This is a genomic window from Rhizobium sp. AAP116 (assembly GCF_001295785.1).
GTDB lineage: Bacteria > Pseudomonadota > Alphaproteobacteria > Rhizobiales > Rhizobiaceae > Allorhizobium.
Map to the genome: position 1 here is coordinate 56,264 of NZ_LJIB01000008.1, position 114,878 is coordinate 171,141.

Consider the following 114,878-nt stretch of genomic DNA (forward strand, 5'->3'; position numbering starts at 1 on the left):
GACGGGCCAGCGCCTCGAAATAGCGCAGCTGCCGGAGTGTGAAATTGATCATAACCTAATCCTATGGAACTGATCACAATTTCCAACTTACATTAATCGAAAGGCTTTGCTAGAACAATTCCAGATGATGTCGGCGTGTCGCCTAAAGGGGGTGGCACAGCTGGTCTGGTTCCCAAGAAGCCAGGCGGACGACGGATCCGGCGGGACGCTCCAATGTCCTGTCGCCAGTTCATCGGGTTGTGATGCGGACGTGCTCTTCAAGAGTGTCAGCAATCCGATCCTGGGAAAGCGGGTTCTTCAAGGAGGCAATTTATGGATACCCTGAGCAACAAAGGCACCGGCAAATGTCCGGTCATGCATGGTTCGAACACGGAAAGCGGCGCAAACGTCATGGCCTGGTGGCCGAATGCGCTGAACCTCGACATCCTGCACCAGCACGACACCAAGACCGACCCGATGGGCAAGGGCTTCGATTACCGTGAAGCCGTCAAGCAGCTCGACGCTACTGCGCTGAAGGCCGACATGAAGGCCCTGCTGCGCGACAGCCAGGAATGGTGGCCAGCTGACTGGGGTCACTACGGCGGCCTGATGATCCGTCTCGCCTGGCACTCTGCCGGCTCCTACCGTCTGGCCGACGGCCGCGGCGGCGGCGGCACGGGCAATATCCGTTTTGCGCCGCTCAACTCCTGGCCTGACAATGCCAGCCTCGACAAGGCACGCCGCCTTCTGTGGCCGCTGAAGAAGAAGTACGGCAACAAGATCTCCTGGGCCGACCTGATCCTCTATGCCGGTACCGTCGCTTATGAAGACATGGGTCTGAAGACCTTCGGCTTCTCCTTCGGCCGCCCGGATATCTGGGGCCCGGAAAAGGACGTCTACTGGGGTGCGGAAAAGCAGTGGCTTGCCCCCTCCGACAGCCGCTACGAAGACGTCACCAAGCCTGACACGATGGAAAACCCGCTCGCCGCTGTGCAGATGGGTCTCATCTACGTGAACCCGGAAGGCGTGAACGGCAAGCCTGATCCGATGGCGACCGCCGCCCAGGTGCGTGAAACCTTCGCCCGCATGGCAATGAACGACGAAGAGACCGCAGCGCTGACCGCTGGTGGCCACACCGTCGGCAAGGCACACGGCAATGGCGACGCGCAGGCGCTCGGCGTCGAGCCGGAAGCTGGTGATCTCGAAAACCAGGGCTTCGGCTGGATGAACCCGAACCAGAACGGCAAGGCGAGCCTGGCTGTCACCTCGGGCATCGAAGGCGCATGGACCGCCAACCCGACGGTCTTCGACATGGGCTATTTCGAGCTGCTGTTCGGCTATGACTGGGAGCTGACGCACAGCCCCGCTGGTGCCCAGCAGTGGGCTCCGATCGGCATCAAGGAAGAGCATATGCCGGTGGATGCCACCGACCCGTCGATCCGTCGCATGCCGATGATGACCGATGCCGACATGGCAATGAAGGTCGATCCGGCCTATCGCGCCATCTGCGAGAAGTTCATGGCCGATCCGGCCTATTTCCAGGACACCTTTGCTCGCGCCTGGTTCAAGCTGACCCACCGCGATCTCGGTCCGAAGGTTCGCTACATCGGTCCGGAAGCCCCGACCGAAGAGCTGATCTGGCAGGATCCGGTGCCGGCTGGTGTTGTCAACTACGACGTCAGCGCCGTGAAGGCGAAGATCGCCGCTTCGGGTCTGTCGACCGCCGAACTGGTGGCCACCGCCTGGGACAGCGCCCGCACCTATCGTCAGTCTGACATGCGTGGCGGTGCGAACGGTGCGCGCATCCGTCTGGCTCCGCAGCGTGATTGGGAAGGCAACGAGCCGGCCCGTCTCGGCAAGGTGCTGTCGGTTCTGGAGCCGATCGCAGCCGAGTTCGGCGCCAGTGTCGCCGACGTCATCGTTCTGGCCGGCAATGTTGGCATCGAAACGGCTGCCAAGGCTGCTGGTTACGACGTGACCGTGCCGTTTGCGGCAGGTCGTGGCGATGCCACTATCGAGCAGACGGATGCCGCAAGCTTCGCTCCGCTCGAGCCACTCGCCGACGGTTTCCGCAACTGGACCAAGAAGGACTACGTCGTCAGCCCCGAAGAGATGCTGCTCGATCGCGCCCAGCTCATGGGCCTGACGGGTGCGGAAATGACGGTGCTGCTCGGCGGTCTGCGTGTGCTCGGCACCAACTATGGCGGCACCAAGCATGGCGTGTTCACCACCCGCGAAGGCCAGCTGACGAACGACTTCTTCGTCAACCTGACCGACATGGGTTTCACCTGGAAGCCGACCGGCAAGAACTCCTACGACATCTGCGATCGCAAGACCGGTGAGAAGAAGTTCACCGCGACGCGCGCCGATCTCGTCTTCGGTTCGAACTCGGTCCTGCGCGCCTATGCGGAAGTTTACGCTCAGGACGACAACCAGGAGAAGTTCGTGAAGGACTTCGTCGCTGCCTGGGTCAAGGTCATGAACGCCGATCGCTTCGATCTCGAAGCCTGAGAGCGAAGGCAACGAGCCTCGTGCCCCGAGGCTCGGAACCGCTAGAAGAAGCCGGAGATGCAGCCGCCTCTCTGGCTTTTTCTTGGTCTCAGCGCAGAAAGGCGCGGAAGCGGCGCAGGGACAGGACGAAGAACACGGCCGAGATGGCAAGCAGAGCCAGGATCTGAGGCCAGACGACGTCGAGCCCGGCATCCCTGAAAAGTACCGCCTGGGCCATGATGACGAAGTGCGTGTTGGGTGCCGCCGACATGATCCACTGGATCACCTCGGGCATGCTTTCACGGGGCGTCATGCCGCCCGACAGGATCTGCAGCGGCAGAAGAACCAGCATCAGCAACAAACCGAACTGCGGCATCGACCCGGCGACCGTGGCGAGGAAGATGCCCATGGATGTCGCGGCAACCAGTTGTAGCGCCGCCCCGATGAGGAAAAGGCTCATGGAGCCCTGAAGGGGCACGTTTAGCGCACCTTGCACGACGACGAAGAGCGAAAACATAGTTGCCAGCAGCACGACCAGGCCCATCGACCAGATCTTGCTCAGCATGATTTCCGCAGGCGTGACCGGCATGACGAGGAGATGTTCGATCGTACCGTGCTCTCTCTCCCGGATCAGGGCCGCCCCGGTCAGGATAATCGACAGCATGGTGACGGCAGAAATGACTTCGTTGATCGATCCGAACCAGCCCTTGTCGAGCTCGGGATTGAAGCGCGCCCGGAGCGTCAGGCCGACGCTCACCTGATCCGCCGCGTCTCCCCGGTTCAGGAAATCCGTCACTTCACGCGTGACGATTTCTTGAATGTACCTGCCGCCGGAAAAGGCCTGGGTCATCTGGGTCGCGTCAACGTTGAGCTGGATCTGCGGGCTGCGACCGGCCAGAAGATCGCGCTGAAAGCCGGGCGGAATGTCGAGCACAAAGGTGTCGAGACCGGCATTCATGCGCGGATCGATGTCAGCCGGTGTGATCATCTGCGGGGACAGGAAATAAGGCGGGTAGAGCGCGCTTTCGATACGGGCAGATACCTGTGAGCGATCCTCGTCAACAATCGCGACCGCCGCCTTGTTCAGCGTCTCTGGCTCTGCGGTTGCGGCGGTGTAGATGTTCAGGGTGAAGGCATAGACGATCAGGAATAGCAGGGCCGGGTCGCGAGCGAGGCCGCGCAGTTCCTTGATGCCGAGTTCAAGAATGTTTGCCAGCCGCATGGGTCACACCGCCTGCTTCTTGAGGAGGAAGGTGCCTGCGACCAGCAGGAGCGGACCCACGATTGCGAGCGCCAGCAATTGTGGCTCCAGATCCGCAAACGTCAGCCCCTTGGAGAAGACGCCGCGCGAGATCGTGACGAAATGGCTTGCCGGATAGATCTGCCCGATCAGGGCGCCTGCCCCTTGCAGAGTGGAGACGGGCGACAGCATGCCGGAAAACTGGACGGCCGGGATAATGGTGATCAGCGTGGTGCCGAAGATCGCCGAGATCTGGCTTTTCATGAAGCTCGACAAGAGCAGACCGAGCGCCGTGGCGGCAAAGACATAGAGCAAGGCTCCCAGTGCCAGAACAGCAAAGCTTCCGGTAAGCGGCACCTGGAAGCCGAAGACGGCGAAGGCGGTCAGGGTGAGGAAGTTCAGGAAAGCGATACCGATGTACGGCAGTTGCTTGCCGAGCAGAAATTCGAGACGCGTCACCGGCGTGACGTAGAAGTTGATGATCGAGCCGAGTTCCTTTTCTCGCACCACGCTCAACACGGACAGCATGGCCGGGATGAGCATCAGCAGGAGCGGGATGACCGCCGGGACCATCGAGACCAGGCTCTCCACATTCGGATTGTAGCGATAGCGCAATTCGATCTCGAAAGGCGCCAGAGTGGCTTTGTCGCCGTAAAGTTCGCGGGCCTTGCGGGCGAGCCAGCTTGCATGCATGCCCTGGACATAACCCGAGACGGTTTCGGCCCGAGCCGGCATCGCTCCGTCGATCCAGGCACCCACGTCGACATTGCGATTGCCACGAGCCAGATCTCGGCCGAAGCCGGGCGGGATCTCGATCGCGAGGCTGATGTCGCCAGCGCGCATGCGGCGATCGAGCTCCTGGTAGTCGATCAACCGCGGCCGCTCGATAAAATATCGGGAACCGGCGATCTCCGCGATGTATTCCCGGCTCAAGACCGTGTCGTCGCGGTCGAGAGCCGCGAAGGTCAGGTTCTCGACATCGAGATTAATGCCATAGCCGATGACGAACATCAGAATGAGGCTGCCGAGCATGGCAAGCGTCGCACGAATGGGGTCACGGATGAGCTCGAGCGCTTCACGGCGGCTGAAGGCGAGCAGCCGACGGCGATCGAGGAGCGGGCGATGACGTTTCACCTTTGTTGTTTTTGCGGGAGGTGAAACGACAGCTTCTTCACTCTCCCCGGCGCCAAACGTGGGTACTGCCTGTTCGCCGATCGCCTGCTCCAGATGATAAATGAAGGCCTGTTCCAGGTTTTCTGCCCCGCTGCCGGAAACGATTGCCTCTGGCGTATCGGTGACCAGGACCTTGCCGGCATGCATCAGCGAGATCCTGTCGCAAAGTGCTGCCTCGTTCATGAAATGGGTCGACACGAAAATGGTCACGCTGTCGCGTCGGGAAAGGTCGGCCAGCAAAGCCCAAAAGCCGTCACGCGCTACCGGATCCACACCCGACGTGGGTTCGTCGAGGATCAGGATGTCGGGACGGTGGATCAGGGCGACGGCGAGCGATAGCCGCTGGCGCATCCCGAGCGGCAGGGCGTCGGGCAATTCTTCGAGCGCCCCGACAAAGCCAAATCGATCCGCCAGTTCCTCCAGCCGTGGCCCGATTTCGGCATTGGGCATACCGAAGAGACGGCCATGCAATTCGAGGTTCTGCCGAAGCGTCAGTTCGCCGTAGAGCGAGAAGGCCTGGCTCATGTAGCCAACGCGGCGACGGATCGCGAGGTCCTTTGGATCGACGGGATGGCCGAAGACTTCCGCCCTGCCCTCGGTCGCGGCCAGCAGCCCCGTCAGCATCTTCATCGTCGTCGTCTTGCCGCAGCCGTTCGAGCCGAGAAAACCGAAGATCTCGCCGCGCGGAATCTCGAAACTGACATCGTCAACGGCGGTGAAATCACCGAAGCGCATGGTCAAATGCTCTGCACGGATCGCGATGTCGCCAACATCCGTCCCTGGACGTCTCGCAATCCGCAGCGGTTCGTTTCGGCCACGTTTCTCTTCGGGCAGCAAGGCGACGAAGGCAGCATCGAGTGTCGCGGTTGCCGTTCTCTCACGCAACTCGCCCGGTGTCCCCGTGTCCAGTATGCGCCCGTCGTCCATGGCGACCAGCCAGTCGAAGCGCTCGGCCTCCTCCATGTAGGCGGTCGCCACGATGACACTCATGCCAGGCCGCTCGGCCCTGATGCCGTCGATCAGTTCCCAGAACTGCCGGCGCGACAACGGGTCGACGCCGGTGGTCGGTTCGTCGAGGATCAGAAGATCGGGATCGTGGATAAGGGCACAGCAGAGGCCGAGCTTCTGCTTCATACCGCCCGACAGCTTGCCCGCGGGACGGTCCGCGAAAGGCGTCAGCCCTGTGGCGTGCAAGAGCCCGGCGATGCGCCGCTCGCGCTCGCGCCGATCCTGGCCGAACAGGCGGCCGAAGAACTCGACATTCTCGTAGACCGAAAGTGTCGGATAGAGGTTCTTGCCCAGGCCTTGTGGCATATAGGCGATGAGCGGGCAGGATTTGCTCCGGTGTGAGGCTCGGGCCATATCGCCGCCGAAGACCTCGACCCGACCGGTCTGGATCTGGCGGGCACCAGAGACGAGCGACAACAGGCTCGACTTGCCGACACCATCAGGGCCGATCAAGCCGACCATCCGGCCCGCCGGCACATCCAGCGAGACGTCATTCAGCGCCAGCGTCTTGCCATAGGCGAGGCTCACCCCTTGAAGGCGCACGACAGGACCGACCAATCGCGTTTGCGCCGCGCCGTTCATGTCACTGCACCAGTGTGGCGGTCAGGCTTTCGGGCCAGGGCGCTGCCGGGTCGAGATTGACATAGGCGATCCCTGGCAGGCCAGTCTTGACCTGCTGGATGTATTTCTTGAGCAAAGTCTCGGGAATCTTGGCCTTGACGCGGAACATCAGTTTCTGCCGCTCCTCGTCGGTTTCCACGGTCTTGGGCGTGAACTGCGCGACATCGGCGACGAAACTGACCTTGGCCGGGATGGTATAGGCTGCGGCGGCATCCAGCACGATGCGGGCTTCACTACCGAGCGCGATGCGCCCAACCTCTGCCGTCGGCAGGAAGAAGGCCATGTAGACATCGGCGAGATCGACGATGTTCAAGACGCGACCGCCGGCGCTCAAGACTTCGCCGAGCTGGGCAACGCGGTACTGCACGCGGCCATCCCTCGGCGCCCTGAGCGTGCTGTCGGCAATGTCGGCGTCTATGCTTTCGATTGCAGCCGCGGCGGCGGCAACGGCCGCTTCGGCATCGATCACCTGGGCCCGGGCCGCACCGATCGCCGCCTCCGAGGCCGCCACCTGAGCTTTCGATGCGGCCAGTGCCGCACGGGCGCTTGCGGCTGCAGCACGTCCGTCATCAACCACCTGCTGGCTCGTGGTGCGACTTTCCATCAGCCGTTCCGTGCGGGCCAGTGTGGTTTCTGCTGAGTTCAACTGAGCTTCGCGCTGGGAAACCGTCGCAAGGGCGGCCTCGCGCTCGGCCTCCCGCTGGGCAACAATGCTTCTGGCGGTATCGACGGCAACGAGGGTGCGGCGATGTTCAGCCACGGCCTGACGGCGATGTGCATCGAGCTGGTTCGTTTCCATCAACGCCAGCACCTGCCCGGCGCTGACGAAATCGCCTTCGTCGACGAGAATGTCTTTCACCCGCCCTCCGGTCTTCGTGGAAATGTCGATTTCCACTGCCTCGATGCGACCATTGCCGTGCGCGATATTTGCCGGCAGGCCGTCACCTTCAAAGGTCTTCCAGCCATAATAGGCCCCGCCGCCCACCACGATCAGCAGCAATGCGACCAGCCAGCCGCTTTGACGCTTTGCCATCCGCCATCTCCGAGATCCGCCTGCCATCGCCGGACATCGGCTTCTCCAGGACGGCATAGACATAGACGCCTGGACGGTCAGCGAACTTGATCCACGTCAATTAGAGATTGCTTCGCCCGATCGTTTCACCTCAGCAAAACGCCGCCCCGGCGAACCGGGACGGCGTCTCTCTGGCGCAACGAACCATGCGTCTAGAAACCGCTGGCAAGCCGGCGGCGAAGATCGTCGATATCGGGCGTGGCCCGCTCTTGAAGCCGCCGTTCCCAGGCAAGCGCCGTGTTGACGATGACGCCCAGATCGTCATAGCGCGGCATCCAGTCCAGAACCTGCTTCGCCAGTGTGGAGTCTGCCACGACGAGCGGCGCATCGCCGGGACGGCGCGGCGCGTAGTCGACCCGGAAATCGGCGTTGGTGGCACGACGCACCGCTTCGATGATGTCGAGCACCGAATAACCCTTGCCGTAGCCGCAGTTGGCCACCAGGGGCCCGCCACCCTTTCGCAAGTATCGCAACGCCTGGAGATGTGCATCCACGAGGTCGTTGATGTGAATATAGTCCCGCACACCCGTGCCATCTGGGGTGTCGTAGTCAGTGCCATAGACAGACATTGAGGACCGTTTGCCAAGCGCTGCCTCACAGGCCACCTTGAGCAGATGCGTGGCACCGACGGCCGAATTTCCTGCGCGCCCCTGCACATCGGCACCGGCGACGTTGAAATAGCGCAGCGCCACGTAGCAGAGACCATGGGCACGCGCCGTATCGCGCAGCATCATTTCGCTCATCAGCTTGGACTGCCCATAGGGCGATTCCGGCCGCAGTGGCGCATCCTCCCGCACCGGCAGCGGCTTGTCCGGCAGACCGTAGACGGCCGCCGTCGACGAGAAGATGACCTTGTCGATCCCCGCCTTGACGGCGGCCGACAGAAGACGGCGGGTGTTTTCGGTATTGTTTTCGTAATAGCTCAGGGGATTGGCGATCGATTCCGGAACGACAATCGAGCCTGCAAAGTGGATGATCGCCTCAATGTCGTTCTCGGCGAAGATCTGCTTGAGGACAGTCGGCTTGGCGATATCGCCGAGGTAGAAGCGCGCCTGGGGCGCGACCGCCCAACGAAAGCCCGTGGACAGCCGGTCGACCACGACCACCTCTTCCCCGGCATCGAGGAGAGCCCATACCATATGGCTGCCGATGAAGCCTGCGCCACCTGTCACCAAGATCGCCATGACTTTTCTTCCCGTGTTTTTCTTATCGGGACATGAAAAGCACACGCATCTTACGGAGTGCTTATCGAAAGCCTCCAAGCCACTGAAACGGCTCAGCTATTCGAATTCTTCGTAAAGTTCGAGTAAGCCGTTTCAGTCAAATTTTATCGATTCACCACCCGATCGTTTCGGGAGATCAGAGAGCCTTGATATAGCTGCTGAGGCGTTCGGCTGCGTCTTCGATATGGGCGGGGTTGCGCAGGAAGCAGGCCCTTAGGAACGGCAGGCCACCCTCGCCGAACGCCGTGCCCGGTGCCATGCCGACGCCGGTCTTGTCGACGATATCAAGGGCTGCCTTGCGGCTGTCGGTGATGCCGTCGATTTTCAGGAAGGCATAGAGCGCTCCTTCCGGCTTCAAGGTCTCGACCCTGTTGGTGGCGATCAGGGCATCGCAGAGGATGTCGCGCGAGGCGGTGGCGCGCGCAATATTCTCCCGTATGAAATCGTCCCCCTGATCGAGGGCCACGACCGCACCGCGCTGCATGAACTGCGCGACGCCCGAGGTCGAATACTGGATGAGGTTTTCGAGCACCTGACCGATTTCCGGCGGGGCAACAATCCAGCCGACGCGCCAGCCGGTCATCGACCAGTTCTTCGAGAAGGAATTGGCAAACATCACCTTGTCGCCCTCTTCCATCACATCGAAGAAAGACGGCGCCCGTTCGGATGCACCGTAGTAATAGAGCGCATAGATTTCGTCGGCGAGGATCCAGATGCCATGGCGGCGGGCGATCTCGAGGATTGCCTTCAGGTCTTCGCGCGTCGCCGTCCAGCCAGTGGGATTCGACGGCGTGTTGATGAAGAGCGCCTTGGTCTTCGGCGTAATCGCCTTTTCCAGCCGATCGAGATCGAGCATCCAGCGACCGTCGGTGAAGGAAAGCAGAACGCAGACGGACTTAGCGCCAGCGAGATCGATCGCCGAGACGATGTTCGGCCAGCAGGGCGAGAGGTAAATCATCTCATCGCCGGGCGAGGTCAAAGCCTGGACGGCAAGCGCAATGGCCTGCATGCCCGAAGCCGTGACGTAAAAATGTTCGACCGGCAGATCGACAGCGAAGTGGCGCTTGTAGTAGCGCGAGAGCGCCTGGCGGAGTTCGGGAATACCGCGCTGCCAGGTGTAAAAGGTCTCCCCACCAAGCAGGGCGTCGCTGGCCGCACGATTGATGAAGTCGGGCGTCGGCAGATCGCCCTCGCCCGCCCAGAGAGGCAGAAGCCCGTCACGACCCCGTGCGTAGTTGATGATCTCGACGATACCGCTTTCCGGTGCGGCGAGCGCGCGGGGGCTGAGACTGTCTAACAGGGCCATGGGAAATTCACTCCTTCGATCGGTGCCGACTGTCTAACCGATCACCGGGCAAAAATCCCATGATATTCCTTGAGGACAAGATCGATCCTGCTGATGGGTTCTGCGATCCGCTGCCGGATCGCAGAGAGGTTTCAGCGGGTCTTGAGAAGGTCGCGGATCTCGGTCAGAAGCATCACGTCAGCCGGTGGCGGAGCGGCTTCGGAGGCCTTCAGCTCTTCCTTTTCAATCGACTTGCGCAGCGAATTCACGCCCTTGACCATCAGGAAGATGATCCAGGCGAGGATCATGAAGTTAATGATAACCGTGATGAAGTTGCCGTAGGCGAAGACGGCACCCTGCTCGCGGGCGGCGGCCAGCGTGTTTGCCGTGACATTGCTGCTCAAAGGCAGGAAATAATTGGAAAAGTCGAAGCCGCCAAAAATGAAGCCGACAACCGGCATGACGATGTCCTCGACCAGCGAACTGACGATCAGACCGAAGGCGCCGCCGATGATCACGCCAACGGCAAGGTCCATGACGTTGCCGCGGGCGATGAATGTCTTGAATTCGTGTAGCATATTCCCCTGCTCCTAAATGGTCCGAGAGTCACCGGCGCAGAACCGGTCCAAGATCATGGTTAATCAATCTTCACGCTTTCGAAAATGGTAATTCGGCACACGTCGCCATTCCCTTTCGACTAAGGTCAATATTCGAAACGATTTCAAAAGACGCCGACATGCCCTAAGGTTCCGGCTCGGGCGCAGTCGAGGAGGAAAAGGTGTTCCCAGGCTGGATCATCGTTGCGTCAGCGATCGGTTACCTGTTGCTCCTGTTTGCCGTTGCGAGCTACGGGGACCGGAAGACGCGCGTGCACGGTGTTCCTGCCGGGGGACGGCCGGTCGTCTATGCGCTCAGCCTCGCCGTCTATTGCACGTCCTGGACCTATTTCGGCGGCGTGGGCCTTGCCGCCGAACACGGCCTCGAATTCATGGCGATCTACATCGGCCCGATCCTGATGTACACGCTCGGCATGCCGATCCTGAGGCGGATCGTCGAACTCGCCAAGACAGAAAAGATCACCTCCGGCGCTGACTTCGTGGCGGCACGATACGGCAAGAACCCCGTCGTCGGCATGCTGGTCACCGTGATCTACCTTGTCGGCATCATCCCCTATATCGCGCTGCAGCTGAAAGCTGTCTCGAGTTCGGTTGCGGCCGTCATGGATCCGACCGCCTACGGCATCGGCACCGGCAATCTCTACTTTATCGACCTGCCGCTGATCGTCGCCTTCATCCTTGCCTGCTTCGCGGTGATCTTCGGCACGCGCCATACGGATGCGACAGAGCACCAGGACGGCCTGATCCTTGCCATCGCCATGGAATCGGTCGTCAAGCTCATTGCCTTCTGGACGCTCGGCGTCTTCGTCATCTGGGTGATGTTCGATGGACCTGCCGATCTGTGGCAGAAGGCCGTGGAGAGCGAGGCGGTCATGGCCGCACTGACGCATGAAACGCCGCCCAGCCGTTGGCTGCTGTTGATTGCGCTTTCGGCCTTCGCGATCATCATGCTGCCCCGGCAGTTCCACGTTACCGTGGTCGAAAACCGTACACCCCGGGAACTGAAGCTCGCCGGGATCCTGATGCCAATTTACCTGATCGCCATCAACATCTTCGTTTTGCCGGCGGCAATCGCCGGTGTGCTGATGTTTGGCGGCAGCGGCGATGCCGATCTCTACGTGCTCTCGCTGCCACTTGAAGCTGGCTCCGGCTTCGTGTCGCTTCTCACCTTCATCGGCGGCTTCTCAGCCGCGACCGCCATGGTGATCGTTGCCTCCGTGGCGCTGGCGATCATGGTGTCGAACGACATGGTCCTGCCGATCTTCCTGCGGCAAAAGCTGGTGGGGCGACCCAGCCAACGCGAGGACTTCGCCAAGACGCTGCTGCATATCCGGCGCACGGCGATCTTCGGCGTCCTCCTGCTCGGCTATGTCTACTTCCGCTCCGCCGACAATACGACGGGGCTCGCCAAGATCGGCCTGCTCTCCTTCACCGCCATCGCGCAGATCGCACCGGCCATGTTCGGCGGCTTGATCTGGCGACGGGCCAATGCACGTGGCGCAATCGCCGGGCTCACCATCGGGTTCTTGGTCTGGGCCTATCTGCTCTTCCTGCCGAGCCTCGGCGCCGAAGATCACTCCTGGATCGCGTCCGCAGTGCTGGGTTTCCTGTTGCCCGGTCTATCGATGTTCGAGCCGCAATATGCGGATCCGCTGGTCAATGCGACAATCTTCAGCCTGCTGATCAACACACTCGCCTTCGTCATCGGTTCGCTCAGCCGCAATCCGCGCCCAGTGGAGCGCATCCAGTCGGCGATCTTCATCAAGCGCCAGCCCCGCTCCAACTCCGCAACCCGGGGATGGAAGACGAGTGTCGCCGTCGGCGACCTCAAGGCTGCGATTGCCCGCTATCTCGGCAATGAGCGCATGGAGCGGTCATTCCGGTCCTACGAGCAGACGGTCGGCCGCAAACTCGCCGACGACAGTCCGGCCGACATGGCCTTCATCCATTTTTCCGAACAGCTGCTCGGCAGCGCGATCGGCTCCTCTTCGGCACGTCTGGTCCTGTCGCTGATCCTGCAGAAGGCCGAGGATCCATCGGCTGATACGGTCTGGCTGCTCGACCAGGCCTCGGAAGCACTGCAATACAATCAGGACATGATGCAGACGGCGCTCGCCCAGATGGAGCAGGGGATCGCCGTCTTCGACGCGTCGGACCGCCTGACGATCTGGAACCGGCGCTTCCGCACGCTGCTGGACCTGCCGGAGCATGTCGGCCAAGTCGGATTTCCGCTGCTCGACATGATCGCCATTCTGGCGCAGCGAGGCGATGTTCCGGCCGGTGACACACAGGCTGTCATCCGAAGCTTCCACCAGTTCGACAGGCCGTTCCAGATGGTGCTGGCCGGTGGACATCGGATCATCGAAGTGCGCTGCAACCTGATGCCCGACAAGGGCCTCGTCGCGACTTTCAGCGACATCACCTCCCGCGTTGAGGCTGACCAGGCCCTGAAGCAGGCCAATGAAACGCTGGAACAACGCGTCAGCGAACGCACGGCCGAACTGACACGGGTGAACCATGCCCTGGCGGAGGCCCGCGCGGCAGCCGACGAGGCCAATATCGGAAAAACCCGCTTCTTTGCCGCGGCCGGCCACGACATCCTGCAGCCGCTGAATGCCGCGCGGCTCTATTCCTCGTCACTGGTCGAGCGGCTCGGCGATTCCCAAAACAGCGCGTTGGTCGGCAATATCGATTCCGCTCTAGAATCGGTCGAGAGCATTCTCGGTGCCGTTCTCGACATTTCGCGTCTGGACACCGGCGCGATGAAGCCACGCTTTTCCAGCGTGCCGTTGAACAGCCTCTTGCAAAGGATCGAAACCGACTTCGCGCCGATGGCTCGAGAAAAGGACCTCAAGCTCGTGGTGATGCCGACAACACTGTCGGTCCGCTCGGATCCGACCCTGTTGCGCCGCCTCGTCCAGAACCTTGTTTCGAACGCGATCAAGTACACGCCGTCAGGCCGCGTCGTGGTCGGGGCCCGGCGTCAAGGCGACAAGGTGGTGATCCAGGTGACGGATAGCGGCATCGGCATCCCCTCGTCCAAGTTTCGCACCGTGTTCAAGGAGTTCGCGCGGCTCGAAGAAGGCATGCGCACAGCATCCGGTCTCGGCCTCGGCTTGTCGATCGTCGACCGCATCGCCAAGGTGCTGCAACACCCGGTGGAACTCGCCTCGAAGCCTGGCAAGGGTACGACGTTCAAGGTTGTCATGCCGCTCGACGTCGCCAAGCCGGCCGCCCAGGGCGTCGTATCGATCGATGCCGGCAGTCGCTCCACGCCGGCGCTGCAGGGCTTCCGGGTGCTGTGCATCGACAACGAGCCGAAGATCCTCGAAGGCATGCAGCTTCTCATCTCCGGTTGGGGTTGCACTGTCGAATGCGCAGGCTCGATCGCCGAGATGGACGAACTGATCAAGTCCACCAAGGCTCCGGATCTGGTCATTGTCGACTACCATCTGGACGATGGCAGCGGCATCGGGGCAGTTCTCAGGCTGAGAGCACTGACACAGGCCGACATCCCCGCTCTTCTGATCACAGCCGATCGCTCGGCGGAGGTGCGTGCGGAGGCCGAGCGCCATTCGATAACCCTGCAGCACAAGCCGGTGCGGCCTGCTGCGCTTCGTGCCTTCATCACGCAGGTCTCCTCGCAACGCAGTGCGGCAGCTGAATAGCTCTGCGGATAAGTGGGCTTGAGATACCCGATCTCACCAGCTCTTCAGGGCGCGCAGCGTCGGCGTCTTCTTGAAGACGTGATCGTTCATGCGCCCCATCAGACGGTCGAGAAGCGAGACCGCCTCGACCACGGCCGGCCCCTTGTTCAGCATCACGCATTCGGCCCGCGCCGCCATAGCGGCATCGGTCATCTCGCCGCGTGTCGGAATGCCCTGCTTAACCATGTCTTCCAGCACCTGAGTCGCCCAGATGCAGGGGACGGAGGCCGCCTCGCAGATCCAGAGGATCTCCTCCTGCATTTCCGCGAGCCGTTCAAAGCCGATTTCAGCAGCGAGATCGCCACGTGCGATCATCACACCGAAGGGGCCGCGCTGGCGTGCCCGCGCGATAAGGGCGGGAAGATTGGTGAGCGCGAGCGGCTGCTCGATCTTGGCGATCAGGCCGAGCTGCCGATCGGTCCTGCCGTGACGAGCGAGGACGTCGTCGAGCAGATCGATGTCTTCCGGTCGACTGACAAAGGAATAGCCGATCAGATCGGCGCATTCGATGACCATCTCAAGGTCGGCTTCGTCCTTGCTGGTCAGCGGCGAAAGCCCGAGCGCGGTGTCGGGAAGGTTGATGCCCTTTTCGGGCTTCAGGCGAGTGCCGCCGGATTTGGTGCGCCGAACGACGATGATCGCCTCCTCCGCTGCGACGCTTTCGACAACCGCTTCGAGCTTTCCGTCATCGTAACGGAGCCGATCACCGACGGAGAGTCGGGTGACCATTTCCGGTAGCGAGACCGCAGCCGAGTGCGGGGCTTTCTCATCGATACGCGGAGCAGCATTTGCGACGAGGCGGACGCGATCACCGATCTGCAGCCTCGGCTTTTTGTCGACCGAGGCCACGTCGCCCGTTCTGATCTTTGGACCGGCAATGTCCATCAGAACCTTGATGTCACGTCCGCAGACGCCGGCGGCTGCCTGGACGAAAGCTGTCATGGTGCGCCACGCCTCCGGATCGTCATGGGCGCAATTGATGCGGGCGACATCCATGCCGGCCCGGGCGAGATCCAAAATAAGGTCGGGACTTTCGGCGGCCTGACTGGGCAGCGTCACCATGATTCGCGTCCGGCGGCTAGCCGGCTTTGTGCCAAACAGGTCAACAGTGGCAGCCTCAAGCCGCGCCTCGCCAGCAAAAAAATCTGTTTCCGCCGGCATGGCGGGAGCCTCTGCCCGGACGCCCGAAAGCGATGCCAGCGCATGGATCACGGCGTCGATCGTTGGCAGGACACGGCTCTCCAGCCGGCCCATGGAAGAGAGGCCAAGCGACATGAGGCGCCGTTGCAACAGACGAATATCGTGATGACGCAAAGCAAGGTAATGGGCCAGATTGGCGATCGCCGGATCCGCTTCGCCATTCCCTGACGACAAAAGCGAAGCTCCGTCGAGGATCGCTTGCCTAAGCGTCACCATCTCGGTGTGGATTTCAGCTGCGCGAATGGTGGCGTCGGTGGTCTCTCGCATGTTCATGATCGGCCCTGCCTGGTTGTTGCAGAACCCTAATCCCGGCTTGTTGACAGCCCAATGACAGTCGATGTCGCAGGGATCTCAGAGCCTGAGGCTCCATACGGTGGCGTTGACCACGACACCGGGCTCAGCCACGAGCCTTGCCGCCCGTACCGGATCAAAGCCAGCAATCCGCTTGGTCCCGGCGACGCGCCCGCCATCGGCAAAAACCTCCAGAGAGCCGTAGTCGAGGAAGACGCGCAGGCGGCGGGCGCCGGCCGCCTTCGCCAGATAGCGCGGACCCGGTGGCTCCTCGGGGCGGTCGAGATAGCCGTACAGGATCTCTAGGCCTTCCTCATGCTGGGCAACGGCCAGGCGAATGTCCGGATGGTCGAACTCCAGGCGGAACGCGCCGCCCGCCTCCGACAGCTCGAAGGTTATTTCGGCAGCGCCATTGGGCAGCTCTATGAGTTGCCCGGACGCCAGCCGCGTACGATCGAGCATGCGCGCGCGCAGGCTTTCGGCCGCGCCAATGGGAGGCGTCAGCAACGTATCTCCTTCGAGAACCAGCGTGCGCGGCAATGTCATCGCAGAGGGAAAATCGACGGTCGGACCGGTATCCGCCCAATTGCCGAGCCAGCCGATGCCGACCGGCGTGTTGCCATCGACGAATGCCTGGAAAGCATAGTTGTCGGTGCCGAAATCGAGTTCGCGGCCGAAGGACTTGGCGAAACTACGGCCGTCGAACCAACCGATATCGATCATCGTCAGATTATGTCGACCGGTCTCCTTGTCCTCGCCGTTCATCAGGCCATAGATCAGCGCCCAGCGGGTGGCTGGGTCGCGGTAGTCGCCATCCATGGGCAGAAGGCAGGGGCATTCGAGGGCCGAGGTTTGATAGCGCGTCTCGGTGTAGAGCTTGCCGACATAGGCCCAGCCGGCGGCGGCCGTGTTGTCCTCCGTCTGGTAAAGCAGCACCACACCGCCCGTGCCGCTCTGACTGCCGAGCAGCATTTTCCACAACCCATCCGGACTGCGGAAAACGTAAGGGTCGCGAAAGTCGAATGTCAGGCCTTCGCCATCCGGTCGACGGGGCAGGAAGACTTCTGCTGCACCCGCGCTGAACAGATCAGTCGATGTCGCCGTCAGCTGGATTTCCTGCTCGGGCATGCGCTCGGCGATCTTCTCCGTGAAGAAAACCCGGATGCCGGGCCCGTCGGTCCGCGCAATCGCCGAACCGGAGAAGGCGCCTCCGCGCTTGTCCGGTCGCACCGTCAGTTCCTCGGAGGGGAAGAGGAAGACCGGCAGATGCCGCCAGCGCAAGTAGTCCGAAGAGACGGCGTGGCCCCAATGCATGTTGTTCCAGATGCGTCCATGCGAATAGTGCTGGTAGAAGAGATGCGGGCGCCCTCCGAATCGACCGAAGCCGTTCGGGTCATTCATCCAGCCGAAGGGCGGGCGGAAGTGATATCCATAAGGCAGATCCGGCGGCTCGTTCGACGGATTGGTATGGATGACCGTGATGCCTGTCTCCAGCACGTCCGAAGGCGTGAACCAGTAGGCGACAGAGAGCGACGTAACCGCCATGTCATAGGCGAGGGTGACCGTGCCTCCGCCGAATACCTGATAGATGCGGAAGGAGTTCTCTTCCGCATTCGAAGCCTGCACTTCACCAAACTTGCCATTTGCGCTGTACAACGACACCGCCCCCGGCTCTTCCGGCGTCACCGCCTTTAGCCAGAGATGCAGCACGGCGTTCACAGGAAGCTCGACTTCGATAGCCCTGTAATGATCCGGTATGCAGGTCGCTGTCATCATGCAGGTCTCCCTTTTTTCTTTCTAGGCCAGCGCTCAACGGAAGGAGCTACGTGGCTGTTCCATGCCTCGCTGTCACAGAGGCTTCAGAAAACCGTCATGGCGGCTTCACTCGAAGCGCCTATTGCGGCGAGAACGACACTGAAGATCGGAGCCCTGCTCATGCGTCTCGCCGTTCTCGTCCTCGGCCTCTTGCTCTCCCTCGTCACAGGGGCGGCGAGTCTGGCGCCCATTCCGCCATCCAATCGGGCGGCTCTCATCCACGAACGGCTCACCGAGGCCAACCTCAATCGCGATCATGTCATGGTCGTGGCCCATCGCGCCGGCTGGAAGAAGGATGGGGTCGTCGTTCGCGCCGAAAACTCGTTTGCCGCCATCGACCACGCCGTTTCGACCGGGGTTGAAATGGTGGAGCTCGATGTGAGGCGTTCGAAAGACGGCACCCTTGTTATCATGCATGATGAAACACTTGATCGCACCACCAGCTGCCAGGGAAAAGTGGTCGAGTTCACCCTTGCAGAGCTTAGAACCTGCCGGCTCTTGGTCGAGGGAGACCGTCGCCCGACAGACGAACATGTCTTCACGCTCGAAGAAGCGATGCTGCATGCGCGCGGCCGGATCCTGATCAACATCGACAACAAGCTCGAGCCGGAAGCCCTGGTGGAAGTCGCGGATCTCGCCCGCAGCCTCGGCATGACCGATGGCGTGCTTCTGAAGATGGCAGTGTGGAATGCCGAGCGGCTGCAACTCGCTCGCGACATCCGCCGCGCCATCGGGGCGGAGTTCGCTTTCATGCCGATCCTCGCCGATGACGCCGTGACCGAGCCCGCATTCATCGACCGTACCCAATCTGCGCTCGGCGCACCGGCCGCCGAGCTTGTCCACTGGTATCGGGATTCATCGGAGCCGATCACCTCGGATGGCGGACCTCTGCTCTCGCCCCTCGCCCGCGCGGCTGCGGTCCGCAACAACACCCATCTTTGGATCAACACCTATCCGATCACCGATCGCCCTGAGGGCATGGTGGCGGGGGGACGCGGCGATTATCTCGCACTTTCGACAGGGCGACCGGAGGATGTCTGGGGCTTCTTCATCGAACGGGGCGTGACCATCATACATACGGACGAGCCGGAAGCAGTTCTTGCCTGGCTCGACGCGCAGGGGCTGCGGCGGTCGTATGAGCTGACGAACTGAAGCTTCACACAAGACCCGAACGAAAAAAGGCGGCCTGGGGGCCGCCTTTTCCAATTCATTCAGGACCTAAGCTCATGCGGCCTTAGCGGCTTCGCCGTAGGGGTCGAAGCGGCCGTAGAAGGTTTCACCCTTGGCGGCCATGTCCTTGAGGAGCGGCGTTGGCGTGAAGTGCGGGCCGTAGTCTTTGGCGAGGCGTTCGCAGAGTTCCACGAAGATCTTCACACCCATGCCGTCGATATAGGACAGGGCACCGCCGGTGTAGGGTGCAAAACCGAAGCCCAGGATCGAGCCGACATCGGCTTCGCGCGGGTCGGTGACAATGCCTTCCTCGACGGTGCGGGCGGCTTCGAGCGCGATAGTTGCGAGGAAGCGTTCCTGCAGTGTCTTGACGTCGACGGCTTCCGGCTTCTGCTGCGGGTAGAGATCCTTCAGGCCCGGCCAGATGTGCTTCTTCGCGGGCTTTGCCGGATAGTCGTAGAAGCCCTTGCCGTTCTTGCGGCCGAAGCGCTCTTCTTTTTCGACCATGCGGGCAACCAGCTCCATGTGGCGCGGGTCAATCGCCTTCTCGCCGAGGTCAGCAACGGTTGCCTTCAGGATCTTGTAGGAGAGATCGATCGCCACTTCGTCGTTCAGCGCCAGCGGACCGACCGGCATGCCGGCGAACTTTGCGGCATTCTCGATCATGACCGGCGGCACGCCTTCGATGAGCATGTTGTAGCTCTCGGCCATGTAGCGCAGGACGCAGCGGTTGACGAAGAAGCCGCGCGTGTCGTTGACGACGATCGGGGTCTTCTTGATCGCGGCAACATAATCGAGGGCCACCGCCAGCGCCTTGTCACCCGTCTCCTTGCCGAGAATGACTTCGGTCAGCATCATCTTCTCGACCGGCGAGAAGAAGTGGATGCCGATGAAATCGACCGGGCGCTTGGAGTTTCCGGCCAAGCCCGTGATCGGCAGGGTCGAGGTGTTGGAGGCAAAGATCGCGCCTTCCGGCAACACGGCCTCGACCTTCTCGATGACGGCCTTCTTGACGTCGCGGTCTTCGAAGACGGCTTCGATGACGAGATCGGCATCGGAGAGTGTGCCGTAATCATCTGAGGGCGTGATCAGCGAAAGGAGCTTTTCGCCCTCGTCCTTGGTGAGCTTTCCCTTACCGACGGCACCGGCAACGAGGCCTTCCGAATGGGTCTTGCCCTTGCCGGCAGCTTCCATGTCGCGGTCAATCAGCACGACATTGATGCCGGCAGCGGCTGTCACATAGGCGATCGAGGCGCCCATGAAACCGGCGCCGACGACGCCGACCTTCTTGATCTCGGACTTCGGCTGACCCGCCGGGCGGCGGGCACCCTTGTTCAGTTCCTGCATCGAGACGAAGAGCGAGCGGATCATCGAATAGGCTTCGGTGGTCTGGACGATCTCGGTGAAGTAGCGCTGCTCGATCCTGAGACCCGTGTCGAAGGGCACCTGGAGGCCTTCATAAACGCTCTTAAGGATGGCAAGCGCTGCCGGGTAGTTGCCTGCGGTTTCGCGGCGCATGATCGCGGAAGCGGCCGGCCATAGCTGGGCTGCGGCCGGCGTCCAGATGCCACCGCCGGGAACCTTGAAGCCCTTTTCGTCCCAAGGGGCGACAGGCTTCAGACCGTCCTTGATCATCTGTTTCGCAGCGTTGATCAGTTCGCCTGGCTCGACGACCTGATGCACCAGGTTCATAGCCTTGGCGCGAGCCGCCGACAGCGTCTGACCGGTGGTCATCATCTGCAGGGCGTCCTGCGTGTTGGCGAGGCGGGCGACGCGCTGCGTGCCGCCGGCGCCCGGGAAGATGCCGACCTTGACTTCCGGCAGGCCGATCTTGACCTGCTTGGCGCTCGACGCCACGCGGCCATGGCAGGCGAGCGACAGTTCGGTCGCGCCGCCCATGCAGGTGCCGTTGATGGCGGAGACCCACGGCTTGCCGTTGGTCTCGATCTTGCGCCACAGCCAGGTCATGCGACCGGCGGCGTCAAACAGCTTCTGGACAGCAGCGGTCGGGTCCTTGGCCTTTTCCTCTTCGAGCATGGAGAACATGCCCTTGATCATGGTGAGATCGGCGCCGCCGGAGAAGGAGGACTTGCCCGAGGTGAAGACCACGCCCTTGATGCCATCATCGGCAACCGTCTGCTCGAGGATCTTCTCGATCTCGTCCATGACTTCGACTGTGAAGACGTTCATCGACTTGTCGGGCATGTCCCAGGTGACGAGGGCAATGCCGTCTGCGTCAGTCTCGATGGTGAAGTTCTTGTAGGTCATGATGGGATTCCTCTTCCCTGAAATTCGATGTTGCGAGGAGCATCCCCCTCACCCGGCCTCTGCTTGGCTCGGCCACCCTCTCCCCGAGGGGAGAGGGTGCCGGCAGGCGGATGAGGGAGAGCTTCCCCCTCAAACGCGCTCGATAACCGTCGCCGTGCCCATGCCGGCGCCGATGCAGAGCGTCACCAGCGCGGTGTTGAGATCGCGGCGTTCCAGCTCGTCGAGCACCGTGCCGAGGATCATTGCACCGGTGGCACCGAGCGGATGGCCCATGGCGATCGCGCCGCCGGCGACGTTCATCTTCGAATGGTCGACGTTGAAATGCTGCATGAAGCGCAGGACGACGGCGGCAAACGCCTCGTTCAGTTCGAACAGGTCGAAGTCGGAGATCTTCATGCCCGTGCGCTTCAGGAGCTTTTCCGTCACGTCAACCGGGCCGGTCAGCATGAGCGCCGGATCAGAGCCGATATTGGTGAAGGCGCGGATGCGGGCGCGCGGCTTCAGACCCATCGCCTCACCGCCAGCCTTGGAGCCGACGAGAACGGCAGCAGCACCATCGACGATGCCGGACGAATTGCCGGCATGGTGGATGTAGGTGATGCGCTCGATTTCCGGATGGGCCTGGATGGCGACGGCTTCGAAGCCACCCATTTCGCCGGGCATCTGGAAGGAAGGATTCAGGCTTGCCAGCGACTGCATGTCGGTGCCGGGGCGCATGTGTTCGTCGCGGTCGAGAATGACGAGGCCGTTGCCGTCCTTCACCGGGATGACGGACTTGGCGAAGTTACCAGCAGCCCAGGAGGCGGCGGAGCGCTTCTGGCTCTCGACGGCATAGGCATCGACATCGTCGCGGGTGAAGCCATACTTGGTGGCGATCAGGTCGGCAGACACACCCTGCGGCATGAAATAGCCGGGGAAGTTGACCGAGGGGTCCATGTACCAGGCACCGCCCGACATGCCCATGCCGACGCGGGACATGCTTTCGACGCCACCAGCGATGACGATGTCATCGGAGCCAGCCACGACCTTGCCGGCGGCGAGGTTGATCGCGTCGAGACCGGAGGCGCAGAAGCGCGAGATCTGGATGCCGGGGGCGGCGAAATCATAACCGGCCTCGAAGGCAGCGGCCTTCGGGATTACGGCGCCGGCTTCCATCACCGGATCGACGCAGCCGAAGATGATGTCGTCGACGGTCGAGGTGTCGAGGCCGTTGCGGTCGCGCAGTGCTTCCAGTGTCTTGGCGGCCAGACGGGGGGTCGGCACTTCGTGCAGCGAACCGTCCTTCTTGCCGCGCCCGCGGGGCGTGCGCACATGGTCGTAAATGAAGACTTCAGTCATCGTCTCTCTCCCTTGGGCGCACGGGGGCGCCGGAATTTTTCCCTCTTCTCCCCAGCGGGGAGAAGTGCCGAGCGAATGCGAGGCGATGAGGGGGCGGATTGCGCAAGCGCCCCCTCATCCCAGGCGCAACGCGTTGCGCCTAACCTGTCGGGCCACCTTCTCCCCGATGGGGAGAAGGGGAAGATCAAAACGCTTCCGCGGCCATTTCCATCAGGCTGTCGGCGCCGGTTTCGATCCGGGCCTTGCGCAGTGCCGTCTCCGGCATGACCTTTTCCATGTAGAAGCGGCCGGTCATCAGCTTGTTCTTGTAGTAGTCCGCATCGCCAGAGCCTGCGGCCAGGTTGTCATTGGCGGCCTTGGCCATCTTGGCCCACATGTAGCCGAGCACGACGAGACCGAAGAGGTGCATGTAATCGGTCGAACCAGCACCGGCGTTGTCGGGCTTGGCCATGGCGTTCTGCATGAACCACATGGTCGAAGCCTGCAGGTCGTTCAGGCCCTTCTTAAGGCTCTTGGTGTAGGCCGCCAGGTTCTCGTCGCCACGGTTCTCCTCGCAGAAATCACCGATTTCCTTGAAAAGCGCCATCACGGCGCGGCCGCCGTTGAGGCCGAGCTTGCGGCCAACGAGGTCGAGGGCCTGGATGCCGTTGGCACCTTCGTAGATCATCGCGATGCGGGCATCGCGGACATACTGCGACATGCCCCATTCTTCGATGTAGCCGTGACCGCCATAGACCTGCTGGGCCATGACCGCATGGTCAAAGCCCTTGTCGGTCAGGACACCCTTGAGGATCGGTGTCATCAGGCCGAGCACGTCGTCGGCAAGCTGCTTCTCGGTCGCGTCACCGGAGCGGTGGGCGACGTCTGACTTGAGCGCCGTCCACAGCGTGAAGGCGCGGCCGGCCTCGTTAAAGGCCTTGATAGTGAGCAAGACGCGGCGGATGTCCGGGTGCACGATGATCGGGTCGGCCTTCTTTTCCGGCGCCTTGACGCCCGACAGAGAGCGGCCCTGGATGCGCTCGCGGGCATAGTTGGCGGCGTTCTGATAGGCGATTTCGGAGATCGACAGACCCTGCAGGCCGACGCCGAGGCGGGCCTCGTTCATCATGACAAACATGGCCGCGAGGCCCTTGTTCTCGGCGCCGATCAGATAGCCGGTCGCCTCGTCATAGTTCATCACGCAGGTGGCATTGCCGTGAATGCCCATCTTGTGCTCGATGGCGCCGCAGGTGACCGTGTTACGGCTGCCTACCGAACCGTCGTCGCCGACCATGAACTTCGGCACGATAAAGAGCGAGATGCCCTTGGTGCCCTCGGGCGCACCTTCGATGCGTGCGAGCACGAGGTGGATGATGTTGTCCGACATGTCGTGCTCGCCGGCAGAGATGAAGATCTTCTGGCCGGAGATCTTGTAGGAGCCGTCGCCGTTGGGAACCGCCTTGGTACGCAGCAGGCCGAGGTCGGTGCCGCAATGCGGCTCGGTGAGGTTCATCGTGCCGGTCCAGATGCCCTCGACCATCTTCGGCAGATACTTCTGCTTCTGCTCGTCGGAGCCATGCTCCAGGATCGCGGCGATCGCGCCCTGGGTGAGGCCCGGATACATCATGAGCGCCATGTTGGCGGAGGACATGAATTCTCCGACGGCGGTGTGCAGCGTGTAAGGCAGGCCCTGACCACCGTATTCAGCAGGTACGGCCAGACCAAGCCAGCCGCCCTGACAATAGGCGTCATAAGCCTGCTTGAAACCCTTCGGCGTCCTGACCGAACCGTCATCCGAACGGACACAGCCTTCCTGGTCGCCGGAGAGATTGAGCGGGAAGAGCTGCTCTTCCGCGAGCTTGGCCGCCTCGCCGACGATCGCCTCGATCATGTCGGGGGTCGCGTCTTCAAAGCCCGGCAGGTTGTTGTACCGCTCGAGACCAAGGACGTCGTTGAGAATGAAAAGCGTGTCGTTTACGGGGGCCTTGTAGACAGGCATCGGTCATCTTCCTCCAAAGACTTCGGTTCCGACGGGATCGGACTGTTCTGGCTTATACAAATAATTGACGTGCGCGTAAACGTCAAAATTTTTAAGCGCGGCATTTTTGCAAGGACCAAGGTCCCCTCCCCGTCCATCAAAGGCCTCTAAAGGAAGGCCCTTGTGCGGGGCGTTCCGACATAAGGGAGATACCCGTATTCACCGATTTTTCGCGAAGCTTAACGGCTTGTTTACCATGTTTCATGAAAGGTTGCGTTTGAAAGCTGGTGATCCATCCGCGATTCCGACGCGCCCTCATAGCCCTCGGGGCAAGAGGCATTCGTCGACGTCACACAGGACCACCTGGACGCATTCGGACGCACGCTGCGTCCGGCACCATCGAGGCGAGCAGAACCATGAACGGATCGCGATCCCAGACCCAACGGCCCGGCAACCCGTCCTCGCTGGATGCGTTGAACCGCACCATCGAAGGGCTTGAGGCTCGCATCGAGGGACTGATTGGCCAACAGAGCGCGCGCAGCCGCAGTGCAGACGAGCCGGTGGCACGCCCCCTGCCCGGCCGCCGCGCCGACGACCTTCCGCGCAGCGAACGCGATGTCCGCGACACCCGGCCGGATCCGCTTGCCGAAATCCGCCAGCGCCAGCGCGCGCTCGAGGAAAGCCGTGCCCGCAGTTCCGACCGCAGCCTTTACAGCCGCAGCGAAGAACCCTTGCCGCGCACGACGGTGCGCCAGCCCCTGCCTCCGCTTTCCGATCCGCAGCCGGCCTATGCCGTGCGCGCTCCCGTCGCACCACCCGCGCGCGCCAGCCAGGACATCACGGAAGCGCTGAGCGGCCTGCGCCGCGAATTGAAGCAGGACATCAGCGAAAGCCTGTCGCGCGAGATTGCCGGCTTGCGCAACGAGATGCGCTCGATCCGCCAGCTTGCCGAAGAAAGCCGCCCGCAGGACGACATGCGTCAGGACATTGCCCGTCTGGCCGAAAGCATCCAGCGTCTCGAAGGCATCAAGGCTCCGGGCACCGACGGTCTGCGTGAGGACTTCGACGACCTGCGCTCGCTGATGGACGGCCTTGCCCGCGAGGATTCCATGCGTCGCATGGAGCGCCGCTGGGATGATGTCGAAGTCCGTCTCGATGGCCTCGACACCGGCGCCATGCGCGACGAGATCATTCGCATCGCCGACCGGCTCGACGACATCAAGTCGCAGCTCGGCGGCATGGGCGACACCCGCGCTATCCGGGCTCTCGAAGACAAGCTTGTGACCGTCGCATCTGCTCTCGAACATATCGGCGCCCATATCGATCCCAACGAGCGCAAGCTGACGGAACAGTTCGCCTCGCTCGACATGCGACTCGACGAAATCACGCGCGCCATCGCGGCCGGGAGCCGCAACAGCGGCCCGGGCAACGATCCGGCGACGTTTCATCGGCTGGAAGAGCGGCTCTCGGGTCTCGCGCGCCAGATCGAGACCCTCTCCGAGACGCGCGCACCGCAGCTGCCGGATGCCTCGCACGAGATGGCCGAGCGGCTGGAGCTGCTGACCGAGCGCATTGAACAGCTATCGACAGAACAGGGCGCGGTCCGTCTGGAAGAGCGGCTGGACCAACTCTCCTACATGCTGGAGAAGGTGCAGCGGCCTGCGCCGGCGCCGGAACTCACCGGCTATCTTGCCGACATCTCCCGCAAGATCGATGCGCTCGACGGCAGTGCCGTCAACGACCGCCTTGCCGATCGGCTCGAAATCCTGGCGCGTCACATTGAGGAGCTCGACGCGCCGCAGCCGGTCGCCATGATCGATGACAGTGCCCTGCGCAACCTCGAAGACCGCCTGAATGCCGTGGTCGACCGTCTTGAGGAAACCAGCTCCTCCGCCCCTACCGGCGAAAGCGCAAGCCTCAAGGGGCTCGAAGACCAGATCGCCCATCTCTCAGCCCTGATCAGCCAGCCCTCGCCGGCCGATCCGGAGGTCTCCGGCCGCATTTCGGCACTCGAGGATTATGTAGCGACGAGCGACGAATACATCATCGAGGCAGCCCGGCAGGCCGCCGAGACCGTCATGGCCAATTTCGCCCAGCGTTTTCCGGCTGGAAGCCAGGCGGCATCGGCTGACATCTCCGCTCTGTCGGCCCTGTCGGATCATCTCAAGCAGCTCGAAGACTATAGCCGTCACTCGGAAGAGCGGACCCACCGCACCTTCGAGGCCCTGCATGACACACTCGTGCAGATCGCCGGACGGCTCGACGAGTTGCACCATCTCGGACAGCAGCCCGAAGCAGCACCTCTCTTTGCCCAGGCTCCCGTTGCTCCCGCACCGGTGCCGCGTGCACATCAAGCCGCAGCACCGGCTCCAAAACCGCCGCATATGGTCGCCGAACCGGTTGCGGAACCGACACATCCGATCGATCAGGAGCTGCTCGCCGCAGCGGATGATTTCGCCCAGACCATGACCGCGCTGCCGGTGATTGATGCCGCACGAGAAAAGAAGGTTGCGAAGCCCAGCCTGCTCGCCGGCCTCGGCAAGAAGCTGATGCCGGGCAAGAAGGCGCCAAAGGCCCCTGCAGAGCCTCGCCAGATGGTCGATCCTTCGCCGTCGATCGATCCGGTCGACGTGCTGCCGCCCGACGACGCGAATGAACTTTTGGAGCCCGGTTCCGGCGCGCCCGATGTGCGCAAGATCCTTGAGCGCGTTCGTGCCAGTCAGCAGGCAACCAAGGGTGCAACGCCAGCCGGCGCCGACAATGGGGACCGGACCGACTACATCGCCGCCGCCCGGCGCGCCGCTCAGGCGGCCGCCATGGAAATGGATCGTGCCCAGAAGGCAGCGCCTACAGGCAACAAGACCATGGCCGATGTGAAGGCCAAGGCGAAGTCGGGGGAAACCTCCCTCTTCGCGCGGTATCGCCGTCCCATCATGATGGCGGTGGGAGCCGTGCTTCTCGTTGCCATGGCCATGCCGCTCGTCAATACGCTGACCCGCAGCGAAGCGCCCGTCGCCATCGAAGAGACCGGTCAGGACGAGACGAGCGAGGCCATCATTGCAGAACCCGCAGTCGAGACCGCTGATGCAGCCGATGTCCAGGGCGACACCGGCACCGCGACACTTTCTGCGGCGTCTGCGCAGGCAGAGCCTCCAGCCGAGACGGATGAAGATCTTGTCGTCGCTCAGGACACATCGGCGCCGCCTGCAACTGTTCAAGCGGGAGACACGGCCCCTGTCAGGGCTCTGATGGCACCTGCGACGAGCGCGCCGGGCCAGACGCTCGAAGCGCCAACCAGAGTTGCCGATGCGGGGGCCAATGTGGTCGTTGCCGAGGAAATCGCGCCGGCTGCGCCTGCCGCAGAGATCATGGTTCCCTCGGAAATCACGCCACCATCGCTTTCGATCGCTGCCAAGGATGGCGATCCGGTTGCCCTTTTTGAGATCGGCGCACGCTATACCGAAGGTCGTGGCGTAACGAACGACTTCGCCGAAGCGGCCAAGTGGTATCGCCTCGCAGCCGACAAGGGTTTTGCCCCAGCCCAGTATCGTCTGGCCAATTTCCTCGAAAAGGGAACGGGCGTTGCACCCAATATCGGCGAAGCAAAGCGCTATTACGAAATGGCAGCGAATGCCGGCAATGCCAGCGCCATGCACAACCTCGCCGTCATCTATGCCTCCGGCAAGGATGGCGCACAGGACTATGCCAAGGCGGTGGAGTGGTTCGGAAAGGCCGCTGATTACGGAATTTCAGACAGCCAGTTCAATCTCGCGATCCTCAGTGCCCGTGGCAACGGGACCTCGCCGGATCTGGTGACGTCCTACAAGTGGTTTGCGATCGCAGCCAAGGGTGGCGACACGGATGCAGCGCAAAAGCGCGACGAAGTGGCCAATGCGCTGAAGCCCGAGGAACTCGAACGCGCCCGTGCCGAGGTGGACCTCTGGAAGGCCAAGGAGATGGACCCGGACGCCAATTCGGTCAACACGCCAGACGAATGGGCCGGCAAGGGCCTGAAGACCGCAAGCGTCGACATGAAGAAGGCGATCCGTAACATCCAGGCTATTCTCAACAAGAACGGCTATGACGCAGGAACGCCCGATGGTGTGATGGGCGCCAAGACGGTCTCGGCGATCAAGGCCTTCCAGACATCGATCGGTGAACAGCCGACGGGTCAGGTGACGGATAAGTTGGTGACCGAGCTTCTGGCCCGCAACAAATGATACGGCTGTCATAAAAGACCGCGAATAAGGGTCTATGACGGGCTCTCGAATTGACTTGGATGGCCTTGAGGCGCAGAAAAGAATTCGAAGGGGAGCAAGTCCGATCAAGGACTTGCGCCTGGCCAGCATGAGAGAGAACAAGGGGCTGATAGCTCTGACGTGACCGCGCCCCAAGGCGCGGCTACCCGCATTTGAGGTCCTGACGTGACGATCTATCTGCCGATCGCCGAGTTGTCGGTCAATGTGTTCATCATTCTCGGCATGGGCGCGGCTGTCGGCTTCCTCTCGGGCATGTTCGGGGTCGGTGGCGGCTTCCTCATCACGCCACTCCTGATCTTCTACAACATTCCTCCAGTCGTCGCCGTTGCAACCGGCGCGAACCAGGTCGTGGCTTCCTCCGTATCGGGTGCCATTTCGCATTTCCGGCGCGGTACGCTGGATATGAAGCTTGGAACAGTTCTGCTGATAGGAGGTCTGGTCGGTGCGACGATCGGTGTCTACATCTTCTCGTGGCTGAGGCGTCTCGGTCAGCTCGACCTGATCATCTCGCTGCTATACGTGGTGTTCCTCGGCACGGTCGGCGGGTTGATGTTGGCGGAGAGCTTGCGGGCGCTTCGCCGGGCCGCCCGCAACGAAGCCGTCCCCCTGAAGCGGCCCGGGCAGCACAACTGGGTGCACCGTCTGCCCTTCAAGATGCGCTTCAAGAAATCGAAGATCTATCTGAGCGTCATCCCGATCCTCGCGCTCGGTTTCGGCATCGGCATCCTGACTTCGGTCATGGGTGTCGGCGGCGGCTTCATCATGGTCCCGGCCATGATCTATCTGCTGCGCATTCCCACAAATGTCGTCGTCGGCACCTCGCTCTTCCAGATCATATTTACCACCGCCTACACCACGATCGTCCAGGCGGCGACGAACTATTCCGTCGATATCGTGCTCGCCTTCATCCTGATGGTGGCCGGCGTGATTGGCGCGCAATATGGCGTGCGTGTCGGCCAGAAGCTGCGCGGCGAACAGTTGCGCGCGCTGCTGGGGCTTCTCGTGCTCGCCGTCGGCGTGCGTCTCGCGATCGAACTGGTCGTGACGCCCGACGACATCTACTCTCTGGCGATCGGGGGCTGAGATGAAAGCAACTCTCCTCGCTCTCACCATTGCGATGTTCACCGCTTGGTCGACCCCGGCGGCGGCCCAGGATCCGCTGACGACACAGCTTGCGGAACGCGAAGGCCTTGAGATCGGCATCTCCACCAGCGAGATCGCCATTACTTCGGATTTTTCTGGCGCCGATCTGACCGTCTTCGGTGCACTCACCAACACCGACCAATTGCTTCTAGCAATCGGGCAGTATGATGTGGTGGTGACGCTGGAAGGACCACGCGACTGGACGACCGTGCGCCGCAAGGAGCGGCTATTCGGGATCTGGGTCAACCGGACGTCGCTGACCTTCGAACAAATGCCAATCTCCTATTCCTTGGCCAGCACCCGGCCTGTGGAGGAGATCGCCGAGGATAACCTCCTGACCTCGCTCGGCATCGGCATCGATCACCTCGCGCTAACGCCCACGGGTTTCATCAGCAATTCCGCAAACCTCAGCGAGTTTCGCGAGGCGTTTCGCAGACTGAAACAGAATGGCGGTCTCTACCAGCGCGACACGGGCGGTGTGCGCTTCGTATCATCGAGCCTTTTTCAGGCGACGCTTCGGCTTCCTGCCAATATCCCGAATGGCGTTCATACGGTGCATGCCTACCTGTTCAAGTCGGGCGAGTTCATCGGGCAACGAGAATTGCCGCTGCGCGTCATCAAGACGGGTCTGGAAGAAGCGATCACTGAAGCCGCTCATCAACAGCCCCTGGCCTACGGCACATTTGCCGTGCTGCTTGCCTTGATCACGGGCTGGGCGGCAAGCCTGATCTTCCGGAAAGACTGACGGGATCAGCCGAGCAGATTGCCGTAGCGCACCGAATAGATCCGGTCGCGGCCGAGCAGGTGTGCGATCAGGTCGGTACGGGCGAAGAGACCGGTGAAGGCCTTGTGCCGCAGGTCAAGGCCGCCGGTGGTGACGCCGAAGGATGGCATGACCATGCGCAGGCCATCGGTCGCAAAGCATGGACGGCGGACCGATTTTTCGCGGCGGCGTACGGTGGCTGAGGGATGGAGATGACCTGCCACTTCACCCTTGCCATGGGCAAGCGAAGGTTCGTGGCGGAAGGTGAGGCCGGCGAGCGAAAACTCATCCATGGACACGCCCGGCAAAGCCGTTGTGCCATCCGGATCGTGGTTGCCATTGATCCAAACGATCTCACGTCCGGCGACCAGACCATGGATCATCTCGCGAAACACCAGCGGCATCATGGCCGAGCCGACACGGTCATGGAAGTTATCGCCGAGGCTGATGATCGTCGCGGGCTGGTAGCGGTTCACCACGCTCTCAAGCAGACGAAGCGTTGCCAGCGTGTCATAGGGCGGCAGCAGTTGGCCGCGCCTTGCGAAGGCGGCGCCTTTTTCAAGATGCAGGTCGGAGACCACGAGGGTTCGGTGGTCGGGCAGATACATGGCACCGGTCAGATCACAGACCGCAGCCACGCCCGAAAGCGCGATCTCGGTCGCCGTCTCCACAGTCTCGATCGGCGCGAGGCGCCTGGCCGTCATACCCGTCATGTCTTCATTCCGCAGCATCAGGCCTCGTCATAGCCGCTCCGCATGATTCACGCCATGGCTTCGGCGATGAGATCTTCCGCCGCCATGGACAGCACATGCTCCTGTGCTTCGCCCGCCACCGGCTCCTTGCCGATTTCCAGCATGACTGGCACGGCGAGTGGCGAGATCTGGGTGAGGCGCTTGTGCAGGATATGCCCCTTGATTCGCTCCAGCATATCGGCAAGCCGGGCGATGTCCAAAAGCCCGGCGGCGGCATCCTGTCGCGTTGCCTGCATGAGGATATGATCGGGCTCGTGACTACGCAGCACGTCGTAGATCAGGTCGGAGGAGACGGTCACCTGCCGACCGGACTTCTCCTTGCCGGGATGACGCTGTTCGATCAGTCCGGCAATGACGGCACAATTGCGGAAGGTGCGTTTCAGCATGAAGCTCTCGTCGAGCCAGGTTTCCAGATCATCGCCCAGCATGTCCTGATCGAAGAGTTCGGCAAGGCTAAGCGCTCCCCGCGCGATCAGTGACCCCATGTCCTCCAAGGCCCAGATCGCCAGCGCATAGTCTGTCGCGACAAAGCCCAGCGGCTTGGCGCGCATGCGCTCCAGCCGGCGGGTGAGCAACATGCCGAGCGTCTGATGCGCGAGCCTGCCCTCGAAGGCATAGATCACCATGTAGAAGCGCTCGCCGCGCGGGAAGGTCTCGATCAGCAGATCGCCGCGCTTGGGGAGAATCGACTTCTCCGCCTGCAGCGACAGCCAGTCTCGCACCTGCTCTGGAAGGCTGGTGCGACGGTACGGATCGTCCAGCATGGCGCGGACCTGCTCGGCCAGATAGGTCGAGAGCGGGAACTTGCCGCCGGCATAGGCCGGGATCTTCGGGTCCATCGAAAAGGCATTGGAGACCAGGCACTCATTGTCCCGGATACCCTCGAAGCGCAGCACCTTGCCGGAAAAGAGGAAGGTGTCGCCCTGGGTCAGCTGTTCGAAGAAATATTCCTCGACCTTGCCAAGCGTCATGCCGCCGCGACCGATCGAGCCGAGATGGTTGCGCTTCACGAGGCGGACATTGAGCATCGGCATTTCGACGATGGTGCCGAGGTTCAGGCGATATTGCTGAGCGACCTGCGGGTTCGAGACGCGCCATAACCCGTCCTTGCGACGGCGGATGCGGGCATAGCGCTCGTAGGTACGCAGTGCATATCCGCCGGTCGCGACAAAATCGACGATGCGGGCGAAGGTCTCGCGCGGCAGGGCGACATAGGGAAGCGCCGTCGTCACCTCGCGGTAAAGCTCATCCTCGTCGAAGGCATCGGCGCAGGCCATGCCGAGCACATGCTGGGCGAGCACGTCGAGCGAGCCCTCCCCCACAGGCGGCGTATCCTGCGCGCCGATATAGTTGGCATCGAGTGCGGCCTGACACTCCATCACCTCAAACCGGTTGGCCGGCACGAGAATGGCGCGGGACGGCTCGTCCATGCGGTGATTGGCACGGCCGATGCGCTGGGCAAGGCGCGATGCGCCCTTCGGCGCGCCGACATGGATGACGAGATCGACATCGCCCCAGTCGATGCCGAGATCGAGCGTCGAGGTGGCAACGACCGCCCGCAGCCGGTTTTCGGCCATGGCGGCCTCCACCTTGCGACGTTGCGAAACGTCGAGCGAGCCGTGATGCAGCGCGATCGGCAGGTTGTCATCATTGACCGTCCAGAGCTCCTGGAAGAGCATCTCGGCCTGGGAGCGCGTGTTGACGAAAAGCAGCGTCGTCTGAAAGTCCTTGAGGACCTTGTAGACCTCGGGGATTGCATAATGCGCCTTGTGACCCGACCAGGGAATGCGCTCATCGGTCTGAAGGATAGTGATATTTGGTCGGGCACCACCCTCGACGGTGATCAGACCGGCCGCCGCCTCGCCCTCTTCCGGCTGGGCGACAAGCCAGCGGCGCAGGTCCATCGGCTGAGCAACGGTCGCAGAAAGGCCGATGGTCTTGAGACCAGGGGCAAGCTTCCTCAACCGCGTTAGGCCCAGCGAGAGCAGATGGCCCCGCTTGGAAGTCACCAGCGAATGCAGCTCGTCGAAGATGACGTAGCGCAGGTCCTTGAAGAAGCGCTCCGCGTCCGAGTGGGAGATGAGCAATGCGACCTGCTCAGGCGTCGTCAGAAGGATATCCGGCGGATTGGTCTTCTGCCGCTGGCGCTTATGAGCCGGGGTATCGCCGGTCCGGTTCTCGATGGTGATCGGGAGCCCCATCTCGGTGACGGGCTTCATCAGGTTGCGTTCGATGTCGACGGCAAGCGCTTTGAGCGGCGAGATGTAGAGCGTGTGGATGCCCGTGAAGGCCTCGCCTGGTTTTTTCCGTCCACGCTCGGTGAGCTCGGTGAGCGACGGCAGGAAGCCGGCAAGCGTCTTGCCCGCACCGGTCGGTGCGATCAGCAGCAAGCTCTCCCCGCCATTCTCGCCGGATCTCGCCCGGGCCAGCAGCTCCAGCTGATGGTCACGCGGCTGCCAGCCCTTTTCGCCGAACCAGCGGAGGAAGGGGGCAGGCAGAAGGGCAAGGGCGGAATCAGTTGTCGTCACCGCCTCAAGGTAGTGGACGGGCGGGGAAAGAGAAGGGGCGAAAAGCGCCTCACCTCAGCGCTATATATCGGTCCGAGCGGTGGTTGATCGCGAGGAAGAGGTTCAACACCACGGCGCCGATGACAGAATAGAGCACCACGGAGGGGCTGACGACGGCAAAGGCCAGCGCCATGACACAGAGGTCGAAGGCAAGCTGCACGAGGCCGGCGCGGATGCCGAAGCGGTCCTGGATGTAAACGGCGAGAATGCCGAGGCCTCCGAGGCTGGCGCGGTGGCGGTAGAGCGCCAGAAGGCCGAAGCCGAGTAGCAGGCCACCGAGGATCGCCGCCCAGATCGGCGCGATGCTCTCTATCACGAGGAAGCGGCTCTCGATTTCGACGATGAAGGAGGTGAGGCCGACGGCGATAAAGGTCTTGATGGTGAAATCGAGGCCGACGCGACGCAGCGAAAGAATGTAGAATGGCAGGTTGAGCAAGAAGAAAAGAAGACCGAAGCTCCAGCCGCTCCAGTAGTGCAGGACGAAGGCGAGGCCAGCCATGCCACCGGTCAGAAGTCCGACCTGGGCGAGGAAGTAAAGGCCAAGGGCCGCAATCAGGCTCCCTGCCACGAGTCCTTGCAGATCCTCTGCCGGAGTGTGGCGGGTGGGGTTCGAATTCCAGATTCCCAGCATGCTCGTCAGTTGCGCCATCACGCTCTCCAGAAAACAACCTCCCGAGTGCAAATCCTACCCGAGAAACTCTGGAAAACAAGGAGGATAGGTCAGCAATCCTGACCCATGATGCAATTCGCAAGAAAGCTGCTCGTCAGGCCTTCCGGCTAGCAAGAAACAGAATGCCGGAGACCGGTTTTCCGCCATCCATGCGAATGGTCGTGCGCGACAGCTTCACGAGGTCGAAGCCGTTTTCATCGAGACGATACCTTACATGCTGTTCGGTGTGGGCATAACGCAGGCTCGGCGCCAGGATAAAGCCGTCGCCCTCGCCCGCGTCTTCGACCGAAAAGGCGAGAAGCGAGCCGGGTTTCAGGAGCTGCGCGGCAAGTGCGAAGGCGTTGGCGAGGTCGCCCAGATACATCAGCACGTCGGCCGCCGAGACGAGGTCGGCTCGGCACTCCGCAAGCCTTTCATCGAAGAGACCGCACGCGATCGGGTCGAGCGATAGATCGGCCTTGGCAAGAAGGTCATAGTGACCCTTCTCCTCGGCTTTTGCGAGCATGTTGACCGAGAGATCGAAACCCTCCAGGCGGGCCACTCTCTCGCGGATCTCGGCACCGAAAAGACCCGTGCCACACCCGAGATCGACGGCCAGATCGAAGCGCCGATCTTCATGCTCGACGATGAGCCGGGCGAGCTTGGCCGGGACCGAATAATCGAGCTTCTCGACAAGTGCAGTATCGAAACGATCGGCATAATCATCGAAAAGCGCCTCTACATAGCGAGAGGGCGGCTGGTCTGGAATATCTTCGGCCCCGAGCAGAGCCAGTTTCAACTGCGCGCCGAACAGATCTTCCGGGTCGAGCTCGAGCAGTCTGCGCAGGGCGGGTATCGCTTTTTCTGCCTGTCCGGCCTTCTCGGCATAGTCCGCAAGACGCAGCAGACCGGCTGGCCAGTCCGGCACCAGTTCCAGGGCCTGCTCCATCAATTCCACTGCTGCCGCATGTTCGCCATTCTCGGCGAGCATGCGGGCATAATCGGCGCGGCGATCGGCGATGACGTCGCCGGACGAGAACTGTGTGGGATGCATCGAAGAGATCCTTGCGCCTGCCAGCATGGGGTGATCCAGCATGGAGCGGGCGCGCGGTCTTGACCGATCACCGGAAAAAACTCAAGTGCTATCGCAAGCACTCGGCTCGCCGGCTTGCACGGCGGGCCGACTGCGCCCATATCAGCGGACGATAACAGGAGACACGCATGGCTGATGGCCTCAATCGATTTCTCGGCGACACGCCGGGCCGCACGATCGTCAAGCTGATCGTCGTTTCGCTCATCGTCGGCTTTGTGATGTCGATCTTCGGGCTTGACCCGATGGACCTGCTCGACGGCATCAGGTTCTTCATCATCGACCTCTGGTACACGGGGTTCGACGCTCTTGGTCGGGTCGGGCAGTATCTGCTGATCGGCGCTACGATCGTCATCCCCGCCTTCATCCTGCTCCGCCTCTTCGCGTCACGGAACTGAAGTCGCCATGCCCGAGCCTGTTCTAAATCGCCGTCGGCTGATCCTGATCTCGGCCGGATTGTTGACGGCAGCGATCGCCGGCTGCCGGTCCACCGACATTCTCAACCCCGATGACGGCCAGGCCCGGGCCGAGACGGACGCCGCGTTGCCGATGGTGAACCGGCTCCGGCAATCGCGTGGCCTCTCCTCCCTCTCCCGCAGTCGCCCCGCGGAAGTGGCGGCCGTGGCCCAGGCCAAGCGCATGGCACGCGCTGGCGAGATGTCGCATCTGATCGGCTTCAACGACAGCTTCGGCGCCCGCATGAAGGGCCACGGGGTGCCGCTGCCGGCGGCCGAAAACATCGCTGCGGGTCAGGATAGCGTCGAACGCGCCGTGCAGGCCTGGATCGATTCCAAGCGGCATCTCGACAACATGACCGGCAGCTTCAACGGGCTCGGCGTCGCCGTCGCCTGGGATTCCGCTTCCGGTAACCGGCCCTATTGGGCCATGGTTCTCTCGGCCTGAGTGATTCCCTCTTCGCTCCGGTCCCCACCGGAGCGATCCATGCATAGCCCATCTTCTTCCGCCACCCGGACCATCGACGTCAATCATCGCAGCGTGCTGGCGATCGCCCTGCCGATGACCCTCGGTTTCGTCACGACGCCACTTCTGGGGCTCACCGATACCGCCGTCGTCGGACGTAGCGGCGACGCGGCCCAACTGGCGGGGCTTGCGATTGCGGCGGCGCTCTTCGATCTGCTCTTCGCCAGTCTGAATTTCCTGCGGGCGTCGACCACGGCACTCGTCGCCCAGGCGCAAGGACGCGGCGAACCATCCGAACTCTTCGCCGTCTTCTGGCGCTCGATCGTCTTGTCGCTTGGTTTCGGATTGCTGATCCTCGCAGTCTCTCCCGTAATCGTCGGCTTTGGCCCTGCGCTGATGGGCGCCGATGGTGGCGTTCAGGCAGCTGCCGCGACCTATATCGGCATCCGCATTTTGGCGGCTCCCGTGACACTCTCGAATTTCACCCTGCTCGGCTTCGTGCTCGGCCGTGGACTGGGCTCCGTCGGGCTTGCGCTGCAGATTTTGCTGAACGGCGTCAACATCGCCATGTCGATCCTGCTTGGTCTGACTTTCGGATATGGGATTGCCGGTGTCGCCTGGGGCACCGTCATCGGCGAGTTCGTCGCCATGATCGCCGGCTTTGCCTTTGTCTTCTGGCGCTATGGCCGCGCCGCAATCCCGCAGGTCTCGATGATCACCGACCGCACCAAGCTGATGGCGCTGTTCCGGCTCAACCGGGACATCCTGATCCGCACCTTCTCGCTGATCACCGCCTTTACCGTCATGACCCGCATCGGGGCCGGTTTCGGCGCCGTGACGCTCGCGGCCAATGCCGTTCTGATGAACTTCTTCATGATCGCCAGCTTCTATCTCGATGGCATGGCAACGGCGGCAGAGCAGATCACGGGCGAAACGATCGGCGCCAAACAGCGGCGCGCCTTCGAGCGCGCGGTGAAGCTGACAGGGTTCTGGTCCTTCGGCCTGGCTCTGGCGAGCCTTGCATTCTTTCTGGTCTTCGGGTCGGCGATCATCGGCTTCATCACGACGGCCGGAGATGTGCGCAGCGTTGCCGAGACCTATCTGGTCTACGCGGCCCTGACCGCGTTGACCGGGGCACTCGCCTTCCACATGGATGGGGTCTTCATCGGCGCAACATGGTCATCCGACATGCGCAACATGATGCTCGTCGCGCTGGCGGGCTATCTCGCCAGCGTCGCAGTGCTGGTTCCGCTGTTTGACAATCACGGGCTCTGGATCGCGCTCAACGTGTTTCTTGGTCTACGCGGTCTGTTGCTGCTTGCGCGGCTGAAACCCAAGACCAATCAGACTTTCACCGAAAGCCAGTGATCGAGCCTCGTGTCGCGCAATTCGCGGATATTGGCGACCGTTTCACGATCTAGCAGGCTCGACAGGCCCCGGACGATCCGTCCTGGCAGAGCCGGTCCTTCATAGACCATGCAGGAATAAAGCTGCACCAAGTCTGCACCCGCGCGGATCTTCTCCAGCGCAGTTTCGGCTGAGGACACGCCGCCTACCCCGATGATCGGCAATGCCGGACCAACGCGCTTCCGCATACGGGCGAGAACGGCGGTCGACTTGTCAAACAGAGGTGCGCCAGAGAGGCCGCCGGCTTCCCCTGCCAGAGTCGGGTCGGTCAGACCGTCACGTGACAGCGTGGTGTTGGAAACGATGAGGCCATCGAGATCATGCGCCGCCGCGACCTCGGCGATGTCGTCCATGCCTTCTTCCGTAAGATCAGGGGCGATCTTGAGGAAGACCGGCAGGCGCTTGCCGGCGCGCAAGGCTTCTTCTGAACGCGCCGCGAGCACGGCAGACAGGAGCGCATCGAGGCTCTCCTTGGCCTGCAGATCACGCAGACCCGGGGTGTTCGGCGACGAGATGTTGGCGGTGAAATAGGTCGCGACGGGATAGAAGCGGCGGATGCCGGCGACATAGTCGGCGATCCGGTCCATCGCGTCCTTGTTGGCACCGATGTTCACACCGACGATCCCTGCGCGGTTGCCGCGGGCGATGAGCCGAGCCAGCGCCGCCTCATGCCCATCGTTGTTGAAACCGAGACGGTTGATCACCGCGCGGTCGCGCTCAAGGCGGAAAATGCGCGGCTTCGGATTGCCGGTCTGAGGCTTGGGCGTCAGCGTGCCGACTTCGGCAAAACCGAAACCGAGCGACAGCAGTGCATCCGGCACCTCGGCATTCTTGTCATAGCCTGCGGCCATGCCGAGCGGGTTCGGGAAGTGAATGCCGGCAACCGTCTGGGCCAGACGCGGATCGACAGCCGCCTTGCAGGTCGGGACGTAGCCCGTTTTCAACGCGGCAATCGACAGCCCATGGGCGGTTTCCGCATCGAAGAGGAAAAGGCCACGACGGCCGAGAGAAAAGAGGTCCAGCATCAGCGTTTCTCCTCGACCAAGTCAGGAAAGACGTGCAGTCCGTCAGCACCGAGGGCTAGGGGCTTTTCCCAAAGCACGGCGTCGAGCGGCAAGTCGGCGTAAAGATGCGGGAAGAGATCTCCGCCGCGCGAGGCCTCCCATTTCAGGGCCTCACCGAAGACGGCTGCATCGACCGCGACAAGCAGCAGATCGGACTGGCCGGCAAAATGCAGACGCGCGGTCTCCACCGCCTGGGCTCCTGTCGAGAAATGGATGTAGCCGTCCCTGAGATCGATGGGCGCGCCTTTGAAAATGCCAGCGCCGCGCGCCTCCTGCCATAATTCTCGCGGCACGATCTTGTATATGGTCTTTTCCAAGGTCCGGTCTCTCGCAGATCATCAGGGTCGAGGCGGGTTTGCCGCAAACGCGGCCAAATGTCCACGCCTGGAGATACGGACGACAGGAGGAGGAACAAGATGTTCATCGCCAAGACATTGCTCACACTGGCGGCGCTCTCGCTCGGCGTTCCCGTCGCCATGGCTCAGGATGCCGCCACCGACCGTTACACGCTGGAGAAATCGGAAAGCGGCTTCGTACGGCTCGATCGGCAAACGGGGGCGGTCACACTCTGCACCGAAGCCGATGGCACACTCACCTGCCGGATGGCGGCCGACGAACGTGCCGCTTACGATGCAGATCTCGCGCGGCTGGAAAAGCGGATCGAAGCTCTGGAAAAACGCGTGGCCGAAGGTACGGCTGCCAAAAGCGGCGAGCTCCCGAGCGACGCGGAGATTGACCGCTCGATCGGCATCATGGAGCGCTTCATGCGGACTTTCTTCGGACTGGTACAGGAATTTCAGGGACAGGAGCAGGATGGATCGGGAGACCCCGTTCCGGACAGAACCTGACCACAAACAAGCCTCGTTCACCCATTCGTTGCACGACCATTGTCTAGTGCGTCGTCAAGCGCTAAAAGAATGAGACGCATTCGCGCGCAAAATGACATCGCTCTTGGGAGGGGGCTGTGACATGGCTGCATCGACCTTCATCATCGCCGACGACCATCCGCTGTTCCGGGGCGCCCTGCGCCAGGCCGTGACCGGCATAGACGGCACGCAAACCATCATCGAGGCCGGCGACTTCGAAGCTGCCCGCAAGGCGGCCGCCGAGCATTCGGATGCGGACCTCATGCTGCTCGATCTCGCCATGCCCGGCGTCTCCGGTTTTTCCGGTCTGATGGCGCTGCGTGCCGAATTCGCGAGCCTGCCGCTGGTCATCGTCTCTGCCACCGACGATCCCGTCACCATACGCCGGGCCCTCGAGCTCGGGGCCTCCGGCTTCATTTCGAAGTCAGCGGGGATCGACGAGATCCGCGCGTCGATCCAGTCGGTCCTGGAAGGTGATATCGCCACGCCTGCAAGCTACCAGGGCGGGCAGGAGACGGATCCTGACGTGGCCGATCTGATCAACCGGCTGCGCACGCTTACGCCGCAGCAAAGCCGTGTGCTCGGCATGCTCGGCGAAGGGCTGCTCAACAAGCAGATCGCCTATGAACTCGGCGTGTCGGAAGCAACGATCAAGGCGCATGTCTCGGCGATCCTCTTGAAGCTCAAGGTGGACAGCCGCACCCAGGCCGTGATCCAGCTTGGCAAGATCAACATGGCCATGGTCGCCTGAGACAGGCGAGAGGATTTTATTCCTTTTTGCTTTACTATCGGCCTTTGCTGATCTATTGTTTTCGCCATTGCCGGACCGGGGATCCGAAGTGTTCCGGCGCTGAAGAGGCGCGAACATGCTTTCGCATGACAGCATATGGGCCGCGATCGATCGGCTGGCGGAGCAGCATTCGCTGACGCCTTCAGGTCTTGCGCGCCGTGCTGGGCTCGACCCCACCTCCTTCAACAAGTCCAAGCGTGTCGGTGCTGATGGCCGGATGCGCTGGCCCTCGACCGAATCCATCGCCAAGGTGCTGGAAGCGACCGGCGCCAGTCTTGACCAGTTCATGCGCTATGTCTCGCCAGACGCCTTGCGCGGCAGCCCGCTGCCGCAGGGGACATTTCCGCCGCAGGCAAGCTCGATCCCCCTGCTCGGCATGGCCCAGGCAGGTGCCGGCGGATTTTTCGACGATGGCGGCTTCCCTGCCGGCCAGGGCTGGGATCTCGTCGAGTTCCCGGCGGCGCCCGGCCGCAACAACGGCGTCTACGCGCTGGAGGTCCAGGGCGAGAGCATGAAGCCGCTCTACCGCGACGGCGACATCCTGATCGTCGAGCCGGGTGCGCAAGTCCGCCGCGGTGACCGCGTCGTGGTGAAGACCCGCGAGGGCGAAGTCATGGCGAAGATCCTCGCACGGCAGAGCGCAAAATCGATCGAGCTGCAATCCCTCAATCCGGATCACCCTCCGCGCATGCTGGACATGGGCGATGTCGAATGGGTGGCGCGGATCATCTGGGCGAGCCAATAGGAAAACGCGCCTATGCGACGGATCAGCACCTTCATCGCCGGCGCGATCGGGCTCCTCCTGTGGGCCTATCTCGTCATGGCGGCCGGAGCGACGCTCCGCGAAGATCCTGTCGATTACAATATCGAGGATTTGGACGTGCCGGATCCGTCGGAGCTCGACCTGCCCGATGTCGGCTTCCTTCAGGATGACACGACCGGACAACCGACAGTGATGGAAGCCAGACGGCAGGTGCGCAGCATCGAACCGGATGCCTTCGGATCGCCGGCCTTTGCCGACGCGCAAGACCTCGAACGGGTTGCGGCGCGCGCACCGTTGTCCAACGCCGCCGAGCGCACCAAACCGAAAGTGGTTCTGCTGCATCGGCCGTCGAGCCTCGCTGCCGGGGTCGTCGCCTTCGGACCGGATCAGCGCGTACGCCTGGCTGATCTGATCGAGACGCCTGTGGACCGCAGCTGCACCACGGCGGAGGGCGACGTCTGGCCCTGTGGCGCCATGGCACGCACGCAGCAACGCCAGTTCCTGCGAAACCGGTCGCTCACCTGTGAAACAACCGCAACAGCATGGCAGGGCGAGATCCGCACACGATGCTGGGTGGGCGTCCAGGATGTTTCGTCCTGGCTTGCAAAATACGGATGGGCAGAGGCGGAGGCGGGCTCCGCACTTGCCGACCTGACCGAGGAAGCCCGTGCCGCAAGACGCGGGCTTTTTGGTGAGCCCGCACAACGGGCCGGCGCGCTCCCTTGAAACGCCTGGCCGCCCCTCCTACTCTTTGCCCACATCAACTGGAAAGCCTCATACATGAACAAGCCCGTATCCCCGGAAGAAGCCCTGATCTTCGTCATGGTCATGGCGTCTGCCGTCGACAATGCCATGGCCGAGAAGGAACTCGTGCGCATTGGCCAGCTGATCGATATTCTTCCGGTCTTCGAGAATTTCGACAAGGAGCGCCTGATCGAGGTATCACAGCGCTGCGCGGGCCTGCTTTCCGGGCCTGAGGGTCTGGACATCGCGCTCGAAACCATTCGCGACGCCCTGCCGGAGTGGCTGCATGAGACCGCCTATGCGCTGGCTGTGGAAATCGTTGCCGTCGACCTGACCCTTCGCGCCGAGGAAATGCGCCTGCTGCAGCTGCTGCGGGATCGCCTTGCGCTGGACAAGCTCACCTGCGCCGCTCTGGAGCGCAGCGCATCGGCCCGCTATCGCCAGATCTGATCGCCTCAGAAAAGCCCGACCGGGAAATAGCGCAGATAGATTTCTTCCAGCCGCCCGTCCTTCGACAGCGCAGCAAGGGCGCTGTCAAGCGCGGCGGAAAGGGCTGTGTCCTGTCCGCCGACCATGAGGGTCATGCCTTCGCCGAGATGGCGCTCCGACAAAAAGGGGCCATCGAGAAAGCCGCAGCAGCCAGCGGCTTCAGGGCTCATCATCCAGAAGGAGAGTTGCAGGGCATCAGCGAAGACAGCCTCGACCTGGCTTCCCTTCAGCCCGGCCATGAGCGCTCCCTGGTCCTCGAAGGTCGTCGGTGTGATGCCGGGAAAGAAAGCCTTCAACATGGCTTCGTGCGCTGTATCCTTGACGACGCCAACCTTGCGGCCGGAGAGAGCCTGGGCATCCTGACGAGCAAGGACAACGTCGTTTCGCCTGAGGAAACGCGCAGGCAACAGAAGATAGGGTCGCGTGAAATTGAACCTTTCGCGCATTTCCTCCGTCACCGCGATGCCCGCCATCACCGCTTCCCCCTGCCCGCTTTCCAGCGCCGAGGTCAACTGTTCATAAGGCAGAGCCTGGATCTGGCAGCGGGTCTGAAGACTGAGCTCGTCACAGAGCGCGCGCGCAAGATCGACATGGAAGCCCGTCAGCCGGCCGCTCTGGTCGATGAAGTTGAAAGGCGGAAAATCCGTGGTGGTCAGGAAACGCAGCCGAAGCACGCTGCTGACATCCGGCCGCACCAGCCGTTCGCGTGCGTCGAAGAGGACAGGAAGATCGGTTTCCTGAGCCCGCACAGGCGGCGCGGACAGTAGCGCGACGAGAAGAATCGCGGTGACCCAGGGCCACAACCCCACAAAATCTAGGGATGTAACTTTTGCGCGCATCTCTATCATCTTCAACCGTGGTCAGGGTGGGGCGTCGTTCAGACCGGATGACGTGTAGCAGCTTGGTGTGGACGAGGGAATATGGCCCGCGGATGGTCGCCGCGCGCCCAGGATCAACGCGGGGGCAAGAGCAGCGGAGCGCGGTAAGCGCAGCCGATATGGAGAGTCTGAGCCGGCTGAAATGCGAAGCCCGATTGCTGCACGTGCTCGGCATTTCCAAACCGATGATTGCCCGGATGGCGAAGCGCGCCGCTGTCAACGGGACCTCTGTCGAGGCCGAACTGCTCGCCAGCGGCACCATCGAGGAAGAGGCCTATTTTGCGGGTCTGGCGCGGATGTATGGCCTGCCCTTCCTGCCGGAGATCGACCCTTCGCTGCTTGTGGACCATGCTTACAGCGACACCCAGCTCGCGGAGCCGCGTATGCTGCGGCTGCACTATAGCGACCGGCCGCCGATCGTGGCGATTGCCCCACACATTCTCAACATGGAGGGCCTCGCAAAACGCTTCGGTCGGAACGGACCGGGCGCCGGCACCCTGGTCGTGACGACGCCGACTGCCATCCGGCGTGCCAGCTGGAAGGTGGGGGAAAACAGACGCGTAGGCCAGGCCGTGCGCGGTCTGTTCGATACGCTCCAGCCTCTTTCGGCGCGGCTCGTGGTGACCGGTGACCAAGGCTTCGTGGCCGGGGCCGGGCTCTGTCTGATCTGTCTTTTTTCGATCATGGCGCCGATGCTCGCCGCCGTCATCAGTCACCTCACACTTTCGCTCTTTCATACGGCTGCTCTCCTGCTGCGCATGGCCGCCGTCTCGCATGGGCGACGCCCCCGGGTCTGCGAAGCAAAGCTCGAGCATGGCAGCGATGTTCTGCCTGTCTACACCGTCATGGTGGCGCTTTATCGGGAGGCCGATGTCGTGCCGCAACTACTCGCAGCCCTCGACGAGCTCGAATGGCCGCGCAGTCTCCTGGACGTCAAGCTGGTCTGCGAGGCCGATGATCACGAGACGATCGAGGCGATCCGTCGATCCAATCCCGGCCCTCATGTCGAGGTGGTGGCCGTGCCGGCCATGGCGCCGCGCACCAAGCCCAAGGCACTCACCTATGCTCTGGCCGGCGCACGCGGGGAGTTCCTCACCATCTACGATGCCGAGGATCGGCCACATCCGCAGCAGTTGAGGGAAGCCTATCACGCCTTCCGGCTCGGTCCGCCGGATCTCGCCTGCCTGCAGGCGCCGCTCGTGATCGGCAATGCCGGCGAAAGCTGGATCAGCGCCATTTTCGCGCTCGAATATTCGGCGCTGTTCCGCAGACTACTGCCAGCCCTCGGCTACTACCGCATGCCACTGCCACTCGGCGGCACCTCCAACCATTTCAAGACCGCCCTCCTCAGAGCCAGCGGCGGCTGGGATCCCTACAATGTCACCGAAGATGCAGATCTCGGCATGCGTCTCTACAGAATGGGGTATCGATCATCGACCCTGACGCTGCCAACCTACGAGGATGCGCCGACCGATTTCCGGATCTGGCTTGCGCAGCGGACCCGCTGGTACAAGGGATGGCTGCAGACCTGGCTGGTGCTGATGCGCCAGCCCTTGCGAACCGCGCGCGACATGGGATTTCTGTCCTTTCTCGTCTTTCAGCTCCTGGTCGGCGGCATGCTGATTGCAGCGCTCAGCCATCCCGGCCTGATCGTCTTCCTGACGCTGCTTGCGGTCTCCCTGATGCAGGTCCCGGTTGCCCAGCCGAGCCTCTTCACGACGATCTTGCTCGCCATGGACATATTCAACATCCTCGGAAGCTACGCGATCTTCTTCGTGCTCGGCGCGACCCCGATGAGCAAGGGCGAGAAGGAGGGCGTCGGCTGGAAATGGGCAATGATCCCGGTCTACTGGATGGCCGTGTCGCTGGCGGCCTGGAAGGCCGTGATCGAACTCAGGCTGAAGCCTTTTCACTGGAACAAGACACCGCATCGCCCCAGTCGAGCCATTTTGCCGGCGTCCGAGTGATTGCTCGGACGCCATCGGCACCATAGTGTTGAAGCAACAAATCCGATCGGGAGACGACGAACATGGTGACACTGCTCGGCATTTCGGGAAGCCTGCGCAAGGGCTCGCTCAACACGGCTCTGATGCAAGCTGCCGCAGCCTTGCCGGCAGACGGTTACCGGATGGATACAGCCGGCATTCACGGCATACCGCTTTATGACGGTGACCTCGAGGACGCCGAGGGCATCCCGGCTGCTGTCACCGCGCTCAAGCAAAAGATCATCGCCGCCGGCGGCGTGATCCTGTTTACGCCCGAATACAACAACGGCATCCCCGGCGCCTTCAAGAATGCCATCGACTGGCTCTCGCGCCCGTCGTCCGACATGGCTCGAGTCTTCGGCAACAAGCCCTTCGCCCTCGTCGGCGCGTCGCCTGTCAATTTCGGCACGCTGCTCAGCCAGAATGCCTGGCTCCCGGTGCTGCACACGCTCGGCTGCCGGACGTTTTCAGAGAAACGGTTGATGGTATCGCGGGCGCATACGCTGTTTGACGCCGAGGGCAAATTACGGACGAAGCGACCGCCAAGCGGCTCGGCGACCTGCTAGCAGCGTTTACGCGGTTTGCGGGGAATTAGCGAGAAGAGACTGGAGCGGGTGAAGGGAATCGAACCCTCGTATTCAGCTTGGGAAGCTGCTGCTCTACCATTGAGCTACACCCGCGCGCGGTCTGACGAATCCAACAGTTCGGCCGCAGTGTCAAGCCGAATGGAATACAAAGGGGCGCGGCGACGCCCCTCTTTCGTCAGGGCAAACGGAAGTGTTTCGACAGCTTCAACCCCTGCGCCTGATAGTTGGAGCCGAGCCCGGTGCCGTAGAGCCCTTCCGGGCGCTCCTGCATATGCTCGTAGACCAGGCGGCCGATGACCTGGCCGTGCTCGAGGATGAAGGGCACTTCGTGGCTGCGGACTTCCAGAACCGCGCGACTGCCTGAGCCGCCGGCCGGCGCATGGCCGAAGCCCGGATCAAAGAAGCCGGCGTAATGCACGCGGAACTCGCCGACCAAGGGGTCGTAGGGTGTCATTTCGGCGGCATAGAGCGGCGGCACATGCACGGCCTCGTTCGAGACCAGGATGTAAAACTCGTCCGGATCGAGGATCAGTTCGTCGCGGCCGCGGCTGTAGAGTGGCTCCCAGAAATCCAGCACCTCGTGGGCGCCTTTGAGATCAACATCGATGACCGAGGTGTGGTGCTTGCCGCGATAGCCGATCAGGCCTTGCGGCCCCGATCCCTTCAGATCGATCGACAGCGCAATGCCACCGCCCGAGACATTCGGCATGTCGCTCGCCACCAGCGTCTCGGCCTTGTGCAGGTCGAAGAGTTCGGCCTCGCCGAGCAGCGCATGGCCGATGCGGAAACGTATCTGCGAGAGGCGCGAACCGCGGCGTACGATGATCGGGAAGGTGCGCGGCGAGATTTCGAGATAGAGCTGACCCTTGTAGCCCGCCGGCACCTTGTCGAATTCCTGGGCGTAATCGACCATCACCCGGGTGAAGATGTCGAGGCGGCCGGTCGAGCTCTTCGGATTGGCGGAAGCCGAGATCGCCGCCGGCAGGTCGAGGCTTTCCATCAGGGGCACAATGTAGACGCAGCCGGTTTCGAGCACCGCCCCGTTTTCGAGATCGATCTCGTGCAAGGTCAGGCGTTCCAGCTTCTCGGCAACCGTATGGCCCCTGCCCGGCATGAAGCTGGCGCGCACCCGGATCGCCTTGCCGCCGAGCCTCAAGTCCAGGCTTGCCGGCTGGATCTGGTCGTGGTCGAGCATGGCTTCGCTGATCAGCTGTCCCTGGCCGAACAAGGCGCCGATGGCGCGGTCCGCCAGAATGCCGGGTTTACTGGTCATTTTCTCTATCCTGTTTGGGCTCGACAAAACCAAAGCCCACCAATTGACGCAAGGCCCGCGAAGGCGTAATTGCTGCCTTATCCCGTGGTGATTTGGCCGGTCGGCTTGCAGCCACGTTAAACAAGTGGCTAAATAGACCGGGTTTACGAAACCGGTCCGTTCACGCGACCGGTTTTTTTGTGTTCGAAAGGCACGTGCATGAGCAAGAACTGGCGCCCGGCCACCACCCTCGTCCATGGCGGCACGCTGCGCTCTCCTTATGGCGAGACGTCTGAAGCGATCTTCCTCACCCAGGGCTTTGTCTATGAAAGCTCGGAAGCGGCAGAAGCCCGCTTCAAGGGCGAGAACGACGGCTATATCTACGCCCGCTATGGCAGCCCGACCAATGACATGTTCGAAAAGCGCATGTGCATGATGGAAGGCGCCGAGGATGCGCGTGCGATGGCGTCGGGTATGGCGGCCGTTGCTGCTGCCGTGCTCTGCCAGGTCAAGGCCGGCGACCATATCGTGGCCGCACGCGCCCTGTTCGGCTCCTGCCGCTATGTCGTCGAGACGCTGGCGCCGCGCTACGGCGTCGAGTGCACCCTGGTCGATGGTCGCGACCTTGCAAATTGGGAAGCGGCGATCCGTCCAAACACCAAGGTAATGTTCCTCGAAAGCCCGACCAATCCGACGCTCGAAGTGATCGACGTCGCAGGCGTTGCCAAGCTCGCCGATCAGATCGGCGCGAAGCTGATCGTCGACAACGTCTTTGCGACCCCCCTCTTCCAGAAGCCGCTGGAACTCGGCGCGCATGTCGTCGTCTATTCGGCGACCAAGCATATCGACGGTCAGGGCCGCTGCCTTGGTGGCGTCGTCTTGTCGTCGAAGGAATGGATCAACGAGAACCTGCACGACTATTTCCGCCATACAGGCCCTGCCATGTCACCGTTCAACGCCTGGACGCTGCTCAAGGGCATGGAGACGCTGCCGTTGCGGGTGAAGCAGCAGACCACGAGTGCTGCTGCGGTTGCCGATTTCCTGGCGGACCAGAGTGCCGTTGCCAAGGTCATCTATCCCGGTCGCAAGGACCACCCCCAGGCCGACATCATCGCCAAGCAGATGACGGGCGGCTCGACGCTGGTCTGCTTCGAGCTGAAGGGTGGGAAGGAAGCTGCCTTCAAGCTGCAGAATGCCATGGAGATCGTCAAGATTTCCAACAATCTCGGCGATGCCAAGAGCCTGATCACCCATCCGGCGACGACGACGCACAAGAACCTTTCCGACGAGGCCCGGGCAGAGCTCGGAATTTCGGGGGGTACGGTTCGCTTCTCCTGCGGGATCGAGGATACGCAGGACCTGCTGGACGACTTCGCACGGGCACTCAAGGCAGTCTGAACGCAACGCCCGCGATCATGCACGCAAATATTTCAGCCGCGACAGGCGTTGCGGCTGGAGCATTGGCCTTGACGTAAGCAGTTGCGTCGTTATCCCTTCAAAAGGCATGGTGTTTGTGTGTCGCCCTTGCTGCCGCCACAATGAGCGCCATCTCTATCACTGTTGATGACAAGCTTTCTCAGGGTCCAGGCATGTATCGCGCGCTGACACGGGACATAGAGGTTCTGGTCGAACCTTACTATCTCGAGGAACAGTCGGACCCCGATGACAGCCGCTATGTCTGGGCCTACCGGATCGTGATCTCCAATCGCTCGGGAAAACCCGTGCGGCTGACCCATCGTTACTGGCACATTACCGACCAGAACGGTCAGGTTGACGAAGTCAGCGGCCCGGGCGTTGTTGGCGAACAGCCGCGCCTTAATCCTGGCGATACCTACGAATACTCGTCCGGCTGCCCACTCGATACGCCCTCCGGCATGATGTACGGCACCTACCGCATGGAAACCGACGACGGAGAGGCCTTTGACGTCGAGATCCCGGCATTTTCCCTCGACAGCCCAGGCATGGTCCGCACCCTCAATTGACGATTGCCAGTTGAGTTGACTGGCACCAACCGCTATCTGAAGGCATCGATCCCGACGCCATCCAGAGGGCCAAACAGGCATGAGCATTACCCATCTCGTCACCCATAGTGGCGGCTTCCATGCCGACGAACTGCTGTCGTCAGTCATCCTCTCGCGGCTTTACCCAGACGCACAGATCGTGCGCAGCCGCGCGCCAGACTGGATCACTCCGGCATCCGACCGGATCATCTACGATGTTGGCGGCGCCTATGACGCCGAAGCGCAGATCTTCGACCATCATCAGCGCGGCGCACCGCTTCGCGACGACGGTCAGCCCTACAGCTCCTTCGGGCTCATCTGGAAGCATTATGGGCGCGCCTATCTTGCGGCCATGGGTCTGCCGGCCGATCATATCGAGGCGATCCACCAGGGCTTCGATGCGAAGTTCGTGCTGCCGGTCGACCTGATGGACAATGGCGCGATCAGCCCGGCAACGGCCGGACCACTGGCCGATCTCACCCTGCCGAGCCTCCTCGAAACGCTGAAGCCCGTTTTCGACAACAAGGAGCCCGGCGCCGACGATCGCGGCTTCCAGTCCGCCCTTTCGATTGCACGGATGATCGTCGAAGCCGCCATCGGCCAGCGGGCGGCCAAGCTGCGTGCAGAGACCATGGTGCTGGAAGCGATCGCAGCGACAGGCGAAGGTCGCGTCCTGGAATTGCCGATGGGCATGCCGTTCCGCCCGGCCATCGTCAAGGCAGGCGCCGACCATCTGCTCTTCGTCATTCACCCGCGCGACAAGGACTGGTGCATTACCGGGATCCGCAAGGCGGAAGGCAGTTTCGAGCAGCGCGCGGACCTGCCCGCTGCCTGGGCAGGTTTGAGCAATGGCGATCTGGAGGCCGTCTGCGGTGTGAAGGGTGCCACCTTCTGTCACAACGGCCGCTTCATCGCGGCGGCAAATTCGCGTAACGCGATCCTCGACATGGCGGAAATCGCGGTCGAGCAGGTAATCGGCGATCGCCCGGCATCATAAGAAGCGTGGGCCTTATCGGCGCCCGCTACGCTCTCCACAAAGAAACGGCCGGATCACTCCGGCCTTCTCATATTCAGCGCTTCACTGGATCAAGCCGGCGTCAGCTCTCCCGGCTCGAAATCATAGTTGGTCGAGCAGAATTCGCAGGTCACAGTGATCGTGCCGTCTTCGGTGCTCGCCTCGATCTCTTCAGCGGAGAAGCCCTGGAGAACCCCCTTCAGGCGCTCGCGCGAGCAACTGCAGCGGTCGTAAACCGCCTGTGGCTCGTAAGCCCGCACACCCCGCTCGTGAAAGAGGCGGAACAGCAGCCGTTCGATACCCACCTGCGGATCGGTCAGTTCGTCGGCATGGATCGTCTCGACCAGCATGCGGGCTTCATCCCAGGCATCGTCGCCGTGCAAATCGGCATCCCGGTCGTCGCCGTCTCCACCATGCAGATCCGGCTGGCGCATCCGCTCCGGCGCATCCGGCAGGAACTGGGCGATGAGACCACCTGCCCGCCATGTGCGACGTGGCTTGCCGTCTGCATCCCGATCGAAGAGTTCGGCGGCTCCCAGGCGTACGCGTGTCGGGATCTGTTCCGACTGGCGGAAGTAGACGCCGGCAATGTCTTCCAGCGACGTTCCGTCGAGCGGCACGATACCCTGATAAGGCTGCATGAAGGAGCCCTGATCAATGGTAAAGGCAAGCACGCCTTCGCCGAGGAGCTCCTCGGGCGAAGCACGACCGGCCGCGACTGCATCGGCCACTGCCTGCTCGTCGAAGCGGGCATAGGCGCGCACGTTTTCAGGCGAGCTGAAATCGGCAACCAGCAGATCGACCGGGCCATCGCCCTTGGTCTGGACCGTGAACTTGCCCTCGAACTTCAGCGATGTGCCGATCAACACCGTCAAGACTATGGCTTCGGCGAGAAGCCGCGCGACCGGCGCCGGATAGGCGTGACGGTCGAGAATGGAATTGATCAGCGGGCCGAGCTGGACCGCGCGGCCGCGCACGTCGAGGCCCTCCACCTGGAAGGGAACCACACGATCGTCACCGGCGAAACCGAATTCGCCGAGTTCTGCTTGTCTCATCGACATGAATGTACTCCCGGCACTTGAAGCGCCAAACGCTGGGCCCGAGCGGCCCGATCAGAAACGGCACAGATGGGATCACCCGTGCCAAAGGTCAAGTCGGGCGCCAAAGCCCCTGCCCGGCCTCAGATCGCGCCGAGGCACCAGGCAAGGATCGACTTCTGCGCATGCAGGCGGTTCTCGGCCTCGTCGAAGACCACCGACTGCGCGCCATCGATCACCTCGTCGGTGACTTCTTCGCCGCGATGGGCCGGCAGGCAGTGCAGGAAGAGGGCCTCCTCCTTCGCCTTCTTCATCAGTTCCGCATTGACCTGGAAAGGCTGGAAGACGTTATGGCCACGTGCCTTGTGCTCCTGGTTCATCGACACCCAGGTATCAGTGATCACGGCGTCAACGCCGGCGACCGCACGATCGGCATCATGGCACAGCATGATCTCGCCGCCGTTGTTGCGGGCCCAGTTGAGGATCTTGTCATCGGGCTCAGAGCCGAGCGGTACGGCCATGTTCATCCGGTAGCCGAAACGGGCCGCACCTTCGACCAGCGAATGCAGGACATTGTTGCCGTCGCCGGTCCAGGCGAGCGTCTTGCCCGTCACGGGGCCACGATGCTCCTCGATGGTCATGATGTCCGCCATGATCTGGCAGGGGTGGGTGAGATCCGTCAGGGCGTTGATGACCGGAACCGTCGCATGCTCGGCCATCTCCAGGAGACGGGTATGGTCAGTGGTACGGATCATGATCGCATCGACATAGCGCGACAAAACCTTGGCGGTGTCGCCAATGGTCTCAGCGCGACCGAGCTGCATTTCCGTGCCCGACAGGAACAAGGTCTCGCCACCGAGCTGACGCATGCCGACATCGAAGGAAACACGCGTGCGGGTGGACGGCTTCTCAAAAATCATTGCCAGCATCTTGCCGGCGAGCGGCTTGTCAGCAGTGCCGGCCTTGGTCGCCTGCTTGCGGGTCTTCGCGTCCTCAAGAATGCCGCGCAGGTCCCCGGCCGTCATGGCGGAGAGATCGAGAAAATGCTTCGGAGATGCCATGAATGGGTCCTGTCTTAGGCAGATGCTTGGACTGCGGCCTTGGCGCGGATGTGCTCCGCAGCGTGTTCGATACGGGCGAGACCGTCACGAGCTTCTTCGGCGGTCACCGTCAGCGGCGGCAGGAGACGGATAACATTGTCGCCGGCGGGAACGCCGAGCAGATGCTCGTCGCGCATTGCCAACAAGAGTTCGGTGTTCGGGATCTTGGCCTTGATGCCGAGCATCAGGCCTTCGCCGCGCACTTCCTCGATCACATCTGGGTAACGATCCTTCAGCGAGGCGAGACCCTGGCGGAAGACGAGCGCTGTGTCGCGAACATTGTCGAGGAAACCGTCGCCGAGCACGACGTCGAGAACAGCATTGCCGACCGCCATACCAAGCGGGTTGCCGCCATAGGTCGAGCCATGCGTTCCGGGTTTCATGCCGTAGGCGGCCTCTTCGGTTGCCAGGCAAGCGCCGAGCGGGAAGCCGCCGCCGATGCCCTTGGCGACCGCCATGAGGTCTGGCGTTATGCCGGCCCATTCATGGGCAAAAAGCTTGCCCGTGCGACCAACACCGCACTGCACTTCGTCGAGGATCAACAGCAGGCCGTGCTCGTCGCAGAGGTCGCGCAAGGCGCGTAGCATCTCCACCGGGATCGGACGAATACCGCCCTCGCCCTGCACAGGTTCAACCAGGATTGCAGCGGTCGCGTCTGTGATTGCCGCCTTGACGGCTTCCATGTCACCAAAAGGCACCTGGTCGAAGCCGGGCGCCTTGGGGCCGAAGCCCTCCAGATACTTCTCCTGGCCACCCGCTGCGATCGTCGCGATGGTACGGCCATGGAAGGCGCCTTCCATCGTGATGATGTGGAACTTCTCCGGGTGCCCCTTGGCGAAGTGATAGCGGCGCGCCGTCTTGATCGCGCATTCAAGCGCTTCGGCGCCGGAATTGGTAAAGAACACGCGGTCGGCAAAGGTCACATCGGTCAGGCGCTTGGCCAGCACTTCCTGCCCCGGCACCTCGTAGAGATTGGAGAGGTGCCAGACCTTGTCGGCCTGATCTTTGAGGGCGCCGACGACATGGGGATGACCATGGCCGACCGAGGTGACGGCAACGCCGGCGGCGAAATCGAGATAACGCTCACCACTTTCCGTCACGAGCCAGACGCCCTCGCCTCGCTCGAAACGCAGCGGCGCCCGATTATAGGTCTGATAGAGCGGCGTAGCTTCGGCCATGGCTTTCACGTTCCTTCTCGACGATCCGCCCAAGGGACGGCGCGGCCCTTTGCAGGCCTCGAAACAATTAAAAATGCCGCCTTGCGGCGGCGCGGGCACTATCGGCATTTCACCCTGCAATGTCAACGAATTCCATAGGAATCGCAGGAGTAGGCGCCGATTTGGCCGGCTCGCGCCAGAAGCGTGCGCGACAAGATTCCACCTGTTGCATACTTGACTCACTCGGGAAGCAAGTTGGGGAAAACCGGAAAATCGATTCCAGATGATTCCCCCGACTCTTGTCACGGAGTCAGCGTGCCACTAGGTTAAATTTCATTAATAGATTGCATGCGGCGGAAGTGCTCACCGACAGTAACGAGGCGGTTATGTTTCGAATTCGTTCGAAGCAGGGGTGACGGATTCTGCCATGACAGACGCGAGCGGCGGAGAGAAGTGGCATGACAACTGCGCAATGGAGTGACGACAGGGTCGAAAGACTGAAACGGCTGTGGGCCGAAGGCCTCAGCGCAAGCCAGATTGCGGCACAACTCGGTGGCGTGAGCCGAAATGCCGTTATCGGCAAGGTGCACCGACTGAACCTTCCGGGTCGGGCCAAGGCAGGCGGAAGCTCGACTGCGGCACGTCCGGCAAAACGTCCGGCGCAGACCCAGCGTCCGGCGGCCTTCCAGAACCGCCCCGCGGCAGCCACGACCACGCGTACCGTGACCCGTGCAGCTGGTGCGACAATGCTGAAGGAAGAGATCGAGGTCGAGGCTTACGAGGAAGTCGAAGTTCGGCGCCCGCTGAACGTTGTCGTGCCGATTTCGCGGCGCCTCGCCCTGACGGAACTGACCGAGCGCACTTGCAAGTGGCCGATCGGCGATCCGATGAAGGACGATTTCCACTTCTGCGGCTGCGAAATCGCTGACAGCGCGCCCTACTGCACCTATCACGCGAAGCTCGCCTATCAGCCGGTGAGCGAACGCCGCAAGGCAGCCCGCTGATATCAAGCGAAGCTTAGAGTATTAAACGGGTCCCTCGGGGCCCGTTTTTCGTTGCCGCCTGTCGCCCGCGAAAAAGGGCCGCAGCGGACAATCCGCGCGGCCCTTGCCCCATGGTGGGTTCGACTTGTCAGGCTTCCATCGAATAGCCGGCACCGCGAACGGTGCGGATGACATCCTGCATGTTGGAGAAGTTGAGAGCCTTGCGCAGGCGGCCGACATGCACGTCGACCGTACGTTCGTCGACATAGATGTCATGGCCCCAGACTCCGTCGAGAAGCTGCGAGCGAGAGAAGACCCGGCCAGGCGATGCCATCAGGAACTCCAGAAGGCGAAACTCGGTCGGCCCGAGACGGACCTCGCGGCTCTTGCGATGCACCCGATGCGTCTCGCGATCGAGCTCGATGTCGCCGCAGCGCAAGACGCTGGACAGGACTTCGGGCTTTGCACGCCGCAGCATGGCCTTGACGCGTGCCATCAGTTCCGGGGTCGAGAATGGCTTGACGACATAGTCGTCGGCACCTGTCGCCAGACCACGCACGCGCTCGCTTTCCTCGCCGCGCGCCGTCAGCATGATAATCGGCAGACGCTCGGTCTCGGGTCGCACACGCAACCGGCGGCACAGCTCGATGCCGGAGACGCCCGGAAGCATCCAGTCCAGGATCAGCAGATCCGGCACGCGCTCCTGAAGCCGGATCTCGGCTTCGTCACCCCGCAGAATCGTCTCGACCTCATACCCCTCGGCTTCGAGGTTATAGCGTAGGAGGACGGACAAGGCCTCCTCGTCTTCTACCACGGCAATCTTTGGCTGCATCAAAAACAAACCTCGCTGGCCAACGTCACTCGGTGATCGCGCCGACGGAAGACGTCAGATCTTCCTTCGGTCGCTCACCTTCCGGCTGGGCGCCGGTGGTCATGTAGTAGATGGTTTCCGCGATGTTGGTCGCATGGTCGCCGATGCGCTCGATATTCTTGGCGCAGAACAGCAGATGCGTGCAGCTCGTGATATTGCGCGGATCTTCCATCATGTAGGTCAGGAGTTCCCGGAACAGCGAGGTGTAGATTGCGTCGATCTCTTCGTCGCGGTCACGGATCGATTTCGCCTTCTCAGCCGAGCGGGTCGTGTAGACATCGAGCACTTCCTTGAGCTGGGCGAGTGCCAGGTCGGAGAGATGTTCGAGGCCACGCGCGAGTTTGCGCGGCACGCCGGTCGCCTGGATGGCCACAACGCGCTTGGAATTGCTCTTGCCGAGGTCGCCGACACGCTCGAGATCGGCAGCGATGCGAAGGGCACCGATGATCTCACGCAGGTCGGATGCGACCGGCTGACGCTTAGCGATCGTGACGATGGCCTTGTCGCCGATCTCACGTTCCATGGCATCCATGAGCACGTCGTCGGAGATCACCTTCTGGGCGAGGGCGGCGTCGGAGTTGACCAGAGCACGCACGCTTTCGGCGACCATCTGTTCCGCCAGACCGCCCATTTCGGAAATGCGGCGCATCAGGAACTTCAGTTCATCGTCGAAGGCAGAGTAGATGTGAGAGGAGCCCATGAGAAACGTCCTTGAATTTGAGGTGAGCCGAGGGTGACCTGGAGGCTCAGCCGAAGCGGCCCATGATGTAGTCCTGGGTGCGCTGGTCATCCGGATTCGTGAACATCTTGTCGGTGTCGTTTTCCTCGACCAGTTCGCCGAGGTGGAACATGGCGGTACGCTGCGAGACGCGGGCTGCCTGCTGCATGGAGTGCGTCACGATGACGATCGTGAAATTTTCACGCAGTTCGTGAATCAATTCCTCGACCTTGGCGGTCGCGATCGGATCGAGCGCCGAGCAGGGCTCGTCCATCAGGATGACTTCCGGGCTGACCGCGATCGCACGGGCGATGCACAGACGCTGCTGCTGGCCGCCGGACAGACCGGTGCCGGTTTCCTGCAGTCGATCCTTTACCTCGTTCCAGAGGCCGGCTTTCTGCAAAGACGTCGCGACGATTTCGTCCATGTCGGCCTTCTTGGCGGCGAGACCATGGATGCGCGGCCCATAGGCCACGTTTTCATAGATCGACTTCGGGAAGGGGTTGGGCTTCTGGAAGACCATGCCCACCTTGGCACGCAATTGCACGGGATCGACCCGGCTGTCGTAAATGTCTTCGCCATCGATCTGGATATCACCCGAGACGCGGGCGATCGACACCGTGTCGTTCATGCGGTTCAAGCAGCGCAGGAAGGTCGACTTGCCGCAACCCGATGGGCCGATGAAGGCCGTTACAGCGCGGTCCCGTATGTCGACGTTGACATCCTTCAAGGCATGTTTTTCGCCGTAATACACCTGCACGCCACGGGCGGTGATCTTGATTTTGGGCTGGTTCACGGAAGTCTCCGTCAATATGGATGCGTGATACATTCGAGGGTGTCCTTCTGGGATTTACCAACGGCGCTCGAAGCGGCGGCGCAGGACAATGGCAAGGATGTTCATGACCAGCAGGAAGAGCAGCAGAACAATGATGGCACCCGAGGACCGTTCGATAAAGGCCGGATCGGCACGCGACGCCCAGGAATAGACCTGTACCGGGAGTGCGCTGGCCGGGTCGAGGAAGCCACCTTCAAACGGCCCCGCCGGATAGTTCGCCACGTAGGCAACCATGCCGATCAGCAGCAGCGGGCCGGTTTCACCCGCGGCAGATGCGAGGCTGAGGATCGCTCCGGTCATGATGCCGGGCGCGGCCAGCGGCAGGACATGGTGGAACACCGTCTGCATCTTCGACGCTCCGACGCCCAAAGCGGCATCGCGAATGGATGGCGGTACCGCGCGGATCGCGGCGCGCGTCGCAATGATGATGGTCGGCAGCGACATCAACGTGATGACCAGTGCCCCGACAATCGGTGAGGATGCCGGGAGCCCCACAAAATTGATGAAGACCGCAAGTCCAAGGATACCGAAAACGATCGACGGCACTGCAGCAAGGTTCGAGATGTTCACTTCGATCAAATCGGTGAACCAGTTTCGCGGCGCGAATTCCTCGAGATAGATCGCGGCAGCCACGCCGAGAGGCAAGGACATGATCACCACGAGGAACATCATGTAGGCCGTACCCATGATGGCGATGCCAAGGCCCGCGGCTTCCGGGCGCAAGTCGGACGCATCAGGCGCCGTGATGAAGCTCCAGTTGAACTTCGATGCGAGGATGCCAGCTTCGACCAGCTTGTCGGCCAGGTCCAGCTGCGCGGGAGTCACATTGGAATCCCGTTCAGCTATTTCGCGCGTCACGCGACCCTTGAGATAGCCATCCACGCGGCCTGTGGCGAAAACGTTCACAGTAATCGTCTGGCCTACCAGTGACGGATCGGCCAGGACAGTGTCGCGCAGCCGAGCCGGAGCATCCTTGGAAATCATGTCGGTGACTTCCTTTCGGGACATGCCCTCGACTGCAATACCCTCTTCGGCCAGATGCTTGACCAGAGATTCACCCAGGATGCGCGCGTAGCCGATCGTCGTCACCGAAGCCATCTGCGCCGGATCGCGCAAACCGGTCTTGTCCACGACCGCAGCGTCGATCAAGACGGGATAGCTAATCGTCGCCTGAACGAAGGCCGAAGAGCCGTCACGGATAATGGTGAACAGCATGATCGCCAGGGTGAGCAGCGCGATCACGATCGCAGCGACACCATACATGCGGAACCGAATTTCTGCGGCATTGCGACGCTTCATCAGCGGGGTCTCGCTCATGAGCGAGCTGCCGGCCTGCGGCATTGCGAAAGGAGTGCGATCGATGATGTCGGTCATTCGTATTGTTCCCGGTATTTGCGCACGATCCAAAGCGCGAAGATGTTGAGCCCAAGCGTAATCACGAACAGCGTTAGGCCAAGCGCGAAGGCCACGAGCGTCTCCGGCGAGTCAAAGGCAAGGTCGCCCGTCAACTGACTGACGATCTTCACGGTGATCGTCGTCATGGCCTGGAAGGGGTTCAAGTCCAGCTTGGCGGCTGCCCCTGCCCCCATGACCACGATCATGGTTTCGCCGATTGCACGGCTGGCGGCGAGCAGGACAGCCCCGACAATGCCGGGAAGGGCCGCAGGCAGCACGACCCTGCGGATGGTCTCGGATTTCGTCGAACCCAGGCCCAGAGCCCCGTCGCGCATCGACTGCGGCACGGAATTGATGATGTCATCGGCCAGCGACGAGATGAAGGGGATGTTGAGGATGCCGATCACGAGCCCGGCGGTGAGAACCGAGGACCCCGAATTACCGAGACCAAATGGCATGGCGAAATAGTCGCGCAGGAACGGGCCGACGGTCACCAGTGCAAACAGGCCGAACACGACGGTCGGGATGCCGGCGATCACTTCAATCACCGGTTTGACCACTGAGCGGACCCGCGGCGAGGCATATTCTGCCGTGTAAATCGCCGCGAACAGGCCAATTGGAACGGCTACACACATCGAAACGAAACTAATGTAGAGCGTACCCCATAGAAGCGGGATCAGACCAAGTTCGGAACCGCCGCGGAACTGCGGGTTCCAGGTCAAGCCAAAATAGAAGTCCCAGATGGGATAAAGTCCAAAGAAGCGGATACTCTCTGAGAGGAGAGACATCACGATGCCGAAAGTAGTCAGGATCGCCACGCCGGCCGAGGCGATCAACAGCCAGCGCACAAAGGTTTCCGACACATTCCGGGCACGGAAGTCACGGTGAACGCGCATGAAGGCGAAGATGAAGCCCGACACCGCGAGGACCAAGACGGCAACCGTCATCATCGTTGCGCCAGAGCGCTGCATGACGCGGTATTCCTTGGCGGCCTCGAAGATTTCAGGCCGGACTTCTGCACCCAAAGCAACCCCGACCTCGGCCAGGCGCCCCCGAACGTCCGAAAAATCAGCCCGCATGTTCTGCAATTCATCGTCAGACAAGCCGGATCGCTGCTGCAGGGCGTCAAGGCCATCGGCGATGCGGCGCACGTCTTCGACCGCAAGCGTCGTGGATGTGGCGTCGAATGCCACCTGCGAACCCAGCAGACCGACAATGCGCGAGTCGATCCACAAAGGCTGCGCGACAAGCCAGATGGCCATCAGCAGGAAGGCAGGCACTGCCGTAAACAAGGCAACAGTCTGACCATAATAGCCCGGCAGCGAATGAAGGTTCCGGGCATCGCCGTTCGCGCTCTGCATCGCGCGTCGCCTGCCAAAGAAAAAGCCAATCACGGCCAATGTCAGTAGGATTAAGGACAGAATGCCGACGCTCATGGGAAATCCGGTTTTCGCAAGAGGAAGGAGGGCGCCTCGTGGCGCCCTCCTGTGTCAGATAAGGATCACTCTACCGGCGCCATCGGCGTACCAGCGGCAACCATTTCCTGGGTCTTCTTCAGTTCTGGGTCCGACACGAGGCCATAGGCAGCCAGCGGGCCGTCAGGACCAGCCATGTCGTCCGATACGAAGAAGTCGACATATTCCTGGAGGCCTGGGATCACGCCAAGGTGAGCCTTCTTGACGTAGAAGAACAGCGGGCGCGAAACAGGATATTCACCCTTTGCAATTGCTTCAGTCGTCGGGATAACGCCGTTCATCGTAGCAACGCGCAGCTTGTCGGTGTTGTTCTGGTAGAACGACAGACCGAACACGCCGATGCCGTTCTTGTTGGCGTCAACGCGGGCGAGCGTCTCGGTGTAGTCACCGTCGATGTCGATAGAAACGCCATCGGTGCGCAGCGCCATGCAAGCCTTACTGGCTTCAGAGGCCTTCGCCTTGTCGTCAGCAGCCGTGGAAGCAGCGAGGTGCAGGTCATACACGCCCGATGCCTTGCAGCCGGCGATGATGACCTTTTCGTCAAACACTTCGCGCGTGCCGTGCTTGGTGCCCGGTACAAAAACCATGATGTCCTGTGCCGGCAGAGCAGAGTTCACATCAGCCCAGGTCTTGTTGGCGTTGTCGACCAGAGCGCCGTCCTTGGCAACCTTGGCAGCGAGCGCGCCATGAATGTCAGCCGGGGTATAGGCGAATTCAGGACCGTTGATGTCGGAAGCGAAGACAATGCCGTCATAGCCGAAGCGAACTTCCATGATTTCGGTCACGCCGTTCGATACGCAGAGCTCGTAGTCACCCTTGGACATGCGCGAGGACGAGTTGGCGATGTCAACTGTGTTGGCGCCAACGCCTTCGCAAAGCTTCTTGCGGCCAGCACCCGAACCGCCGCCTTCAACGACCGGCGTCGGGAAAGAGAAGTTTTCGCCGAAAGCTTCGGCAACGATGGTGGAATACGGCAGCACGGTCGAGGAACCGGTAACCTGGACCTGATCACGAGCTGCAGCCGCGCCAGTGAAGGCAACGGAGGCGACCAGCGCCGCAACAGAAATTTTCAGAATGTTCATCATACTCTCCCGTGGATGAGTTTTTGTGTCTGTGGCCGCAATCGCGTCCGTCGCGGCCCGGCAGAGACGTCTTAGCGGCTCTTCGGCTTTGCTTTTATGTCAGTTCAATGAAACATTTGTGACAATTCAAGCCTCTGAAATTTAACGGGAAATTTTCAGAAGGCCCGACTTCTTCGGCTGAATGTGTCAGAAGCGCACGGTGAAGACGCTGCCACTGCCCAATTCCGACTTCACCACGAGCCGCGCCCGATGGCGCGTGAGGATATGCTTGACAATCGCAAGGCCGAGCCCGGTCCCCTTTTTCGAACGGCTGTCCTCGACATTGACGCGGTAAAATCGTTCGGTCAGGCGCGGTACATGTTCCGCGGGAATGCCAGGACCGTGGTCGCGGACGCTGACCTCCGTCGCACCGCCAGCATCGCGGCGGAGCGCAACTTCGACCACTTCGCCGTCTTGACCGTATTTGCAGGCGTTTTCGATCAGGTTTTCGAAGACCTCAACGAGCTCGTCGCGCTCACCCAAGACTTCGATCTTCTCCTCGGGGAGATCGAGGCGGATCTCGACGCCGAGCTCGGCTGCCAGCGGAGCGAGGCTGTCCCTGACATGGCCAAGGATCGGCGCGAGCTCCACCCTCTGGTCCGGTGCGACATGGGCCTTGAGCTCCAGCCGCGACAGGGACAGGAGATCGTCCACCAGGCGGCTCATGCGGTTTGCCTGATCGAGCATGATGGCGAGAAACCGGTCCTTGGCCTTCGCATCGTCGCGGGCCGGCCCCTGCATTGTTTCGATAAACCCGCGCAGCGATGCGAGCGGCGTGCGCAATTCGTGACTGGCATTGGCAACGAAGTCGCTGCGCATGCGATCGAGACGGCGCAGCTCCGAGATATCCTTGAACGACAGAAGGAAATAGGATGCGCCAGCCGCCTTGTCGGCATCGATCGGCGCGACCCGCACCACATAGACTCGTTCGGAAGGGTGACGCTCGGAGTGCTCGATCTGGTTGGGCTGAGCGGTTTCGATCGTCTCCCGGATCATGTCGAGGATCCCGGGGGAGCGCCAACGGGTCGAGACATGCAGGCCGACGACGAGCTCGCCGAACACCTTCTGAGCGGCCTGGTTCTGGGCAATCAACTCGGCCTCAGGACTGAGGACGAAGATCGGCATGTCGAGGCCGTCGAGCGATGCAAGGATAAGGGGAAGCGGATCAGCCGGCGGATCGGGCTCCGCAACGGTTAGCGTCGGCGCAGCCGGCGTGTCGTCCTCGGGCAGCTGCCGAAAAACCACGAGCAGGAAGAGCAGGACGAACAGCAGTATCGCATAGCCGGTGGCAGCACCGGTCGCCCAGGCACTGACCGAAAGGACAGCGGCAGCGAGAATATAGACCCAGGCCGAAAGCAGCCGCCGGAGATCCTTGCGCCAACCGTCACCCCTATCATCCTGCATGCGCGCGCATTCTCCGCCCTGTCATTGTCCAAGTCTGATAGCCCTGATTCATGACAGAAGTTACACTGCTGTGCCATCACTTGCCGGGCCCTTTCCCCGGCGGATCGATCGATGTGCCGCAAGATGGAACCGAGATGCTTGAACTTCATTTCGGCTTGGGCTCAATTAAGACCATCGAAACGAGCAAGACAAAGGGAGCCGAGGATGGACGCGCAAACGGAAAAGAGGGCAGTTACGCTCTCGGTCGGTGAAACCCAGCAGGTCTTCGACATCGAACTGCCGGACCTGCCGGACTGGATCGAAGACAAGGCGCTTAAGTCCGGTGGCTTTCCCTATGACAAGAAGCTCTCCGAAAAGAACTACGCAAAGGAACTCACCCAGCTGCAGATCGAGCTGGTGAAGGTGCAGTTCTGGATGCAGAAGACCGGCGAACGCGTCATGGCCTTGTTCGAGGGCCGGGATGCCGCCGGCAAGGGCGGCGCCATCCATGCGACACTTTCTTATATGAACCCCCGCTCCGCTCGCGTGGTCGCCTTGACTAAGCCGACCGAAACCGAGCGCGGTCAATGGTATTTCCAGCGCTATGTCTCGCACTTTCCAACGGCCGGCGAGTTCGTGCTCTTTGACCGCTCCTGGTATAACCGCGCCGGTGTCGAACCGGTCATGGGCTTCTGCACGCCCGACCAGTACGAGAGCTTTCTCGAGCAGGTGCCGCGCTTCGAGAAGCTGATCGAACGGGAGGGCATCCGCTTCTTCAAGTTCTGGCTGGATACCGGACAGGAAATGCAGCTCAAACGCTTCCATGACCGTCGTCACGATCCCCTGAAGTGCTGGAAGCTCTCACCAATGGATATTGCAGCCCTCCATAAGTGGGACGACTACACGAAGAAGCGCGACCGGATGTTGAAGGAAACCCACACCGAGCGCGCGCCGTGGACGGTGTTGCACGCCAATGACAAGCGCCGCGCGCGGTTGAACCTCATCCGCCACATGCTGCTGTCGCTCGATTACGAAGGCAAGGATGTCGAGAAGATCGGCAAGCTCGACAAGAAGATCATCGGCAGCGGCCCCGACTTCCTGAAGTGACCTTTATCTTTTGGGGGGAGCCAGCCGCACCCCGCCTCAAGCCCGCGTGACTGTCACTGGCCGGGCAGCACGCGGATCGCGTAGAGGTTCACGCCGCGTCCGCTGCCTGAGAGATCCGCATTGATCAAGAGGCGGCCCGGAGTGGACGGTGCCATGCCGTTGTCGAAGGAGACGCGGAACAGCGTATCGAGCTTTTGCGGGTTGACCGTGAAGCGGTGGCGCGGACAGTCGCCCATGCGCGGGAAATCGCATTCGACCGAGATCTGCACAGGCTCGTCATCAATCGACTGCACAGTGAGCGCAATCGTGGAGGTGCGGCCTGCCATTTCACGCAGAACCTCCGTCGGCACGGTCACTTCGATCACGCCAGCCTCGTCACCGCTGCGCGAGACGATCTGGGCGGCACTGCCGTCGCTGGCCGTGACAATATCGACGAGCGCATTGGCGCGGGGACGAAGCGCCGAGACCTGCTGCGGCGCAAAGACCTCGATCCAGTCATCCGAGAAGCCACCGCGTGCATCGAGCGCCTGCGGCCCGGCAGGCTCCGACGGGGAAGTCGTCTCGGGTGCTCCGGTAAAGTCTTCGGCTTCGGCGCGCGGCGGCGGATTGGGCACCGAGGTGTCGCGCTCGGCCTCCGTGAGCAGCAGCCCGGAGGAGTAGATCCACCATGCGCCGATCCCGAGCGTCGCCAAGAAAATCGACATGATGGTCAGTCGAGCCACAATCCCGCGGCGCCGGCGCGGTGCCTGCAGGGGACGCTCGGACCGCATGTCCGGCATTGGCCCTTCATCATCGGCATGAGCGTCAACAGACGCCCTCGCCGCGATTTCGGGCTCTTCGTCGAAAGAAGGCTCGCGGTAGCCTGTCTGGGCGCCGACTGGCGGATCACCCGCGGCGAAGCCGGGCTCGACACGACCGGTTCGCCGATCGGGCGGCGTTGGTGCCGTCGGCTCGGCAGCCCGCTGTGACGGCGCCGCCACCGGTGCGGCCGGGTGAGGCACCGAAGGTTCGGGACGCACTTCCAGACGCGTGCGCTCTTCGAGCTCGATGGAATGGATGAGCGCCTCCAGTCGGCGGCGCTGATAGTCTATGGATTCGGGGTCGTCGATGTTCTGCTTGCGCAGACCCGTTTCGAGCGCCTGGCGGGCAGACTGATAGACCCGGGCGCGGGCCTCCGCATTCGAACGGTCGGCGCGCTCCAGGGCGTTCCTGATGGCCGTTTCCAATCCACTCATTGGCCGCCATACTCCTTCGGGGATCGCCCCAGCCACATCGCAATCATAGTTTCGATTCGGTAAACTCTGGATATTTCAAGCACAAGCCCGGAAAACCCGTATGGCGCCGAATAAACACAGGAATGAGGCTGCGTGGGCAATGTGAGCATTTCCGGGATCCGACGCTTGCATGACCGTCGAGCATAGGACCGGCTTTCCTCGCCGTCCATGTTCTGCTATTTGACGTTTGCGTAAACGTAAACTTCATGGGAGGTGAAGTGATGGCCCTGCCGCCGATCCTGAAAGACAATCTGAGGCTCCCCGTCGTCGCCTCGCCGCTCTTCATCATATCACATCCGAAACTGACGCTCGCCCAGTGCAAGGCGGGAATCGTCGGCTCGTTCCCGGCGCTGAATGCCCGGCCTGAGGCGCAACTCGACGAATGGCTGGCCGAAATCACCGAGGAACTCGCCGCTCACAATGCGAAGAACCCGGATCGCCCGGCCGCCCCCTTCGCAGTGAACCAGATCGTGCACATGTCGAACAAGCGGCTTGAGCATGACCTGATGATGTGCGTCAAATACAAGGTGCCCATCGTCATCTCCTCGCTCGGCGCCGTGCCGGAGGTGAATGCCGCGGTGCATTCCTATGGCGGTATCGTGCTGCATGACGTGATCAACAACCGCCATGCCAATTCGGCGATCCGCAAGGGCGCAGACGGGCTGATTGCGGTGGCGACGGGAGCGGGCGGCCACGCCGGAACGCTCTCGCCTTTTGCCCTCGTCCAGGAAATCCGTGAATGGTTCGATGGACCGCTTTTGCTCGCCGGCGCGATTGCCAATGGCGGTGCGGTGCTCGCTGCCCAGGCAATGGGCGCCGACATGGCTTATATCGGCTCGCCCTTCATTGCGACGGAAGAGGCCCGCGCCTCTGACGAGTACAAGCAGGCAATCGTCGATGCGCATGCCAACGATATTGTCTACTCCAACTACTTTACCGGCATTCACGGCAACTATCTGAAGCCATCGATCGTCGCCGCCGGCATGGACCCTGACAATCTGCCGGTAGCCGATCCCTCGAAGATGGACTTCGACAAGGCGACCACAGGCGCCAAGGCCTGGAAGGACATCTGGGGCTGCGGCCAGGGCATCGGGGCGGTGAAGGCCGTCGAGCCGGTCGCTGCCGTGGTCGATCGGTTGGAGCGCGAATATATAGGCGCAAAGAAGGCGATTTGCGGCTGAGACCGGCACTGCTAGCGTCCCCGCAACACTGATTTGCGGGGACCCCACATGCGTCTATCAACCCTGAGCCTCACGCTTGCCGCTCTGGCCGGCAGCTCCTTTGCCGTCAACGCTGCCGACGGCGCCTACAAGGAGTTCAAATCCTGGCAGGTGAGTTGCTCGCAGACGCTGTCCTGCAGCATGCGCCAATTCATCTCCGACAACCCCATCTCGGGCTTGGAGCTGCAGCGCAGTGGCTTGCCGGAAGCGCCCGTCGCGCTTTTGATTTCCCCTTCCGAGAGTGCTCTTCTTGAGGATGAGGGTGAGCTGACTGTTGCGATTTCGATCGACGGCGGTGCGCCAGCAACCTTCAAGGACAGCGAAATCGCGATCGACGCAAATGCCGCCGTTCTCTCGCTGTCCGGCGACTTCATCGGCAGCGGCCTCATCGACAGCCTGAAGAACGGCACAACGGCCAAGATCACCATTTCCCGCAGTCAAATGACCGCAGAAGGCGACGTCCCGCTTGCGGGTGCTGCCGCGAGCCTGCTGTTCATCGACGAGTTCCAGAAACGTGTAGGTCACGTCGATGCCATGAGCGCAAAGGGTGAGAAGGCCCCAAATCCGCCGCCGCCGGTATTGGACATCCGCCGCTTCGCTGACTTTCCAGAGACTGTCCGCGCCCGCTTCGCCGATGGGGGCGAATGCGCGGAAACGGAAGAAGCCATGCTTGACGGCAACGCGCTTGCCCACAAAATCGCCGAGGAGCAGACACTTTATGTTACGCCCTGCGGCATGGGCGGCGCCTACAACTTTCCCTATGCCGTCTTCGTGGAAGTCTATGGCACGGTATCTACACTGCCTTTCCCGACGATGCAGGAGGGCGCACCGAGTGCCGTCACCAGCGTCTTCAATCTGAGTTATGATTACGAGGCGAAGACCTTCTCCGCCTTCTTCAAGGGACGCGGCGTGGGCGATTGCGGAACCTACAACGAATGGAAATTCGCAAAAGGCGCAATGGGCCCGCAACTCGTGCTCGTCGAGGAGGCGTTCAGGGACTGCCCGGCCGAGATCGATGAAAACGAGGCCGTTGATCCTGCAAACTGGCCGAAGTCCTGGCCTCTCCGATAATCGGAAAGCAAACAGGGCGGCTGCGGAATTTTTCCGCGGCCGCCGAAATGCGTCTTGAAATCAGCGGACAATCCCTGTATCAGCCCCTCACCAAACGCGACGGGATTTTCCCGCTCCAGCGCTGGCCGCTTTAGCTCAGGTGGTAGAGCACATCATTCGTAATGATGGGGTCGCAGGTTCGAGTCCTGCAAGCGGCACCATTTCCTGAAATATTCTAAGGCCCTTCCCTTCCCCGCCGAGACATTCTGTGCAATGAGCGCCGTCGGGCGCGAGTGCCGTAAACTTTAGTACGGGCTCGGGCGGGTTGATTGACGTCTCTCCTGCTGCAGCGCGATTACGCTGCCGTCCACCTTGCCCAATTCCATCGACACGAACGGCAAAAGGGCCCCGACAAGCGAGGCCCTTCCGTCTATTCGATTGGTGATCGGCCGATCAGATCCAGTATGGCGGAACACCATAGTAGTCGTAGACCGAGCGACCATTGTTGCGATACCACTCATCGCTATCGTCGCGGGCGCGCGGTGCCCCCTCGACCTGTTCCTTGGTCAGATCGATGCGATAGCCGTCGAGGCTCTCGTCATAAGTGAGCTTTTCCCAGGGGAGCGGATAATAGTCGTCGCCAATTCCCCAGAAGCCGCCGAAGCCAAGGACGGCGTAGGCAACGCGTCCACCCTTCTTCTCGAGGATAACGCGCTGGATGGAGCCGATACGGTCACCATCGCGGCCATAGACGGCAGTGCCTTCGACCTTGTCGCTGGCGATCAGGCTCGGGGTGTCCTTGACGTAAGGATCCTGGCCGGCGGCGGTGTTTCGTTTTTCCTGCAACATGAGAAGTCCTCCTTCTTGGTTGTCGATGAAAGAGGTAACGGGTGGCCCTCGAGCATGGTTCCCCACAAACCACTTGAACAGCCAAGCGACAGAATGTTGACGTTTACGTCAAGGTTATATAGCGTTCTCACACTTGCACTGCCGGTGCGAAAGCATAAGCTTTCGGGACCTGAGGAGGAACCAGTCCCGAAAGGGCGTGCCGGCAGACCAATGATTTTCGGGAGGATTACATGACGGAAACTCTGAGCCGCCTCAGCGGCCGCGCCGCGGAAAAAATCTGGGTCAACTCCTATCCGGCATCGGTTCCGGCCGAGATCGCGCCGCATGCGCATCCCTCGCTCGGGGCGCTTTTCGAAGCGAGCTGCGCGAAATTTGCCGACCGCCTCGCCTTCTCCAGCATGGGCCGCGGCATGACCTTCCGCGAACTGGAACAGCAGTCCCGCAAGGTCGGGGCCTGGCTGCAGTCGAAGGGCCTCGTCAAGGGCGACCGCGTTGCCGTCATGACGCCGAACATCCTGCAGAATCCGGTCACCGTCTACGGCATCCTGCGCGCCGGCATGACGGTCGTGAATGTCAACCCGCTCTATACCCCGCGCGAACTCGAGCACCAGCTCAAGGATTCGGGCGCCAAGGCAATCATCGTTCTGGAAAACTTCGCCCATACGGTGGAGCAGGTGGTGTCACGCACGGACGTCAAGCATGTCGTGGTTTGCACGATGGGAGATATGCTGGGCTTGAAGGGCCACATCGTCAACCTCGTCGTGCGCAAGGTCAAAAAGCTGGTGCCGGCCTGGTCGATCCCGGGTCACAAGGGCTTCAAGGCGATGCTGACCGAAGGCGAAAAGCTCACATTGAAGCCAGTTGACGTGGTGTCCAGCGACGTCGCCTTTCTGCAGTATACCGGAGGCACCACGGGGGTTTCCAAGGGCGCGACGCTTACCCATGCCAACCTGCTCGCCAACAAGCAGCAGATTGCGCTCTGGCTGGAAGCCGCCTTTGCCGGGCAGAACCGCCCGGACGTTCTGAACTTCGTCTGCGCGCTGCCGCTCTACCATATTTTCGCGCTGACCGTGAATTCGCTGATGGGCGTGGCGCTCGGTGCTCACAACCTGCTGATCGCCAATCCGCGCGACATCCCGGCCTTCATCAAGGAGCTGCAGAGCTTCAAGGCGCATGTCTTCCCGGGCCTGAATACGCTGTTCAACGCGATGATGAACAACCCCGAATTCAAGAAGATCGACTTCTCGTCGCTGATGCTTGTGCTCGGCGGCGGCATGGCGATCCAGCGACCGGTGGCCGAGCGCTGGCTGGAGATGACGGGGCGTCCGATCACAGAAGGCTATGGCCTCTCCGAGACATCGCCGGTTGCGACCGTCAACCGCCTCGATGCGCGTGAGTTCACCGGCATGATCGGCCTGCCGCTGCCTTCTACCGACATCGAGATCCGTGACGAGGACGGCGTCACGATGGCGATCGGCGAAGTCGGCGAAATCTGCATCCGCGGCCCTCAGGTCATGGCAGGCTATTGGCAGCGCCCGGAAGAGACCGCCAAGGTGATGAGCGACGACGGCTTCTTCCGCTCCGGCGACATGGGCCTGATGGACGAACGCGGCTATGTGAAGATCGTCGACCGCAAGAAGGACATGATCCTCGTCTCCGGCTTCAACGTCTATCCGAACGAGATCGAGGAAGTGGCTGTCATGCATGCCGGCGTGCTCGAATGTGCCGCCGTCGGCGTGCCGGACGAGCATTCGGGCGAAGCGGTGAAGCTCTTCGTGGTCAAGAAGGACGAGAACCTGACCATCGACGAGCTGAAGGCGCATTGCGCCGCCAATCTCACCAACTACAAGCGGCCGCGCTATATCGAATTCCGCACCGAACTGCCGAAAACCAATGTCGGCAAGATCCTGCGGCGCGAGTTGCGAGACGGAAAATAAATCGATTTAAATTTGGGGAGGCTCTAGCCTCCCCTTCGTCTTGATCCCGTCTCAACTCGCTAATAAGGTCCCCGGCATCATCGTCGAACCAGGGACATTCCGATGCAATCCATCATCGACACGCTGACGAGCACGGTCGCCGCCACCCATGCCGAAGACCTGCGCGCCGCCTTTGCCGCCGATCCTGAGCGCTTCAGCCGGTTTTCCGCTTCGCTCGACGACCTCATGATGGATTACTCCAAATGCGCCGTAAACGACGAGGTGCTCGATCAGCTCGAGCAGCTGCTGGTGACGGCCGGGGTCGCCGAAAAGCGCGACGAGATGTTCTCGGGCGCACCGATCAATTTCACCGAGGGGCGCGCCGTTCTCCACACGGCGCTGCGCAACCGCTCCAACCGTCCCGTCATGGTCGATGGGCGCGATGTCATGCCTGACGTGAACGGCGTGCTCGACGCCATGGGCAAGTTTGCCGATGGCATTCGCTCTGGCGAGATGAAGGGTGCCACCGGCAAGGCGATCACGGACGTCGTCAATATCGGTATTGGCGGCTCGGATCTCGGGCCTGTCATGGCGACGCTTGCGCTCTCGCCCTTCCATGACGGCCCGCGCCTGCATTTCGTCTCCAATATCGACGGCGCGCATATTGCCGACACGCTGAAGACGCTTGCACCCGAGACCACGCTCTTCATCGTGGCGTCGAAGACCTTCACCACCATCGAGACGATGACGAATGCCCAGACGGCGCGCGCTTTCATCGCCGATGCACTCGGGGAAGCGGCTGTCGGCCACCATTTCTGCGCTGTCTCGACCGCGCTCGACAAGGTCGCGGCCTTCGGCATCGATGCATCCCGCGTCTTCGGTTTCTGGGACTGGGTCGGCGGGCGTTATTCGATCTGGTCGGCCATCGGCCTGCCGCTGATGATCGCGATCGGGCCCGACAATTTCGGCGATTTCCTTGCCGGCGGCCATGCGATGGACGAGCATTTCCGCAACGCCCCCTTCCGTGCGAACCTACCGATGCTGCTCGGCGCGCTTGGCGTCTATCATCGCAACGTGCTGAACTATGCGACGCGGGCGATCCTGCCCTATGACCAGCGGCTGTCACGCTTCCCGGCCTATCTGCAGCAGCTGGACATGGAATCGAACGGCAAGAGCGTCACCATCGACGGAAAGCCGGTCCAGGGCGCGTCGGGGCCTGTCGTCTGGGGCGAACCCGGCACCAATGGCCAGCATGCCTTCTACCAGCTCATCCACCAGGGCACGAGCGTCATCCCGGCCGAATTCCTGATCGCCGCCAACGGCTTCGAGCCGGAATTGCGCCACCAGCACGAACTCTTGATCGCCAATTGCCTGGCACAATCGGAAGCCCTGATGAAGGGCCGCACGCTGACTGAGGCCAAGAGCCAGTTGACCGCCAAGGGTGTTGCCAGCGAAGAAGCCGACTTCCTCGCCCCACACCGCGTCTTCTCCGGCAATCGTCCGTCGATCACCTTCGTCTACGAGCAACTGACCCCCTTCACGCTGGGCCGCCTTATCGCGCTCTACGAACACCGCGTCTTCGTCGAAGGCGTCGTCTTCCGCATCAACTCATTTGACCAATGGGGCGTGGAGCTCGGCAAGGAGCTGGCAACGGGTCTGCTTCCGGTAGTGCAGGGCAAGGTCGCCGCGACCGGGCATGACAGCTCGACGGTTGGGCTGGTCTCGGCGCTGGCGGAGCGGAAGATGGGCTGAGGAGACGGGGGATCGAGGTATTGCCTGTAACAGGCTGCTCTTTGATCCTCAGTTTCGCGGAGAGATTTCGGCCATCGTGCCTCGAACCACGATTACCGTGGCCTTAACCTCCGCTTCCTGAAGCTTGAACGCGCTTTCGGAAAGTTGCGGCTATCGTCTGAGCGCTAGCGCCTCCTCCGACAATTAGCAGCACCTGAAGCTCGTCCTGATCTCGGATCAGCGCAATTTTCATTGACTTTTTCTGACCTCCGTTCTTCCAAACGCCAGTGCCCAGCGCAGAAGGCAACTCGGCTGCCGTACGTTTAGGAACAGGTACGGCCGCTGCATACCAGTCGTTGTTGGCAATGACTTTCAGCCCATCTCCAACCCGGGTGATGGTGAGCGAGCACTTGCGACATTCACCGGCGCTGGACTTCATTTGGCGCCAGGTCCCTTCGAATTCTCCGGCTTTTGCAGAAGCGACACCTGCAGCTGCGATTAAAACCGCAAAGCACAATGACTTAAACTTCGAATAAAGGTTCATTTCCCGCCTCCAACAGCCAAACACAATCTATGGTGGAGACGTTGCCCGGGACTTAATTTTTCAGACTGTATTTTACTGTTCGGAACGGAGTGACCTGCGTGTCTGCTAGTTCTCGCGGACGGCGCCAACTTTACGTTGATTCATGTAGAGATGCCCCGGCATCGGCAGGCAGGATACACCCGCCCTTGCAAGACGCTACGCAAATCGTATGGCGATCCTTGCGGTCTCGTCCGTCTCAGAACCCAATCTCAGCCGCCGTCGGCGGATTTGCCCCTGCTCGCGACACAGTCACGGCCGCAGCCTTGGCGCCTACCGTCAGTGCCTCGCGCACAGCCTCTTCCGAGAGCTTTGCTACCGTCTCCTTGGTCAGCAATCCCTGACGCTTCAGGGAAGCCAAAATGCCCGCATCAAACGTGTCGCCAGCGCCGACGGTGTCGACGACTTCGACCTTGTTCGAGGGCACCGAGACCTTGAAATTGGCGGTGTAGGCTGTCGCGCCTTCCGCGCCCTTGGTCAGCACCACGAGCTTGGCGCCGCGCGTCAGCCAGTGGGCGGCACGTTCGTCCTGGGTGCCCTGGAGATCGAACCAATCGAGGTCTTCGTCGGAGAATTTCAGGATGTCGGACATATCGGCCATGCGGGCGATGCGGGCCTGGTGAGCCGGCTTGTCCTTGATGAAGCCGGGGCGGATGTTCGGGTCGAGCGAGATCACGCGGGTCTTGTGCTCGCGGGTCATCAGCGCCTCGTAGGTCGAGCCGCAGGGTTCCGGGATCAGGCTGATCGCGCCGAAATGCAGGGCCTCGCAGCTGTCATCGAGCGTGGGCAGATCAGCTTCGGTGATCATCCGGCCTGCCGTGTTTTCGTCGTAGAAGGCATAGGAAGCCTGGCCGTTGGTCAGCTTGACCAGCGCAATCGTGCAAGGGCGCGAGAGCGTGGCGCAATAGCTGAAATCGACGCCGGAGGATTTCAGCGTGTCGCGCAGAATGTCGCCCAGCATGTCGTCGGAGAGGCCGGTAAAGAAGCCTGTCTTGATGCCCAGACGGCCAAGCGCAATTGCCGTGTTGAAGATAGCGCCGCCGGCATAGGGCGCAAAGGCGCGCTCGCCGAGCGTGGTTTCGCGTGGCAACATGTCGATCAGCGCTTCGCCGCAACACAGGATCATCTCGACCTCCCAAGGATTCCGTTTCAATCGATTTAAACGAAGCCGCTCTTATTTTCCAGTGCGACTTTGGGCATTCGCTCAGGCGAGTGACGAAATCCCACCATTGCGACCCGACCATTCGAGCGGGGCATCGAGGAAGGCCTCGACCTCCGACAGCGTCTTCTCGTCGAACAGTTTCTGTTCGCGGGCGACGGCCAGGACATTGCGCCAGGTGGCGATGTAGTGGAGCTTCACCTTGCCATCATCGAAGCGCTCCAGAGCCTCGGGGAAGATGCCGTAGAAGAAGAGCGCGATGCCGTGATCGACCACGCCGCCGGCAGCCCTGATGGCATCGATGAATTTGAACATGCTGCCGCCGGCCGTCGTCAGGTCCTCGATCACGAGAACGCGCGACCCTTCCGGCATGTGGCCCTCGATCTGGGCGTTGCGGCCGTGGCCCTTCGGGGCTTTGCGCACATAGATCATCGGCAGACCGAGGCGATCGGCGAGAAGTGCTGCAAAGGGAATACCCGCCGTCTCGCCACCCGCGATGCAGTCGAACTGCTCGAAACCGGCATTACGCATGAGCGTCGCTGCGGCAAAATCCATCACGGTCGAGCGCACGCGCGGGTATGAGAGGAGTTTGCGGCAATCGATGTAAACGGGGCTCTTCATGCCCGAGGAAAGCTTATAGGGCTCGGCCGCATTGAAATGTACCGCCTTGATCTCCCAGAGCATCTTCGCCACGAGTTCGGCCATCACGGCGGGATCGGTGAAGGGGGTCTGGATCATCGGGCGCTCCTGTCTGTCTGGTTTCTTCGGCAATAGCAGCTAGCCGGGCGACCCGCCAGATGGGCGTGGCATGGAACAATCAGCCTCGACAGATCTTTACGGCTCACCATCCACGAAGGACAAATCTCCATGGACAACATGCTCGTCATTCAGCCGCTCATCGCTCTCATCGCCGGCATTCTCATTCTCATCATGCCGCGCCTTTTGAACTATGTGGTCGCGATCTATCTTATCGTTATCGGCGTGCTTGGCCTCTGGCCGCAGCTCGGCTCGCTCGGAACCTGACGCAGGCTGTTTCAGCCCCTCCACGCCTTCAAAGAAATGCCTCGCGTTATCAGCGAGGCATTTTTCGGTTCAGGCGACATCCCAGTGCAGCGGGAATTTAGGATCGAAGACCGTCACCGGCCCGGCGCCCGTGAAGATCTTGCCCGGAAACTCGATCGGCTCTGTGCGCTTCACCAGGGTAATGGTCTCTTCGTTTGCGGGCAGGCCATACCAGGCCGGTCCGTTCAGCGAGGTGAATGCCTCGAGCTTATCAAGCGCATTCTCCTGTTCGAAGACATGGGCAAGGCAGCTCATCGTGTTAATCGAGGTATAGATGCCGGCGCAGCCGCAGGCGCATTCCTTCAGCGGGTCGACATGCGGCGCGCTATCGGTACCGAGGAAGAACCTGGCATCGCCGGAGACGGCAGCCTTACGCAGCGCCTGACGGTGGTTCTCGCGCTTGGCAACCGGCAGGCAATAGTAATGCGGCTGGATACCGCCGACGAGAATGTCGTTGCGGTTGATGATCAGATGATGGGTGGTGATCGAGCCGGCGAGATTGCGCTCGGCCGAGCGGATATACTCGATGCCGTCCTCGGTGGTCACGTGCTCCATCGTGACCTTCAGTTCCGGCAGGCGCTTGCGCAGCGGATCGAGAACCGTATCGATAAAGACCTTTTCGCGGTCGAAGATGTCGACTTCGGGCGTCGTCACCTCGCCATGGACGCAGAGCGGCAGCCCGACCTTTGCCATGCGCTCCAGCACGGGCATGGCCTTTTCCATGTCGCGTACGCCGCCATGGGAATTGGTCGTGGCACCGGCCGGGTAGAGCTTCACCGCCGTGATCAGGCCGGAGCGTTTGCCCTCTTCCACGTCATAGGGATTGGTGTGTTCCGTGAGATAGAGCGTCATCAACGGCTCGAAGCGGTCGCCCTGTGGCACCGCCTTCAGGATCCGCTCGCGATAGGCTCGGGCGTCATCGGTCGTCACCACCGGCGGCACGAGGTTTGGCATGATGATCGCACGGGCGAAGTGGCGGCTGGTGTCGCCGATCACGCCTTCCAGCATCGCACCATCGCGCAGATGCAGATGCCAGTCGTCGGGGCGGCGGATAGTGAGGGATGACATGGGGCGAGCCTCCGGCTTGACGAGAACTCGCCGCCCTTAGCATGTCCATCCCGCCGGATCAAAGGATCAGGCGACCCGTTCGTTCGCTGATACGATCGTCTTTTCCGCTTCCTCCATCTGCTCACGGCGATCCTGCTCCATGATCGCCTGGATCCGCGGAAGCGCCCGCTCGAAGGCGGCCACACAATCCGGATCGAACTGGGTGCCAGCGCGGCCGAGGATATGCTCGACGGTACGCTCGAAGCTCCAGGCCGGCTTGTAAGGGCGTTCCGTCGTCAGCGCGTCGAAGTTGTCGGCAACGCAGACGATGCGCCCGGAGATCGGGATTGCGGTCCCGACGAGACGGTTCGGATAGCCCTGCCCGTCCCAGCGCTCATGGTGGCTGGCCGCAATCTCCGAGGCCAGTTGCAGAAGCGAGGAACGGGAGCGCCCGAGAATGTCGCTGCCGATTTCTGCATGCGACTGCATCTGGCGATATTCGGCTTCCGTCAGACGCCCCTGCTTCAGAAGAACCGTGTCGGGCATCGCGACCTTGCCGATATCGTGCATGGGAGCCGCCAGCCGGATGTCGTGGCAGACATGGCTCGGCAGACCCAGCTCGATCGCGATCGCTTCCGAATAGGCAGCGACACGCAATGTGTGGCGGGCCGTCTCCGGATCCTTGTACTCGGCAGCGAGGGTCAGGCGATGGATGATCTCCTGCTCGCGCTCGCGCAGTTCGCCCACGGCACGTTCGACCTCGCGGCGAAGCCACTCGGCCTGGTCGGCAAGCTGGCGACGGGCACGGGAAAGGCTGACGATATTCTGCACACGCGCCTGAAACTCGACCGGGTTCACCGGCTTGGTCAGGAAATCGATCGCACCGGCATTGAGAGCCGCCATGCGGGTCGTCATGTCCTTATCGGCGGTGACGAAGATCACCGGGACGTTGGCATATTTCTCGAAACGGACGATCTCCGTATAGAGCTCCACCCCGTTATACACCGGCATCTGGTAATCGATGATGGCAATGTCGAAATCGAGCTCCGGCAGGGCTGACAGCACGGAATCGGGGCTCGCAAAAGGCAAGGCTTCGCAGTGATCGAGCTTACCGACGAGCTTCGTCAGGAGCTTCAGATTGGTGCTGTTGTCGTCCACCAACAAAATACGCATGAACGCCTCCGTGCTTCTCAGGCAACCAGTTTGAATTTCAGAGCGAGAATTTCCTCGCCCAGCATTTCGATATCCGCGGCAACCGGTCTCTGGCTGCGCAACGCGTGGGCCTTTACGGCCAGATCATTGAGCCCGACATTCGAGGCTGCGCCCTTGATGGTGTGCAGGACACGGTCGATTTTCTCAGGGTCGTTGCGGCGAAGGGCCTCGTTCAGCTCATCGAGCAGACTGGTCGCATCGTCGAAGAAGGATTCCACCAGCTCCTGGAACACCTCTTCGCCCAAGGCATCCACCAGTTCGGCGTGACGCGCTTCGTCCAGCCCCTCGATGCCGAGGGCGGGCATGTGAAGCGGGATCTCGGCAAAATCCAGTTCAGGCAATTCAAGCTTCTGCGGGGCCGTCGTCGTGCCCGCTGCCGGCGCACTTTCGCGTGCGGAAGACGTCGTGTGGGCAATCATTTTCTTCAATCTCTCAAGTGTCACTGGCTTGGATTCAAATCCCTGCATGCCCGCATCAAGGCAACGGCGTCGATCGTCGTCAGAAGCGTTTGCGGTCATGGCGATGATCGGCACATCGGCAGAGGGGCCGCGCTCGGCAATGATGCGCTTCGTCGCCTCGATGCCGTCCATGACAGGCATCTGCATGTCCATGAGGATCAAATCGAAGCGCTGCTCTCGAGAAATGGACACGGCTTCAGCACCGTCATTGGCAATCTCGACATCCTGGCCCAGGCGCGCCAGGAAACGGGTGGCGACAATCTGGTTCACCTTGTTGTCTTCGACCAACAGGATGCGGCATCGCGGCAACGTCTCTTCGGCGACGACCTGAGCGGCGAGACCGTTCGCTTCTTCGCGGGTTACCGGGACAACGCCCAGTTCGAACCAGAAGATCGAGCCGACACCGACCGTGCTGCTCATGCCGAGCTCGCCGCCCAGCTTCTCGACGATCTGCTTGCAGATGGTGAGGCCGAGACCGGTGCCGCCATAGCGACGGCTGATCGAGGCATCGACCTGGGAAAAGGGCTTGAACAGCTTGTCGAGGCCGGCCTCATCGATGCCGATGCCCGTATCTTCCACCTCGAAGCGGATCATCAGTTTGCCTTCGCGGTAGAAGTCGCGCAGGCGCAGCGTCACCGTGCCGTGATGGGTGAACTTGACGGCATTCGACAGGAGGTTGAGGAGAACCTGGCGCAGACGCGTCGGGTCGGTCTTGACGTAGAGCGCCTGCAGGGAATCCGGCAGGTCGAGGATCACCGTGTTCTCGTGATCGTCGGCGCGGCCGCGGATGATGCTGACCGTGCTTTCAGCGAGCGCGCAGACGTCGAAGGCACGCTCCTCCAGCTCGAGCTTGCCGTGCTCGATCTTGGAGAAGTCGAGGATCTCGTTGATGATCTCGAGCAGGGCCTCGCCAGACGAGCGGATGGTTTTGACGCTCTGGATCGTGTCGTCAGGCAGTTCCGAAAGCTCGAGCAGTTCCGACATGCCGAGGATCGCATTCAGCGGCGTACGGATCTCGTGGCCCATGGTGGCCATGAATTGCGACTTCGCGCGGTTGCCGGCGTCAGCCGCTTCATAGGCCTCACTCAATTGAGTTGCCATGACCTGCAATTCATGGCTCGACTGCCGGACCGAGCGAAGCTGTCGATTGAGCGTAATGACGAGGAAGACCACCGACACCATCAGCAGGCTCAGCATGACGGTGGAGGTTCGCTCCAGGCTGAGGATCGTTGACCGGCTATCGGCGCGCTCGTGGCTGACACGGGTATTGGTGTAAAGCAGGAAATCCTCTGCCACGCGGCCCATGGAAACCAGTGCAGTGTCGAGTTCCTGCAGCTGCCCGGAGGTCGGAGTTATCCCGTCCGCATAGTCATCAAAGATCGGCTGGACCTTGCGGACACCTTCCGTCACGGCGGCGATGTAGCCGCGAATAAGCTCGTCGCCGGAGAAGTAGGTCCCGAACTTCGCTTGATCGAGGATCGAGACGCGGGAATAGAGGATGTCGTAGCGCAGGGACAGATCGTCGAGCAGTTGCGGATCCTGTGGATCGGCTTTCGCGCTGCTCAGGCTATGACTGAACTGTCGTACTTCGCGGTCCAGTTGATAGACCGACCAGAGCGAATTTTCGCGGACGCCATCCTCCATGATCCGGTATTGGCGCGCGATATCGACAAAGAGAACCAGAAGCACGATCAAAAGCACTGCAGACACGGTCTGCAGAACGAAGGCAACGGTGCCTCCGCCTGCAAATTTCCGGGCTTTGGCGCCTGTCAGTGTCACTGGCCGACCTCGATTTCCTTGATCTGCCAGACAGACCGCGAGAAATACTTCTCGTTGAACAGGTCTGCATTCAGATCGAATGGATAGACCAGCATCAGCGGGCCCTTGTCGCGGATCGACATGGGCTTGCCATCAATCTTGGTGGCGAGGATCGTGTCGAGCTTGGCATCTTCTGCCGGCACATCGGCGGCGTAGTCGTTCAGGGCGCGGACCTTCAAATTCGTGCCGGTCGCACCGACTGCAGCGAGGATTTCGCGCAGGAGCGGGCCTTCGAAGGTCACCCTGCCAGTTGTCCAGGGCGTTTCCATCTCGCCCTTGCGGCCTTTCAGCTTCTCCAGCATCGCCATGTCGAACTGAGCGGCGTCACCGGCGTTGGTATTGGAGATCTTGCCCGTCACGGTCAGCACGACCGGTCCGCTCGGCGCTTCCAGCGCCAGGGCGGCCGTTGCAGAGAGACCGATTGCAAGTATCGTAGCGATAATGCTTTTCATGGTGCAGCTCCTTCCGATCAGGCCGAACGCAGTTCCGGATGCACGGCGCCTGCGCCGATGTGATCCGAAAGCAGCTTGCGGAAGGCGACCGCTTCAACCGGCTTGTGCAGGAAGTCCGTGATACCGGCTGCCTTTGCTTCCTCGCGAAGACGCGGCTCGTCGTCTGCCGTCACCATCACCACAGGAACATCACGGTAACGGTCCATCAGGCGCACGGCCTTGACAAACTGAAGCCCGGACATGCCCGGCAGCATGTGGTCGACAATCAACATTTCGAAGTTCTCGGCATGACACAGCATCAGAGCCGTGTTGCCATCGCCGGCAACCTTGATCTCTTCAACGGTGACCTTCTTTGCGAGATGCTTGATGATCATCGCATTGGTCGGATTGTCTTCGACAATTAGTATGGCCATTTCCAAACCCCCATGAACACGCCCAGCCCAGGCTCCGTCAGCCTTCCAGGCCGGACGGGAACTGCGTTAACCTTTCATGGAGGAGTTGTATCAGGGGGAGGCTGAAATTCGCTGAACCAAACCGGTACAATTTTACCGATGGCACATTTAATTAGAACTTAAGAATTTTCGCAGGCTCGACTACACCTTGAGACGGGCGTGTTCACAGCGTATTGAAGGTGAAATCGGCCGCCGCGCTGCGCTCGATGACGAGCCTACCATTGGGCAAATCATTGCCTTCCACTTTCGCTTCGATCTGTGCCGGTGTGAGACCATAATGGGTCCAGCGTGCTACGAGCCTGCGCTCCAGTTCACTGATCGGCGGCGCAACCATGACGGTAAGGTCGAAGAGATCCGCCAGGCTCGCCCAGCGCCCCTGCTGCAGCAGGAGATAATTGCCCTCGGCAATGACGATGCGATCTTCCGCGACAATGCATCGCGCGGCGGCGATGGCGAGTTCGCGGTCACGATCGAAGACGGGCGTGAAGACTTCACCGCCGGCCTTGACGGCTCTCAGGATGTCGCCCAGGCCCCTGATGTCGAAAGTATGCGGAGCGCCCTTGCGGGCGATGTCACCGCGCTCTTCAAGGATCGCATTGTCGAGGTGGAAGCCATCCATCGGTAAAACCGCGCTACGGTGGCCCCTCTCCGTCAGAGTTTGATGCAAACGATCCGCCAAAGTTGACTTACCCGCGCCTGGTGGTCCGGCCACAGCTACGAGCAGGCGGACGCCATCCTGCGCCCGCCGCTCGATCTCGGTGATCAGATCATCCAGCACCGGCGTCATGCGGCGCGCTCGACCTCTGGGGCCGGACGGGCGCCGGTCATGAAGGCGACGGCATCCGACATGGTGTAGTCCTTAGGATTGATGACGCAGAGACGCTTTCCGAGACGGTGAACGTGGATGCGATCGGCAACCTCGAAGACATGCGGCATGTTGTGACTGATCAGCACGATCGGCAGGCCGCGCGAGCGGACGTCAAGGATCAGTTCGAGTACCTTGCGGCTCTCCTTGACCCCGAGTGCGGCCGTAGGCTCATCGAGGATGATGACCTTGGAGCCGAAGGCCGCCGCACGCGCGACTGCCACACCCTGGCGCTGGCCGCCTGAGAGCGTCTCCACCGCCTGATTGATGTTCTGGATCGTCATCAGGCCGAGTTCGGACAGCTTGTCGCGGGCGATCTTCTCCATCGCCGGCCGGTCCAGCTTACGGAATACGCTACCCATGATGCCCGGTTTGCGCAGTTCGCGGCCGAGGAACATGTTGTCGGCAATCGAGAGCGCCGGCGACAGAGCGAGGTTCTGGTACACGGTCTCGATGCCGGCATTACGCGCATCGATCGGCGAGCGGAAGTTGATCTGCTTGCCTTCGAGCCTGATCTCGCCCTCATCAGGCGAAACGGCACCGGAGATCGCCTTGATCAGCGAAGACTTGCCGGCCCCGTTGTCACCGATGACCGCGAGGATTTCGCCGGGATAGAGATCGAAGTCTGCCTGATCGAGGGCGGTGACGCGGCCGTAACGCTTGACCAGGCCGCGGGCTGTGAGAATGGGTTCCTGGGTCATCAGCCTGCTACCTTTCTGATCCACTGGTCGATTGCCACGGCGGCGATGATGAGAACGCCGATCAAGAGATAGGTCCATTGCGGGTCCGTGCCGATCAGGCGCAGGCCGAGCTGGAAGACACCGACGATCAGCGCGCCGAAGATCATGCCGAGGATCGAGCCACGCCCGCCAAAGAGCGAAATGCCGCCGATCACCACGGCCGTGATGGATTCGATATTGGCAAACTGTCCGGCGGTCGGGGAAACCGAGCCGATTCGGCCGATCAAGGCCCAGCCGGCGAGCGCGCAGATGAGGCCGGACAGCGTGTATACGGAGATCAGCATGCGCTTGACGTTGACGCCTGCGAGTTCCGCCGCATCCGGATCGTCACCGACCGCATAGACGTGGCGGCCCCAGGCGGTGTGGTTCAGCACATACCAGAGGAGTGCAACGAGGAGCACCATGGCGATAACGCCATAGGTCAGTACCGCGCCGCCCATGCGGATGTTCTCCCCGAAGAACTTAAGGATCGGCGCGTTCGCATCGATGTCCTGGCTGCGGATCGTCTCGTTGGCGGAATAAAGGAAGTTGGTGGCAAGCACGATCTGCCACATGCCGAGCGTCACAATGAAGGGCGGCAGTTTCATGCGCGCCACGAGCACCCCATTGATGAAGCCGCAAAAGGCGCCGACACCGAGACCGCAAATCACGGCAAGCTCGGGAGGAAGGCCGTAGCGGAAGGCAAACTGGCCCATGACCACCGACGACAGAACCATGATGGCGCCGACCGAGAGATCGATGCCCTTCGTCAGGATTACCAGCGTCTGCGCTGCTCCAACGATCCCGACAATCGCGACCTGCTGCAGAATGAGCGTCATCGTGAAGGCGGAGAAGAACTTGCCGCCGAGAATAAGGCCGAAGACGGCGATCGACAGAACAAGCACGATCAGCGCAACGGCTGCCGGGCTTGAATGCAAGAAATGCTGGAAGCGCTCGAGGGCACTCTTTTCATGACGGTCGAACGAGGCGACTTCGGTCGAACTCGACGACAGGACCTTTTCAAATTCTTGCGTGGTCCGCGTCTCGGGATTGGCCGGCTGCATGGGTCATCCTCCCTGCCGTTGGTCTCAGTATTTTACATGAAGGATACGCCCGACCTGCCGCCGCGCAAAGGCCGGGCGTTGCGCCTAGCGGCGGGAGACGAGCTCCCGCCGACGTTTCAGTTCAGGCGCAGGAGTTTCGATCAGCCCCAGCACTTCTCGGTGCCGACCTTGGTGTCGATCGACTCGACGCCGGCTGCCGGCTTGTCGGTGACGAGGGCGACGCCCGTGTCGAAGAAGCTCTTGCCTTCGGAGGCCGCCGGTTTTTCACCGGTGTCTGCGAACTTCTTGATCGCTTCGATGCCGAGCGATGCCATCAGCAGCGGATACTGCTGCGAGGTGGCACCGATCACGCCTTCGGCGACGTTCTTGACGCCCGGGCAACCGCCGTCGACCGACACGATCAGCACGTCACCTTCCTTGCCAACGGCCTTCAGCGCTTCATAGGCGCCGGCGGCTGCCGGTTCGTTGATGGTGTGAACGACATTGATAGACGGATCCTTCTGGAGAAGGTTTTCCATGGCGGTGCGGCCGCCTTCTTCATTGCCGTTGGTGATGTCATGGCCAACGATGCGCGGATCGGTTTCGTCGCCGATCTTGTTGATGTCGACCACGTCAATGCCGAAGCCCTTCATGAAGCCCTGGTTACGCAGGACATCGACCGACGGCTGCGAGGGGGTCAGGTTGAGGAAGGCTATCTTGGCGTCCTTGGCGGCGTCGCCGAGGGTTGCTGCTGCCCACTTGCCGATCAGTTCGCCGGCGAGAAGGTTGTCGGTCGCGAAGGTCATGTCGGCAGAATCGATCGGCTCCAGCGGCGTGTCGAGGGCGATGACGAGGAGACCTGCGTCACGGGCCTTCTGAACAGCCGGAACAATGCCCTTGGTGTCGGATGCGGTGAGCAGAATGCCCTTTGCGCCGTCGGCAATGCAGGTTTCGATGGCGGCAACCTGGCTTTCGCTATCGCCGTCGACCTTGCCGGCATAGGACTTGAGCGTCACGCCAAGCTCGGCGGCCTTGGCGGTCGCGCCTTCCTTCATCTTGACGAAGAAGGGGTTGGTGTCGGTCTTGGTGATGAGGCAGGCAGAAACGTCGGCTGCCTGTGCCGGGGCGGCGAAAACAACGCCGAGGGCAAGGGTCGACAGGGCAGCAGTGATCAGAGACTTTTTCATTTGGTAATCCTCCCGAATGGTGTCGGCCAGCTCCTCCGGCCGCAGCGTGTCGGCACGGATCACCCTCCGGCGATCCGATCGGCTGCCATCAGGCATCCACTCCTCCACGGGCCCATTTAGAACATGAGGACATTTCAGCTGTCAATAAATAAATCCAGTTGAATTATTAAATCGGTGTGACATTCTGCGAGCGCTTTCGTAAAAGGAAGCGGTCGGGAGGAGCGGCCTTCAGTGTCACAGGATGATCATGCACGACTGGCGGATCCGGCGCCCAGGGTGAGCGCCGGCGGCGGCTCGAACCAGGTGCGCGTGCGCGCCTATAACGAGCGGCTGGTCCTATCACTCGTGCGGCAGAATCCTGGCTGTTCGAAGGCCGATATCGCTCGCCTTACCGGCCTTTCCGCCCAGACCGTCTCGGTTATCATGCGCTCGCTCGAAAGCGACGAACTCTTGATGCGCGGCGAACCGATCCGCGGCCGTGTCGGCCAGCCCTCCGTTCCGATGTTCATCAACCCGGAAGCGGTCTTTTCCTTCGGCGTGAAAATTGGCCGCCGAAGCGCCGACCTCGTGCTGATGGATTTCGCCGGCACGATTCGGGAGCAACGCCACCGCACCTATCGCTACCCCCATCCCGATCATCTCCTGCCCTTCATCTGTGACGGCATCGCCGCCATGGAAGCTGAAATGGACGAACACACGCGGGCACGCATTGCCGGAATCGGCATTGCCGCCCCCTTCGAACTCTGGAACTGGGCCGAGGAAGTCGGCGCACCGGAAGGGGCGATGGATATCTGGCGCAAGGTCGACCTGCAGGTCGAGGTCCAGAGCCGCATGGCGCATCCCGTCTATCTGCGCAACGACGCGACCAGTGCCTGCGGAGCAGAACTGGTGTTTGGCGCAGGCCAACGCTACCCGGATTTCGTCTACTTCTACATCGGCTCGTTCATCGGCGGCGGCATCGTCGTCAATTCGTCCCTCTTCGTCGGCCGAACCGGGACCGCAGGAGCGATCGGCCCCCTGCCCGTCCGCGACAAACACGGCCAGACGCGCCAGCTTCTCGACATCGCCTCGATCTTCGTTCTCGAGAACCTGCTGCGAGAACGTGGGCTCGATCCCCAGCCGCTCTGGTATGCAGCGGAAGAATGGATCGACTTCGGCGAGCCGCTGGAAATCTGGATCCAGGATACGGCAGCAGCGCTGGCTCAGGCCGTGATCGCGGCCGCATCGATCATCGACTTTGCTGCCGCGATCATCGACGGCGGCTTCCCGGCCTGGGTTCGCCATCGCCTGGTCAAGGCCACCATCGAGGCGATGAACCGCCTCGACCTGCAGGGCGTCGTCATTCCCGACATCGTCGAGGGCGAGGTCGGCGATCAGGCCCGCGCCATCGGCGGCGCGAGCCTGCCGATCTTCGACCGCTATCTCATCGATCAAACCGTGTTGTTCAAGGATACCACCCATGCTGAAGGGCATTGATCCCCTCCTAAGCCCCGAACTTCTCGCCACCCTCCGCGCCATGGGCCATGGCGACGAGATCGCCATCGTTGACGGCAACTACCCTGCGCTCGAACATGCGCGGCGCCTGGTACGCCTCGACGGGCATCACCTCGTGCCCGTGCTGAACGCGATCCTCAGCGTGATGCCGATCGACGATTTCGTGCCGGAGGCGATCTTTCGGTCTGTCGTCGGTGGGAGGCCGGACCAGGTCGATCCGGTGCATCAGGAGATCATCGACTGCTGCGCAAAGCATGAGCCGAAAGTACCCGTGACGAAGCTGATCGGTGCGGATTTCTACAACCGGGTCAAGGCCGCCCATACCGTCGTACAGACGGGTGAGCCGCGCCTCTACGCCAATGTGATCCTGCGCAAGGGCGTAATCTACCCCTGATCCAGCGGCTGCGCTCAGCCCTCGAGGGCGCGCGAGATCCGTCGGGACAGTTCCACGGGGTTCTTCAGAACGATGGCGCGGCTGGTGCGCTCCACCAGCTGTTCGCGCGCCAGCCTCGACATCTCGCGCGACACCGTCTCTCGGCTAGCGCCGATATGTTCTGCCAGTTCCGCATGCACCAGCGGCGGCGAAATGATGCGTTCACGACCACCGTCGTTGCGCACGCGCGAAAGCCTTAGCAGCGTGTTGTAAAGGCGGTGCTTGGTGTCGAGAAACGAGAGTTCCGACAGGCGATCGTTCATCGCCCTGATACGCTTCGAAAGAAGCTGCAGCAGCGCCAGCGCGACATCAGACCTCTGCCGCAGAATGTCGAGAAAGACGATGCAGGGGATCACGGTCACCGTTGCGTCGCTAACGGCCATGAGGCTTGCGGAACGGGCCATATCATCGATGGCGGACTGTTCGCCGAGGATGTCGCCGCGCTTGAAGCTGCCGAGAATGGCCTCCTTACCGACGGAGAAACGCAGCACGGCGCGGATCTCGCCCGTCTGGACGATGAAGACATCCTTGGACATATCCTCGAAGTCGACCAGACTTTCGCCGGCACTCAGCGTACGAGAATGGCAGCGCAAAAGCCATTCGCGGTCCTCTTCCGGCGTGAGACCAGAAAAAATCGCACATCCGCGCAGTGTCGGAAGCGTTGTTGCCGGAAGCGGCAGGGCGGAGCCTGTCGTAGCGTTTGCTTTCATTTACGGATTACTTGTCGCGTTCATGACGATGGAGCTTACTTATTCGCCGGTATCGATGCTTAGCAAGATGTCGAAAACCAAGACCCTTACAATTCGGCTACCGCAGAGCATCGAATTTCATTCAATTTGAAACAATGCAGAAACCGGTGCGCAAGAGTCAACCGATGGAACCCGATGACGGCCCCCAGACGTCGGTGAGGGCAAAGCCGCGCTCGAAGGGATCGAAGGGATCGAGCGCGACCTGATGCAGGCCGAAGGTGAAGCCGCGACCGCTGATCGTCGGAATGACGGCAGGACATCCGGCGACCTCCGACAGCGCCGAGAGTCCGACCTCGAATTCGGAGCCGATGATCGACCGCGACAGCATCACGTCGCCAACCTTCGCCTTGCCACGCGCATGGAGCGTCGCAAGATTGGCCGAGTTGCCGGTGCCACAGGGCGAGCGATCGACGCGCCCCGGCCACATCGTGGTACAGGTGCGGATTGCACCGTCAGGATCGACATCGCGGAACATCACATAGGCAACGCCGGAAATGGCCGGGATCTCGGGATGGACAACGGGGATCTTGCGATTGATCTCTTCCTTCAGGATCATGCCGGCCTCGACAAGCGCCCGGGCATTGCCCTTTTCGATCGTGAGCCCGACCTGACCGACATCGACGAGCGCATAGAAGATGCCGCCATAGCTCAGATCGAAGGTGATGCGGCCCCATTGCTCGGTGTCGAGCGTCACATCCAGCTCGTGCACGAAGGACGGCACCATGGTGAGCTTGACGCGCTCGCAGCGCCCGTCACGGCAGGTGGCGGTCGCCTTGACGAGTCCGGCTGCCGTTTCCAGCATGACGACCGTCTCGGGCTCCTGCATCTCGACCATGCCGCTTTCCAAAAGCGCCGTCGTCACGCAGATCGAGTTGGAGCCGGAGCTCGCATGGGCCTGGTCGGGCTGGAGAATGACGAAGGCGGCATCGGCGGAGGGGTTCTTCGGCGGCAGCAGCAGGTTCACGGAGCCGATAGGTGCGCCGCGCGGCTCGAGCACCAGCATGCGCCTCAGCGCCTCGCCCTTGGGATCCGTGTTCAGCCAAAGCAACTGCTCGGCGACGGTCTCACCCGGGATCTTCGGCACGCCACCGATGGCGACCTTGCCGATTTCACCCTCGGCGTGAACGTCGAGCAATTGAAGAGTGCGCTTCCATCTCATGTCATTACCCCATGCCCGTCGACCAGCCCGTCGCGAAAGCGGGCCACTGCCCTTCAAGAGCACAAGCTTATGCGACATCTCAAGGGGATACATCACAGGCGGCGACCTGCAACGTTGCCGGGGCCGTGTTAAATCAGGGGAACGAGATATCCAAGTGCTTTTATTGCGTGTTCATGAAAACGGCTTTGGCGATCCCCGCGAGTAAGACCGCACGTAGAGTCACGGCAATAAGCTTGCCCTTGGTCAGCTGACGCCGACAATCATGCCATGATGAAAGCGAGAGTAAATGGCGCACCCGAAGAGATTCGAACTCCTGACCCCCAGATTCGTAGTCTGGTGCTCTATCCAGCTGAGCTACGGGTGCTTGCCAAGGCCGACTGTGCGTCGGCGTGTGGCGATCCTCTAAAGCGGGACGATCAGGATTGCAAGCGCCCTTTTCGAAAAAAGAGTCATTTTCCTGTCACGTGCCTCGCCGGACGGCCTCAGGCGCGGGCGCGCCAGTCGTCGAGAGCCACTGGCCTGTCGGGGATTTCGACACGGAACATGGTGCCGGGACCCGGCTTTTCCACAAGGGCGATTGTTCCACCATGGGCGATCACAAGTTCCCGGGCAATCGCAAGACCGAGGCCCGTGCCGCCGGAACGCGCCGAACCACGGAAGGCAGTGAAGAGGTTCTCCCGCGCCTTGCGCGGCATGCCGGGGCCCGTGTCGTCGATGACGATGGCCACGACCGATCCGGTTCGCTGGGCGGATACGGTGATGCGCCGGACATGCTCCGGATCATCAGGCGTGAAGGTGGCCAGCGCCTGGATGGCGTTGCGGCAGATGTTGTGAATGACGCGGAAGAGTTGCTCGCTATCGGCATCGACCTCGATGTCGACGCCGACGTTGTCGATGAATTCGATACCCGCCTCGTGGCTCAGATGCAGGAGATCCCGAACCTCCTGACAGACTTCAGACAAAAGGAAGCGGCGACGGCGCGGCTCGGCTTCCGAGGTCTGGCCATAGGAGAGAACCTCGCTGGTATAGCCGACGGCGCGATCGATGGTGCGCAAGAGCTTGGGGGCGAAGCTTTTCACCAGGGGATCGTCGACATCGACCAGACGGTCGGACATCAGCTGGGCCGAGGCCAGGATGTTGCGCATGTCGTGATTGATCTTGGAGACGGCGAGACCGAGGTCAGCGAGCGTCTTCTGCTGCCGCAGCGTCTTCTGCAATTGGTCCTGCATCCGTGAAAGATGACGCCCAGCAACCGCGATCTCGTCATTTCCGACGGTCGGCGGCAACACGCGCGTGGGATCTTCGGGATTTTCCGCGAACACCTGCATGCTTCGGGCCAGACGTCGCACCGGCATGATCATCACGCGATTGATCGCCAGGAACATCAGGACGGCAGCGATAACGGAAATAATCAAGGAGATGAAGAGGATGTTTCGGGCATAGCCGAGCATGGCCGTGCGCAGCGGCGCTTCGTCCATGACGATCTCGACAGTCACGTCACTGCCTTCCGCGATGGGCCCGTAGACGCGCAACAGGCGGTCGCCGCCGAAGATCAGCGTGTAGAAGGCGTCGCGGATCGATCCGAGCTCCGAGTAATCCGAGAGGTCGAAGGCGGCATCCACTTCGCTCGGCATCTCGGTCACGGCAAGCAGGCGCGAGGTGCCGTCCTTGCGAAGCACGATGGCCTTCGTTCCCGTGGTCGTCAGCGTATCTTCCTGAACACCACGGGGCAGCTCCAGCGGCTGGAGTCCATCGATCACCACTCCAGCAGCAGCGGCTGTGTTCAGCCGATCCTGCAGCCAGCGCTGGCGCATCGTGGCAACGGACGGTGCAAAGATCAGGATCTCAGCCAGCATTACGAAGGCGATTGTCAGCCACAGGAGCTTGCCGGATAGTCCCCTGATGCGGGACGGCATGGCATACCCCCCGGAGAGGTCGGCCTGCAGATGATTGTCCTGCCGGTCGAGCATCGGCCCTCATTCCTTATCGTTCCGGCCTGCCCAATTATGGCGCCGTCCGGCACGACTTCACGTCAGTGTGAAGCTGTCTTCTCATGCGTATCACGCGCAAGCCGCGAAGGAACATGAAAGTTTGGTCATGTTCTTTGCGTGGTCACCAGTATAAACGATGGAGCCGGCGTGGCGGATGTGTGGCGAGACGCGGTTTTTTCGCCTTTATTCGCAAGATAGAGGCTAAAAAGCCGCGTGATTGACTCCTGTGCGCCCTGACACTATAAGCCGCGCACGTTCGGATACAGGCGCCCGGCGGCGCTCACCCGTGCGACGAACCAAAACGCTGTTGCAATTTGCACATCCAAGAAGGGCCGCACACCGCGGTATTAAATAAATGTCGAAGCGTACTTTCCAACCTTCCAAGCTTGTTCGCAAGCGCCGCCACGGTTTCCGTGCGCGTATGGCCACCAAGGGCGGCCGTCAGGTCCTCAACGCACGCCGCGCTCGCGGTCGCGCGAAGCTCTCGGCCTAAGGCCGGATGAGCCCGACGAGACTGACGGGCCCATGACGTCCACGGACTCCAAGACATCTGTTGGCCGGCTCAAGAGCCGGCCTCAGTTTCTCGCCGTCAGGCACGGCGAAGCGCGCAAGGGTCGCACCTTCCTTCTGGAGGTTCTCGACCGCAAGGATGACGCGCGGCCCCGCGTGGGCTTCACAGTCACCAAGAAACACGGCAATGCAGTGGAACGTAACCGCATGCGGCGCAGGCTGAAAGAAGCCGTGCGACTGAATGCGGCGTTTGCAATGCAGCCGGGACACGACTATGTCATTGTCGCCCGGCGCGAGGTACTCGATGTACCTTTCGATCAATTGTCCCGGCAATTGATCCTGCGCATCGAAAACCGCCAGACGAATAACTCCCGGTCGAACAAGACCGCTCCCAGGAAAGAGTGATGCAGAACAACCGCAACTATTTCATCGCGATTGCCTTATCGGTGGTGATCGTCCTCGCCTGGCAGTTCTTCTATATGAACCCGCGTATCGAGGCCCAGCGTCAGGCTCAGGAGGCGCAGATCGCCCAGCAGCAGGCGCAGGCCGAGCAGCAGGCGACGAGCCCTGCAGCCACGGTTGACGGTAGCTTGCCAGCGGGTGCGGCCGCCAATCCGGAAGCAAGCCGCGATGCCGCCGTGGCCCGGACGGCCCGCGTCGAGATCGACACCCAGGATCTCGTCGGCTCCATCAATCTCACCGGTGCCCGCTTCGACGATCTGAAGCTGCGACAGTACCGCGAGACCGTCGATCCGACGAGCCCGATCGTTACCCTGTTCAATCCTGCCGAAACACGGGACGGCTATTTTGCCGAACTCGGGTTTATCGCCGGCGAAAATGCCGGTTCCGTTCCGGGCCCCAACACCGTCTGGACGGCACCCGAAGGCGCAAAGCTGACCGAGGCGACACCTCTTACGCTGACCTTCACCAACGAAGCCGGCCTCACCTTTACCCGCACGATCGCCGTCGACGAACATTACATGTTCACCATCGAAGACCAGATCGTGAACAATGGCGCTGCGTCCGCAAGCCTTGCGCCCTATGGCCGCGTGACCCGCTACAACAAGCCGTCCACGCCTTCGATCTTCGTTCTGCATGAAGGTTTCCTCGGCGTCGTCGGCACCGAGGGCAGCCTGGCGGAATACGACTATACGGATGTAGAGGAAGACGCCGTTGCCAATGCCAAGGCCACCGGTGGCTGGCTCGGCATCACGGACAAGTACTGGGCCACGTCGCTCATTCCGCAGCAGACCCTGCCTTACGAATCGCGCTTCTCCTACTTCACCGACGGTCAGGCCCGCTTCCAGGCCGATTACAAGAACGATGCCGTCAGCATTCCGGCCGGCCAGAGCACCTCGGTCAAGACCCTCTTGTTTGCCGGTGCCAAGCAGGTTCCGGTCATCGACAGCTACCAGGAAAGCCTTGGTATTCCGAAGTTTGATCTGATGATCGACTGGGGCTGGTTCTACTTCATCACCAAGCCAATGTTCCACCTGATGGACTACTTCTTCCATCTCGTCGGTAATTTCGGCGTGGCCATCCTGCTCACCACCATCGTCGTCAAGCTGTTGTTCTTCCCGCTCGCCAACAAGCAGTACGCCTCCATGGCCAACATGAAGCGTGTCCAGCCGAAGCTCGAAGAACTGAAGACCAAGTATGCCGACGACCGCATGGGCCTGCAGCAGGCGATGATGGCGCTCTACAAGGAAGAGAAGATCAATCCGGTTGCCGGCTGCTGGCCGGTACTCCTGCAGATCCCGGTCTTCTTCGCGCTCTACAAGGTCATCTACGTCACCATCGAAATGCGCCACGCGCCGTTCTTCGGCTGGATCCAGGATCTCTCCGCTCCCGATCCGACGAGCTTGTTCAACCTGTTCGGTCTGCTGCCCTTCACGCCGCCGCTCTTCCTGATGATCGGCGTCTGGCCGCTCATCATGGGCGTCACCATGTGGGTCCAGATGCGCATGAACCCGACGCCGCCGGATCCGACCCAGGCGATGCTGTTCAACTGGATGCCCGTTGTCTTCACCTTCATGCTCGGCACCTTCCCCGCCGGCCTGGTGATCTACTGGGCGTGGAACAACACGCTGTCGATTCTGCAGCAGGCCTTGATCATGAAGCGCCACGGCGTGGAGATCGAGCTGTTCAAGAACATCGCCAACATGTTCCGGCGGAAACCGGCCCAGACCAAGTGACGATCAAAAGCCCCGGCCATGCCGGGGCTTTTTCTATGGTGATCGAGATTTAATCCCATGTCCGACTCCTCCGCCACACAACGTTCCTGGCTCGGCATTGCTCTCGTTGCCGGCTCGGCGGTCGCGTGGAGCTATGGCGGAGCGATCCAGCGTTTCATCGGCGTGGAGGATGGCTGGACGATCGTGTTCTGGCGCTGCCTGTTCGCTGGCCTTTTTCTCCTTGCCTTCATGCTGATCCGTGATCGGATCGATGGCACGATACGCCTGTTCCGCGCCATGGGCTGGCCGGGCTTCTGCATCGCCGTCGGTTTTGCCCTTGTCTCGACCTTCTTCGTGCTTGCCGTCACCATGACACCGGTGGCCAATGTCGTGCTGTTCATGGCATCCATCCCGCTGTTTGCAGCCCTTCTCGCGCGCGTCGTACTGGGGGAACCGATCACGCCGGTCACCTGGGGCGCCATCGCAGCCGTCATCCTCGGTGTGGGCATCATGGTCTCGGCCTCGATCGGTGACGGCGGCTCGATCCTCGGGCTGACGCTGGCCGCCGCCATTCCGGCGATCTTCGCCTGCATGACGGTGCTGACCCGCCGCTATCCCGGCATCCGCATGACGCCGGCTGCCTGTGGCGGATCCTTCATCGCCTGCGCCATTGCTGCAAGCCAGGCCGGCGCCTTCGCCGTCGGCTTCCACGACCTCGCTTTGCTCTTCTGCTTCGGCGCCCTCAATCTCGGGCTCGGCATGGCGCTTTACGTCACCGGTGCCCGGATGATCCCCTCGGCACTCGCGGCGTTGCTCGGTACCGCCGAGATGATCCTTGCGCCAGTCTGGATGGTGATCCTGCACGACGAGATCCCGTCGGGGCGCACGATCATCGGCGGCGCGCTCGTCATGGCCGCCCTCTTCACCTATGTCATAAGCCACGCGCGGCAGGCGTTGCGGCCCGTTCCGACCTCTGCTGCTTGACTTTCCGGGCCAAAACCCGGATCTGTCCCGCTTACGAAAGGCCATCCCATGACCGAGACACACGACAAACCCGACCAGCCGCTTTTCGGCCGCCCCTGGATCTTCATCCGCGGCGTGCCGTCGATGGAATTCCTGCCGCCGGAAGGCCCGCTCGAAGTGGCCTTTGCCGGGCGCTCGAATGTCGGCAAGTCGTCGCTGATCAATGCGCTCGTCGGCCAGAAGGGTCTGGCACGCACGTCGAACACACCCGGTCGCACGCAGGAGCTCAACTACTTCGTGCCCGACGGCTACTCCGGCGGCGCCGGAGACCTGCCGCCGATGGCGCTCGTCGACATGCCCGGCTACGGCTATGCCCAGGCGCCGAAGGAACACGTCGATGCCTGGACGAAGCTGGTTTTCGATTATCTTCGGGGTCGCGCGACGCTGAAGCGCGTCTATGTGCTGATCGACAGCCGCCATGGTCTGAAGAAGAACGACGAGGAAGTGCTTGGCCTGCTCGACAAGGCGGCCGTCTCCTACCAGATCGTGCTCACCAAGACCGACAAGATCAAGGCTCCCGCCGTGCCGAAGCTGATCGCGGAAACGCAGGAAAAGATCAAGAAGCGGCCTGCCGCCTTCCCGGGCGTTCTCTCGACATCATCTGAAAAAGGTGATGGCCTCGACCAATTGCGCGGGGCAATCAGCGAGGCCATCGGTCGGAGCCTTTGACGCTCAGGCTCCGATCAGGTCGACCCTATCAGGCGGAGATCGGGCCGAACCGTCGTTCCTTACATCTTCGGCAGGATCACCGTGTCGACGACATGGATGACGCCGTTCGACTGCTTGACGTCGGCGATCGTGACGGTTGAGACGCCGCCATTCTCGTCGGTCAGAGTGACCTTGCCGTCCGCTGCCTTGCCCTTCAGCACGCAGCCGCCGACGGTTGCGACATCGGCTTCACCGCCATTGTCGGAGATCATCTTGACGAGGGCTTCGGACATCACGTCAGCTGCCACCACGTGGCAGGTCAGAACCTTGGTGAGCTGTTCCTTGTTCTCCGGCTTAAGCAGCGTGTCGACAGTGCCGGCCGGCAGTTTGGCGAAGGCATCATTGGTCGGTGCGAAGACGGTGAACGGACCGGCGCCCGACAGGGTTTCAACAAGACCGGCTGCCTGGACGGCGGCAACGAGCGTCGTGTGATCCTTCGAATTGACGGCGTTTTCGACGATGTTCTTGGTCTCGAGCATTTCACCACCGCCGACCATCGGATTGGCGGCATAGGCTGCGGCAGCGCCTGCCAGGATGGCTGCGGAGAATGCGAGCGGGCGAAGAGCGGTCTTGAACATTACGGTTTCCTCTTATCCTTGGTGTTCACGATCGTGTCCCTGCGGTTCGGGCGGGACATCGGGGGCGTTCCTCAGCGGGAACATCACCAAGGACGGCGCGTTGTCCAAAGAAGTTTCAGGCGGCCCGCCAAAATCGGCCGCCTGAAAATAATCCATTGAATTCATGAGGGAATTTCTTCGTCAGGGACGAACTTCGCCGAGCGCCACGACAGGCCCGGTGGCTTTTCCAGTTGGCGATCCACCGAAAGGCTCAAGACTGACGGCCAGCACGACACCCTCCGTCAGGCGCGCGCGCAGCGCCTCGGGAACGTCGAGTTCGCCTTGCCCGGTCTGCGGCAGCACGCCGAGCGATATCGGCGCCTGTTCACCCTCGACGAGCCAAAGTTCGAGCGACTTCTCATCTGAACCACCGCTTGCGACGGGCGTGACAGCGAGGCGGCCCGAGTTCCCGTCGTAGCGTGCATGCAGGGCAATCGCCTGGTTCTCGCCAGCAAGTTCGGCGGTCAGAGCGGCCTGCGGCATTGGACGCATGCGTTCTGCATAATCGAGCCCGAACACCAGACCGAGTGCCGCAATGGAAGCAAAGCTCAGGCCGCGCCAGAGCACCAGTGAATTCCACAGGCTGCCCTTTACCGCCGCGACCGCGGCAGGAGACGCAAACAGCCGATCCTCGATCTTCGAAAACAGCTGATCCGGCGGTGAGGCCTCGGCGTAATCGTCGTTGAACTGGGTGAGGTTCTCTTCCCAGCGCTTGACCATGGCGGCGAACTGCCGGTCGTGGCGCAGACGTGCGTCCACCTTCTGGCGCTCGGCTCCACTCAGGACGCCCAGGACGTATTCGCCCGCAAGAACTTCGTCCCGCGACCGGTCTCCCTTGCTTTGGTCAGGCGTGCTCATCCATGCACTCTCTCAGTTTCAAAAGGCTGCGCCGCAGCCAAGTACGCATCGTGTTCAAGGGAACGGCGAAATGGTCGGCCAGTTCCTGATAGGACAGTCCTTCCACATAGGCCTGGCGAACGGCGAGCGCCCGATCAGGATCCAATGCCTCCAGGCATGTGTCAATGCGGCCACCCTCGGATCGGAGCATCGCATGCTGCTCCGGATCCGGCGCGAGATCCGCCAGATCGATCGCCGCCTCTATGTCTTCCCCCTGCGGTCGACGCGCCCGAAGACGATCAATGCAGTGGTAGCGGACGATGGCGCAGAGCCATGGATAGGCATTGTCGCCGTCGCCCGTATAGCTGCCGGCCTTGTGCCAGATCTTGACGAACACGTCCTGGAGCGCCTCTTCGGCCTCTCCCCTGTCTTTGAGCATACGGATGCAGATAGCGAAAAGTTTCGCCGAAATACGACCATAGAGCAAGGAGAAGGCGCTCCGGTCCCGCAGGGCTACCCGGGCCAGCAATCCGCCGATGTCGTCGCGTTCCATAGAGCCCCCTCACCCAGTGGCCTTGATATAGCACGACATCTTCGGTGGACAATGCGACGAGAAGAAGAAGCATGTCACGTGCCGCTTATATTGTGGCTCGATTATTCCCTACAGGCGACACATGCGCTAAAAGGCCGCCATCCAATGCGAGGTTTCCCATGACATCGACCGAAAGCGAAATGCAGGCCCGCCTTCTCGTCCAGGCCCTGCCCTTCATGCAGCGCTACGAGAACAAGACGATCGTCGTCAAATATGGCGGCCATGCCATGGGCAATCCCGAGCTCGGCAAGGCGTTTGCAGCCGATATTGCGCTTCTGAAGCAGTCCGGCGTCAACCCGATCGTCGTGCATGGCGGCGGTCCGCAGATCGGCGCGATGCTTGCCCGTATGGGCATCGAATCACGCTTCGAGAACGGCCTTCGCGTCACCGACCAGAAGACCGTCGAGATCGTCGAGATGGTGCTGGCCGGCTCGATCAACAAGGAAATCGTCGCCCTCATCAACCAGACCGGAGAATGGGCGATCGGGCTCTGCGGCAAGGACGGCAATATGGTCTTTGCCGAAAAGGCGCAGAAGAAGGTGCGTGATCCCGACAGCAATATCGAGCGCGTGCTCGATCTCGGCTTCGTCGGTGATGTCGTCGAAGTCGACCGCACCCTGCTCGATCTTCTGGCCCGCTCCGAGATGATCCCGGTCATCGCGCCTGTTGCTCCCGGCCGCGACGGCGCGACCTACAACATCAACGCCGATACCTTTGCCGGTGCGATTGCCGGTGCCCTCAATGCCTCGCGCCTGCTCTTCCTCACCGACGTTCCCGGCGTGCTCGACAAGGACGGCAAGCTGATCAAGGAACTCTCGGTCGCCGAAGCCCATGCGCTGATCAAGGACGGCACGATCTCGGGCGGCATGATCCCGAAGGTCGAGACCTGCATCGAGGCCATCCAGGCCGGCGTGCAGGGCGTCGTCATCCTCAACGGCAAGACCGCCCATTCCGTATTGCTCGAGCTCTTCACCGAGACGGGTGCAGGCACGCTGCTCGTTCCCTGACTCGGATCTCAACGCTGCCGGTCACTCGATCGGCAGCGGACGCTCCAGCTTCTCGCTTCCCGGCGTCACTGTGCGCATCGAGGCAACCGCGATCAGCACGATCGCATAGGCGACGAAGTTGTAGATCAGGCCGAGGCTCAGGCCTTCGGCATAAACCTGCTGTCCAGACATCCCCGCGGCAGCATTCCTCGCCAGATCCGAGAAGAAGATCTCGCTGACGATCGCGATCCCCAATGCGCTTCCCACCTGCTGGATCGCCTGAAGCGCCCCCGATCCGCCACCGGCATCCTGCGGCGGCACCCCGGCCAGCACGAGTTGGAACATCGGCGCAATCGCAATGCCCATGCCAAGGCCGCTGAGCAGGAACCAGGGCAGGAGCGCCATGCGGTCAATGCTGTCCCCTACAGTCTGGATCTCGCTCCGCAACAGCCCCATGCCGATCACCACCATGACGACACCGACGACCACACGGATGCGCGGCGCAATACTGCCAAGGCGGCCTGAAATCAACGAAGCGATGAAGATTCCAACGGAGAAGGGCACGGTGGTCATGCCCGACTGCAGCGGGGTGAGACCATAACCCTGCTGCAGGAACATCGCAAAAATCAGAAAGAAGCCGGGCAGCGTCGAGAAGAAGGTCGCAGTCATCAGCGAGCCGATGACATAGTTGCGGTTTTTCATCAGCGCCACGGGTAAAAGTTCCGGTGCCTTGATGCGGTGCTGGCGACGCTCCCAGAAGCTGAAGACCACGCCAAAGGGAATGGCCATCGCGACCATCACGAAGCACCAAAGGGGCCAGCCGAAACCGCGTCCCTCGATCAGCGGGAAGATGATGCAAAAGATCGTCAGGGCAGCCAGAATGATGCCGACGAAATCGTTCTTCAGGCCGGGCTTGGGCGGAAGTGCCGGGATCAGACGCCAGCCGAGCAGGATGGTCATGATCCCGACTGGAATGTTGATGAGAAAAATCGGCCGCCAGCCAAGCCCGAGTACATCGAGACTGATCAGCCACCCGCCGAGGATGGGCCCGGACACCGAAGCGAGGCCGGCGCTGAGGCCGAACAAGGAGAAGGCCGCAGCCCGCTCTTTCGGCGGGAACATCATCTGGGCAATCGCCAGCACCTGAGGCGTCATCACCGCAGCCCCCGCGCCCTGCAGCAAGCGTGCGACGACCAGCCAGCCGATGTCAGGCGCCAGGCCGCACAGCAGCGAGGCGATAGTGAAGGCCGCCACACCGACGAGAAAAACCTGCTTTTTGCCCCGGACATCGCCGAGCCGGCCAAACGGCAAAAGCCCGAGCGCGAAGACGAGCACATAGCCGGCCACCACCCATTCGATCTGGCTCGAGGTCGCGCCAAGCTCCGACTGAAGGCTCGGCAGCGCGACATTGACGATGGTGACATCAAGCAGGTTCATGAAGTTCGCCAGCATCATGACCGCCAGAGCCGTCCAGCGCTTGGGGTATGGATGCGACGCGTCGGCGCTGATCGTTGGTGACGCGGGTGTCTTGGTGTGCACTTTTGTCTCCCCGCCCTCGGCGCGCTTGTGCCGTACGGTGTATCGCGCAGCGGGATGGGTCGCAACGGGGCAAGTGTGTCCACTATGCCGAGGTGGGCGTGGGGTCCCATCTCCCCCTTGGTGGGGAAAGCGATTTCGATGAATTAGGCCAGTGCAAATGGCCTAAACATCAGAAATCGCAAGTGAGCGGGTCCGTGATGTCGTGGCAACGGAACCGATCCCGTCACCAACAAAATCTGAGGTTTAGCCCTGATCGGGCCAGGCCCTCGATTTTGTAACCTCTCCCACAAGGGGGGAGAGGGGTATCGCCCCTCACACCAGCACCAGCAACAAAACCCCGAACACAATCAGCACGCATCCCGCAATCTCCAGCCTGTTGATCCTCTCCTTGAAGAACAGCACCGACGACGCAAAGGTGAACAGCATCTCGACCTGGGCGAGCGCCTTGACCACCGCCACCTGCTGCAGCGTCATGGCCGTGAACCAGCCGAAGGAGGCCGTGGCGCCAACGAAACCGACGAGGGCGCTGACCTTCCAGGCAGCGCGGACGCGGGTCAGCTCTGTCCGATCACGCCAAGCCATCCAAAGAAACATCGACAGGGTTTGGATCGTGATGACGACGCAAAGCGTGTAGCCGGCCTGCACCATGGCATCCGGCGCGGGCAGGCTCGGGGCCAGTGACAGTGAGGCGGTACGGTAGGCGATCGCGGAGACGCCGAAGAAGAAACCGGAGGCGAGGCCGATCAGTGCCGTGCGGCTTCCAACCGAGGTGACGAGGCTCATGGGCGTGAAGGCCGTACGCGCCACGGAAATCAGCATGACACCAAGGATCGAGACGAGGATTGCGGCGGCCGTGCCCAAGCCGATCGTCTCTCCGAACAGAAGAAGCGCCAGCAAAGCCGCTTGCGCGGGTTCGGTGCGCGAATAGGCGGTACCGACGGCGAAGTTTCGGAACGAAAAGAGGTGCACGAGCAGGAAGGTGGCGGTGATCTGCGCGAGCGCCCCGATGACCGCCCAGATCGCAAAGGTCAGCCCCGGCACCGGCAGCGGACGGTCGAGGCCAAGATGCAGGATGGCGAGATAGAGGAAGGCGAAGGGCAGGCCGAAGCCAAAGCGGACGAAGGTGGCACCTGTTGTGCCCATCCGGCCTTTAAGGTGTTTTTGCAGCGTCGAGCGCAGGTTTTGCAGGAAGGCGCTGCCAGCCGTGATGAGGGCCCAAAGTTCCATGGGAGAGCGTCCAGAAGAGCCGCAGCGCAGGGATGTCGGCTTGCGGTAGGAAATCGGAAAGGGGGGAGGTCTTACCTGAGCTTACGCCTCAGGTCCTGCGGCTCACGCCTGACGCTGGCGAATCGTACCGGCGCTGACCGGATGAAAACGCGCGGGCAGGCGCTTGCGGTCCTGCAGGACCACGACCCGCTCCATTGCAGAAATCGCCATCTTCTTTCCCATCTTTTCCAGATAGCACTTCCCGAAGCGGCGACCAATGCTAATTAGAGGCAATGCGCCTGATGTCGTCAGGCCTTTCGCACTGCCCAAGAGGACCTGATGAACACGCCAGCCAAGATCCCCTCGCCCGCCGATTTTTCCCATGTGCGCGACTGGGTCTTCGACCTCGACAACACGCTCTATCCGCATCACATCAACCTCTTCGCGCAGATCGATACGAACATGACCGCCTTCGTGTCCGAGCTTTTGCAGTTGGAGCCGGCCGAGGCGAAGCTTCTGCAGAAGCGCTACTACCACGAACACGGGACGACGCTTGCCGGGCTGATGCTGCATCACAAGGTTGATCCGAACGCGTTTCTCGAGAGGGCGCATGCGATCGACTATTCGGCGCTTCTCCCCGACGAGGTCCTGGGGTCTGCGATCAAGCAGCTGCCGGGCCGCAAATTCATCTTCACCAACGGCACGGTTGCGCATGCGGAAGCGGCGGCCCGGGCACTCGGCATCCTCGACCATTTCGACGACATCTTCGACATTGTCGCTGCCGATTACGTACCGAAGCCGGCAGGCGCGACCTACGACAAGTTTGCGAGCCTCAACCGCATCGACACGAAACATGCCGCGATGTTCGAAGACCTGCCGCGCAATCTGATGGTGCCAAAGGCACTCGGCATGAAGACGGTGCTGCTCGTGCCCCGTAATCTCGACACCGCGATCCTTGAGACCTGGGAGCGGGTCGAGCATATCGATGCCGATATCGTCGACTACCTCACTGACGATCTCACCAGCTTCCTGCAGCGGCTGCTCTCCGATGCAGCGTGAGCACAAGCTTACGAAAGTTTCATGCAGCTTACCGAGAGTTAAGTAGGGCCTGAGCCTTGCCGCCGTTACGGTTATCCCATCGAAGCAGACACTCGAAAGGATATCCCAATGAACGGCAAGACCCTGACGCTGGCCGCCGTGGCAGCCTCCCTCCTGATCGGCACGACCGCCGGCGGCGCCTTTGCGCAGGACCGCGGCGAGCGCCGTGGCGGTCCGGAAGTGATGTTCGTGCAGATGCTGCAGCAGCACGACACCAACAAGGACGGCAAGATCAGCAAGGAAGAAGCGACGGCTGCGGGCAACGCAATGTTCACCGCCATCGATGCCGACAAGGACGGCGTGCTCATCCCTGGCGAGATGCGCCAGCATCGGGAAGCGATGCGCGAAGAGCACAAGGCGGCCCGGGAAGCCATGCGGGCCGAGCGCCAGGCGGAACGCGAAGCCGCCAAGGCCGATGCGCCCACCCCACCCCCGGGTGGCGCACCGCAGGAGCAGGCCATGAACGGCCCCGGCCCCGGTCGGGATGGCCGAGGCCATGACGGCAAAGGACATGAAGGTAAGCGCCATGGCTGGCACAACGAGCGCGCCGATCGCGGCGGGGATCGCGGTGGCCGAGACGGCATGCGCGGCGAGGGCCGGATGATGCGGGTGGCCGATACCGACGAGAACGGCCAGATCAGCCAGGCGGAAGCGACCGCCATGGCCGACCGGATGTTCACCCGGATGGACCGTAACAATGACGGCGTCATCAGCGCCGAAGATATGCCGAAGCGGCCGGTCATGATGCGCTGATTGCGCGATCACATCACCAAATCAACTGACGGCGGCCCCTCATGGGGCCGCTTCGTCGTTCAGATCATAGAAATCAGCGATGATCTTCCAGGCCTCTTCGGCCGTTTCGGCGAACTGGAAAAGCTCTAGATCGTCAGGGGCGATCGTGCCGAAGGCGGCGAGCGCCTCGAAGTTGATGATGTCCTCCCAGAAGGCGCGGGAGAAAAGGATCAGCGGGATCGGCGCCATACGCTTGGTCTGAATGAGCGTGATCGTCTCGAAAAATTCGTCCAGCGTGCCGAAGCCGCCTGGAAAGATGGTGATCGCCTTGGCACGCATCAGGAAATGCATCTTGCGGATGGCGAAATAGTGGAAGTTGAAGCTGAGCTCTGGCGTGACATAGGGGTTGGGCGCCTGTTCGTGCGGCAGGACGATGTTGAGGCCGATCGAGGGGGCGCCCACCTCCTGAGCCCCGCGATTGCCAGCTTCCATGACACCGGGGCCCCCGCCGGTCACGACCACATATTCCTGGTAGTCGCTGTGTTGTGCATGCTCAGAGCAGAGCTGAGCAAACTTGCGGGCTTCCTCATAATAGATCGAAGCGTCTTCCAGGTTCTTCTTCTGGATATCGTTCTTCGCCGCCCAGGCAGCTTCGCCGGGCGCGGGGATGCGCGCGCCGCCGAACATGACGACCGTCGACTTGATGTTTCGTTCGGTGAGGATCATTTCCGTCTTCAGCAATTCGAGCTGTAGACGCACCGGCCGAAGTTCCTCGCGGCAGAGGAATTCATCGTCGACATAGGCAAGCGTATAGGACGAAGACGCCGATTGCGGCGTGCGCGGAATGACTTCAGCCGTCTGCTTGTCGGTCGAGCTATCCTTCAGCGGATCCCAGGATCCGTCCTTGCGTCTGTGCTTGCCATTCTTCCACCGTGCCATGCCTCTTCCTTTCCAAAGCGCAGAGCTCCCACGGCTGTTTTCTTCCAGCCCTTTATGCGCTAGAGCTTTGCGCGAATTTTCGATCAGATCCTGATCGGTTCCATCCCCACGGTAGACAACGAAGTTTAAGGAATTCAGATGAGCGCCTCCGATCTCGCCCAGCTCGAACACGTCATCGAAGCGGCATTCGACAACCGCGATACGGTTTCGACCACCACCACGGGCGAGATCCGCGACGCGGTCGAAACAGCGCTCAACCTCCTGGACAGCGGCCAGGTTCGTGTCGCAGCCCGTGGCGAAGACGGGACATGGACCGTGCATCAGTGGCTGAAGAAGGCCGTGCTCCTCTCCTTCCGTCTGAACGACATGGAAGTCGTGAAGGGCGGTCCGGGTGCTTCCACCTGGTGGGACAAGGTGCCGTCGAAGTTCGAAGGCTGGGGCGAAAGCGAATTCCGCTCGGCCGGCTTCCGCGCCGTACCGAACGCCGTTGTCCGCCGCTCGGCTTACGTGTCCAAGGGCGTCGTCCTGATGCCGTCCTTCGTCAATCTCGGCGCCTATGTCGGTGAAAACACCATGGTTGACACCTGGGCGACGGTCGGCTCCTGCGCCCAGATCGGCGCCAACGTGCATCTGTCCGGCGGCGTCGGCATCGGCGGCGTGCTTGAGCCGTTGCAGGCCGGCCCGACGATCATCGAGGACAATTGCTTCATCGGTGCCCGCTCGGAAGTCGTTGAAGGCTGCATCATCCGCGAAGGCTCGGTTCTCGGCATGGGCGTTTACATCGGCAAGTCGACCAAGATCGTCGACCGAGCCACCGGCGAAGTGATGTATGGCGAAGTGCCGCCCTATTCCGTCGTCGTTGCCGGCTCCATGCCCTCGGGCAATGCGGTCATGGCAAACGGCTTGGCCGCGCCGCATCTCTACTGCGCCGTCATCGTCAAGCGCGTCGATGAAAAGACCCGCTCGAAGACCGGCATCAACGAATTGCTGCGCGACTAAAGCGGATGTCCGGGCCGGGGCGAGAGACGACGGTCGGCTGGGCGCTCTTCCTTTGGGACGGGCGCATCGGCCGGCGCATCTTCATCCTCGGCACCCTTTTCTGGATGATGACGAACGCGGCCGTGATCGCGTTCGTCACGGGCCAATCAGACGAGCAGGTCGCACCCGGCTTCCTCTCGCTCTTCCTCGCCTCTGCTTCCCTCTCCCTCCTGTCGTTGCTGATGCTCGGCACCAAGAGGCTGCACGATATCGGCATGCCGGGCGTGGTGGCGGCGCTCCTGATCATGCCTGCGTTCTCACTGATCATCTTCTTCGCGCTCTGCGTCTGGCCCTCGGTCGAGGATGACAACCGCTATGGACCGGGTCCTGATATGCGTTCGACCTGAGCGGGGCGCGTGGTGGGTGACAGGCTCCGGCGGATCGGCTAAGTCTGCCTTATCTTCTCAAGGCACCGACGGCCGGGCTGAACCGGCACTCGGTCAATCCCGTAAAAGTTTTCATGACCGCTACCAATCCCGTCGATATCCTCCAGGCCCTTATCCGCTGCCCGTCCGTCACGCCCGCCGAAGGCGGCGCGCTTGATGTGCTGGAAGGCCTCCTTTCGCCTCTCGGCTTCAAGGTCGATCGTATGGTCGCAAGCGACGAGGGCACGCCTGATATCGAGAACCTCTATGCCCGGGCCGGATCTGATGGACCGCATCTGATGTTTGCCGGCCATAGCGATGTCGTGCCCGTTGGTGCCGAGACCGACTGGAGCGCTGGCCCGTTCTCGGGCGACGTTCGTGACGGAATGCTCTATGGCCGTGGCGCTGTTGATATGAAGGGCGGGATCGCCTGCTTCATCGCGGCTTATGCGCGGCTGGTCGAAGCCGGCAAGCTGCCGAAGGGCTCGGTCTCGCTGCTGATCACCGGCGACGAGGAAGGACCCGCCGTCAACGGCACGGTGAAGTTGCTCGAATGGGCGGCGACGCGTGGCGAGCGCTGGGACGCCTGCCTGGTCGGTGAGCCGACCAATCCCGATGCACTCGGCGACATGATCAAGATCGGCCGGCGGGGCTCGGTTTCGGGCACCGTTACGGTGAAGGGCGTGCAGGGTCACGCGGCCTATCCGCATCTCGCCGACAATCCGGTGCGCGGGGCGCTGTCGCTGGCGAAAAGCCTGATGTACCCGGCCTTCGATCAGGGCACGGAAAACTTCCAACCGTCCAACCTCGAAGTGACCACCATCGATGTCGGCAATGCGGCAACGAATGTCATCCCGGCATCCGCTCGCTTCAAGTTCAACATCCGCTTCAACGATCTGTGGACCGCCGACAGCGTCAAGGCCGAGATCATTCGCCGACTCGAAGCTGCGGCTGTGGATCCCGAGCTTCGCCCGGATCGCGCTGCGATCGGCTACGATATCGTCTGGTCGGAGCGTCCGAGCCATGTTTTCCTGACGCGCAACAACGCGCTGATCGCCTCGCTGTCGGGTGCAATCGAGACGGTAACGGGCAAGACGCCGAAGCTCTCGACCACCGGCGGCACATCGGATGCCCGGTTCATCAAGGATTATTGCCCGGTGGTCGAATTCGGCCTTGTCGGGCAGACCATGCACATGGTCGACGAAAGGGTTGCCGTTTCGGATCTGGAAACGCTCACCGTGATCTACCAGACCTTCATCGAACAGTGGTTCGCCCATGCCGACGCTTAAAGAGGTCGAGTTCTATCTCAGGGGCCTCTGGCTGCTGTTCAAGCAGGATCCGTCAGGCTTTTCCTATCTCGACCTGACCGACCGCGGCGCGATGCGCTCTTTCTGGGCCGTGCTCTGGGCGCTGCCCGCGATCCTGATCTCGTTTGCCTGGTGGCGGCTGCTCTATCTGCAGGGCCTGCCGGAGGGGACGGAGACAGGCGCCCTGTTCTTCTTCCGCCTGGCGCTGGTCGAGGCCTCCAACTGGCTGTTTCCGCTGATATTGCTTGGCATTCTCTGCTGGATGGTCGGGATCGGCGAGAAATACGCATCGATGGTCGTGGCGATCAACTGGCTTGCTCTGCCGGTATCCTATTCCTACGGCCTTCTGGTCCTGTTGATGATGTTCCTGCCCGGCCTGGCAGGCCTCGTGGCACTGTTGTGGTTTCTGCTGATGATCACCGTCATCGCGGCGCTCTTCCGCATCATACGCATGATCGTCGGCGACCAGTTGCTGATGGTCTCAACCATCGTTCTGATCCTGCTCGTGCCCGCCATGATCATTGCCGAGGTGCTGGAACGCTATCTCGGTGTCTATCCGGGTTGAGCCTTGAGCCTCAGCCGCTGAACGGCTCGTCGCCGGGATAGTCCACAGCCATGAAGAACAGTCCTTCCGGTGGCGCGACCGGCCCGCAGGCTGCACGATCACGGGCTTCGAGTGCAGCGCGCACATCGGCCGGTGTCATCTTGCCCTCGCCGGCAAGCTTCAAGGTGCCGGCGAAAGACCGGATCTGATTGTGCAGGAAGCTCTGGGCCGTGGCGCGGATCTCGATGAGATTGTCGGAGCGCGTGACATCCAGGCGATCCAGCGTGCGGACTGGGCTCTTCGCCTGGCAATGGGCAGAGCGGAAGGTGGTGAAGTCGTGGTGACCGACAAGCTGCTGCGCCGCCGCATGCATCGCCTCGTGATCGAGCGGCTTCGGCACCCACCAGGCACGCTTGTCCTCCAGCGCCAGACGCGCCGGGCGGGTGATGATCCGGTAGAGATAATGCCGGCGAAGCGCCGAGAAGCGGGCGTCGAACTCATCAGGTACGGCCTGCACGTCGATTACCGCGACCTGTTCCGACGCCATGGCCAGATGAGCGTTCAGCGCGTTGCGCAGCTTGTGCGGCTCCCAGGCGCGGGAAAGATCTGCATGGATGACCTGGCCCATGGCATGGACACCGGAATCGGTACGACCTGCGCCCCGGATCACGACAGTCTCGCTGGTCAAAGACAGGATCGCTTGTTCGAGGGCGGTCTGAATGGAGTGGCCGTTGTCCTGGCGCTGCCAGCCGACATAGGCCGAGCCATCATATTCGACGGTCATCCGGAAGCGGGGCATCAGGCGATCACCTTGCCCTTAGGCAACGGGGTGCCACGCAGGAAGTCTTCGGCGTTCAGTGCCTTGCCGCCGGCCTTCTGGAGGCGGACGAGGCTGATTGCGCCCGTACCGCAAGCGATCGTCAGGTGCTCGTCAAGGGCCGTGCCGGCAGCCGCCAACACTTTATCCTTCTCGGCGAGATGCGAGGCGAGGAGCTTGACGCGTTCGGGCTTGCCATTGACCTCGATCTCGGTCCAGGCGCCCGGGAAGGGCGAGAGGCCGCGGATATGGTTGTGGACCTCAGTTGCCGAACGGGCGAAGTCGACGCGGGTCTCTGCCTTGTCGATCTTTGCCGCGTAGAGCACACCGTCTTCGGCCTGGGAGACGGTTACGAGTGTTCCAGCTTCCAGCCCCGCCATTGCCTCGACCATGGCTTCGGCGCCGGCTAAGCTCAGAGCGTCGTGCAGTTCGCCGGCGGTCATGTCGGGACCGATCGCAACCTTGCGTGTGAGTGCTACGGGGCCCGTGTCGAGGCCCTTGTCCATTTTCATCACCATCATCCCGGTCTCGGCATCGCCGGCCATGATGGCGCGCTGGATGGGGGCAGCCCCTCGCCAGCGCGGCAGCAGGGAGGCATGGCCGTTATAGGCGCCGAGACGCGTGCCGTTGAGGATCGCCTCCGGCAACAGCAAGCCATAGGCAACGACCACCGCGACATCGGCCTCAAGCGCGACAAAGGCATCACGGTCGGCCGGATCGCGGAAATTCAGGGGGTGGCGGACTTCGATGCCGAGGTCTTCGGCCGCCTGATGCACCGGCGACTTCTGCAGGTCCAGGCCACGGCGACCGCCCGGACGGGGCGGTTGCGAGTAAGCGGCGACGATCTCGTGGCCTGCCGCATGCAAGGCTTTCAGGGTCGCGACGGAAAAGTCCGGCGTGCCCATGAAGATGATGCGAAGTGCCATTCGGTCAGCCTTCAAGCGCGGGTTAAACTACGCCCAGAGCATTTCCGGCGGAAACGGAGCGCCGTCAATGCTCTATCATTTTGTTTATACGCAATTCCGGACGCAAAACCGCTTCGCACTTTTGCTGGATTTGCTCGATATCAGATCTTCTGACGGGCGGCCTTGGTGAACCTCTTGATCACCATCTCACGCTTCAGGCGGGAGATGTGGTCGATGAAGAGCACGCCGTTCAAATGGTCGATTTCATGCTGAAGGCAAGTGGCGAGCAGGCCGTCGGCCTCGGTCACCGTCTCCTTGCCGTCCCGGCCGAGCGACTTCACCGTGATCGAGGCCGGACGTTCAACCTCGGCGTAATAGTCCGGGATCGACAGGCAGCCTTCCTCGTAGACCGAGCGTTCGTCCGAACTCTTGACGATCTCCGGATTGATGTAGACGAGCGGCGCCGGCTCTTCGCCTTCCTTGGCGAGATCGATCACCAGCAAACGGCGCGGCACGCCGACCTGGATCGCCGCAAGGCCGATGCCCGGCGCTTCGTACATGGTTTCGAGCATGTCATCGATCAACTGCTCGAGCTCGGCATCGACGCGCTCGATGGGCGCGGATACCTGACGCAGCAGGGGATCGGGCAGGATGATGAGAGGCTTGATGGTCATGGCCTCCCTTAGCGCAACTTCCCCACGGAGGAAACGGAAAAAACGCTTCCGTTTCTCCGATTCTGAGCCGGATCAGGTGACCCGTCGTTCCATCATGCGACGCCCCTGCGGGGCTGCGTCGGCACGGGTGCGGATCTGAGACAACTGCTCGACGAGACCGGCGACCTCGGCCCGCAGGCGGCGCGTCTCGTCCGACGTGCGCTCGACCATGTCGCTGTTCTCGTGGGTCAGGAGATCCATGTTGCGGGTCGCCTGGTTCACTTCATTGAGGCCGATCGCCTGGTCCTTGGCCGCGGTCGCGATGTCGGAGACGAAGGTGTCGATCGCATCGATGCGCGTGATGATGTCGGTCAGGGCTTCACCGGTGCCAGTAACGAGACCGACGCCTTCCTTCACCTGGGCGGAGCTCTGGGAAATCAGCTGCTTGATTTCCTTCGCCGCATCGGCTGAGCGCTGGGCAAGCTGGCGGACTTCCTGGGCGACCACGGCAAAACCCTTGCCAGCATCGCCAGCGCGTGCTGCTTCGACGCCGGCGTTCAGCGCGAGCAGATTGGTCTGGAAGGCAATTTCATCGATCACGCCGATGATCTTGGAGATCTCGGTGGAGGACTTTTCGATCGCATCCATGGCGGAGACCGCTTTCGACACGACCGTACCTGACGTCTTCGCCTGCTGCTGCGTATCGCGCACTTCCTGCGAGGCACGTTCGGCATTGGCGGCCGTCTGACTGACGCTGACGGACAGCTGCTGCAAGGCGGTGGAGCTTTCCTGCACGCCGCTGGCCTGGCGGGTCGTGCGGCTCGCCAGTTCGCTTGAGGCGTGAGCGATCGCATCGGTTCCGCTCAGAATGCCTTCCGAGGCGCGGCGGATCGCGGCAAAGGAAACGTTCAGGCGATCGACCGTGTCGTTGTAATGCCCTGCCATCTCCTTGAAGTTCTCAGGCAGGTCCGTGGTCATGCGGGCTTCGAAGTCACCTTGGGCCAGCGATTCCAGGCCACGACGCAGATGCTCCATGGCGATCGCCTGATCGGCCTCAAAACGGGCACGCTCTTCCTCGAGCGCCCGGCGCCGGCTTTCCAGCTCTTCCAGGTAGACGGAAATCGAATAGTCCATGTCAAGCATGGCGGCCTTGACCACCGCGCGCATCTTGTCGGCGAGCGAGGCGGCATGCTGTTTGCCGAACGGGAAAGGCCAGTGCTTGACCAGGATGCCGGCCAGAAGTTCGCCAACCAGCATCGAATAGCCGCCGATATACCAGCGTGGCTCGAGCCCGATACGGGCATGGGCCTTGCCGACCGCCGTGACCCCGCGCACGTAGTTTTCATCGAAGTTGCCACTGGCGACCTTGTCCCAATGGCCGATCTGGGCGCTCTTTGCGCCATTCATATGGGCGCCATCGCGGAAATGCGCGGCGGTCTTCCCGGTCTTTGAAACCTTGGCGTAAAACTTGTCCAATGCCCCGCCCAGGACCTCCTTGATCGAAGGCCGAAGCTCGGCGAGCGTGTTGCGCGTCTTCTGATCGATCTCCAGGAATTCAAGACGTTCGGTGAGGTCGTTCTGAGTGTTCGAGGTCATGATGTGACGAAGACTTTCGGTTTGGCTGGTATCAGTCAGAACTGCCACGGTTTGCTGAACAGTTTCTAAACAGTCGCGCGGTTTCCGCGCGACCGTGACGGGCAAGGGCCGGATTACGAGGCCATGCGGTAGTTGCTACCCGGGTTCGACGTCTGCATGCGGCTTCCGCTCGTCTTGAAACCTTGCAGCGCCTGGACGAGGCGCCCGGCCTCTTCCATCAGCGTCGCGGTCTGGGCCGAGCTTTCCTCGACCATGGCGGCGTTGCGCTGGGTGATCTGATCCATCGACTGAACTGACGTGTTGACCTCGCGCAGGCCGCCGGACTGGTCGGCTGCGGCAAGCGCGATCTTGCCGACGATGTCGTTGATCTCGCCGATGCGGACGATGATCTTGCCGAGTGCATCGCCAGCATTGTTGACGAGGCCGACACCAGCTTCGACCTGTGTCGAGCTCTGCGAGATCAGGTTCTTGATCTCGCGGGCGGCGTTGGCGCAACGCTGCGCAAGCTCACGAACTTCCTGCGCGACGACCGCGAAGCCACGCCCGGCCTCACCCGCACGGGCAGCCTCCACGCCGGCGTTCAGCGCCAGAAGGTTGGTCTGGAAGGCAATCTCGTCGATGACGCCGATGATCTTGGAAATCTCGTCGGAGGATTTCTCGATGGCCCCCATGGCGGTGACAGCGCGGGAGACAACCTCTTCGGAGACGCGGGCTTCCGTCAAGGCAGCACCGACGACCGTGGCAGCCTCCTTCGCGCCATCGGCGGTCAAGGTGACATTCTGGGTCAGCTCGTGCAGCGCGGCAGTGCTTTCCTCGAGACCCGCCGCCTGCTGCTCGGTGCGCTGTGCGAGATCATCGGTGGCATCGGAAATCGCAGTCGTCGACTTGAAGATTTCGTCGGCAGAATGGCGCACGGTCGTAATCGTCGCGCGCAGGGCATCGACCGACGCATTGTAGTCCTCGGCCATCTGCGCGAAATTGGCCGGCAGATCGTTCGGCAGCCGGGCTTCAAGATCGCCGGCAGACAGCTTGCCGAGTGCGCCGCGCAGGGCTGCGAGCGCCGTCGCCTGCTCGGCTTCCGCCTTCAGCCGGGCGTCTTCCGCAGCCTGACGCTGCTCGGCCAGGATCGCCAGATAGACGGAGATGGAATAGTCCATGTCGAGCAAGGCAGCCTTGACGACGACGGAGATCTCGTCAGCGAGCTGCTCGGAATTGCGCCGACCGAAACGGCTCGGCCAACGTTCGCGAACGACCGCATGCACGAGTTGCTCGAGAACGAGCGCATAACCACCGATATACCAGCGTGGCTCGAGGCCAATGCGCGCATGGGCCTTGCCGACCTTGGTGACACCCTCGACATAGCTGTCCGTATAGTCTGCGGTGCCGACGATGCCCCAGTGTTCTTCCTGACGCTTCTTGGCACCCTTGATATGATCGTCGTTGCGAAAGAAAGCGGCGGTCTCTGGAACCTTGCGGATCTTGTCGTAGAAGATCTCGAGTGCACCGCCGATGTTCTTGCGGATCAGCGGTCCAAGTCTTCGCAGAGTTTCCCTGCCCTTGTCGTCCAATCCCAGGAAGCGAAGACGGTTCTTCAGATCTGCATTTTCGGTTTGCGACGCCATGGCCGGTACTTCACTCTTCTGGTTCACAAAAACATCAGCGATTGCTGATAAGCGATCTTCAGAGAATTCTAAAATGGTAAATGTTCAGTTGTCGGGGGAGAGCATATTTTTGCCTTCACGAGCGTATCGCGGTCGCACTGAACGAAAAACGTCCAGATTTCCGGGGAAGGATTGATTATCGTCACATACTGAAGGCGCGTATTTTTTCGCTATAGCAACCTGTGACTTCCCGGCAAGGGAGACGTCCGTTCACTCTTTGATCTGTTTTCGCGGTCCGAATCAGCTATCATCACGCGCATGACACTTCTCGACATTCCGGCAGTGACCATCGGCTCAGTCACCCTTCAGCCCGCGTTCCTCCTCGGCCTCGTGGCTCTTCTGTTTTTCCTGCCCCTCGTCTTGATCGTCATCGCGACGATGCGGGCCGCACGTCTGCGCGCCGAATTGCGGGAAGAGACTGCACGGCGGGACGAAGCTGCGGAAGCGCGGCTTGCAGAACTGCTGAAGGCCCAGGCCGAAATGCAGGGACGGCTTGCAACCATGGCCGAAGTGTTCGGCAGCCGCCAGGCCGAGCTCAATCAGTCGATCAGCCAACGGCTTGATGGCATGACGCATCGGTTAGGCACGACGATCACCGAGCAGACCAAGTCGACGCATGACAATCTGCGCACGCTGCAGGAGCGACTGGCGGTAATCGATGCCGCGCAGAACAACATCCAGTCGCTGGCCAAGGATGTCGTCGGCCTTCAGGCGATCCTGTCCAACAAGCAGACGCGCGGCGCCTTCGGCCAGTCGCGCATGGAGACGATCGTCGCCGACGGACTGCCGATGGGCGCCTATGCGTTCCAGACGACACTTTCCAACGGCTCGCGTCCCGACTGCACCATCCGGATGCCGAACAATTCGCCGCCACTGGTGGTGGATGCGAAGTTCCCACTCGAAGCCTGGAACGTGATCCGGGAGACGGAAAATCCGGAACAGAAGAAGGCTGCCTCGCAGCAGTTCCGCCGGGATATGGAGGTGCATATCCGCGACATCTCGGAGAAGTACCTGATCCCCGGCGAGACCCAGGATATGGCCTTCCTGTTCGTGCCGTCGGAATCGATCTTCGCTGAGATCCACGAGAACTTCGAAGGCGTTGTGCAGAAAGCGCACCGGCAGAAGGTGGTGATCGTGTCGCCATCGCTGCTGATGCTGTCCATCCAGGTGATTCAGGCCGTACTGAAGGACCAGCGCATGCGTGAACAGGCGCACCTGATCCAGGGCGAAGTCATCCGATTGATGGAGGACCTTGGACGTCTGGACGACCGGACGCGAAAGCTTCAGAGCCATTTCCTCGCGGCCCAGAAGGATGTCGAGATGATCATCACCTCCTCGGACAAGCTGGCAAAACGCGGCGCCAAGATCGAAGCCATGGAATTCGAAACACCCGGCGGACGAGAGGATGGCGACGATGCGCCCAGCCGCGCCGTCGAGAGCCGCACGGGTCTACTCAAGCTCAGGGTTGTTGACGAGGACTGAGACCCGGTCCAAAAGAGCGCGACAGCCTAGAGCATTCAGGGAGGCACCGCGCTCATGATCACCGTCTTCGGCTCCATCAACATGGACCTCGTTGCCACCACGCCCAGGCTGCCAAAGCCGGGTGAAACGGTCGCCGGGACGGGATTTGCAACGGCAGCGGGCGGCAAGGGTGCAAATCAGGCGCTGGCAGCCCGGCGCGCCGGGGCCGAGGTGCGCATGGTCGGTGCCGTTGGGCGCGACGAGTTCGCAGGCCCGGCGCTTGATCTTCTCGACAAGGCAGGCGCAAACCTTTCGGCCGTTGCCCGCGTCGATGGCCCGACCGGTACCGCGCTTATCCTGGTGGGTGGCGACGGCGAGAACATGATCGCCGTCGTGCCCGCCGCCAATGGCACCGTCAGCGCTGCGCAGGCCGAGAGCGCTGTAGAGGGTATGCAGGACGGCGATATCCTGATGGTGCAGCAGGAGGTGCCGGCAGGCTCCGTCGAGGCTGCGCTGAAGAGCGCGAAAGCCCGGGGCGTCCGGACGGTGCTGAACATCGCACCCCTCATCCCGGAGACAGAAGACCTGGCGGCGCTTGCGGATATCGTCATCGCCAACGAGACCGAATTCGAACGGCTGGTCGGCCGTGAAAACCTGACAGGCGAAGAGCGGGAGCAGATCCTCCTCGACATGCATGGCAAGACCGGTCAGATCCTGATCGTCACCCTCGGCGCCGATGGCGTGATTGCTGCCGAAGGTGGTACTCTGCACCGGACCAAGGGCCTGAAGATCGTGCCGGTCGATACCGTCGGCGCAGGAGATACCTTCTGCGGCTATCTTGCCGCGAGCCTGGATGCTGGTCTTGCTTTCGGCGATGCACTGCGCCGCGCCGCCGTCGCCGGATCGCTTGCCTGCCTCAAGGCCGGCGCCCAGCCGTCGATCCCCGTGGCCGCCGATGTGACGGCCTCGCTTTGATACTTAATCAGGCCGCTTAAGTCTGATTTATTGCCCGTTAAGCAATGGAACATAGCATCGGTCGCGATCGGGGTATGCGAAAGCGTGCCCGGCCGCGCCATGACAGCGCGGAACGAATGTCCCTGCGTCCTGATCCTCAGTTTTCGAGGCTCCCATGTTCGCCTTCTTTACCCGTTCGATCGCCGCCAAACTTCTGGTCGTCACCGGCGTTGCCATCGGACTTGTGCTTTTCCTTTCCAATCTCGTTCTGATTTCTCAGACCCGTGATCGGGTTCATTCCCTGACAATGGAACAGGCCAATGCCGAGGCCAAATCCATCGCCCGCGAGATCGCCGGGGACATCGGCGAACTGGCAAGTGCGGCGCGCACCATGTCCGGCGTCATCGGTCGCGGCCACGAAGGAAAATCGCTCGACCGCCAGGGGATCACGAACATCCTCAAGGCCAACCTTGAGCAGAACCCATTCGCCTTCGGAAGCTGGATGGCGGAGGAACCCCGCGCCATCGACGGTCAGAAGGATGAAATCAAGGGCAAGCTTGAGCTCTCCGCCAATGACGACGGTGACTTTACGCCCTATTGGTCGAAAGATCGTAATGGCGACATCCAGTTCTCCACCTTCCGCGCGGACTATCCGGCAGAATGGTACGCACTCGCTGCCAAGAGCGGCAAAGGCGCGATCACCGCACCCTATCTCGCCGAAGGCACCGACGTTCCGACGACGATGAGCTCGATTGCCTATCCGGTCTATTCCGGCGGCAAGCTGCTCGGCGTGACGGGCGTCGACATGTCCCTGCTTTCGCTCTCCGAGAAGCTCAAGGCGTTGAAGCCATTTGAAACCGGGCGTGTGCTGCTCGTGGCGCAAGGCGCGCAGTGGCTCGTGGCCCCGACTGACGAGCTTCTGATGAAGTCATACGAAGCCGAAGGGGCCGACGCCCTCAAGACTTCGCTGTCGAACGGAACCGGCAGCCTCGTACCAAATCTTTCCGACGCAAGCGGCGAAGGCTACGACCGCCTGCTCTACCCCTTTGCCGTTCCCGGCGTGAACGCCACCTGGG

General features: G+C 61.7%; 101 protein-coding genes, 3 tRNA genes and 1 riboswitch (2 of these 105 running past the window's edge). Of the genes, 44 read left to right on the plus strand and 60 right to left on the minus strand.

Features of this window, described 5'->3' with window-relative positions; all coding sequences use genetic code 11:
* Positions 1-52, minus strand: partial view of a hydrogen peroxide-inducible genes activator gene (locus tag IP85_RS07395; RefSeq protein ID WP_054149041.1) — the beginning only. The gene continues 869 nt to the left of window position 1, outside the view; the window shows 52 of its 921 coding nt (coding positions 1-52); its start codon is at positions 50-52; its stop codon lies off the left edge, out of view.
* Between the two features lie 260 nt (positions 53-312).
* Between IP85_RS07395 and katG the strand changes: the two genes are divergently transcribed.
* Positions 313-2,490 (plus strand): catalase/peroxidase HPI, encoded by a 2,178-nt coding sequence (gene katG / locus IP85_RS07400; protein ID WP_054149042.1) that lies wholly within the window; start codon positions 313-315, stop codon positions 2,488-2,490.
* A gap of 88 nt (positions 2,491-2,578) precedes the next feature.
* Here the strand turns inward: katG and IP85_RS07405 are convergent, their stop codons facing one another.
* From IP85_RS07405 to mscL, 6 genes are all read right to left on the minus strand, one after another.
* Positions 2,579-3,691, minus strand: coding sequence for an ABC transporter permease (locus tag IP85_RS07405; protein WP_054149043.1), 1,113 nt, complete (start codon positions 3,689-3,691; stop codon positions 2,579-2,581).
* Positions 3,692-3,694: 3 nt separating this feature from the next.
* A complete protein-coding gene (gene rbbA / locus IP85_RS07410) occupies positions 3,695-6,472 on the minus strand; it encodes a ribosome-associated ATPase/putative transporter RbbA (protein ID WP_054149044.1) in 2,778 nt (925 codons plus the stop codon).
* A gap of 1 nt (position 6,473) precedes the next feature.
* The gene (locus tag IP85_RS07415) at positions 6,474-7,544 is read right to left on the minus strand and encodes an HlyD family efflux transporter periplasmic adaptor subunit (RefSeq protein ID WP_054149045.1); all 1,071 of its coding nucleotides are present in this window, start codon (positions 7,542-7,544) and stop codon (positions 6,474-6,476) included.
* A gap of 191 nt (positions 7,545-7,735) precedes the next feature.
* Positions 7,736-8,767, minus strand: a complete 1,032-nt coding sequence (gene galE, locus IP85_RS07420; RefSeq protein ID WP_054149046.1) for a UDP-glucose 4-epimerase GalE — start codon at positions 8,765-8,767, stop codon at positions 7,736-7,738.
* Between the two features lie 175 nt (positions 8,768-8,942).
* Positions 8,943-10,112, minus strand: a complete 1,170-nt coding sequence (locus tag IP85_RS07425) for a pyridoxal phosphate-dependent aminotransferase (RefSeq protein ID WP_054149047.1) — start codon at positions 10,110-10,112, stop codon at positions 8,943-8,945.
* Between the two features lie 131 nt (positions 10,113-10,243).
* Positions 10,244-10,669, minus strand: coding sequence for a large conductance mechanosensitive channel protein MscL (gene mscL / locus IP85_RS07430; RefSeq protein ID WP_054149048.1), 426 nt, complete (start codon positions 10,667-10,669; stop codon positions 10,244-10,246).
* 200 nt (positions 10,670-10,869) lie between these two features.
* On the opposite strand from mscL, the gene IP85_RS07435 reads away from it, so the two are divergent.
* A complete protein-coding gene (locus IP85_RS07435) occupies positions 10,870-14,376 on the plus strand; it encodes a PAS domain-containing hybrid sensor histidine kinase/response regulator (RefSeq protein ID WP_054149049.1) in 3,507 nt (1,168 codons plus the stop codon).
* 33 nt (positions 14,377-14,409) lie between these two features.
* Here the strand turns inward: IP85_RS07435 and IP85_RS07440 are convergent, their stop codons facing one another.
* Positions 14,410-15,888: a pyruvate kinase gene (locus IP85_RS07440; protein WP_054149050.1), complete on the minus strand. Its 1,479-nt coding sequence runs from the start codon at positions 15,886-15,888 to the stop codon at positions 14,410-14,412.
* A 78-nt stretch (positions 15,889-15,966) separates the two neighbouring features.
* Entirely contained in the window at positions 15,967-17,682 is a 1,716-nt protein-coding gene (locus IP85_RS07445) for a GH32 C-terminal domain-containing protein (RefSeq protein WP_054149051.1), read from the minus strand.
* Positions 17,683-17,778: 96 nt separating this feature from the next.
* Between IP85_RS07445 and IP85_RS07450 the strand changes: the two genes are divergently transcribed.
* A complete protein-coding gene (locus IP85_RS07450) occupies positions 17,779-18,873 on the plus strand; it encodes a glycerophosphodiester phosphodiesterase family protein (RefSeq protein ID WP_245280828.1) in 1,095 nt (364 codons plus the stop codon).
* A gap of 72 nt (positions 18,874-18,945) precedes the next feature.
* On the opposite strand, the gene IP85_RS07455 is transcribed toward IP85_RS07450, so the two are convergent.
* The 3 genes from IP85_RS07455 to IP85_RS07465 all read right to left on the minus strand — a co-directional run bounded on the left by IP85_RS07455 (position 18,946) and on the right by IP85_RS07465 (position 24,475).
* Positions 18,946-21,162, minus strand: coding sequence for an FAD-dependent oxidoreductase (locus IP85_RS07455; RefSeq protein WP_156322772.1), 2,217 nt, complete (start codon positions 21,160-21,162; stop codon positions 18,946-18,948).
* A gap of 126 nt (positions 21,163-21,288) precedes the next feature.
* Entirely contained in the window at positions 21,289-22,497 is a 1,209-nt protein-coding gene (locus IP85_RS07460; protein WP_054149053.1) for an acetyl-CoA C-acetyltransferase, read from the minus strand.
* A 184-nt stretch (positions 22,498-22,681) separates the two neighbouring features.
* A complete protein-coding gene (locus IP85_RS07465; protein WP_054149054.1) occupies positions 22,682-24,475 on the minus strand; it encodes an acyl-CoA dehydrogenase C-terminal domain-containing protein in 1,794 nt (597 codons plus the stop codon).
* 395 nt (positions 24,476-24,870) lie between these two features.
* Here IP85_RS07465 and IP85_RS07470 point away from each other — a divergent pair, with 395 nt between their 5' ends.
* The 3 genes from IP85_RS07470 to IP85_RS07480 all read left to right on the plus strand — a co-directional run bounded on the left by IP85_RS07470 (position 24,871) and on the right by IP85_RS07480 (position 30,601).
* Positions 24,871-28,674, plus strand: a complete 3,804-nt coding sequence (locus IP85_RS07470; protein WP_054149055.1) for a peptidoglycan-binding protein — start codon at positions 24,871-24,873, stop codon at positions 28,672-28,674.
* Positions 28,675-28,878: 204 nt separating this feature from the next.
* Positions 28,879-29,796, plus strand: coding sequence for a sulfite exporter TauE/SafE family protein (locus tag IP85_RS07475; RefSeq protein ID WP_054149056.1), 918 nt, complete (start codon positions 28,879-28,881; stop codon positions 29,794-29,796).
* A 1-nt stretch (position 29,797) separates the two neighbouring features.
* Positions 29,798-30,601, plus strand: a complete 804-nt coding sequence (locus tag IP85_RS07480; protein ID WP_082347621.1) for a TIGR02186 family protein — start codon at positions 29,798-29,800, stop codon at positions 30,599-30,601.
* Positions 30,602-30,606: 5 nt separating this feature from the next.
* Here the strand turns inward: IP85_RS07480 and pdeM are convergent, their stop codons facing one another.
* From pdeM to IP85_RS07500, 4 genes are all read right to left on the minus strand, one after another.
* Complete coding sequence (pdeM, locus tag IP85_RS07485; RefSeq protein WP_054149165.1) at positions 30,607-31,323, minus strand: ligase-associated DNA damage response endonuclease PdeM; 717 nt, start codon at positions 31,321-31,323, stop codon at positions 30,607-30,609.
* Between the two features lie 56 nt (positions 31,324-31,379).
* Positions 31,380-33,899: a ligase-associated DNA damage response DEXH box helicase gene (locus tag IP85_RS07490; protein ID WP_054149058.1), complete on the minus strand. Its 2,520-nt coding sequence runs from the start codon at positions 33,897-33,899 to the stop codon at positions 31,380-31,382.
* A gap of 49 nt (positions 33,900-33,948) precedes the next feature.
* Complete coding sequence (locus IP85_RS07495; protein ID WP_054149059.1) at positions 33,949-34,587, minus strand: YitT family protein; 639 nt, start codon at positions 34,585-34,587, stop codon at positions 33,949-33,951.
* A 115-nt stretch (positions 34,588-34,702) separates the two neighbouring features.
* On the minus strand, positions 34,703-35,641 hold the full coding sequence (locus IP85_RS07500) for a methyltransferase domain-containing protein (protein WP_054149166.1): 939 nt from the start codon (positions 35,639-35,641) through the stop codon (positions 34,703-34,705).
* A 167-nt stretch (positions 35,642-35,808) separates the two neighbouring features.
* On the opposite strand from IP85_RS07500, the gene IP85_RS07505 reads away from it, so the two are divergent.
* Genes IP85_RS07505 through IP85_RS07515 form a run of 3 tightly spaced genes read left to right on the plus strand, consistent with a single transcriptional unit; the run spans position 35,809 to position 37,966 of the window.
* Entirely contained in the window at positions 35,809-36,075 is a 267-nt protein-coding gene (locus tag IP85_RS07505; RefSeq protein ID WP_006727939.1) for a DUF6460 domain-containing protein, read from the plus strand.
* Between the two features lie 7 nt (positions 36,076-36,082).
* Positions 36,083-36,580 carry a CAP domain-containing protein gene (locus tag IP85_RS07510; protein WP_054149060.1) on the plus strand — a complete coding sequence of 166 codons (498 nt, stop codon included), beginning with the start codon at positions 36,083-36,085 and terminating at the stop codon, positions 36,578-36,580.
* A gap of 39 nt (positions 36,581-36,619) precedes the next feature.
* Positions 36,620-37,966, plus strand: a complete 1,347-nt coding sequence (locus tag IP85_RS07515; protein ID WP_054149061.1) for an MATE family efflux transporter — start codon at positions 36,620-36,622, stop codon at positions 37,964-37,966.
* Here IP85_RS07515 and IP85_RS07520 read toward each other — a convergent pair.
* Positions 37,942-39,030 (minus strand): quinone-dependent dihydroorotate dehydrogenase, encoded by a 1,089-nt coding sequence (locus IP85_RS07520; RefSeq protein ID WP_054149062.1) that lies wholly within the window; start codon positions 39,028-39,030, stop codon positions 37,942-37,944. The genes IP85_RS07515 and IP85_RS07520 overlap by 25 nt on opposite strands.
* Positions 39,030-39,386: a DUF952 domain-containing protein gene (locus IP85_RS07525; protein WP_054149063.1), complete on the minus strand. Its 357-nt coding sequence runs from the start codon at positions 39,384-39,386 to the stop codon at positions 39,030-39,032. Before IP85_RS07525 ends, IP85_RS07520 begins: the two co-directional genes overlap by 1 nt.
* 99 nt (positions 39,387-39,485) lie before the next feature.
* Here IP85_RS07525 and IP85_RS07530 point away from each other — a divergent pair, with 99 nt between their 5' ends.
* The 5 genes from IP85_RS07530 (at position 39,486) to IP85_RS07550 (ending at position 42,682) form a co-directional block, all read left to right on the plus strand.
* Positions 39,486-39,917, plus strand: a complete 432-nt coding sequence (locus tag IP85_RS07530) for a hypothetical protein (RefSeq protein WP_054149064.1) — start codon at positions 39,486-39,488, stop codon at positions 39,915-39,917.
* Positions 39,918-40,038: 121 nt separating this feature from the next.
* On the plus strand, positions 40,039-40,686 hold the full coding sequence (locus tag IP85_RS07535; protein WP_054149065.1) for a response regulator transcription factor: 648 nt from the start codon (positions 40,039-40,041) through the stop codon (positions 40,684-40,686).
* 115 nt (positions 40,687-40,801) lie between these two features.
* Positions 40,802-41,470 carry a helix-turn-helix transcriptional regulator gene (locus tag IP85_RS07540; RefSeq protein ID WP_054149066.1) on the plus strand — a complete coding sequence of 223 codons (669 nt, stop codon included), beginning with the start codon at positions 40,802-40,804 and terminating at the stop codon, positions 41,468-41,470.
* A 12-nt stretch (positions 41,471-41,482) separates the two neighbouring features.
* Complete coding sequence (locus tag IP85_RS07545) at positions 41,483-42,214, plus strand: thermonuclease family protein (protein ID WP_054149067.1); 732 nt, start codon at positions 41,483-41,485, stop codon at positions 42,212-42,214.
* A gap of 54 nt (positions 42,215-42,268) precedes the next feature.
* Positions 42,269-42,682: a tellurite resistance TerB family protein gene (locus IP85_RS07550; protein WP_054149068.1), complete on the plus strand. Its 414-nt coding sequence runs from the start codon at positions 42,269-42,271 to the stop codon at positions 42,680-42,682.
* A 5-nt stretch (positions 42,683-42,687) separates the two neighbouring features.
* On the opposite strand, the gene IP85_RS07555 is transcribed toward IP85_RS07550, so the two are convergent.
* Positions 42,688-43,560, minus strand: coding sequence for a transporter substrate-binding domain-containing protein (locus IP85_RS07555; protein WP_054149069.1), 873 nt, complete (start codon positions 43,558-43,560; stop codon positions 42,688-42,690).
* A 158-nt stretch (positions 43,561-43,718) separates the two neighbouring features.
* On the opposite strand from IP85_RS07555, the gene IP85_RS07560 reads away from it, so the two are divergent.
* Entirely contained in the window at positions 43,719-45,566 is a 1,848-nt protein-coding gene (locus tag IP85_RS07560) for a glycosyltransferase family 2 protein (RefSeq protein ID WP_054149070.1), read from the plus strand.
* 62 nt (positions 45,567-45,628) lie between these two features.
* A complete protein-coding gene (locus tag IP85_RS07565; protein ID WP_245280829.1) occupies positions 45,629-46,150 on the plus strand; it encodes an NADPH-dependent FMN reductase in 522 nt (173 codons plus the stop codon).
* A gap of 40 nt (positions 46,151-46,190) precedes the next feature.
* Here IP85_RS07565 and IP85_RS07570 read toward each other — a convergent pair.
* Positions 46,191-46,264: transfer RNA gene (locus IP85_RS07570), tRNA-Gly, on the minus strand.
* Between the two features lie 82 nt (positions 46,265-46,346).
* The gene (locus tag IP85_RS07575) at positions 46,347-47,444 is read right to left on the minus strand and encodes a 2'-deoxycytidine 5'-triphosphate deaminase (RefSeq protein WP_054149071.1); all 1,098 of its coding nucleotides are present in this window, start codon (positions 47,442-47,444) and stop codon (positions 46,347-46,349) included.
* Between the two features lie 74 nt (positions 47,445-47,518).
* Positions 47,519-47,597, plus strand: a riboswitch (SAM riboswitch).
* 45 nt (positions 47,598-47,642) lie between these two features.
* Here IP85_RS07575 and IP85_RS07580 point away from each other — a divergent pair.
* The 3 genes from IP85_RS07580 (at position 47,643) to IP85_RS07590 (ending at position 50,420) form a co-directional block, all read left to right on the plus strand.
* Positions 47,643-48,821 carry an O-succinylhomoserine sulfhydrylase gene (locus IP85_RS07580; protein ID WP_054149072.1) on the plus strand — a complete coding sequence of 393 codons (1,179 nt, stop codon included), beginning with the start codon at positions 47,643-47,645 and terminating at the stop codon, positions 48,819-48,821.
* A gap of 191 nt (positions 48,822-49,012) precedes the next feature.
* Positions 49,013-49,405, plus strand: coding sequence for a Co2+/Mg2+ efflux protein ApaG (gene apaG / locus IP85_RS07585; protein WP_054149073.1), 393 nt, complete (start codon positions 49,013-49,015; stop codon positions 49,403-49,405).
* 79 nt (positions 49,406-49,484) lie between these two features.
* Positions 49,485-50,420: an MYG1 family protein gene (locus IP85_RS07590; protein WP_054149074.1), complete on the plus strand. Its 936-nt coding sequence runs from the start codon at positions 49,485-49,487 to the stop codon at positions 50,418-50,420.
* A gap of 89 nt (positions 50,421-50,509) precedes the next feature.
* Here IP85_RS07590 and IP85_RS07595 read toward each other — a convergent pair whose 3' ends face one another.
* From IP85_RS07595 to IP85_RS07605, 3 genes are all read right to left on the minus strand, one after another.
* Positions 50,510-51,499 carry an Hsp33 family molecular chaperone gene (locus tag IP85_RS07595; RefSeq protein WP_054149075.1) on the minus strand — a complete coding sequence of 330 codons (990 nt, stop codon included), beginning with the start codon at positions 51,497-51,499 and terminating at the stop codon, positions 50,510-50,512.
* Between the two features lie 119 nt (positions 51,500-51,618).
* On the minus strand, positions 51,619-52,536 hold the full coding sequence (gene argF / locus IP85_RS07600; RefSeq protein ID WP_054149076.1) for an ornithine carbamoyltransferase: 918 nt from the start codon (positions 52,534-52,536) through the stop codon (positions 51,619-51,621).
* Positions 52,537-52,550: 14 nt separating this feature from the next.
* The gene (locus IP85_RS07605) at positions 52,551-53,753 is read right to left on the minus strand and encodes an aspartate aminotransferase family protein (RefSeq protein ID WP_054149077.1); all 1,203 of its coding nucleotides are present in this window, start codon (positions 53,751-53,753) and stop codon (positions 52,551-52,553) included.
* A gap of 437 nt (positions 53,754-54,190) precedes the next feature.
* Here IP85_RS07605 and IP85_RS07610 point away from each other — a divergent pair, with 437 nt between their 5' ends.
* A complete protein-coding gene (locus IP85_RS07610; RefSeq protein WP_054149078.1) occupies positions 54,191-54,736 on the plus strand; it encodes a GcrA family cell cycle regulator in 546 nt (181 codons plus the stop codon).
* 127 nt (positions 54,737-54,863) lie between these two features.
* On the opposite strand, the gene phoB is transcribed toward IP85_RS07610, so the two are convergent.
* The 7 genes from phoB to phoR all read right to left on the minus strand — a co-directional run bounded on the left by phoB (position 54,864) and on the right by phoR (position 62,534).
* On the minus strand, positions 54,864-55,547 hold the full coding sequence (gene phoB / locus IP85_RS07615; RefSeq protein ID WP_006727960.1) for a phosphate regulon transcriptional regulator PhoB: 684 nt from the start codon (positions 55,545-55,547) through the stop codon (positions 54,864-54,866).
* A gap of 25 nt (positions 55,548-55,572) precedes the next feature.
* Positions 55,573-56,286 carry a phosphate signaling complex protein PhoU gene (phoU, locus tag IP85_RS07620; protein ID WP_054149079.1) on the minus strand — a complete coding sequence of 238 codons (714 nt, stop codon included), beginning with the start codon at positions 56,284-56,286 and terminating at the stop codon, positions 55,573-55,575.
* Between the two features lie 46 nt (positions 56,287-56,332).
* Positions 56,333-57,133, minus strand: coding sequence for a phosphate ABC transporter ATP-binding protein PstB (pstB, locus tag IP85_RS07625; protein ID WP_054149080.1), 801 nt, complete (start codon positions 57,131-57,133; stop codon positions 56,333-56,335).
* A 21-nt stretch (positions 57,134-57,154) separates the two neighbouring features.
* On the minus strand, positions 57,155-58,513 hold the full coding sequence (gene pstA / locus IP85_RS07630; RefSeq protein ID WP_054149081.1) for a phosphate ABC transporter permease PstA: 1,359 nt from the start codon (positions 58,511-58,513) through the stop codon (positions 57,155-57,157).
* Entirely contained in the window at positions 58,510-59,970 is a 1,461-nt protein-coding gene (gene pstC, locus IP85_RS07635) for a phosphate ABC transporter permease subunit PstC (RefSeq protein ID WP_054149082.1), read from the minus strand. The genes pstA and pstC overlap by 4 nt, the downstream gene beginning before the upstream one ends.
* Positions 59,971-60,035: 65 nt before the next feature.
* Entirely contained in the window at positions 60,036-61,091 is a 1,056-nt protein-coding gene (locus tag IP85_RS07640; protein ID WP_054149083.1) for a substrate-binding domain-containing protein, read from the minus strand.
* 186 nt (positions 61,092-61,277) lie between these two features.
* Positions 61,278-62,534 (minus strand): phosphate regulon sensor histidine kinase PhoR, encoded by a 1,257-nt coding sequence (phoR, locus tag IP85_RS07645; RefSeq protein ID WP_153761344.1) that lies wholly within the window; start codon positions 62,532-62,534, stop codon positions 61,278-61,280.
* A gap of 204 nt (positions 62,535-62,738) precedes the next feature.
* On the opposite strand from phoR, the gene ppk2 reads away from it, so the two are divergent.
* Positions 62,739-63,620: a polyphosphate kinase 2 gene (gene ppk2 / locus IP85_RS07650; protein WP_054149084.1), complete on the plus strand. Its 882-nt coding sequence runs from the start codon at positions 62,739-62,741 to the stop codon at positions 63,618-63,620.
* A gap of 53 nt (positions 63,621-63,673) precedes the next feature.
* Here the strand turns inward: ppk2 and IP85_RS07655 are convergent, their stop codons facing one another.
* The gene (locus IP85_RS07655) at positions 63,674-64,855 is read right to left on the minus strand and encodes a hypothetical protein (protein ID WP_054149085.1); all 1,182 of its coding nucleotides are present in this window, start codon (positions 64,853-64,855) and stop codon (positions 63,674-63,676) included.
* Positions 64,856-65,115: 260 nt separating this feature from the next.
* On the opposite strand from IP85_RS07655, the gene IP85_RS07660 reads away from it, so the two are divergent.
* The 3 genes from IP85_RS07660 to IP85_RS07670 all read left to right on the plus strand — a co-directional run bounded on the left by IP85_RS07660 (position 65,116) and on the right by IP85_RS07670 (position 67,385).
* Complete coding sequence (locus tag IP85_RS07660; protein WP_054149086.1) at positions 65,116-66,075, plus strand: nitronate monooxygenase family protein; 960 nt, start codon at positions 65,116-65,118, stop codon at positions 66,073-66,075.
* A gap of 48 nt (positions 66,076-66,123) precedes the next feature.
* Positions 66,124-67,185: a DUF1176 domain-containing protein gene (locus IP85_RS07665; protein WP_054149087.1), complete on the plus strand. Its 1,062-nt coding sequence runs from the start codon at positions 66,124-66,126 to the stop codon at positions 67,183-67,185.
* Positions 67,186-67,309: 124 nt separating this feature from the next.
* Positions 67,310-67,385, plus strand: a tRNA-Thr gene (locus IP85_RS07670).
* Positions 67,386-67,617: 232 nt separating this feature from the next.
* On the opposite strand, the gene IP85_RS07675 is transcribed toward IP85_RS07670, so the two are convergent.
* Complete coding sequence (locus IP85_RS07675; protein WP_054149088.1) at positions 67,618-68,013, minus strand: PRC-barrel domain-containing protein; 396 nt, start codon at positions 68,011-68,013, stop codon at positions 67,618-67,620.
* Between the two features lie 230 nt (positions 68,014-68,243).
* Here IP85_RS07675 and IP85_RS07680 point away from each other — a divergent pair, with 230 nt between their 5' ends.
* Both IP85_RS07680 and pgi read left to right on the plus strand, forming a co-directional pair.
* Positions 68,244-69,950 (plus strand): long-chain fatty acid--CoA ligase, encoded by a 1,707-nt coding sequence (locus IP85_RS07680; RefSeq protein ID WP_054149089.1) that lies wholly within the window; start codon positions 68,244-68,246, stop codon positions 69,948-69,950.
* A 102-nt stretch (positions 69,951-70,052) separates the two neighbouring features.
* Positions 70,053-71,681, plus strand: coding sequence for a glucose-6-phosphate isomerase (pgi, locus tag IP85_RS07685; RefSeq protein WP_054149090.1), 1,629 nt, complete (start codon positions 70,053-70,055; stop codon positions 71,679-71,681).
* Between the two features lie 103 nt (positions 71,682-71,784).
* On the opposite strand, the gene IP85_RS07690 is transcribed toward pgi, so the two are convergent.
* The 3 genes from IP85_RS07690 to IP85_RS07700 form a co-directional block, all read right to left on the minus strand.
* Positions 71,785-72,204 carry a hypothetical protein gene (locus tag IP85_RS07690; protein ID WP_054149091.1) on the minus strand — a complete coding sequence of 140 codons (420 nt, stop codon included), beginning with the start codon at positions 72,202-72,204 and terminating at the stop codon, positions 71,785-71,787.
* A 235-nt stretch (positions 72,205-72,439) separates the two neighbouring features.
* The gene (locus IP85_RS07695; RefSeq protein WP_054149092.1) at positions 72,440-73,366 is read right to left on the minus strand and encodes a carbohydrate kinase; all 927 of its coding nucleotides are present in this window, start codon (positions 73,364-73,366) and stop codon (positions 72,440-72,442) included.
* A 78-nt stretch (positions 73,367-73,444) separates the two neighbouring features.
* Positions 73,445-74,137, minus strand: a complete 693-nt coding sequence (locus tag IP85_RS07700; protein ID WP_054149093.1) for an orotate phosphoribosyltransferase — start codon at positions 74,135-74,137, stop codon at positions 73,445-73,447.
* 129 nt (positions 74,138-74,266) lie between these two features.
* On the opposite strand from IP85_RS07700, the gene IP85_RS21905 reads away from it, so the two are divergent.
* A complete protein-coding gene (locus IP85_RS21905; RefSeq protein WP_069042418.1) occupies positions 74,267-74,422 on the plus strand; it encodes a DUF3096 domain-containing protein in 156 nt (51 codons plus the stop codon).
* 69 nt (positions 74,423-74,491) lie between these two features.
* Here IP85_RS21905 and pyrC read toward each other — a convergent pair whose 3' ends face one another.
* From pyrC to IP85_RS07745, 9 genes are all read right to left on the minus strand, one after another.
* Positions 74,492-75,529, minus strand: coding sequence for a dihydroorotase (gene pyrC, locus IP85_RS07705; RefSeq protein ID WP_054149094.1), 1,038 nt, complete (start codon positions 75,527-75,529; stop codon positions 74,492-74,494).
* A 66-nt stretch (positions 75,530-75,595) separates the two neighbouring features.
* Positions 75,596-76,681: an HD domain-containing phosphohydrolase gene (locus IP85_RS07710; RefSeq protein WP_054149095.1), complete on the minus strand. Its 1,086-nt coding sequence runs from the start codon at positions 76,679-76,681 to the stop codon at positions 75,596-75,598.
* Positions 76,682-76,698: 17 nt separating this feature from the next.
* The gene (locus IP85_RS07715; RefSeq protein WP_245280830.1) at positions 76,699-78,957 is read right to left on the minus strand and encodes an ATP-binding protein; all 2,259 of its coding nucleotides are present in this window, start codon (positions 78,955-78,957) and stop codon (positions 76,699-76,701) included.
* Entirely contained in the window at positions 78,954-79,448 is a 495-nt protein-coding gene (locus IP85_RS07720) for a molybdopterin-dependent oxidoreductase (RefSeq protein WP_054149096.1), read from the minus strand. The genes IP85_RS07715 and IP85_RS07720 overlap by 4 nt, the downstream gene beginning before the upstream one ends.
* 17 nt (positions 79,449-79,465) lie before the next feature.
* The gene (locus tag IP85_RS07725; RefSeq protein WP_054149097.1) at positions 79,466-79,861 is read right to left on the minus strand and encodes a response regulator; all 396 of its coding nucleotides are present in this window, start codon (positions 79,859-79,861) and stop codon (positions 79,466-79,468) included.
* A gap of 202 nt (positions 79,862-80,063) precedes the next feature.
* Positions 80,064-80,687: a nucleoside triphosphate hydrolase gene (locus IP85_RS07730; RefSeq protein WP_054149098.1), complete on the minus strand. Its 624-nt coding sequence runs from the start codon at positions 80,685-80,687 to the stop codon at positions 80,064-80,066.
* Positions 80,684-81,466 carry an ATP-binding cassette domain-containing protein gene (locus IP85_RS07735; RefSeq protein ID WP_054149099.1) on the minus strand — a complete coding sequence of 261 codons (783 nt, stop codon included), beginning with the start codon at positions 81,464-81,466 and terminating at the stop codon, positions 80,684-80,686. Before IP85_RS07735 ends, IP85_RS07730 begins: the two co-directional genes overlap by 4 nt.
* A complete protein-coding gene (locus tag IP85_RS07740; RefSeq protein ID WP_054149100.1) occupies positions 81,466-82,548 on the minus strand; it encodes an ABC transporter permease in 1,083 nt (360 codons plus the stop codon). The genes IP85_RS07735 and IP85_RS07740 overlap by 1 nt, the downstream gene beginning before the upstream one ends.
* 140 nt (positions 82,549-82,688) lie before the next feature.
* Entirely contained in the window at positions 82,689-83,714 is a 1,026-nt protein-coding gene (locus IP85_RS07745) for a sugar ABC transporter substrate-binding protein (protein WP_054149169.1), read from the minus strand.
* A 231-nt stretch (positions 83,715-83,945) separates the two neighbouring features.
* On the opposite strand from IP85_RS07745, the gene IP85_RS07750 reads away from it, so the two are divergent.
* Together IP85_RS07750 and IP85_RS07755 are read left to right on the plus strand one after the other, a co-directional pair.
* Positions 83,946-85,190, plus strand: a complete 1,245-nt coding sequence (locus tag IP85_RS07750; protein WP_054149101.1) for an ROK family transcriptional regulator — start codon at positions 83,946-83,948, stop codon at positions 85,188-85,190.
* Positions 85,174-85,602 carry an RbsD/FucU family protein gene (locus tag IP85_RS07755; RefSeq protein WP_054149170.1) on the plus strand — a complete coding sequence of 143 codons (429 nt, stop codon included), beginning with the start codon at positions 85,174-85,176 and terminating at the stop codon, positions 85,600-85,602. The genes IP85_RS07750 and IP85_RS07755 overlap by 17 nt, the downstream gene beginning before the upstream one ends.
* Before the next feature lie 14 nt (positions 85,603-85,616).
* Here IP85_RS07755 and IP85_RS07760 read toward each other — a convergent pair whose 3' ends face one another.
* The 4 genes from IP85_RS07760 to IP85_RS07775 form a co-directional block, all read right to left on the minus strand.
* Positions 85,617-86,351 carry a Crp/Fnr family transcriptional regulator gene (locus IP85_RS07760; protein WP_054149102.1) on the minus strand — a complete coding sequence of 245 codons (735 nt, stop codon included), beginning with the start codon at positions 86,349-86,351 and terminating at the stop codon, positions 85,617-85,619.
* A 157-nt stretch (positions 86,352-86,508) separates the two neighbouring features.
* Positions 86,509-87,549: a 4-hydroxyproline epimerase gene (locus IP85_RS07765; protein ID WP_054149103.1), complete on the minus strand. Its 1,041-nt coding sequence runs from the start codon at positions 87,547-87,549 to the stop codon at positions 86,509-86,511.
* Between the two features lie 287 nt (positions 87,550-87,836).
* Positions 87,837-87,913 (minus strand) — tRNA-Arg (locus IP85_RS07770).
* 118 nt (positions 87,914-88,031) lie between these two features.
* A complete protein-coding gene (locus IP85_RS07775) occupies positions 88,032-89,465 on the minus strand; it encodes a HAMP domain-containing sensor histidine kinase (RefSeq protein ID WP_245280832.1) in 1,434 nt (477 codons plus the stop codon).
* A 430-nt stretch (positions 89,466-89,895) separates the two neighbouring features.
* Between IP85_RS07775 and rpmH the strand changes: the two genes are divergently transcribed.
* The 5 genes from rpmH to yihA are packed head-to-tail and all read left to right on the plus strand — an operon-like array spanning position 89,896 to position 93,916.
* Positions 89,896-90,033, plus strand: a complete 138-nt coding sequence (gene rpmH, locus IP85_RS07780) for a 50S ribosomal protein L34 (protein ID WP_006727993.1) — start codon at positions 89,896-89,898, stop codon at positions 90,031-90,033.
* A 32-nt stretch (positions 90,034-90,065) separates the two neighbouring features.
* Positions 90,066-90,455, plus strand: a complete 390-nt coding sequence (gene rnpA / locus IP85_RS07785) for a ribonuclease P protein component (RefSeq protein ID WP_054149105.1) — start codon at positions 90,066-90,068, stop codon at positions 90,453-90,455.
* Positions 90,452-92,245 carry a membrane protein insertase YidC gene (gene yidC, locus IP85_RS07790; RefSeq protein ID WP_054149106.1) on the plus strand — a complete coding sequence of 598 codons (1,794 nt, stop codon included), beginning with the start codon at positions 90,452-90,454 and terminating at the stop codon, positions 92,243-92,245. Before rnpA ends, yidC begins: the two co-directional genes overlap by 4 nt.
* A 57-nt stretch (positions 92,246-92,302) precedes the next feature.
* The gene (locus tag IP85_RS07795) at positions 92,303-93,208 is read left to right on the plus strand and encodes a DMT family transporter (RefSeq protein ID WP_054149107.1); all 906 of its coding nucleotides are present in this window, start codon (positions 92,303-92,305) and stop codon (positions 93,206-93,208) included.
* Between the two features lie 48 nt (positions 93,209-93,256).
* On the plus strand, positions 93,257-93,916 hold the full coding sequence (yihA, locus tag IP85_RS07800) for a ribosome biogenesis GTP-binding protein YihA/YsxC (protein ID WP_054149108.1): 660 nt from the start codon (positions 93,257-93,259) through the stop codon (positions 93,914-93,916).
* Between the two features lie 59 nt (positions 93,917-93,975).
* Here yihA and IP85_RS07805 read toward each other — a convergent pair whose 3' ends face one another.
* From IP85_RS07805 to IP85_RS07815, 3 genes are all read right to left on the minus strand, one after another.
* Positions 93,976-94,533, minus strand: a complete 558-nt coding sequence (locus IP85_RS07805; protein ID WP_054149109.1) for a fasciclin domain-containing protein — start codon at positions 94,531-94,533, stop codon at positions 93,976-93,978.
* Between the two features lie 180 nt (positions 94,534-94,713).
* A complete protein-coding gene (locus tag IP85_RS07810) occupies positions 94,714-95,430 on the minus strand; it encodes an anti-sigma factor (protein ID WP_054149110.1) in 717 nt (238 codons plus the stop codon).
* The gene (locus IP85_RS07815) at positions 95,417-95,962 is read right to left on the minus strand and encodes a sigma-70 family RNA polymerase sigma factor (RefSeq protein ID WP_054149111.1); all 546 of its coding nucleotides are present in this window, start codon (positions 95,960-95,962) and stop codon (positions 95,417-95,419) included. The genes IP85_RS07810 and IP85_RS07815 overlap by 14 nt, the downstream gene beginning before the upstream one ends.
* Positions 95,963-96,120: 158 nt before the next feature.
* Here IP85_RS07815 and argB point away from each other — a divergent pair, with 158 nt between their 5' ends.
* Positions 96,121-97,008 (plus strand): acetylglutamate kinase, encoded by an 888-nt coding sequence (gene argB / locus IP85_RS07820; protein WP_054149112.1) that lies wholly within the window; start codon positions 96,121-96,123, stop codon positions 97,006-97,008.
* Between the two features lie 21 nt (positions 97,009-97,029).
* Here argB and IP85_RS07825 read toward each other — a convergent pair whose 3' ends face one another.
* Complete coding sequence (locus tag IP85_RS07825) at positions 97,030-98,526, minus strand: MFS transporter (RefSeq protein ID WP_054149113.1); 1,497 nt, start codon at positions 98,524-98,526, stop codon at positions 97,030-97,032.
* A 312-nt stretch (positions 98,527-98,838) separates the two neighbouring features.
* The gene (locus tag IP85_RS07830; protein ID WP_054149114.1) at positions 98,839-99,753 is read right to left on the minus strand and encodes an EamA family transporter; all 915 of its coding nucleotides are present in this window, start codon (positions 99,751-99,753) and stop codon (positions 98,839-98,841) included.
* Between the two features lie 318 nt (positions 99,754-100,071).
* Between IP85_RS07830 and IP85_RS07835 the strand changes: the two genes are divergently transcribed.
* Together IP85_RS07835 and IP85_RS07840 are read left to right on the plus strand one after the other, a co-directional pair.
* Positions 100,072-100,791 (plus strand): pyrimidine 5'-nucleotidase, encoded by a 720-nt coding sequence (locus IP85_RS07835; RefSeq protein WP_054149115.1) that lies wholly within the window; start codon positions 100,072-100,074, stop codon positions 100,789-100,791.
* A gap of 108 nt (positions 100,792-100,899) precedes the next feature.
* Positions 100,900-101,583: a calcium-binding protein gene (locus IP85_RS07840; protein WP_054149116.1), complete on the plus strand. Its 684-nt coding sequence runs from the start codon at positions 100,900-100,902 to the stop codon at positions 101,581-101,583.
* A 39-nt stretch (positions 101,584-101,622) separates the two neighbouring features.
* Here IP85_RS07840 and IP85_RS07845 read toward each other — a convergent pair whose 3' ends face one another.
* A complete protein-coding gene (locus tag IP85_RS07845; RefSeq protein ID WP_054149117.1) occupies positions 101,623-102,501 on the minus strand; it encodes an LOG family protein in 879 nt (292 codons plus the stop codon).
* Between the two features lie 138 nt (positions 102,502-102,639).
* Between IP85_RS07845 and dapD the strand changes: the two genes are divergently transcribed.
* From dapD to IP85_RS07865, 4 genes are all read left to right on the plus strand, one after another.
* On the plus strand, positions 102,640-103,500 hold the full coding sequence (gene dapD / locus IP85_RS07850) for a 2,3,4,5-tetrahydropyridine-2,6-dicarboxylate N-succinyltransferase (RefSeq protein WP_054149118.1): 861 nt from the start codon (positions 102,640-102,642) through the stop codon (positions 103,498-103,500).
* A 5-nt stretch (positions 103,501-103,505) separates the two neighbouring features.
* Positions 103,506-103,886 carry a DUF805 domain-containing protein gene (locus tag IP85_RS07855; protein ID WP_054149119.1) on the plus strand — a complete coding sequence of 127 codons (381 nt, stop codon included), beginning with the start codon at positions 103,506-103,508 and terminating at the stop codon, positions 103,884-103,886.
* A gap of 113 nt (positions 103,887-103,999) precedes the next feature.
* Complete coding sequence (dapE, locus tag IP85_RS07860) at positions 104,000-105,193, plus strand: succinyl-diaminopimelate desuccinylase (RefSeq protein ID WP_054149120.1); 1,194 nt, start codon at positions 104,000-104,002, stop codon at positions 105,191-105,193.
* Complete coding sequence (locus tag IP85_RS07865; RefSeq protein ID WP_054149121.1) at positions 105,180-105,776, plus strand: hypothetical protein; 597 nt, start codon at positions 105,180-105,182, stop codon at positions 105,774-105,776. Before dapE ends, IP85_RS07865 begins: the two co-directional genes overlap by 14 nt.
* A 10-nt stretch (positions 105,777-105,786) precedes the next feature.
* Here the strand turns inward: IP85_RS07865 and truA are convergent, their stop codons facing one another.
* The 5 genes from truA to IP85_RS07890 all read right to left on the minus strand — a co-directional run bounded on the left by truA (position 105,787) and on the right by IP85_RS07890 (position 111,348).
* Complete coding sequence (gene truA, locus IP85_RS07870; protein ID WP_054149122.1) at positions 105,787-106,554, minus strand: tRNA pseudouridine(38-40) synthase TruA; 768 nt, start codon at positions 106,552-106,554, stop codon at positions 105,787-105,789.
* Positions 106,554-107,498 (minus strand): methionyl-tRNA formyltransferase, encoded by a 945-nt coding sequence (fmt, locus tag IP85_RS07875; protein ID WP_054149123.1) that lies wholly within the window; start codon positions 107,496-107,498, stop codon positions 106,554-106,556. The genes truA and fmt overlap by 1 nt, the downstream gene beginning before the upstream one ends.
* 140 nt (positions 107,499-107,638) lie before the next feature.
* Positions 107,639-108,151 carry a peptide deformylase gene (def, locus tag IP85_RS07880; protein WP_054149124.1) on the minus strand — a complete coding sequence of 171 codons (513 nt, stop codon included), beginning with the start codon at positions 108,149-108,151 and terminating at the stop codon, positions 107,639-107,641.
* Positions 108,152-108,223: 72 nt separating this feature from the next.
* Positions 108,224-109,726, minus strand: a complete 1,503-nt coding sequence (locus IP85_RS07885; RefSeq protein WP_054149125.1) for a globin-coupled sensor protein — start codon at positions 109,724-109,726, stop codon at positions 108,224-108,226.
* A gap of 113 nt (positions 109,727-109,839) precedes the next feature.
* Positions 109,840-111,348 (minus strand): globin-coupled sensor protein, encoded by a 1,509-nt coding sequence (locus IP85_RS07890; protein WP_054149126.1) that lies wholly within the window; start codon positions 111,346-111,348, stop codon positions 109,840-109,842.
* A 297-nt stretch (positions 111,349-111,645) separates the two neighbouring features.
* On the opposite strand from IP85_RS07890, the gene IP85_RS07895 reads away from it, so the two are divergent.
* From IP85_RS07895 to IP85_RS07905, 3 genes are all read left to right on the plus strand, one after another.
* On the plus strand, positions 111,646-112,869 hold the full coding sequence (locus IP85_RS07895; RefSeq protein ID WP_054149127.1) for a DNA recombination protein RmuC: 1,224 nt from the start codon (positions 111,646-111,648) through the stop codon (positions 112,867-112,869).
* A gap of 54 nt (positions 112,870-112,923) precedes the next feature.
* Positions 112,924-113,823: a ribokinase gene (locus tag IP85_RS07900; RefSeq protein WP_054149128.1), complete on the plus strand. Its 900-nt coding sequence runs from the start codon at positions 112,924-112,926 to the stop codon at positions 113,821-113,823.
* Positions 113,824-113,977: 154 nt separating this feature from the next.
* Positions 113,978-114,878, plus strand: the 5' portion of a protein-coding gene (locus tag IP85_RS07905) for a methyl-accepting chemotaxis protein (protein WP_054149129.1). It continues 1,445 nt past the right edge of the window; 901 of the gene's 2,346 nt are visible here — the first part of the coding sequence; its start codon is at positions 113,978-113,980; its stop codon lies off the right edge, out of view.

Excerpts from the sequence above, each read along its gene's own strand:
- IP85_RS07610 (WP_054149078.1), top strand. The coding sequence starts at position 54,191 with ATGACAACTGCGCAATGGAGTGACGACAGGGTCGAAAGACTGAAACGG.
- pstB (WP_054149080.1), bottom strand. The coding sequence starts at position 57,133 with ATGTATCACGCATCCATATTGACGGAGACTTCCGTGAACCAGCCCAAA.
- IP85_RS07755 (WP_054149170.1), top strand. The coding sequence starts at position 85,174 with ATGCTGAAGGGCATTGATCCCCTCCTAAGCCCCGAACTTCTCGCCACC.
- IP85_RS07470 (WP_054149055.1), top strand. The coding sequence starts at position 24,871 with ATGAACGGATCGCGATCCCAGACCCAACGGCCCGGCAACCCGTCCTCG.
- IP85_RS07675 (WP_054149088.1), bottom strand. The coding sequence starts at position 68,013 with ATGTTGCAGGAAAAACGAAACACCGCCGCCGGCCAGGATCCTTACGTC.
- IP85_RS07460 (WP_054149053.1), bottom strand. The coding sequence starts at position 22,497 with ATGACTGAAGTCTTCATTTACGACCATGTGCGCACGCCCCGCGGGCGC.
- IP85_RS07660 (WP_054149086.1), top strand. The coding sequence starts at position 65,116 with ATGGCCCTGCCGCCGATCCTGAAAGACAATCTGAGGCTCCCCGTCGTC.
- IP85_RS07845 (WP_054149117.1), bottom strand. The coding sequence starts at position 102,501 with ATGGCACGGTGGAAGAATGGCAAGCACAGACGCAAGGACGGATCCTGG.
- IP85_RS07810 (WP_054149110.1), bottom strand. The coding sequence starts at position 95,430 with ATGAGCACGCCTGACCAAAGCAAGGGAGACCGGTCGCGGGACGAAGTT.
- IP85_RS07775 (WP_245280832.1), bottom strand. The coding sequence starts at position 89,465 with ATGCCGTCCCGCATCAGGGGACTATCCGGCAAGCTCCTGTGGCTGACA.
- katG (WP_054149042.1), top strand. The coding sequence starts at position 313 with ATGGATACCCTGAGCAACAAAGGCACCGGCAAATGTCCGGTCATGCAT.
- IP85_RS07735 (WP_054149099.1), bottom strand. The coding sequence starts at position 81,466 with ATGACCCAGGAACCCATTCTCACAGCCCGCGGCCTGGTCAAGCGTTAC.
- IP85_RS07640 (WP_054149083.1), bottom strand. The coding sequence starts at position 61,091 with ATGAACATTCTGAAAATTTCTGTTGCGGCGCTGGTCGCCTCCGTTGCC.
- IP85_RS07710 (WP_054149095.1), bottom strand. The coding sequence starts at position 76,681 with ATGCGTATTTTGTTGGTGGACGACAACAGCACCAATCTGAAGCTCCTG.
- IP85_RS07415 (WP_054149045.1), bottom strand. The coding sequence starts at position 7,544 with ATGGCAAAGCGTCAAAGCGGCTGGCTGGTCGCATTGCTGCTGATCGTG.
- galE (WP_054149046.1), bottom strand. The coding sequence starts at position 8,767 with ATGGCGATCTTGGTGACAGGTGGCGCAGGCTTCATCGGCAGCCATATG.
- fmt (WP_054149123.1), bottom strand. The coding sequence starts at position 107,498 with ATGGCACTTCGCATCATCTTCATGGGCACGCCGGACTTTTCCGTCGCG.
- IP85_RS07830 (WP_054149114.1), bottom strand. The coding sequence starts at position 99,753 with ATGGAACTTTGGGCCCTCATCACGGCTGGCAGCGCCTTCCTGCAAAAC.
- yihA (WP_054149108.1), top strand. The coding sequence starts at position 93,257 with ATGACCGAGACACACGACAAACCCGACCAGCCGCTTTTCGGCCGCCCC.
- IP85_RS21905 (WP_069042418.1), top strand. The coding sequence starts at position 74,267 with ATGGACAACATGCTCGTCATTCAGCCGCTCATCGCTCTCATCGCCGGC.
- IP85_RS07595 (WP_054149075.1), bottom strand. The coding sequence starts at position 51,499 with ATGTCGATGAGACAAGCAGAACTCGGCGAATTCGGTTTCGCCGGTGAC.
- IP85_RS07695 (WP_054149092.1), bottom strand. The coding sequence starts at position 73,366 with ATGATCCTGTGTTGCGGCGAAGCGCTGATCGACATGTTGCCACGCGAA.
- IP85_RS07890 (WP_054149126.1), bottom strand. The coding sequence starts at position 111,348 with ATGGCGTCGCAAACCGAAAATGCAGATCTGAAGAACCGTCTTCGCTTC.
- pdeM (WP_054149165.1), bottom strand. The coding sequence starts at position 31,323 with ATGACGGCCAGGCGCCTCGCGCCGATCGAGACTGTGGAGACGGCGACC.
- IP85_RS07655 (WP_054149085.1), bottom strand. The coding sequence starts at position 64,855 with ATGAGTGGATTGGAAACGGCCATCAGGAACGCCCTGGAGCGCGCCGAC.
- dapD (WP_054149118.1), top strand. The coding sequence starts at position 102,640 with ATGAGCGCCTCCGATCTCGCCCAGCTCGAACACGTCATCGAAGCGGCA.
- IP85_RS07835 (WP_054149115.1), top strand. The coding sequence starts at position 100,072 with ATGAACACGCCAGCCAAGATCCCCTCGCCCGCCGATTTTTCCCATGTG.
- IP85_RS07795 (WP_054149107.1), top strand. The coding sequence starts at position 92,303 with ATGTCCGACTCCTCCGCCACACAACGTTCCTGGCTCGGCATTGCTCTC.
- IP85_RS07445 (WP_054149051.1), bottom strand. The coding sequence starts at position 17,682 with ATGATGACAGCGACCTGCATACCGGATCATTACAGGGCTATCGAAGTC.
- IP85_RS07575 (WP_054149071.1), bottom strand. The coding sequence starts at position 47,444 with ATGACCAGTAAACCCGGCATTCTGGCGGACCGCGCCATCGGCGCCTTG.
- argB (WP_054149112.1), top strand. The coding sequence starts at position 96,121 with ATGACATCGACCGAAAGCGAAATGCAGGCCCGCCTTCTCGTCCAGGCC.
- IP85_RS07495 (WP_054149059.1), bottom strand. The coding sequence starts at position 34,587 with ATGGCGCAACTGACGAGCATGCTGGGAATCTGGAATTCGAACCCCACC.
- IP85_RS07515 (WP_054149061.1), top strand. The coding sequence starts at position 36,620 with ATGCATAGCCCATCTTCTTCCGCCACCCGGACCATCGACGTCAATCAT.
- pgi (WP_054149090.1), top strand. The coding sequence starts at position 70,053 with ATGCAATCCATCATCGACACGCTGACGAGCACGGTCGCCGCCACCCAT.
- IP85_RS07555 (WP_054149069.1), bottom strand. The coding sequence starts at position 43,560 with ATGCGCGCAAAAGTTACATCCCTAGATTTTGTGGGGTTGTGGCCCTGG.
- IP85_RS07510 (WP_054149060.1), top strand. The coding sequence starts at position 36,083 with ATGCCCGAGCCTGTTCTAAATCGCCGTCGGCTGATCCTGATCTCGGCC.
- truA (WP_054149122.1), bottom strand. The coding sequence starts at position 106,554 with ATGCCCCGCTTCCGGATGACCGTCGAATATGATGGCTCGGCCTATGTC.
- IP85_RS07895 (WP_054149127.1), top strand. The coding sequence starts at position 111,646 with ATGACACTTCTCGACATTCCGGCAGTGACCATCGGCTCAGTCACCCTT.
- IP85_RS07580 (WP_054149072.1), top strand. The coding sequence starts at position 47,643 with ATGAGCAAGAACTGGCGCCCGGCCACCACCCTCGTCCATGGCGGCACG.
- IP85_RS07885 (WP_054149125.1), bottom strand. The coding sequence starts at position 109,726 with ATGACCTCGAACACTCAGAACGACCTCACCGAACGTCTTGAATTCCTG.
- IP85_RS07865 (WP_054149121.1), top strand. The coding sequence starts at position 105,180 with ATGCCGACGCTTAAAGAGGTCGAGTTCTATCTCAGGGGCCTCTGGCTG.
- IP85_RS07900 (WP_054149128.1), top strand. The coding sequence starts at position 112,924 with ATGATCACCGTCTTCGGCTCCATCAACATGGACCTCGTTGCCACCACG.
- apaG (WP_054149073.1), top strand. The coding sequence starts at position 49,013 with ATGTATCGCGCGCTGACACGGGACATAGAGGTTCTGGTCGAACCTTAC.
- phoR (WP_153761344.1), bottom strand. The coding sequence starts at position 62,534 with ATGCAGGATGATAGGGGTGACGGTTGGCGCAAGGATCTCCGGCGGCTG.
- IP85_RS07425 (WP_054149047.1), bottom strand. The coding sequence starts at position 10,112 with ATGGCCCTGTTAGACAGTCTCAGCCCCCGCGCGCTCGCCGCACCGGAA.
- ppk2 (WP_054149084.1), top strand. The coding sequence starts at position 62,739 with ATGGACGCGCAAACGGAAAAGAGGGCAGTTACGCTCTCGGTCGGTGAA.
- phoB (WP_006727960.1), bottom strand. The coding sequence starts at position 55,547 with ATGCAGCCAAAGATTGCCGTGGTAGAAGACGAGGAGGCCTTGTCCGTC.
- IP85_RS07725 (WP_054149097.1), bottom strand. The coding sequence starts at position 79,861 with ATGGCCATACTAATTGTCGAAGACAATCCGACCAATGCGATGATCATC.
- IP85_RS07690 (WP_054149091.1), bottom strand. The coding sequence starts at position 72,204 with ATGAACCTTTATTCGAAGTTTAAGTCATTGTGCTTTGCGGTTTTAATC.
- IP85_RS07540 (WP_054149066.1), top strand. The coding sequence starts at position 40,802 with ATGCTTTCGCATGACAGCATATGGGCCGCGATCGATCGGCTGGCGGAG.
- argF (WP_054149076.1), bottom strand. The coding sequence starts at position 52,536 with ATGGCATCTCCGAAGCATTTTCTCGATCTCTCCGCCATGACGGCCGGG.
- IP85_RS07590 (WP_054149074.1), top strand. The coding sequence starts at position 49,485 with ATGAGCATTACCCATCTCGTCACCCATAGTGGCGGCTTCCATGCCGAC.
- IP85_RS07565 (WP_245280829.1), top strand. The coding sequence starts at position 45,629 with ATGGTGACACTGCTCGGCATTTCGGGAAGCCTGCGCAAGGGCTCGCTC.
- IP85_RS07535 (WP_054149065.1), top strand. The coding sequence starts at position 40,039 with ATGGCTGCATCGACCTTCATCATCGCCGACGACCATCCGCTGTTCCGG.
- IP85_RS07530 (WP_054149064.1), top strand. The coding sequence starts at position 39,486 with ATGTTCATCGCCAAGACATTGCTCACACTGGCGGCGCTCTCGCTCGGC.
- IP85_RS07720 (WP_054149096.1), bottom strand. The coding sequence starts at position 79,448 with ATGAAAAGCATTATCGCTACGATACTTGCAATCGGTCTCTCTGCAACG.
- IP85_RS07815 (WP_054149111.1), bottom strand. The coding sequence starts at position 95,962 with ATGGAACGCGACGACATCGGCGGATTGCTGGCCCGGGTAGCCCTGCGG.
- pstA (WP_054149081.1), bottom strand. The coding sequence starts at position 58,513 with ATGACCGACATCATCGATCGCACTCCTTTCGCAATGCCGCAGGCCGGC.
- IP85_RS07765 (WP_054149103.1), bottom strand. The coding sequence starts at position 87,549 with ATGAGATGGAAGCGCACTCTTCAATTGCTCGACGTTCACGCCGAGGGT.
- IP85_RS07680 (WP_054149089.1), top strand. The coding sequence starts at position 68,244 with ATGACGGAAACTCTGAGCCGCCTCAGCGGCCGCGCCGCGGAAAAAATC.
- def (WP_054149124.1), bottom strand. The coding sequence starts at position 108,151 with ATGACCATCAAGCCTCTCATCATCCTGCCCGATCCCCTGCTGCGTCAG.
- IP85_RS07450 (WP_245280828.1), top strand. The coding sequence starts at position 17,779 with ATGGCGGCTTCACTCGAAGCGCCTATTGCGGCGAGAACGACACTGAAG.
- phoU (WP_054149079.1), bottom strand. The coding sequence starts at position 56,286 with ATGGGCTCCTCTCACATCTACTCTGCCTTCGACGATGAACTGAAGTTC.
- IP85_RS07855 (WP_054149119.1), top strand. The coding sequence starts at position 103,506 with ATGTCCGGGCCGGGGCGAGAGACGACGGTCGGCTGGGCGCTCTTCCTT.
- IP85_RS07505 (WP_006727939.1), top strand. The coding sequence starts at position 35,809 with ATGGCTGATGGCCTCAATCGATTTCTCGGCGACACGCCGGGCCGCACG.
- IP85_RS07605 (WP_054149077.1), bottom strand. The coding sequence starts at position 53,753 with ATGGCCGAAGCTACGCCGCTCTATCAGACCTATAATCGGGCGCCGCTG.
- IP85_RS07480 (WP_082347621.1), top strand. The coding sequence starts at position 29,798 with ATGAAAGCAACTCTCCTCGCTCTCACCATTGCGATGTTCACCGCTTGG.
- rbbA (WP_054149044.1), bottom strand. The coding sequence starts at position 6,472 with ATGAACGGCGCGGCGCAAACGCGATTGGTCGGTCCTGTCGTGCGCCTT.
- IP85_RS07465 (WP_054149054.1), bottom strand. The coding sequence starts at position 24,475 with ATGCCTGTCTACAAGGCCCCCGTAAACGACACGCTTTTCATTCTCAAC.
- rnpA (WP_054149105.1), top strand. The coding sequence starts at position 90,066 with ATGACGTCCACGGACTCCAAGACATCTGTTGGCCGGCTCAAGAGCCGG.
- IP85_RS07560 (WP_054149070.1), top strand. The coding sequence starts at position 43,719 with ATGGAGAGTCTGAGCCGGCTGAAATGCGAAGCCCGATTGCTGCACGTG.
- IP85_RS07500 (WP_054149166.1), bottom strand. The coding sequence starts at position 35,641 with ATGCATCCCACACAGTTCTCGTCCGGCGACGTCATCGCCGATCGCCGC.
- IP85_RS07760 (WP_054149102.1), bottom strand. The coding sequence starts at position 86,351 with ATGAAAGCAAACGCTACGACAGGCTCCGCCCTGCCGCTTCCGGCAACA.
- mscL (WP_054149048.1), bottom strand. The coding sequence starts at position 10,669 with ATGCTACACGAATTCAAGACATTCATCGCCCGCGGCAACGTCATGGAC.
- IP85_RS07730 (WP_054149098.1), bottom strand. The coding sequence starts at position 80,687 with ATGACGCCGGTGCTGGATGATCTGATCACCGAGATCGAGCGGCGGGCG.
- dapE (WP_054149120.1), top strand. The coding sequence starts at position 104,000 with ATGACCGCTACCAATCCCGTCGATATCCTCCAGGCCCTTATCCGCTGC.
- pstC (WP_054149082.1), bottom strand. The coding sequence starts at position 59,970 with ATGAGCGTCGGCATTCTGTCCTTAATCCTACTGACATTGGCCGTGATT.
- IP85_RS07745 (WP_054149169.1), bottom strand. The coding sequence starts at position 83,714 with ATGAAAAAGTCTCTGATCACTGCTGCCCTGTCGACCCTTGCCCTCGGC.
- IP85_RS07805 (WP_054149109.1), bottom strand. The coding sequence starts at position 94,533 with ATGTTCAAGACCGCTCTTCGCCCGCTCGCATTCTCCGCAGCCATCCTG.
- IP85_RS07520 (WP_054149062.1), bottom strand. The coding sequence starts at position 39,030 with ATGCTGGACCTCTTTTCTCTCGGCCGTCGTGGCCTTTTCCTCTTCGAT.
- IP85_RS07550 (WP_054149068.1), top strand. The coding sequence starts at position 42,269 with ATGAACAAGCCCGTATCCCCGGAAGAAGCCCTGATCTTCGTCATGGTC.
- pyrC (WP_054149094.1), bottom strand. The coding sequence starts at position 75,529 with ATGTCATCCCTCACTATCCGCCGCCCCGACGACTGGCATCTGCATCTG.
- IP85_RS07740 (WP_054149100.1), bottom strand. The coding sequence starts at position 82,548 with ATGCAGCCGGCCAATCCCGAGACGCGGACCACGCAAGAATTTGAAAAG.
- IP85_RS07700 (WP_054149093.1), bottom strand. The coding sequence starts at position 74,137 with ATGATCCAGACCCCCTTCACCGATCCCGCCGTGATGGCCGAACTCGTG.
- rpmH (WP_006727993.1), top strand. The coding sequence starts at position 89,896 with ATGTCGAAGCGTACTTTCCAACCTTCCAAGCTTGTTCGCAAGCGCCGC.
- IP85_RS07665 (WP_054149087.1), top strand. The coding sequence starts at position 66,124 with ATGCGTCTATCAACCCTGAGCCTCACGCTTGCCGCTCTGGCCGGCAGC.
- IP85_RS07405 (WP_054149043.1), bottom strand. The coding sequence starts at position 3,691 with ATGCGGCTGGCAAACATTCTTGAACTCGGCATCAAGGAACTGCGCGGC.
- IP85_RS07840 (WP_054149116.1), top strand. The coding sequence starts at position 100,900 with ATGAACGGCAAGACCCTGACGCTGGCCGCCGTGGCAGCCTCCCTCCTG.
- IP85_RS07440 (WP_054149050.1), bottom strand. The coding sequence starts at position 15,888 with ATGAACATGCGAGAGACCACCGACGCCACCATTCGCGCAGCTGAAATC.
- IP85_RS07545 (WP_054149067.1), top strand. The coding sequence starts at position 41,483 with ATGCGACGGATCAGCACCTTCATCGCCGGCGCGATCGGGCTCCTCCTG.